Consider the following 89,460-nt stretch of genomic DNA (forward strand, 5'->3'; position numbering starts at 1 on the left):
AACCGACGAATTTACTTGCTTCACTCGATGCGTTAACTCAATTTACTTGGGACAACTATTTAGGCTTACAGGATCAGGCAAGATTATTGCGTTTTACTTGACGTGGGGAGTCATACCAACGCCCGCCTAAGCGGCAATTAATAACGGGCCAAAATAAAGAGCGCAGCGACAATAGCCCATTGTTAATTGTCCGAGCGAACTTGTGAGCGAATTGAGGCACTTGTTATGTGCCAATTTGCTTAGATAAAAAGCGAGTTACTCTGAGTCGCTCAGGTTCATAATAATCTTCACGTTTTTCCATATGAATAGTTGGCCCACAAGAACCAACATACAATCCATTTTCGTCTGGCATGGCGAATACTGCATACTTCACTTTTTCTTTAAATGGAAATCCACATGCCGCAGAGTCCATTCTTGTTGTAACCTTTATTCTTTCAGCCGTCATACCTTTGTAACTCTGCTCTACAACAAATGTAACAGCTTTTAATTTGGTGTACTCAAACCAGCCACTCTCTTTAACTTCAATAGTCGTAATTGATTCGACAGTTCCAGAAAATACGACTGGGTACTCCTTGAAGGCTTCTTCAATATCGTAACCCATACAACTACATGCAATAGAGTGAAATGAAACCAAAGAAAACAAAACTACGAAAATTTTCAACTGAACTCTCCCTGCACATAACAGGTTATTAGTGAGACCTTGCAAGCTATACTACCTTGTAAGGTAGGTGATAACTATGTATCGACGCACTAATAAATATCAAAAAACAATTTGTAAATCATACACTAACAGAAAACAAACTGAACAACATTTGGCTGAATCAGGAGAAGCTTTACCTGTCCAGAAAATTCCCTCGCAACACCGAGTACTGATTACGACTCGGGTGAGCCTGTTGTGCACAAAATAGAATTGTTCAGAACTGATCGCATCGACTGCGCCGATAACACCTTCGTTTTTAGTGGCTCCGCCACTTCCTTACCGCCTTTAAAGTTTCAGCAAAAAATGGCTTATTTTAAGGGCAAATGGCTAGGACGCCGCGCGGGACGCCATTTGAGTAAAATCCGAAGAGAGCGATATTTCACGACAACGTGGTTGCCACCCATAAAATAAGCCGTTTTTTGCGGTTAAAAACTTTAAGCGGCGGCGGCACCTTTTACAAGCCACCCTAGTGCTAATATTAATATAAACGTTAATTCACTGGTGTTGAAGGAGGTTACCGCATACGCGGAAATGATTAAGTGACAAGTAAGAGTGCAAGCAACTGCCAATTATTCCACTTAAAACAAGTCACCTAATTTTAATTTTCAGCTTATTTCATACACATTTTCTAACGATTAAAACATTGCGTTTTTTATTAATTTAATTAATGTGCTGCGGCAAATTTATCCGAATAATAATTAATTAAATCTGGAACAAACAATGAAGCTAAAACATCTGTTTTTAGGCTTGCTGTTGAGCTGTTTATGCTCAATCCATGCATGGGCCAAAGATAGCGCTTACCGACTATCAAATTTTATTAAACCAAGCTTTCAGCAAATCACCTTAAAGGTTGATCCTGATAGTTCTGACTTTAGCGGCCATACCACTATTGCCATAGATATTACTAAAGCCACAAATACTGTGGGATTTTATCAAAAAGCCTTAAACATTCAACGTGCTTATTTAGTGCAAGGTGATGAGGTGATTGATTTAACTGTCACTTCTCATGATTACGATATTCAACATGCTACAGCGCAACGTCAGATCCCGGCTAACCGTTATCAACTTAAAATAGAATTTAATGGAAAGTTTAATACCTCTTCAGACGGTATGTATTTATCAAAATTTGAGGGCTTGAATTATGTCTTCACCCAATTTGAAGACATGTACGCGCGTCAGGCTTTTCCAAGTTTCGATGAGCCTCATTTTAAAATTCCTTATCAAATGACCATTATTTCACCCGAAAAACATACGGTTTTATCTAATACCTTAGTGAATAAACGTACACTAAAAGATGGTTGGCAAACCGTTGAATTTAATAAAACTAAACCTATGCCAACTTATTTAGTGGCTTTAGCCGTAGGTGAGCTTGACGCTTACGACATTCCAAACTTGTCTGTACCAGGCAAAATCTATACCCCTAAAGGTCAGGCTCAGCGTACAAAGTTTGCTGCTAAACATACCGCTGGCATTTTACAAAATTTAGAAGAGTACTTTGGTTCGCCCTACCCTTACGAAAAGCTCGACTTTGTAGCTGTACCTAATTTTACTTTTGGGGCCATGGAAAATGTTGGCCTAGTTACCTATCGCAGTAGCCTTTTATTATTAGAAGACGAGCCTCGTTTGGCCGAGCAAAGCGCTACCTTAAATGTTATCGCCCATGAACTAGCCCATATGTGGTACGGCAATTTAGTGACTATGGCCTGGTGGAATGATCTGTGGTTAAACGAAGCCTTTGCTTCTTGGATGGCCAGTAAAGTGATGATGGACCTCTACCCAGAACAAAACTTTAAAGGGCGAGCAGTTCAAGAAGGCGCTTTTGGTGCTGATGCCAGCCCTACAGTTAAACCCGTGCAAAAAGTAGTGAAAAGCCAATCTGATGTTATGGATGGCCTTGGTCTTAACTACAGTAAAGGTGAATCCATTCTGCAGCTAATAGAATCTTTGGTTGGCGAACAAGCCTTTCAAAAAGCCGTGCAAAGTTATATGAAAAACAATGCTTGGAAAAACGCAGAAGCCAAAGATTTATGGAAGGTATTAGCTAGTGTGGCCGAATTTGATGTGCCGGCTATGATGAAAACCTATTTAGAGCAGCCTGGTTACCCCTTAGTAACTTTTGCTAACAATGGCACCATTAGTCAATCTCGTTATCACTTGCAGGGTGCAAATGTTGAAGAGCAGTTATGGGTGGTACCACTTTCTGTAAGTTATAAAAAACATGGCAAAATTAATCGCAGCCAATTATTTCTAACCGATGCTTCAACAACAGTGACAGAATTAGCCGAAGCCGATTGGATATTCCCCAATGAAAATGCCATGGGTTATATGCGTTGGAAAGTCACTCCTAGCCAATTAACCGCGTTATTGGCCGATGTTTCAGCACTTAATGCGCGTGAAAAAAAGAACCTTTTGTACAACAGTGAGGCGTTATTTTCGGCAGGTGAGCTAGAACTAGAGCAGTTAATGGCTGTCATGAATGTGCTCATTGATGATACAGATCCTATGATTGGTCGCGCTGTGGTTGCAACTATGGGCGACTTTTTATATTTGGTTGATGATAGTAACGAGGCCTTATTTGGCCAATTTGTGGCGAATAAGCTGACGCCTTGGTTTACACGCTTAGGGGTGCAAGACCAAGCTAATGACTCAACCGACACTATTCGATTACGCGGTGCTGTGTATGGCATGTTAAGCCGCTACTCAAACAGCCAACAAGTGCAGAAAATCAGTAGTGAATTAGCCAAGCAATATGTAAAAGATCCTAATAGTGTGCCCAGAAGTCTAGCAACGCGAGCTTTGCGTAACCAAGCGCGCTTTAGTCAACAAGATTGGTTTACCATATTAAGGGATCTTTATATTGCTCATACAGATGCCAATATTCGAGGCACAGTAGGCCGTGCCATGGTATTTACTGACGTACAAAAGGTCACTAAAGCCTTAGATTTTGCGTTGTCTGAGCATGTTAGTCCAGCCAACACTATTAGCAGTATTTATACGGCTAAAAGTGGCCTAGAAGATATGACCCCATTTTACGCTTGGCTTGAACAAAACTTTAACCAGGTTACCCAAAAAATGCCGGCCTATCACTTGGCCCGTATGCCTGAGTACTTTGCTAGCAGCTGTAGCGAAAAAAATATTAAGTTAGCGCAAGACTTTTTTGCCAACAAAAAGTCACAGTTTGAGGGTATGCAACGTAGCTTCGATATTGCTATGCATAATTCACAGCAGTGTGTGACTCTTAAACAAGCTAATCAACAACACTTTAACGCTTATCTAAAAGCCCAAAATTAACCAATCAGCAGTTTAATTGAGATGAATTAAGCCACTTCGCCTTTGCGATGTGGCTTTTTTTTGGGTTTACTAAATGAGAATTAACTTTTTATTGAGAATCATTTGCATTTAGATTTGAGGTTCATTATTATTCTGCCACTTGTTAATTACAGAATAATTATCCACTCAGGATCTAGAGGTAACTGATACATGAACAAAACCCTATTGGCATCAGCAATAGCTTTAATTAGCTTAAACAATCAGGCTATCGCTCACTCTCCTAAAGCCGCAGATGAAACCGTAACTATCTATGGCAGCAGCACTAACGCAGAAGCAGCAACAGGTGCAGCTCAATATATAAGTGAAGATGACTTAGCCAAATTTGTGTATAGCGATATTCAACGTATTATTCGTCAAGTACCTGGGGTTTCTGTTCAAGTAGAAGATGGTTATGGTTTACGCCCAAATATCAGTATCCGTGGTGTAGCCACAGAGCGCAGCGGTAGAATTACTCTATTAGAAGACAACATCTTAATTGCGCCAGCGCCCTACTCTGCGCCATCGGCTTATTATTTTCCTACTGCTGGCAGAATGAGTGCCATTGAAGTGGTGAAAGGCCCAGCAGCAATTACCCAAGGGCCGTACACTATTGGCGGCGCTTTAAATATGGTGTCTACCCCTATTCCTGATTCTCAAGCTGGACAAATCACCTTTGAAGCGGCTCAAGACGCCACCTACAGATTGCATAGCCAATTTGGTGACAAATTAGACAATGGTTTTGGCTATTTAATTGAAGCACACCAATGGCAATCAGACGGTTTTCAACAGATTGATCGTAGCGATAATGATACCGGCTTAGATGTAACCGACATCACAGCTAAATTGGCTTATGCTCCCAAAAACTCTCCGCATAGCCTTGAATTAAAATTACAAACCACTGAACAACAATCAAATCAAAGCTACTTAGGCTTAACCGATAATGACTTTGCCAAAGACAGTACTCGTAGATACGGCCTGTCTGCACTCGACAATATCAGCACTGATCATAGCCAAGTGATTTTGCGCTACGGTTTTAAAATCAATGACAACCTAAACTTTTCAGCCACAGCTTACAACAATGAGCATGAGCGCAATTGGTTTAAAACCGAAGGTATTGATTTTGATGGCAGTGACAATGCCCAAGATTTTGACAGAACCAGTTGGTCAAATGTCATAGATGCGGTTAATAACCAAACTAGCATAGGTAGTTTTGACTCAATCGCATTACAAGGCATTTTAGATGGTAGTGTAGATACCGCCCCAGGCAGCATTCAAATACGCTCAAATGCCCGTGAATATTTTTCACGAGGGGTACAATTTGGTCTTTACTGGGATAAAACCTTAGGTGAAGTGAAACACCAATTAGAAGTGGGGGTACGTTTCCATCAAGACGAAGAAGACCGCTTGCAACGTAACAGTACTTTTCAACAAGTTAACGGCCAATTACTTCGCAATGACTTAGGCGAACTAGGTAACGCTGGCAACCGAGTGCAAGAAGCAGAAGCCCTGGCCATTCATGTGTATGATCGAATTGAGTGGGGCAACTGGGTACTCACTCCGGGTATTCGCTTCGAAGATATTGAGCAAAAGCGTACCCGTTATAATGGTGGTGCAGATCGTACCTTTAGAGATGATCGTGAAAACTCAACTCAAGTGGTTTTACCTGGCTTAGGGGCTTTATATAAGGCTAACGAAAACTGGACAATAGTAGCGGGGGCACATAAAGGTTTCACTGCTCCTAGCAACTCGCCAAATGTACGTGAAGAAAGCGCCATTAACTACGAACTCGGATTTCGTTTTGCCAACAACGACTTTAATGCCGAAGCCATTTACTTCTTAAGTGACTACGACAATTTACTCGGTGAGTGTACTGCCTCTTCTGGCAGCAACTGTGAAATTGGCGATGCCTTTAATGGTGATGCCGCCACAGTGCAAGGCATTGAATTTGTGTTAAAAACCGAGCTAACCCAAATTAATGGGATGAGTGTACCGGTTAATCTGACTTACACTTATATCGACAGCGAATTTGACACAGACATAGCCGATACCGCGTTTTTTGGTGACGTGAGTAAAGGTGACGCTATTCCTTATATTCCTGAAGGACAAGGCCAAGTTTCTGTAGGCTTAGAGGCTCAAGACTGGTCTGCTTATGTTAACGCCGTCTATGTAGACCAAGTGTGTGTTAAAGCCTCTTGTGACGCGTTTGAAACAACAGATGCAAGTTTTACTGTAGATATTAGTGGTAACTATCAAGTTAATAACGAATTAAAGCTTTTTGCAAAAGTGGAAAACATTACAGATGAGCAAGATATTGTGAGCCGTCAGCCCTACGGTGCACGACCGAATAAATCTCGAACCTTATCTGTTGGGGCAAACTATCGTTTTTAATTTGTGATCTATTTGCTGCTCTTACAAGTATCTATTGTAAGTTTTGCATAAACCCTTTGGCCCGCTCTATAGCGGGCTTTTTTTTGGGCTAAATTTAGTTAGTATGGATTTTAACTTTGAACAGGGTAAATCCAGATGAAAACAATAGGCTTGATAGGTGGCATGAGCTGGGAGTCAACGGTCAGTTATTACCAAATGATCAATCAGGGCATTAAAGCGCGTTTAGGTGGGTTACATTCGGCCAAGTTAGTTATGGTAAGTGTAAACTTTGCAGAAATTGAACAACTACAACACCAAGGTAATTGGCAACAAACCGCAGAAATTTTAGCCAAAGCTGCTAGAGCTTTAGAAGCAGCTGGGGCGGATTTTTTCTTAATTTGTACCAATACTATGCATAAAGTAGCCGATCAGGTATGCCAGGCTGTGAGCATTCCATTACTGCATATTGCCGATGCCACAGCGTTGCAGCTAAGCTTAGACAATATTCATAAAGTAGCACTGCTTGGTACCCAATTTACTATGTCTCAAGGGTTTTATAAAAACCGAATTCAAGACAACTTTGACATTGAAGTTATCACCCCAAGCGACCCTGAGCAGCAGCTTATTCATCAAATCATTTATCAAGAGTTATGTTTAGGTCAGGTCAAGCCAGAGTCACGACTCAGTTATTTGAGGATTATCGAAAATTTACAAAAACAAGGCGCCCAAGCCGTAATTTTAGGTTGTACAGAAATAGGCTTATTAATGCAACAAACTCATACCAGCTGCAAACTTTACGACACCACAGCCATTCATGCGGATGCCGCAGTGGCGTTTTCTTTAACTTAATTAAAAAATAAAACATAATAAATTCAAAAAGTTAAAATAATATTTTAAGTTTTTTTAAAATTTGTCTTGAAAAACTATTGGGTAACTACATATCTGTATTGTCGACGCCGAAAGGGTTGACACAAAAACACAAAGAGGTGTTTTTGCCATGCCAAACTTAACAATAAGTAAGCATGTCCCATACTGGGAGGGTGACAAGGAAAGCCATACCCAAACGCCGCCGACCTTTCGGGGCACTTAACATTTTATATTGCTTAATTTATGAGGATATACACTATGCGTAACATCGACTTATCACCTTTATACCGTTCTTTTATTGGCTTTGATCATTTAGCATCTATGATTGATTCGGCCTCAAGAAACGAAAAACAATCATCTTACCCTCCTTACAACATAGAGTTGTTAGCTGAGGACAAATACCGTATCACTATGGCCATAGCCGGCTTTGCCAAAGAAGAAGTCAGTATTGAGGTGCAAGAAAACACCTTAGTTGTAGTGGGCACAAAAGCAGATAAAGACTCAGATAACCAAGAACGTAAGTTTTTACACAAAGGTATCTCTGAGCGCAGCTTTGAACGCAAGTTCCAACTTGGCGATCACGTTAAGGTACTAGCGGCAGACTTAGAGCATGGTTTATTACACGTTGACTTAGAGCGTGTGGTACCTGAATCTAAAAAACCGCGCAAAATCGAGATAGGTGGCAACAACAGCAAATTGATTGAAAATAATCAATCTAGTTAAAAGCCTTAGTCTCCCAAACATGTGTTAATAAAACGGCGCCTAGTGAGCGCCGTTTTTTATGGGTTTATCTTTGCCTTTTGACTTAATACAAAATCAAAATATTCATAATAGATAAGGCAATAAGTGCTAAAAAGGTAAGAGACATGCCTGCCACTCGCTGCCAACTTGGCCCCGCATATCGTCTTAGTGCAAAGGCATGAATAAAACGTCCCGCCAATAACGCCGAACCAGCTAAATGCAAATACAAAGGATCTCCAGCATTCACTTCGGCAACAAATAATAAAATTAAAATCAGAGGCGTATATTCAGTAAAATTGCCATGGGCGCGCATGACTTGTTGTATAGATTTATCTCCACCATCGCCTAAGGCAACGCGGTTGCTTAATCGAGCTCGGATCACAATTACCGAATAATAAAAAAATAAAATACCTAACAGGCCGGCATAAAAGGCTGTAACTGGTGTATGCATAGTGAGTCTCCTATTAATTCATACTCAAAAAAAAGCCCACCAAAATTTGGTGGGCCTATTATCTAGTCATCAATTTTTTAACCTAACAGGCTAGCCAACTGTTGGCTTACCTTGTCTACCCCTTGGGTACCATCAATTTTATGATAAGCACAGTCTCCTGCTTCAGCAGACTGGGTATAATAATTAACTAAAGGCTTAGTTTGTTCATGGTAAATGCCTAAGCGTTTGCGAACAGTATCTTCTTGATCGTCTGGACGAATAGCTAAGTCTTCACCTGTTTCATCATCTTTACCTTCCACTTTAGGCGGATTATATCTTAGGTGATAAACACGACCTGAACCTGGGTGAACTCTACGGCCACTCATACGCTCTACTATCACTTCGTCATCTACATCAAATTCAATCACGTGATCAACTTTAATGCCGGCCTCTTTCATGGCATCAGCTTGTGGAATAGTACGAGGGAAACCATCAAGCAAAAAACCATTGGCACAATCGGCTTGCGAAATACGCTCTTTAACCAAACCAATAATAAGTTCGTCAGACACTAACTTGCCTTCGTCCATAACACGTTTTGCTGCTAAACCTAACTCCGTGCCGGCTTTAATTGCCGCACGCAGCATGTCCCCGGTAGATATCTGTGGGATACCGTACTTACCCATTAAAAATTGAGCTTGCGTACCTTTACCTGCCCCAGGCGCGCCAAGAAGAATAATGCGCATACTGTGTCCTCTACATAAAAACGTGATTAAAAAAAGTAAAGCCGCAACTTTACACACTCCCCTTTAATCTTACAAGAATAATAGCGTTTTGAAGCTTATCTAAACTGTAAACTTTTTGTATTTTAGGGGGTTAAAACAAAAACGGGCATTAAAGCCCGTTTTTAGTTAGTCAATCTAAGGAAAACCTGACTATTTTGCTAATCCAGCTAATAGTTTATTTAGGTTTTGCACAAAGCTTGAAGGATCTTTTAAGCTACCTTGCTCAGATAAAGCCGCTTGGTCAAACAACACACTGGTCAATTGAGCAAACTGTTCTTCATCTTGAACATCGGCTAATAGTTTAATTAACTGATGCTCTGGATTCATCTCAAAATGATACTGAGCCTCAGGTACAGGTTGCCCTGCGGCTTGCATTAGTTTAATCATCTGAGTGGTCATGCCTTGCTCATCTGCAACAATACAAGCTGGAGAGTTGGTTAAACGATGTGTAAATTTCACATCTTTAACTTTGTCACCTAAGACCGTTTTAACTCGTTCAATCAATCCTTCGACTTGCTTTTCTGCCTCTTCTAAGGCTTTTTTGCTTTCTTCGTCTTCTAAGTCACCTAAATCTAAGGCACCGTGAGTGATAGATTGGAAAGTCTTTTCTTCAAACTCAGTAAGATGCGACATCAACCACTCATCAACGCGATCAGCCATTAATAACACTTCGATACCTTTTTTCTTAAAGATTTCTAGGTGCGGGCTAGACTTAGCGGCTTGATAGCTATCAGCAGTGATGTAATAGATTTTTTCTTGTTTTTCTTGCATACGACTAATGTAATCGGCAAGTGAAACCGTTTGTGCATCTGAATCATTATGCGTTGAAGCAAAACGCAGCAAGCCAGCAATTTTGTCTTTATTGGCATGGTCTTCAGCTGGACCTTCTTTTAACACATTACCAAATTCGGCCCAAAATGCTTGATACTTTTCGGCATCGTTTTTAGCAATTTTCTCAAGCATTTGTAACACGCGTTTGGTACAACCTTGACGCATAGCTTGAGTAATTTTGTTGTCTTGCAAAATTTCGCGCGACACATTAAGCGGTAAGTCGTTTGAGTCTAACAAACCTTTCACAAAGCGCAGGTAGGTAGGCAACATTTGCTCAGCATCGTCCATAATAAACACACGCTGAACGTATAACTTTAAGCCGTGCTTTTGGTCACGATTCCATAAATCGAATGGGGCTTTGCTAGGGATATATAACAAGCTAGTGTATTCGGTTTTTCCCTCAACTTTATTGTGCGACCAAGTCATTGGATCACTAAAGTCGTGAGAAATATGCTTGTAAAACTCTTTGTACTCGTCGTCGCTTACATCAGTTTTATCACGTGTCCATAAAGCAGTCGCTTTGTTAACCGACTCCCAATGCGCTGGCACAGCTGGGATTTTTTCCCCTTCTTCGCCATCTGGACCTTTAGGTCCTTCGCGCTCTGGCTGCTCTTCTTTGTACATTTTCACTGGGATACTGATGTGATCAGAGTATTTGCTGACAATCGAGCGTAAACGCCAATCGTCTAAGAATTCTTTTTCTTCTTCTTTAAGGTGCAAAATAATTTCTGTACCACGGTCGGCTTTTTCAATATCGCTAATAGTGAATTCGCCTTCACCAGCAGATTGCCATTGCACACCTTTAGACTTATCGTCACCGGCCGCACGGGTACGAACAATCACGTTATCAGCCACGATAAAGGCCGAATAAAAACCTACACCAAATTGACCGATAAGTTGAGAGTCTTTAGCTTGATCACCCGACAGCTTACCAAAAAACTCTTTAGTACCTGACTTAGCAATAGTGCCTAAGTGCTCAATCACTTCGGCTTTATTCATGCCTATGCCGTTGTCAGCAATAGTTATAGTACCTGCTTCTTTGTCGATACTTAATTTAACATGTAAGTCGCCGTCACCTTCGTAAAGGCTATCGTTTGATAAAGCTTTAAAGCGTAACTTATCCGCCGCGTCAGCTGCGTTTGAAACAAGTTCGCGTAAGAAAATTTCTTTGTTTGAGTAAAGCGAATGGATCATCAATTGAAGTAATTGTTTTACTTCGGTTTGAAATCCATGAGTTTCTTGATGGGCTGCTTCAGCCATAGCCAAGTATCTCCTGAGTTGTGGTTACTAAAATGACGTTTAGGAGATAAGGCCGCTTGTTAACTTTTCAAGGATATTTTTTACTTTTGTGCAAAAATCGCTAATTTAATCTCTAGTTACAGATTGAAATGGCCATATTATTGCCAAAACTAACAAAACATAGGTTAGCGCCTAAAGTTGTGTGCTTATATTTTGCTAACTAAAAAGAATGAGTTTACCTAACATTTTTAGCAAAGTTTTTGGTTTCAAAATAAATACGCTTCATTGAACCACAAAAACTTAGATTGCTAATTAAGGTACTTTCATCTGGCACGAGTTTACCAGTACGAATTGTGGTGATGCAGCTATTGGCATTAAATAACAAAGCAATATGATCAAAACTTGGGGGCTGTTGAATTTGATGAATTAATAGTCTGGCACCTTTGTCTAATTCGACCACATCATAATGTTTTTCTATGCCAGGCTCAGATAGCTCTTCCAGCATTCTAAGGTATTTTTGTTCACTAAAGGTTACCTCAATATCTTCATAAAACAGCGTACCGCCACGTTCAAAATGGCCTAGATAGGCTTCTGCTTTGACCGTTACTTCTTCTCCTCGAATTAACCTTTCTAGGTTAAAAGATTCGGGCTTTAAGCTAACTTGCTCGGCGTCTCGAACCAAAAATAATAATGGGGCATGTTTAGTTTCAATGCGATAAACAATTTGGGCATTGTGCGGTTTATTATAGGTAGGCATGTGCGAGGCGTATAAGCGCGAGCCTTGGTTAAACAACACCATTCCATGCACACCTTCATAGGCGGGATCTAATGGTTTTGCTGGTACCTCTTCTTCTGCATAGGTGCAAAAAGCCGAAACCAACAGCACTATAGCTACCAAATATTTCATAGCTGGTTATCTCCTAGCAAGTCTTAATCATAGATAGTCAATATTAAAGCCTAAGTGATTTTTTAATAATTACTAGTTAACTATTAGGCTAAGTGCAAGCTGCTTTAGGTTTAAGTCGTTCACTTACTTAGTGGCTGAAAATTACAGATCTCTGCGCCCTGAAAAAGCATGAGTTAAGGTATTACCATCAATAAACTCTAACTCACCACCTACTGGCACACCATGGGCTATACGGCTGGCTTTAATTTCTTGAGATTTGCACATTTGGGCAATGTAATGCGCAGTGGCCTCACCTTCTACTGTAGGATTGGTCGCTAAAATCACTTCTTGAATGTGATTATCTGACAATATTTGTGCAAGTTGTTCTAATCCGATATCTGCTGGGCCAATGCCATCTATAGGAGAAAGGTGCCCCATAAGCACAAAATAACGCCCTTTAAATTCTAGCGTTTGCTCGATAGCCAATACGTCTTGGGGTGACTCTACTATACATAGTTGCTGACTTTCTTGACGTTGTGGGTTTGCACAAATTTCACATAAGCGGTTTTCGCAAAAAGTGCGACATTGTTCACAGTGTTTCACATGCTCCATGGCATTGTGTAACACTTGACTTAACTGCAATGCGCCTTGACGATTACGCTCTAATAAATGAAAGGCCATACGTTGCGCACTTTTAGGGCCAACACCTGGCAATATTTTGAAGGCATCGACTAATTCTTTAATTAAAGGGCTAAACTGCATGGCATACCTATTTTAACCTGGAAATGTATGACTGGTCGCTTACCTTATTCAATTTAGCAAGCGACAAGTAATGAGTTGAGTATCTTAGAAGGGCATTTTAAAACCGGGAGGTAAAGGCATACCACCTGTCACATCTGCCATTTTCTCTTTAGTGGTTTCTTGTACTCGTCGTACCCCATCATTAAAGGCTGCGGCCACTAAATCTTCGATCATTTCCTTATCATCTTCCATTAAGCTGGCATCAATATCCACACGTCTTACTGCGTGATTACAGGTCATAGTCACTTTGACTAAACCAGCACCTGCTTCGCCTGTTACTTCGGTTTTGGCTAACTCTTCTTGATTTTTTTGCATGCGCTCTTGCATTTGTTGCGCTTGCTTCATCATGTTGCCCATTCCGCCTTTAAACATATCACTCTCTCTTTTTGCTAATCTGTAAATGTTAGTGCCCTTAGCGGGCTTGAATACTTTGTTCGTCTACTTTGGCGGCAAACTGTTGTTGTAACAGTTGAATGCCAGGATCATTTTTTACCACTTCACATGCATAATCATGGCGAACTTGGTTCACTTTTAATTGCAATGCATAAGGCGTATTAATGGGTTGTCCTAATTCAATTTCAAGTTCAATGGGTGCATTTAACACTTCTGCCAAGGCCATATGTAATTGTTGTTTTGCCGTAGCAGAAATTAGGTGAGATTTACTCTCTAATAAAGTTAAGCTGACCTTATTGTTTTCGCGACTATAAGAAGAATGCAAAGCCAACTGTTTAGTTAAAGCGGTAATTTGCATATCTTCAATAAGCTTACTCCAATCATCGACTTGTTTGGCCTTCACCACTTTTTGCTGATCAGCTAAAAACGCCGGAATAGTTAAGGTCACTTCACCTACATTTTCGTCGTCTAAATGGGCGTTTGGATCAAACTGTTCGGGCTCTGGCTCTGGCTGAGAGTTGGAATTAGCTGCTGGTAACGACTCAAGCTGATGGTTTTTGCTTAGCTCGCTGGCACTTGTCGAGCTATCTTCTGTTGCCCAAGGTGGATTGCTAGTTGAGTCCAAAGGTTCTGAGCTGCCTTGCGGCTGTTCATGGGTATTATTGCTGGTGTCTGCAGAAATTGCCGCTGGCGTTACTTGTGATTCTGATGCTAGTTGGGGCTGAACTTGGGCTTCTTCTGAATTAGCCTCTGCTTGAGCTTCTGCTTCTCTTTGCTGTTTACGGATCGCGGCTAAGTCAAAACTGGCCTTACCTTCAGACTTTTTTACCGATTCGCTGCCCTCCTCTTCAGAACGCGGGGCAGTTTTAAGTTTATTACGAAGTGCAATTAAATCGGCAGTGGATGTTTGAGCAGGAGTCACCGCATCAGAGCCAGCAATATCACTAGCAGGCGCAGCTTGCTCTGTAGTAAATGTCTCAAGATGCTGTGAAACCTCGTCTAGGCCAATGGGCTCTAGCTCATTATAATCAAAGTTTTGATGCCCAAAGTCTTCCGCTTGGCGCAAAATATCTTGTTGTTGAGCAAAAAGTTGCGCTTCATTTTGCGACTCTTCTTGCTCCAATTCTGGCTGTGCCTGGGGCGCAGCTTGAGCGCTCGGTTCAGCATGGACTTTTGGTGCTTCTACTTGAGGAGCTGATGGCGTTTGTTGGGCACTTGTATCATTTTGGATTTGTTGCGCCGGCTCGCCCGTTTCAACTTTGTTTTCTACTGACAATTGAAGGTCTGTTAAAGGCGCAGCAGGGGCTTTTGTAGCTGGTGAAGAATCCGACTGAGTGGTCATTGCCTCTGCGGCAAGAGACGCTATATCCAGTGGCGTTAAGCTTAACCCTTTAGGGCAAAATGCCAACATTCTTAACAGTGTCATTTCAACACCGGTTCTAGCATCAACCGCATGCGGTAAATCTTTTTTGCCGGCTAAGGCAATTTGATATAACAACTGTACATGCTCTGCAGGAACAGCCTTGGCTAGTTGAAAAACCGCGCGCGCAGAAATAGTTTCGAGTTTACAAGCATCAGGCACAAATTGGGTTAAGGCAACTTGATGCAATAAACTCATAATTTCTGCTAGCACTAAGGCAAAGTCTGGCGCTTGCTGTGCCATATGCTCGACTTGCTGCATCACAGTTTCACTGTCTTTTTGCAACACCGCATGCACTAACTTGAGCACCTGATTTTTATCCATCAAGCCCAACATATCGGTTACAACTTGCAAGCTTACTTGCCCATTGCCTTGAGCAATGGCTTGATCTGTCAGGCTTAAAGCATCACGCATACTGCCTTGAGCAGCTCGTGCCAATTGGGCTATAGATGGTTTTTCAAATTGAATTTGTTCTTGCGTTAACACATGCTCAAGTTGTTGAGCAATTTGACTACGCGATAGGGCTTTTAAATTAAATTGTAAGCAGCGTGACAAAATGGTTACAGGCAACTTTTGTGGATCTGTGGTTGCAAGTAAAAACTTAACGTGTGGAGGCGGCTCTTCTAAGGTTTTTAATAAGGCATTAAAGCTGTGTTTAGACAACATATGTACCTCATCTATGAGGTACACCTTATATCGTCCTCTACTCGGCTTATATTGCACATTGTCGAGTAGTTCGCGGGTGTCTTCGACCTTAGTTCGCGAAGCGGCATCGATTTCTAGTAAATCGATAAAATTACCATTTTCAATTTCTTGGCAAGTACTACATTGTCCACAAGGCTTAGCACTTAAGCCTTGTTCACAGTTAAGACTTTTTGAAAAAATCCGGGCAATAGTGGTTTTTCCCACTCCGCGGGTGCCAGTAAACAAATAGGCATGATGTAATCTATTGTTATCAAGGGCATTAGATATGGCAGTGACCACATGTTCTTGTCCAACAAGTTCGCCAAATCGATTTGGGCGCCATTTTCTTGCTAAAACTTGATAACTCATTGTAATTGACTACTCGCCTTCAAAGTCACAAATTGAATAACTGGTGACACCACAGTCCACGAGTTTTTGCTCGCCGCCTAAATCGGGCAGTGAGATTACAAAACCTGCGTGTTCAACTATACCGCCTAAACGTCTGATTAGGTTAGCTGTGGCGATCATAGTGCCACCTGTTGCTAATAAATCATCTAACATCAATACTTTTTCGCCTGGCTTAACCGCATCTTTGTGAATTTCTAAGCAGTCTGTGCCGTATTCAAGCTCGTAACTTTCGCTGATCACTTCACGTGGCAACTTTTTAGGTTTACGTACAGGAATAAAACCAATGCCTAATTCAATGGCTAGTGGCGCTCCAAACAAAAAGCCGCGGGCTTCTGTGCCTGCCACTTTATCAAAGCCCATTGGGGCGTAATGTTTTAATAATAATTCTATGGTAGCTGAGTACGCTTTGTGATCTTCTAAAACAGAGGTCACATCACGAAACATTATCCCTTTTTTAGGATAATCAGGAACGGTTTTAATAACCGATTTAATATATTCGGCGGGCACGAAATTCCCCGTAAATTAACAATTAACTAAATAAAATAAGTTGCTGAAATTAAAGGTAGAAGACAAACCAGCCAAGTATTACATGCATTAATGGCAAAGCTAACAACACACCAACAGCGGCAAAAAAGTAGCCCCAATTAAATGGGTCTTGCAAACTGTTATTATCTTGCATAAGAACACTCCAGACTTAGGGGTAAACACCCTTGTTAAACAACTAAACGAAGGCGCAGATGTTAATCCAAAGTTAGACAAATTGATAGTCTTAAAAGCCCGCTTTATTATGCACCAGCAATCAAAACTTGTTGCTCAAGCAGTTGTTGCAACACTTCTTTTATAGAATCTTGCAGCTGTTTAGGGCTCAATTGAGGCATAGATTCAGCCATTAAGTCATTGAGTTGCATAAGATTCATTTTGCCATTTTGGATAATACTGTTGAGTAAAAAAGCCGAAACCGCATTGAGCAGAGAAAATTGTACTGCGTCTTCTGCGTCTCGGTATACCACTAGGTATATTGGCTCACTTGGTTGGCTGGGTTGAAACTCTTGGCTGATTTGATGCACAGGATACTCATAACTAACTAGGCTAGCCAACTCAGAAAATTGTACCCATTCTATGCCTTGTTCTGGCTGCCAAGGTCGCTGTTGTTGATCCGATTGACGAATACTTACATCTAACTCTAGCCATTCGTAATGCGCCAACTGGGCTAAAAATACGGGATCTGCAGCTTTTAGCTCATAGCTATTGCTAAGGAACTCCACAAACTCTTTACTGATATCCACAAAGAATGGTGAGCGGCACTGGTGTTTTGAGAAAAACTCGCGTCCTAGTCTAAGCCACTCATCTTGGCTATAGATAGATTTTAATACCGGAAAGCCACTGTCTAAAAACCCCATAACATTGTTAAAAAACAATTCTCGGTAAATCTTAAGCCTGCGATCTTCGACTCCCAGTGTAAATTCCTGATTATCTGGATCTTTAAGATGTTGCATAAAAGCATGTTGAATGGTTTTAAAAGATTTCATTAGGCAGATTGTTTAGTAAGTGACGCGGCTTTAACTTGATTTTGTATCTGTCTAATTCTTTCTACTTCTTCAAGAAGCTCAGTTAAGGGAGGAAAATTAAAATCTCGCTCTAACAAAGTAGGAAAGACTCCATGTATTTCATACGCTTTTTGCAATAATTGCCAAACTGGCTCTATCACATCGGCGCCATGGGTATCGACTTTTAGGTCTTCTGCTTCATCATAGTGTCCGGCTATATGCCCATAGACTATTTTACTAGTTGGCATAGCCGCCAAAAATGCTTCTGCATCGTAACTATGATTAATTGAATTTACATAGATATTATTCACATCAAGTAACATTAACGCCCCTGACTCTTGCAGAATCGAAAGGGTAAACTCCTGTTCACTCATTTGCTGGCCGGGCGCCGCGTAATACGACACATTCTCTAATAGCAATGGTCGCTCTAATATATCTTGAACTTGTTTAATTCGCGCCACCACATGTTTTACCGCTTCTTCGGTAAAAGGAATAGGCATTAAGTCATACATATGCCCTTCACCAGAGCAATAACTTAAATGTTCGCTGTAATACAAAATTTGGTGACGATCTAAAAATTGCTTAACTTGTTTTACAAAGTTCACATCTAAGGGCGCTGGGCTGCCAATAGATAAAGACAGTCCGTGACACACAAACTTTGCTTGAGCTGTCATTTGGGCAAGTTGCTTTTGATACTGGCCACCTAAGGGGATCCAGTTTTCGGGCGCCATTTCCCAAAAATCTACAGCTTTAGGCAAACTAGGTAATAACTGATCTAGTAATTCTCGGCGTAACCCCAGACCCACACCCGATAGTTCTTTATTTAACATGAGCCTACTCTGTTAAAACATAAAAGCCGACTTAGGTCGGCTTTTGTACATGGCAAAATATCCATAACCTAAAGATTACCTTTAAGCTTGGCCACCACATTTACCTTCACCACATTTTCCTTCTTTCATGGCTTTGGCTGCATCTTTGGCTTTTTTCATTTTGTCGGCACCACATTTGCCTTCGCCACATTTGCCTTCTTTCATGGCTTTTTTGGCTTTATCTGCACCGCATTTGCCTTCGCCACACTTGCCTTCTTTCATGGCTTTTTTGGCATGCTCAGCACCACATTTACCTTCGCCGCACTTGCCTTCTTTCATGGCTTTTTTGGCATGCTCGGCACCGCATTTACCTTCGCCGCACTTGCCTTCTTTCATAGCTTTTTTGGCATGCTCTGCACCACATTTACCTTCGCCGCACTTTCCTTCTTTCATGGCTTTTTTGGCTTTATCAGCACCGCACTTACCTTCGCCGCACTTACCTTCTTTCATGGCTTTTTTGGCATGCTCGGCACCACATTTACCTTCGCCGCACTTACCTTCTTCAGCTTTTTGCATAAACCCCGATTCTAACGACTGAACGCTAAAAGGATTTTGATTGGCATGAACACCAGCAGAAGCAAGTGAACCTATAACCACAGCACCAAGCGCCGTAGCGATACTATTTTTTTTAATTTGTTGCATGTTTAACGTCCTTACATTAGTTAACCGAAGTCTTAGAGCTAAACTAGGGTTGGATCACACTGTTTTAAATTGCAGTATATTAGACCTAAGCGCTTAGCAATTTATTTCAGTTTTTACTCGAAAGGCATAAATAATCGACCAAAAATGCTTTTTTTGCGCTCAACAACGGTTTAAATTTTAAACAGCCTCTTCGTTTTCTTCACCTGTTCGAATACGTACAACTCGCTCTACGTCTTGAACAAATATTTTACCATCACCAATTTTGCCGGTTCTGGCGGTATTCATTATGGCTTCTAAACAACGATCAACCTGATCATTGGCCACCACCATTTCTACTTTCACTTTAGGCAAAAAATCGACATTGTATTCTGCCCCTCGATACAATTCTGTGTGGCCTTTTTGTCGGCCAAAGCCTTTTACTTCAGTGACTGTCATGCCACTTACGCCTACTTCTGATAAGGCTTCTCGTACATCATCCATTTTAAAAGGTTTAATTACAGCTTCTATTTTTTTCATATTTTTGCTCTCGATATTCTAGCTTAATTGAATTTGGTGACTAATCGTAAATAGTAGGTATAGGTACGCGTTTATGTTGAGTTTTGTTATAGATAGCTAATAACTTAGCGCTAATGTCTGGTGCGACTGCTTTGCCCTCTAAAAAATCATCTATGTCGTCGTAACTCATGCCTAGGGCGACTTCATCGGCCTTTTGTGGCGTTAAACTTTCTAAATCAGCTGTGGGGGCTTTTTCGACTAAGAATGTGGGGGCACCTAAATGTAATGCAATCTGCCGAACCTGGCGTTTATTTAATCCAAATAAGGGGGCTAAATCACAAGCTCCATCCCCATACTTGGTATAAAAACCTGTAATATTTTCTGCAGAATGATCGGTTCCCAACACTAAACCATCTAGCAGCCCCGCCACTTGATATTGGATCACCATACGAGCACGCGCTTTTACATTGCCTTTAACAAAGTCACATTTGCTTGGGTTAGTAGGCAACATGCCAACTTGCTCTAGAGCTTGCTGAGTTTGTTGATCTATGGCATCAGCTCCTGGTTGCACATTCACGGCAATACTTTGACTAGGTTGAATAAAGTCAATGGATGCTTGGGCATCAGCTTCATCTGCTTGCACATTATAAGGCAACCTAACTGCAATAAATTGATAACCAGATCCTTGTTGATTTAATTCGTCCACCGCAATCTGCGCAAGTTTACCTAAGGTGCATGAGTCTATTCCGCCACTAATACCCAATACCAGTGTTTTAAGTCCACTTGTTAATAATTGGTTTTTAATAAAATTTACGCGTCGGCTAATTTCAAAATCCACATCAATCTGTGGCAAAACCTTCATTTCTTCAATCACAGTGTTGGTTTGCATCTTCTCTCTCAAAACTCATAGGCTCTTAATTTAATGGGGCTAAGTATTTGATTTGCAAGCTGAGTTACCAAGTAATACAGCTGCTTCTCCATCCTAGCAAGATGTAAGAGTGAAATTCTATGCTTTAGCATAAAAATCGCCAATTTAATTCGCATTGTATTGCTTAATTTACTCGATAGCCTAGTTAGATTAGGTTGAATTCAAAACTCTATTGCTATTATTTTCAAACACAGCTTTAATTGTTGCCCTTGCTAGTTAGCTAATTCGCCCCTAAAACCATGGTTTTATAGGCAAAGGATCCTTCTTGAAAACATTTACTTGCCAATGTGGCAACACCTTACATTACGTTAATAGCCGATGTATCTCATGTCATTTAGAAATTGGTTTTATTCCTGAGGATGTGCAGCTCAGTGCGTTTACCACTAATCAATATGGTAATTTACAAGCTTCAAGCAATGGTAAAGTTTACCGAAAGTGTAAAAACTACGCTGAGCGAGATGTATGTAATTGGATGATCCCATTTGACGACTCCAGTGAGTTTTGTGATTCATGCAAACTCACTGAAACCATACCTAACTTAGACGAGCCCAATAACTTAACTTTATGGTTTAGAGCTGAGCAAGCCAAACGCCGCTTACTCTATACCTTATTAAATCTAAAGTTACCCGTTGTCAGTCGTGCGGTTGATCCGCAACATGGCTTAGGGTTTGACTTTTTACTGGATCAAACCGAAGACCAATTTGGTAACGAATTAACCATAAAAAACTTTGTCACTACAGGTCATGCAGCTGGGTTAATTACCATCAACCTTAATGAAGCTGACCACAGTAGTAGAATACAAATGCGAGAAAAGATGCAAGAGAGCTATCGCACGCTTTTGGGTCATTTTCGTCATGAATCAGGACATTATTACTGGGATAGGTTAATAGCCAAAAGTGACAAGCTTGAGGAATTCCGCAGATTATTTGGCGATGAACGCTTAGATTATGTGCGTTCAATGCAAAACTATTATGCCAATGGCCCAGATAAAAATTGGCAAAACGTATGGATCAGTGCCTATGCCAGCATGCACCCGTGGGAAGATTGGGCTGAAACTTGGGCCCATTACCTGCACATGGTAGACACCCTAGAAACCGCAAGTGACTTTGATTTTAGTATTTCGGGCAACAAAATTGCTAACCCAACTATGCATGACCAAAGTCGCCATGACCAAATTTATACTGCCAGTAGTTTTACTCATATGTTTAACGACTGGTGTCAGCTCACTAAAGTGTTAAACGCCCTAAATCGAAGTATGGGGTTAGAAGACGCCTACCCCTTTGTTATCTCGATTTCAGCCTTAGATAAACTGCGCTTTGTGCACGAAGTGGTGCTTGACCTTTAAAAATACTCTAGCTATTTAGTCGGTTTTTCCCAATCAAATCTGGGTAATCGACTAAAAGCTTTTTTGAGCCCTTCATTCCAACGCTTTTGGATTGACTTATACATAACACTATTAGTGGTTAATACGCTGTGATAAGGCGCTTCTATTTTACCTTCAGTATGAATAGCCAACTCTATGGGCGGCCCCACCGAAATATTACTGCGGATAGTTGAATCAAGAGAAATCACTGCACACCTTGCGGCATCTTCTAATGAGGTATTTGGGGTGATAAATCTATCTAATACAGGTTTGCCATATTTACTTTCGCCAATTTGTAAATAAGGGGTATCTTGCGAAGTAGTGATAAAATTGCCTTGCGGATAAATTAAAAAAACTTTACTAGCTTGTCCGTCAATTTGCCCACCCAATAAAAAGCTCGACTCATTGCTCGTTTTTGATTTAGCCATGGCATCGGCATGACGACTTTGCTCAATTTGACTTAGTTGGCCAATATACTGCGCTACTTCGTGCAAATATTTACCCTTACTTATATCAAACTTAACATGAGGATCGTCTAAGTCGCGTTTTATTGCATTTATAACCGCTTGCGAGGTGGCTAAACTGCCCGAAGTTAATAGGGTTAATGAGCGATTACCTTCAAACACAAAATTCGTCATTTTGCTGTAAGTGGCTACATAATCAACTCCAGCATTAGTTCGTGAGTCGGATGCCAGCACTAAGCCTTTTTTTAAATTAATCGCTAAACAATAGGTCACGTTTTTTCTCTTTTAAACTGGAATAAGATCCAAAGCATAGGTTTTAATGTCAGCTTAGTATTTTGAAACCAGCGACAAATAAAAACAACTGAAAAATCACAGGATTTCTTTTAATCAAACAAGAGTTACGTATACTGAAACCGCAACTTTTTTGGGTTAACGGAGTACAAATGGCAATTCGTTGGGACAATTATGAAGTGGGTCAGTTTTATGACGAACTGATCAAAAACAAATCTATACCTAGACCCCATGCAAAAGCATTGTGTGACTATTTACATGGACTGACAGATTCCGAAATCAAAGAATACAAAGCGGCGGCAGAGTCGGCTATTCAGGTGATGGGCATTACCTTTAGAGTGTATAACGATGAAGAAGGCTCAATAGACCGCGCATGGCCCTTTGATATAGTGCCCAGATTAATTGAATTAAAAGAATGGCAATATATTGAAAAGGGCTTAAAGCAAAGAGTCAAAGCCTTAAACATGTTTATTGATGATTTGTACAATCAGCAAAACATCATAAAAGATGGCGTTTTTCCAGCTGAGCTACTCAAAAAATCCAAAAACTTTTTGCCTCAATGTAAGGGGTTTAGCCCACCTATGGGCATTTGGGCACATATTTGCGGCTCTGATTTGGTCAGAGATCATAAAGGCGATGTGTATGTATTAGAAGATAACCTAAGAGTGCCATCGGGTGTGTCTTACATGCTTGAAAATCGTCAAGTTATGAAACGGGTGTTTCCTGAAATGTTTGAGCAATACAACATTTTACCTGTTGATAACTACCCTTCTGATTTGTATGACATGTTGGCCAATATGTCGATGCGCGACATTGACGAACCAGAAATAGTGGTGTTAACGCCAGGCATCTACAACTCCGCCTATTTTGAACATGCCTATCTAGCCCAACAAATGGGTGCAGAACTCGTGGTGGGTGACGATCTAATTGTGCAAGACGACAATTGTGTTTATATGCGAACCATAAGTGGGCTAAGCCGAGTTGATGTGATTTATCGTAGAATAGACGATGATTTTCTTGATCCTGAAGTTTTTAATCCTGAGTCAACTTTAGGGGTGCCAGGTTTAATGCGAGCATGGAAAGCTGGCAATGTTGCCCTAGCCAATGCGCCAGGTTCAGGCGTGGCCGATGACAAAGTGGTGTACAGTTTTGTACCGCAAATAATTGAATATTATTTAAATGAAAAAGTGATCCTGCCAAATGTGCCCACCTATCGATGCCATGTCGAAGAAGAGCGGCAGTACGTGTTAGAAAACATCGAACAAATGGTAGTAAAACCGGCCAACGAATCTGGTGGCTATGGCATGTTAATCGGCCCTCACAGCGACAAAAAAGCCCATGACGAATTTCGCGATTTGATAAACAAAGATCCACGAAACTATGTGGCCCAGCCTATGTTATTACTTTCTACAGCTCCCACTATGGTTGACACCAAAGTAGAAGGACGGCACCTAGATTTACGTCCGTTTATTTTAAGTGGTAAACAAACCAAAGTAACCATGGGCGGCTTAACTCGGGTGGCCATGGTAAAAGGCTCAACAGTAGTCAACTCTTCTCAAGGTGGTGGCAGTAAAGACACCTGGATAGTAGACATGGAGGGAGAATAATTATGTTATCTCGAGTAGCCAGTAATTTATGTTGGATGGGACGTTATCTTGAGCGTGCCGAGAACACCGCTAGATTAATTAATGTCAACACCAATTTATTGTTAGATCTGCCTAAAAGCATAGTTTTAGGTTGGGAGCCAATAGTTGATATTATTTCAAATCGCCAACAGTTTTATAACGCCTATCAACAGGCCAGCGAAAAAAATGTTATTCATTTTATGGTGGCAGATGCAGAGCATGCAGGATCCATAGTGAGCTCATTAAACGCAGCGCGAGAAAACGCCCGAACAGTCAGAGAAATTATCCCTCGAGAAGCATGGGAGCAAATAAACGAACTATATTTATTTGCCAAATCGCATGGTCAAAAGGCAGAAGTTAGACGTTCTCGCTACGAGTTTTTATCAGAAATTATTGAGTCTATTCAAAAAATCACCGGCATTTTAGTTGGCTGTATGACGCATGACGAAGCCTATCAATTTATGAAAATCGGGCGTAATTTAGAACGCGCCGATATGACCACTCGAATTATCGATGTGCGTTCAGCTTCACTATTGCAAGAAACCGAAACTGAGCAATCCGCTTTTGAAAATCTACAATGGATGAGTGTTTTAAAGTCATTAACAGCTTATCAAATGTATCGCCGCGAAGTCCGTTTACGGATTCGCCGTTCAGATGTTTTGAAGTTTTTACTTTTAGAGCAGCGCTTCCCTCGTTCGCTTCTACACACACTAAAACAAGTGGCGGATTGTGTGGCGCAATTACCTAATAGTGAAAGAACTTTGAGTGAAATAATGTTAGTGCAAAGTCGATTATTAGAAGCCAATCCACAAACACTTATACAAGACAAATTGCACGCCTTTATTGATGACATGCAACTTGGTTTAATCAAAGTTTATAACCAAATACAAGATACCTACTTTTAATTCAGGCTTAGATTCAACTAATTAAAAAGTAAGACCCAATATACAAGGAGTAAAAATGCGCTTATTGCACACTATGCTGCGGGTTGGTGACTTAGACCGAGCTATTGCGTTTTATACAGAGGTGTTAGGTATGAAGTTACTACGTAAAAGTGAGAACTCAGAATACCAATATACTCTGGCATTTGTAGGTTATGGTGAGGAATCTGATCACACTGTATTAGAACTCACCTACAACTGGGGAAAAACCGACTATGAGCATGGTAATGCCTTTGGTCATATCGCCATTGGAGTGGAAGATATTTACCAAGTATGTGACTTAATCACAGCCAAAGGTGGAGACCTTTATCGCCAACCAGGGCCAGTTAAAGGCGGGCAGACAGTGATCGCTTTTGTACGAGATCCAGATGGATATGCCATTGAATTAATAGAACGGAAATAAAACAAACGATGAAATATTTTTTTATGGGATTATGCATGCTGATCTCGGGTTGCCAAGTAATGCCAATTAATGACTCATCAATAGCAGCTAGTAAATCAACTATTTATAAGCCTTTAGTGATTGCCCATCGCGGCGCTTCGGGCTATTTACCCGAACATACTTTAGAAGCTGCCACTTTAGCCTATGCCCAAGGTGCCGATTATATTGAACAAGACCTTGTGGTGAGCAAAGATCTGCAGCTAATTGTGTTACATGATATTCACCTAGAAACTGTGACAGACGTGGCCCTAAAGTTTCCTAACAGACAGCGTAAAGATGGGCGATTTTATGTGCTGGACTTTACTTTAGCTGAACTTAAAACCCTAAAGGTGCATGAGCGAAAAAATGCTAAAGGCTCACCGGTATTTGCTAAACGTTATCAAGGCAATGCAGAGTTTAGTATTGCCACCTTCGACGAGCAGATTGAGCTTATCGGCCAATTAAATCGCCAATTTAACAAAAACATAGGCTTGTACCCTGAAATTAAGTCGCCCAGCTGGCACAGAAAACAAGGGGTAGATATTAGCCAGTTAGTTTTAGATAAATTACGCGCACATCAACTCGATGATGCCAGCAAAGCTGTGTATGTTCAGTGTTTTGACTTTAACGAGACCAAACGCTTACGTCAGCAATTAGGTGCTAAAGTAAAACTTATTCAATTGATTGCCGACAACAGCTGGAATGAATCGAGCAATGATTATACTTATCTAACTACCCCTGAAGGCTTAAAAGAAATCGCCAAAGTCGCTCAAGGCATTGGCCCTTGGATCCCGCAGTTAGTGGATTTACCCACTCAACAATCCACTGGCCTAAGCAAGTTAGCCCATGAACTAGGTTTAAGCATTCATCCTTACACTTTTAGAAAAGACAGTTTACCTAAAAATGTTTCGTCGTCAGAGGCGCTAAATATGCTATTTAAAATTGAAAAAGTGGATGGGATCTTTACCGATTTTACCGACACTGTGGTCACCCATCTAGCCAATTAATCAGTTATAAAAAAGAGCTTAAGCCATGCAATCAACTCTAGATAGCCAAACCCTACGTCAGCAACTTAATCAAGCTACAGTAAAATTAGGGGATATAAAAAAACAAGCCAAAGCAATCAAACAAGATCACCAGTTAGGCTTAAATTTATGGGCAACAGCGCAGCTTAATTCTAGACTCTTAGCTGTACTAATTTTTGATAAAAAGCGCTTAGAAATACACCTAATAGAACAGTTAGCCGCCGACATTTTGTCTCATTCAGAAGAACAGGCCTGTCAGCTAGCAGATTGGTTAATGGCCAATCAATTAATGAAAAGCAAAGCCACAATTGAATTATTGCAAACATGGCAAAACCACAACAATGCGTTTTTACGTCGCTTGTATTGGTATCATCAGGCGCGTTTACGCTGGATGGGACAAACACCGCCCAACAACAGTGCAGAGCTGTTATCTATCTTAGAGCGAGATATGGCTAATGAAGTACCTGTGGTTCAATGGGCCATGAATTTTTGCGCGGCGCAAATAGGCATTTACCAATCCGAGCTCCGTCAAAGATGTATAGCCCTTGGAGAAACAACTAAATTGTATAAAAATCAAAAAGTCCCCAAAAATTGCACACCAAACTATTTACCAGAGTTTATAAGAATTGAAGTGGAGAAAAAGACCTAGCTTTAGAGCTTTGGTAGCAGGGATAGGCATACTGATTTTTAGCCAAAAGCGAGTTTTATTTAGGGCATAAAACTCGCTATAAATTGTTTTCTATTAAGTCAGGCAGTTTTAGCTTAGCAAAGAACTAACCTGCTTTTAGGGCTTAGTCATTCTTATCACTACCCTGCGATTTTTAGCCCGGCTAGTTTCATTGGTATTAGCAGCTACGTGTCTACGTTCACCATGGCCAGTTATGTCTATGCGCTCAGGTGACACTCCCATAGAGCTAAAGAAATCTTTAATTTTCTGTGCCCTTTTAATGGAAATTTCTTTGTTGATGGCACGGCCACCATAACTATCGGTGTATCCATCTAGTAAGACCAATTCTAAGTCGGTATCTTCTTTTAAGTATTCACCTATCATGGCCAAACGTTTTTGGGAATATTTGGTCAGTTCAGTATTATTAAATTGATATGTCAGTACTGTGTAAGCAATATCTTGAAAACTGAAAGGCAATAAGTTGGCAACGCATTGGGCAAATTCTTGATAAGGCTTAGCAAAGTTACTGGCATTTAAACCAACTGCCACTTTGTCGTATTCATTGTACCAATCTTGGTAATAAATGGTTGGCCAGAAGCCTTTTTCTAGCTCAGATAACATTGTCCAGGCTGCTTGTTCGGGTAAATCGCCATTGTATTGTTTACGAATAGTCATATCGGCAATATTGCGTTGCACCTTTCCCGGCATCCACTTAGGCGGCACAGAATAAACCGCAGCAACGCCATAAGATTTGGGCAAACGCAACATATCTAGCTCAAATTCCATATTTAGCTGCTTTGACGCCATACTGCTAAACATGGCTTCACCGTAACCTGGCAAAGTATGGCTTAAAGTACATTGCAAACGACTAGCATCTTTAAGTTGCCACATAGAGTCTTCAACATTAGCGTTATATTGCCTTAATGCAGCCGCGACATGGTTAGAGATTAACAACATGCCAATGCACAAAGTTGAAGTGAAAATTTGTTTAATCATGAATAACTAGCCCCCGCTACTAGCTAGTATATCGGCCAAAATCCAAAAAGATTAAAACTAAATTTATTTCTTTATAATTTAGCTGCAAAGGATTAACCCAAGCTTTAGGCAATTTACACTAGCTACTGGTTTAGAACCTTGCGATAATTAGCCTTCATACAAGATTAAAAGGTTTCCATGTCAGTTTCATTAGAATTAAAAAATCGTTTTAGAGGATACTTTCCCGTCATAGTAGATGTTGAAACCGCGGGATTTAATGCTAAGAGTGACGCTTTATTAGAAATAGCCGCAGTCACAACCAAAATGGATGCCAATGGTTACTTTCACCCAGACAAAACTTTTCACTATCACATAACTCCTTTTGAAGGGGCCAATTTAGAAAAAGCAGCCTTAGACTTTAATGGTATCGATCCTTACTGTGCTTTACGTGGTGCGCTAGACGAAACCGAGGCTTTAAAAGATTTATGTAAAAACATTCGAAAAGAACAAAAACAAGCCGACTGTCAACGCTCTGTAATAGTGGCGCACAATGCTGCTTTTGACCAAGGCTTTGTTAATGCTGCCATTGAGCGTAGCAAGATTAAGCGTAGTCCTTTTCACCCATTTGTTTCTTTTGATACCACAACTTTAGCTGGCTTAGCCTTAGGCCAAACCGTTTTAGTAAAAGCCTGTATGGCTGCCGGTATAAGCTTTGATCAAAATGAAGCCCACTCTGCCCTCTACGACACCCAAAAAACCGCTGAGTTATTTTGTTTTATAGTTAATAAATGGCAAAGCTTAGGTGGTTTTCAAACTGCTCCAGAGCCTTAATAATACGCAATTAAATTTTAATTAGGACAGCCGTTATATTTTCAGATAAATATATCGTATGGCTAATAAGCTAGAAAATTTTAGATAAGGTCATCAAATCAGCTGAGCCTTTACTTCAATATAAAACCATTAACTCCCCCCATAGTTGCAATGTTTTTTTAGCCACGGAATTAGACCTAAGTAACGAATAGCAAACAAAAAAAATCCTATGATAAAAATCATAGGATTTAATTTTAGCTTAAAAGTTATTAAGCCTTATATCGCTTAACACTTAGCTTTGGTGGCCTAAGTGTTAACTTTAATTTTTAAAGCTTGTCAGCATTTTCGCTTAGGTAGCTTGCAACGCCTTCTGGGCTATCAACCATACCTTTAGAGCCTTCTTGCCAACCCGCTGGGCAAACTTCACCATGTTCTTCGTGGAAGTTAAGTGCATCAACCATACGTAACATTTCGTCAATGTTACGACCTAAAGGAAGATCGTTTACGACTTGGTGACGAACATTACCCGCTTCATCAATTAAGAAAGAGCCACGGAAAGCTACACCTGCTTCTGGGTGCTCAACGTCATAGGCCTGACAAATTTCGTGTTTTACATCAGCAACTAGGGTGTACTTAACTGGGCCAATACCACCTTCGTTAATAGGAGTATTACGCCATGCGTTATGGCTGAATTGAGAATCGATTGAAACACCAATGACTTCTACACCGCGCTTAGCAAATTCTTCGTAACGTTTATCAAAAGCGATTAACTCTGAAGGACAAACAAAAGTAAAATCTAGAGGATAAAAGAATAATACTGCTTTTTTACCTTTAATTGCTTCGCTTAGGGTAAAGCTATCTACAATTTCTCCGTTTCCTAATACAGCAGCTGCAGTAAAATCTGGGGCCGGACGACTTACTAATACACTCATTTCACTTCTCCGTTTAAGGGTTGGGGATCTTAAGCTTTAAACAAAACACCTAAGACGATTTCTAGTTTGAATTCTAATTAAGACATATAAGTACAAATCACTAAAAAACAACATTTAAAGTTAAATTAATTTCATTAAATAGCGGATTTTAGCTTAATTAAAGACAAAGTTACCTTGAGTTGTTTAATTATTCATCTTGACCTTTATGCAAATAACAATTATTCTTATTTGCATAACGATTAATGAGGTGTTTATGTATATTTGTGTTTGCCACGGCATCACCGACAAAGCCATAAAAAAAGCTGTGATAGAAGACGGTGTGGGCAATATGCGTCAATTAAAACAACACCTTGCCGTTGGAACACAGTGTGGTAAATGTGTACAAATGGCACAAGTGATCATAGATAATGCAGTTATAGACGAATCTTTGTTTAAAGAAGTCAGTTAAGCATTTAAAAATTAACAACAAAAAAGCCAGTCAAAATTGACTGGCTTTTTTATTGCTTAAATCAAAATCTAGTTATTGAACATAAGCTTCATTGGCTTTAACCGTAAGCGGATGATATCCGGCTTTTGCCTCAGCAAAGGCTTTTTGCGCCATGATTTTACCTTCAGGCGTTTTTGCCAATGCTCGATACAAAGGTTTAACTAATTTATTGCGGCCAATGCTCGTTAAATAATCATGCAAACGCGTAAAGGCTGGTGTGTACCAATTATTAACACTTATCAGTAACCAACTATGGGCAATTTCGTTATTCTGACTTTGAGTTAACTGCATGGCCTGATCTAATTCGGCTAACTGTGATTGGCTTAACTGACTAGGCATATTATTTAAAAAATATAACCATTGGTGCACTACCCAGGCTTGACTGTCAATGTCTGAAGCCGCTATCTCACCGGCTAACCAAGCATTTCTAGCGTTATCTACTTGACTAAAGGCATCAGATTCAGGCTTTGGTGCACCAGTAGGAATACCAGGCTCAAAAATCCATTGATTAATCTTAGCTTTAGACAGTTTATCTGCATGTTCTTTTAACAATGTATTGTCTAAATATTGGATAAATTCATCTGTGGTAATACTTTGAAAGGCAAAGTGTTCAAAGTAACCCAACAAAAACTGATCAAAGTTTGCTCTGCCAACTTTTTCTTCTAACTCACGTAAAAACAACGCACCCTTTTCATACGGAATATTGCTAAACACATCATCAGGATCACGACCACGTAAATCTATCGCCATTATTTGGTCTTGCGGGGCCAAGGCCTCAATATCGGCTTGAAGGTCTTGACGACCTAAAACGGCCTCCATTTCAAAGCGTTTATCACCATATACCATTTGCATAATTCTATAGGTTAAATAAGTGGTAAAGCCTTCATTTAACCATAAGTCGCGCCATGTAGCATTGGTCACAGTATTACCCGACCATGAATGGGCCAACTCGTGAGCAATTAACGCAACTAAACTTTTGTCACCCGCAATAACAGTTGGGGTAATAAAAGACAGTCTAGGGTTTTCCATTCCACCAAATGGAAAAGAAGGCGGCAGAATAAGCAGGTCGTATCTATCCCAACTATAAGGCCCAAAGTTCTTTTCAGTCACTATTAACATTTCTTCGGTGTCTGCAAACTCGGCAGCAGCGGCGTCCAGAATACCTTTTTCTGAATACACCCCAGTGCGCTCTCCCATAGCTTTAAAGTGTAAATCCCCAACAGCCAAAGCAATTAAATAAGACGGAATAGCTTGAGGCATAGAAAACTCATACACCCCATCTCTAGGAGTATTAGGTTCGTTTGATGCGCTCATTACTGCTAACAGCGCTTTAGGGGTGCGTATAGTAGCATCGTAAGTGACTCGTACTTGTGGAGAGTCTTGCAATGGAATAAAACTACGGGCATGAATAGCTTGCGCTTGAGTAAATAAGAAGGGGTGTTTTTTACCTGCAGTTTGTTCTGGGGTTAGCCATTGCACACCCGAGGCCGCAGGTGAGGTTTGATAATGCACCACTACACTATTAGCGTTTTTGGGCACCTCTATTGTCAAAGCTGCGCCTAAAAATGAATCTGCTTTGGCCAAGGTAAATGGAATCGCTTGATCTAAAGCCGTGACTTCAATAATCTTCAAATCACGGGTATCAAGAACTAATTCACTGGCGTCTGGATTGACTTTATCTAAGGCTAACTCTACCCAACCTTTTAAGATTTTTTGCTCGAAGTCTACACTTAGATCTAAATCTAAATGCGTCACTTTAATAGATTCTGGATTGGCAAAAGAGTGATAATCTTTGCCAACTTGAATTTGATTTATTGAACTAACTTGTTGATTTTCTTTAATAACGGAGTGATTACTAGCTTGTTGTGTAGACTGGGAGCAGCCCAAAATAAATACGCTGGCCAACGCGCCAAGTGTATGGGTAATTTTCATGTTTATACCTGTTAACTTTACAAAGTCTGAAGTGTGGCATAATTGTACTGAGATAAAAATAATTAACCACAGTGATTGTTTACCTTGATGTAACGAGGAGTAACTATGTTGAATCAAGATGGTTTAGATGATGAACTTTTAGCATTTAGAAACGAATTAAAAGACGTAACCCCCATTGCCCCAAGCGACAAAGTTTTTACTCAGGCAAAAGCCGATAGCCTTGCTAAACAATTAAAACGCCAAGCGATTGAATCGTCTCTGCAAAAAGCTGAAAACTATTTAACCAATTTAGGGGTAAAGCCAATTGATCCCTATGATCATATTAGCTACAAACAAGATGGGGTTCAGGATGGCGTATTTAAAAATTTACGTATGGCCAAGTATAAAATCGACTATGTCTTAAATTTACAACAACTTAAACTTGAATCTGCACAACAAGGCTTATTTTCGCAGATAATCAGCAGTCATAAACTTGGTCATAGAATGTTGCTTATAAAACATGGATTAGGCTTACATAGCCAGCCCTTTAAAGGGTTATTAAAGAGTTATGTTAATCATTGGTTGCGGCAAATACCCGAAGTCATCGCTTTTTATACCGCTCAATCAAGACATGGTGGCAATAGTGCGGTTTATGTTTTAATTAAAAAGAATCAAACAGACAAAGCCAACAATCGTGAATTGCATGGCAAAAAATAAACCGCTAAGTGGGCTATTTAACTAGCAATATGCTCAGAATTGACTGCTGACAAAGGAAGCTCTACAGCAGTAGGGGCGGATTTCGCCGAAGCACTAAAAATGGCAGCAACAATTAGTAAAATGACTGTGACTAAGACTCCCGCTAAGCCAAAGCCTTTATTTGAACGATTCATGCGCGTCTCTTATTATTTTTTAATTTTTTCAAATACATCATTTTTCTCAGTTAACAAGCAGAAGTTGAACTCCGTGTCAACATAACAGCCAATCATAAGCACTATTTTACTGATAAACAAGAGGTTTATTATTTATTTGAAAAAATAACTTGATAATCATCAAACTTTGGGTTTAGCAAAGCAATTCTGGCTATAGGCTCAACAAGATCAACTAGCCAGAATTTTAATGTTATTAAACTAATTTTATTGCTTTAATCACTATCTCTTAAGCTAAGTACACTCGAGCATTTCTAAACATGCGCATCCAGGCACTATCTTCTTGCCATTCTGCTGGGTGCCATGAATTTGCCACAGTTCTAAACACCCGTTCTGGATGTGGCATCATAATAGTAGCCCTGCCATCTGCACTAGTGAGTCCTGCTATGCCTAAAGGTGAACCATTGGGGTTGGCTGGGTAGCTTTGTGTCACTTGACCGTAGTTATTAACATACTGCAGGGCAACACTGGCTTCTTGTACTGCTTTTTCTGCACCTTGTGGTAAAGCAAACTCTGCCCTGCCCTCACCATGAGAAACGGCTATAGGCATGCGTGAACCTTGCATTCCCGCAAAAAATATTGAATTACTGGGTGGTACTTCTACCATTGCCACACGCGCTTCAAATCTTTCAGACTGGTTGGTCACAAAGTGTGGCCATAACTCAGCGCCAGGGATCAAGCTTTTTAAATTAGACATCATTTGACAGCCATTACATACACCTAAAGAAAAGGTGTCTTGGCGGTTGAAAAACTCCGAAAATTGATCTTTCGCTTGGGGGTTAAATAAGATGGATTTAGCCCAACCTTCACCTGCACCTAAAACATCGCCATATGAAAACCCGCCACAAGCCACTAGACCTTTAAAGTCTTGTAGTGACAGGCGACCAGCTAAAATATCACTCATATGCACATCAACTGCGTTAAACCCTGCACGATCAAAAGCAGCAGCCATTTCTACATGAGAGTTAACCCCTTGCTCACGCAAAATTGCAATTTTGGGCGCTAAGCCTTTGGCAATATAAGGGGCGGCAACGTCCTGATTCACATCAAAACTTAGCTTTGCATGTAAACCAGGATCTTTGACATCTGCTTTAGCCTCATATTCTTGCTCTGCACATTTAGGGTTGTCTCTAAGCTTTTGCATTTGTCTGGTGGTTTGCGCCCACATTTGACGGTAGCTAACCCGACTATTTTGTAGAATCACTTGCTCATTTTGACTAAAAATTATCTGGTCTGAATGATTAAGTTTACCAATTGAATGCACTTCATTTTGCAAACCATGCTGAGCAAAGACTTTTAATACATGGGCTTTATCCGCATTTGCAATTTGCACTACAGCGCCTAGCTCTTCGTTAAATAAAAGTTCGATTGCTGAGCCAGTTAACTCTGATAAATCAATATTCAATCCGGTTTTACCGGCAAAGGCCATTTCTACTAAAGTAGTAAATAAACCGCCATCTGAACGGTCATGGTAGGCCAATAAACGCTGTTCGTGCACCAATTGTTGTATGGCTAAGAAAAAGCCTTTTAACAAGGGGGCTGAATTAACATCTGGCGCACTATTACCTAATTGTTGGTAAACTTGGGCTAAACAGGATCCGCCCAGACGATTTTGACCTTGCCCTAAATCGATTAACAATAATTCGCTGTTGTCGATTTGGGTATTTAGCTCTGGAGTTAAGGTTTTACGAATATCTTGCACTGCACCAAATGCAGTAATCACCAAAGACATAGGCGAAGTCACCGCTTGTTCACCCTGCTCATTTTGCCAAGTGGTTTTCATTGACATTGAATCTTTGCCTACGGGAATAGTGAGATCCAATGCTGGACACAACTCCTCACCTACAGCTTTCACCGCCTCGTACAAACCTGCATCTTCACCAGGGTGGCCTGCCGCTGACATCCAATTGGCTGACAAATTAATACGTTTTAAATCACCAATATCGGCTGCCGCTATATTAGTTAGGGCTTCACCGACTGCCATTCGAGCAGAAGCCGCATAGTTAATTAACGCCAGAGGGGTGCGCTCACCCATAGACATAGCTTCACCTTGGTAGCTATCAAAGGCACTAGCTGTTACCGCCACGTCTGCAACGGGCACTTGCCATGGCCCCACCATTTGATCGCGTGCTACTAGGCCAGTTACCGAGCGGTCGCCTATGCTAATCAAAAAGGTTTTTTCTGCTACTGTAGGCAAGTGAAGTATGCGCTGCGCCGCCTCAGATATGTCCATAACACTAGTATCAACAGCTGGGCTAGTTAGGCTTTTTGATTCTACATTGCGGTGCATTTTAGGCGGCTTACCTAAAAGCACATCTAATGGCATATCAATTGGTTGATTATCAAAATGCGAATCAATAACTAATAAATGTGGCTCTTGTGTTGCTTCACCTACTACTGCAAATGGAGCGCGCTCTCTTGCACAAATTTCTGCAAAACGCGCTAAATTTTCAGGGGCGACAGACATCACGTAACGCTCTTGCGACTCGTTACACCATACTTCTAGGGGTGACATGCCTTTTTCATCGTTAGGCACCTTGCGTAATTCGAACTTGCCTCCGCGCCCTCCATCACTCACTAATTCAGGGAAGGCATTGGATAAGCCGCCTGCGCCAACATCGTGAATAAACTGAATGGGGTTGTCGTCTCCTAATTGCCAACATTTATCTATCACTTCTTGGCAACGGCGTTCCATTTCTGGATTACCCCTTTGTACTGAAGCAAAGTCTAAATCTTCATTTGACTGACCTGAGGTCATAGATGAAGCGGCTCCTCCACCTAAACCTATATTCATGGCCGGTCCACCTAAAGCAATTAACTTTGCCCCAACTGTGATCTCGCCTTTTTGAATATGTGGTTTACGAATATTACCCAGTCCACCAGCTAACATTATAGGTTTATGGTAGCCACGTACTTCTTCGCCGTTAAAGCTTTGCACTTGTTGTTCATAGGTTCTGAAATAACCCAAAATACTTGGACGCCCAAACTCATTGTTAAAGGCGGCTCCCCCTAAGGGGCCTTCGATCATTATGTCGAATGCACTGACAATACGCGCAGGTTTTCCATAGTCCTTTTCCCAAGCTTGGGTAAATCCAGGAATACGTAAGTTCGACACTGAAAAACCCACCAATCCGGCTTTAGGTTTTGAGCCTCTGCCCGTTGCCCCTTCATCACGAATTTCCCCGCCTGAGCCGGTAGCAGCGCCCGAAAACGGAGAAATAGCAGTTGGATGGTTATGGGTTTCTACCTTCATTAAAATATCTATATCTTCATGATGGTAACGATATTGGTTGTTTTCGGGATCAGGAAAAAAGCGACCAGCAAAACTGCCTTGCATCACAGCTGCATTATCTTTATAAGCTGAGTGCACATTTTCACCACACTGTTCGTAGGTGTTTTTAATCATTTTAAACAAGGACTTAGCTTGCTTTTTGCCATCAATAGTCCAATCGGCATTAAATATTTTATGGCGGCAGTGCTCTGAATTGGCCTGAGCAAACATATATAATTCAACATCGTTCGGGTTGCGCCCCAAACGCGTGAAGTTTTCAAATAGATAGTCCACTTCATCATCTGCTAAAGCTAAGCCTAAGTTTTGATTAGCCTGCTCTAGGGCAGCTTTGCCTTGACCTAATATGTCTATTGAAGTTAGTGGGCTTGGTTCATTATGTTGAAACAAGGCCTGCGCAGAAGTCAGGTCACTTAGTACCACCTCTGTCATGCGATCATGTAAAAGCGATTGCACTAACTGCCATTGTGAATCACTTAGACTGTTGCTTTGCACATAATAGGCAACACCACGTTCAATTCGCTCAATTTGTTGTAATCCACAATTATGGGCAATGTTTGAAGCTTTTGAAGACCAAGGTGAAATGGTGCCTGGCCTTGGCACAACCAACAACAGTTTGCCAGTAGGCTCATGCTGCTGCATAGCAGGCCCATAAGTTAGCAATTTAGATAAAATATCCTGTTGTTGCTCTGATAACTCGTCAGTGGCGTAGGCAAAATGCACATATTCAGCATACACAGCGTCTATGCTTAATCCGTGAGCAGCAAATTCAGCCAGATGTTTTTCAACTCGAAAATCGGATAACGCTGGGGTACCACGAAGCACTAACATAATGATTTTACCTTATAGCTAACACACTTTATTTTGTTAAAACAAAGGGTTGATAAAAAGAGGAAATTTAAGCCGCGGATTATAGGGTAATTTGACCAAATTGATAAGCTTAGCGAAGCTTAAAAATGCAATTATTCTGTTTTAATTCATAACTTTAGCGCCAATTCCACATGACCAAACGGTCTACTTTTTTGATAGTCAAAATATAAACACTGGATGAATGGGTTAATTTTGGTCACAATACAAAAGTTGACTAATTTTGAGGAAAGCATGATTAACTTGCCCCGTTCGTTTGTATTATTTTGCCTGCTCGTTTTGGCAAGCTGTAATGAGATAAAACAAAGTTCTAGCTTGGCTGAAGTGTTAGAGGCGGGAGTATTAAAAGTTGGCACCACCTATGGGTTAACCACTTATTATAATGGAGCAACCGGTCCGGTAGGTTTTGAATACGAATTAGCCTTAGGGTTTGCCGATTATTTAGGGGTCAAACTCGAGGTCTTTCCTTATTATAATCTTGATGAGCTTTTTCCTCAGTTAGAAAACCAACACTTAGATTTAATAGCAGCAGGGATCAGTGTTAGCCCACAGCGCTTTGAGGCATTTAAATTTGGGCCTGGTTATCAAAGTGTGAGTGAAAAACTGGTATTTAAACAAGGCAAAGATTGGCCTCGTTCAGTAAGCGATTTAAATGGTGAGTTAGTCATTGCTGCTGGCAGCAGCCATCATGATTCTCTTTTAGCCTTGCAGCAAGAATATAACCAACTTAGTTGGCAAGTTACCGACGATAGCGACATGGAAGAGTTACTAGAAATGGTGCTTAACGAAGAGTTGGACTACACAGTTGCTGATTCAAATATTTTAGCCTTAATGCGTAGGCGGTTTCCTGAGTTAGCCATAGGTTTTTCTATTAGTCCAGAACAAGACATTGCTTGGGCGGTAAACAAAAACCGCGATGATTCACTGCTTTCTGCTTTAATCGAATATTTTGGCATGATCCAAAATAACGGCACCTTTGCTGCCTTAGAAGATAAGTATTTTGGCCATGTAAGACAATTTAACTATGTCGATACACGAGCCTTTATAAAACGAGCAAAAGAAGTACTGCCTAAATATAAAAATTGGTTTATGCAGTACTCAGGAGACTTAGACTGGCGTTTACTGGCTGCTATGAGCTACCAGGAAAGTCATTGGCGACCCAATGCCAAATCTGTTACTGGTGTTAGAGGCATGATGATGCTGACCTTAGCCACGGCTAAGGATTTAGGCATAGTCTCTAGGCTAGATCCTGAACAAAGTATAAAAGGCGGTGCCCAATATTTAAGTAGTATTTTAAAACGTATTCCCGACCGTATTGAATACCCAGATCGACTTTGGTTTGCCTTGGCTTCATACAATGTAGGCTTAGGCCACTTAGAAGACGCTAGAGTGTTAACCCAAAAACAAGGCGGTAACCCAGATCTTTGGGTAGATGTAAAAATACGTTTATTGCAGCTTAGACAAAAGAAATACTATAAAACCACTCGCTATGGCTATGCGCGTGGAAATGAAGCGGTACAATATGTAGATAACATTAGGCGCTATTACGACACCCTGGTTTGGTTAGATGAGCAACAAGCTTCAGAGCTTGAAACAGACTCTGAAGCAACCACCGCCAACACTGACACTACTCAGGAAGAACTCAACTTAGGTCAATAAAAGTAATTCATACCTAATGCAAAGACTTGAAATTGCCCTTAAGTGAGCCCACTACTCTTACTACCTCAAATCTAGTCTTAGCTTATGTTAGCCTTGTGCCAAGCTATAGGGCTGTCATAAATTAGTCACATAAGGGCGCTAAGCTAGAACCAAGAGGTAAATATATATAAAAACTTTAAAGGAGGAGATAGATGAAAAAACCCCATACAAAACTACATCGTATACGTTTGGCCAACAATAGCCGTAGACGCCAACTGCTAAAACGAGCACATCAAAAAGTGAATCAACGCCGTCAGAATTTTCAAATCATTGAATCTACTGAAGAGTAGTCTGTTATCACCCTATCATTTTATTACTGACCAGACTTAAGTCGCTTTTTTTCTGCTCGGCGCTGTTTAAAGAAGCTAGAAAGGATCTCTCCACACTCTTTTGCTAACACCCCTTGGGTAACTTGTACTTGGTGATTCATTCTTTCGTCATTCAATAAATCTAACAGGCTACCTGCCGCCCCGGTTTTTAAATCAGTTGCGCCAAAAACTAGTCGTTCAATTCTGCTATGCAACAATAGGCCAGCACACATAGAACAAGGCTCTAGCGTGACGTATAAACTGGTATTCACTAAGCGGTAATTTTCAATCTTTTTACCCGCCGCACGAATGGCCTGCATTTCAGCGTGAGCAGAAGGATCATGGAGCTCTATGGATTGATTCCATCCTTCACCAATAATGGTATTGTTTTGTACTAGTACTGCCCCAACTGGAATTTCGTTTTGTTGCTTAGCCTTATGCGCTAAGGTCAAAGCATGGCGCATCCAGAATTCGTCTTGTTCGTTATTCAAAATCATTCTCTACATCGAATATGTGGTTAAAATAGTTATTTAATTGGTTAAATTCACTAAAGGTTACAATTATTTTAACGCAACTTTTAGCTAACCCATTGATAAATAACAATTTAACATAATGGCCAAAGATTTGCTTATTCATCATCATAAGCATAAACTTTTTTTATAATTTACTCGTTAAGGAGAAAACCTATGAACTTAACCGCGATTTTTATTGTTGGCATTGTGTGCTGGGCGTTGGTGGAATTAATCAAAACCATTAAACAAAACAACCAAAGCGAACAAGAAAACCATTCCCAATCCCTTGAAAGCCAAATAAACACTTTACAAGAAAGAGTCGCAACCTTAGAAAAAATCGTAACTGACGAAAAGTATGATTTAAATCGCCAGTTTGATGATTTGAAGAAAGATAAAGTTGCCTGATATCTAGAGCTAGAGATTAATCTAGCTAACTTGGCTCAGCAAGCTAATCCTTGGTTGATTCAAAGGCTACTGAGCTTTTTTAAGGTAAGCACAAGCATACATATTTAATAGCTTTTGTTGCTCGGCTTGAGGCAACTTGGCTAAACGGCTTTGCAAATATTCTGCAGCTGCGGCCAAATCCCCATCCGATTCTTGGCTAGTATGCGTTGTCTGTGTGAGGTTTAACATTTGTGCTGCCACTTCGCCGGTAGCAAAACATTGATAGCCAGCTAAAATTTCTTCATCAATTTTTGCCGCTACTTCTTTGGCATTCTCAAAATCCTGGTTTAAGACTTGGCCAAAATGCACGTGCACTCGGCCTTTTTTACCGGTAATGCCATTGACTATGCTTTGCACATCTTCATTGTCGGGTTTGTCGTAACTTCCCTCAGACTCTAATTTTTGCAATTCTTGGGCTTTGCTGATGTCACAGGGATCAAATTCATAAGAGATAGACACAGGTACAATACGTAGTGCCTTGATGTAATCCGCAAAGGATTGCTCTTTTGCTTTATTTAGGGTCAACATTGAGACTATTGCTGGGTTAGTCAGATCATTGCCATCTTTTGCCCGCCCTTCCCTTTGAGCTAACCAAATATGTTGACTCTGGGTATTTAGGGTAAATTCTATATATTCACTTAATAATTTAGCCGCTTGTAACTTTTCACGTCTGTCTGAGGCAGAGCGTTTAACAATAAAACATTTATTTAAGCGAATAAGATCAGCTACCCAGGCATTCTTTAACAGGTTATCGCCTACTGCAATTTGCACTGTATCTTGGCCATTTAAATGTAAGGCCCAATTCACAAAAGCGGGATCTAGAGCTATGTCTCTATGGTTACTAATAAATAAACACGCTTTAGATAGGTCAACTTGTTCTAGGCCACTGATAGTTAAGCTGCGGGTAGTGGTGGCAATCATGCGCTCCATATAAGGTTCGACTAAACGTTGAAAGCCACTTAAGGTATGGATTTTTTTGCTTTGCTTAATAATATATTGACGAGTTACAGCCTTTAACATGGGTCGCAAAAAGCTCGGCCAGCCACTAAACTTAAATGCCACCAAACTACTGATGAATTCATCATTATTAAATAGTTTAGGTAAAACCGTGGCCAAATCACCATCATCAAATGGGCGGATTGAGTCAAATTTACTAAGCATAGTGTTGATATTATCTCGTCTTAAAAATCAGCGCGTATATTGCCGATAAAATGATTAAGGAGCAACAGTGATTTTAGACGCTTATTAGTGCTCTGAGCAGTTGATTATTTAGCCTTTAGGCTAGACATGGAGTTAGTTTTCTGGGGTATGTAACATCTGCCAACTAAGCTCAACTTGACTATTTGCTGAGGATACAAAGGCACTTTGACCACTTAACATGACAGATAAATCCATAGTGCGTTCGGTCATTAGTGCCAAAGATTGGATCGCTTCCCAATTAAAACATGCCACTTCTATAGGTAAGTTGGTAATTTGCTGTTGTGAATCTTTCCACCACTTGGCAGATTTAGCGTTAAAGCTGTAGAGGTAACTGGCTTTGGCTAAGCGGCAAGATTTTTTTAATCGGTCAAAACTTGGCTCTCCCACTTCAATCCAACTTAGTATTTGATCATCTAGGCTTTTCAACCAAATGTCAGGCTCGTCTGTTGAACTCAATCCGCGGGTAAAAGTTAAACCTTGGTCAGGATCATCATACATATGTAGGCAATAGGCCAATAACCTTGCCATCATGCGCTCTTTGGTTTCTGAAGGATGTAGAGCTAAAGTTAAATTAGCCGAAGAATAAAAGTCATGATTAAGATCGGATAACGTCAGGTTTACTTTGTAAATGGTGGGTTTTAAGGCCATGTAAGCACTACTCTTATTGGCATGCCAAGTGACAATTGTCTTGCCTTCACTTGAGCTCTAACTTCATTTCAACCAAAGAAGCTTTAAAGCCAAGCTTTTCATAGGCTTTGATTGCGGGTTTATTTTCTGCGTAAGCTTCCAAATAGAAGTCTGTCATGCCCTGCGCTTTGCCCCATTCAATCAGGGATTTTATGACCAATTGATTAATGCCTTGCCCACGATGCGAGGGAGCCACATACATAAAACCCAAATAGGCATGTAAATCATGCACTAAATGGGCTTTTGAGGTTTTAATTCTGGCATAACCTGAGCCGACTATTTGGCCATTATCTTCTGCTACTACTACTGTGGATTGTTGCCCTTCAATTAAGGCTCCAATATCGTAATAACAAAATTGTTCGGCCTTTAAACTGCTATTTAATGGCCGCTCTGTGGCGATAATCCCTTGCTCAAATGTTTTAAGAATGGGTAAGTCTTGGCTTTCCGCATTTCTTATTATAATTTTTCCCATAGTCTCTTTTTATTATTGTTTTAACCTAGGTCGGTTTTTATTCCCACTCTATTGTGGCTGGAGGTTTACCAGAAATATCATACACTACCCGAGATATTCCGTCGATTTCGTTAATGATTCGATTCGACACTTTACCCAAAAACTCGTAAGGCAAATGCGCCCAATGGGCTGTCATAAAATCAATGGTTTCTACTGCTCTAAGCGACACCACCCAATCATACTTACGTACATCGCCCATCACGCCAACCGACTTAACCGGCAAAAATACGGTAAATGCTTGACTGACTTTATGGTACAGGTCAGCTTTGTGCAACTCTTCAATAAAAATTGCATCGGCTCGACGAAGCAAATCACAATATTCTTTTTTCACTTCACCTAATACCCTAACCCCAAGTCCAGGCCCTGGGAAAGGATGACGATAAAGCATGTCGTAAGGTAGGCCTAATTCCAGGCCAATTTTACGCACTTCGTCTTTAAACAATTCACGTAATGGCTCCACTAGCCCCATTTTCATATCGTCGGGTAAGCCACCTACATTATGATGCGACTTAATTACATGGGCTTTACCTGTTGCTGAAGCGGCAGATTCAATGACATCAGGGTAGATAGTGCCTTGTGCTAACCACTTAGCATCAACGAGCTTTTTGGATTCTTCGTCAAATACTTCAACAAACACGCGTCCAATAATTTTACGCTTGGCTTCTGGCTCATCGGTACCGGCTAAAGCGTCTAAAAATCTGTCTTCAGCTTCGATTTTACGAATATTTAACCCAAAGTGATTACCAAACATGTCCATCACTTGTTGACCTTCATCTAAACGCAACAAGCCGTTGTCAACAAACACACAGGTTAGATTTTTACCTATAGCTCGGTGCAATAACATAGCTACAACCGATGAATCTACACCACCAGATAAGCCTAAAATCACTTGGTCATCACCAATTTGTTTTTTCATTTTGGCCACTGCGTCTTCTATTATGGCCGCTGGCGTCCACAATTTTTCGCACTGACATACATCAAGCACAAAGTGCGAAAGTAATCTTTCACCTTGGCGGGTATGGGTAACTTCTGGATGGAATTGCAGCCCATAAAATTGCTTTTCTGGATGAAAAAATGCTGCAAAAGGACAGCTATCTGTTTTAGCCGTAGTAATAAATCCTTCAGGTGCTTGGCTGACTTTATCTCCATGACTCATCCAAACATCTAATAATGCATTACCATTGTCGCCAATATGATCTTCAACATTATTAAACAGAGCCATATTGTTAACAATTTCTACTTGGGCATAACCAAACTCGCGAATATCTGAACCTTGAACGGCCCCACCTAGCTGTTCGGCCATAACTTGCATGCCATAACAAATACCTAATACTGGTACGCCAGCTTGATAGACATATTCAGGTGCGCGTGGTGAATTTTGCGCATGTACTGATTCTGGCCCACCCGATAAGATAATCCCGTTGGGCTTAAAATCGCGGATTTGCTGCTCGCTAACATCCCATGCCCATAACTCGCAATAAACGCCTATTTCTCGCACACGGCGGGCAATTAATTGGGTATATTGTGAGCCAAAATCTAAAATTAAAATTCGCTGGTCGTGTATATCAATGCTCATTGGGTACTCTTTTAAGAATTAGATCCCCACAGGATTAAACACTTAACCCTGTGGGATAAAGATAATTAACCTAAACGGTAATTAGGGGCTTCTTTAGTAATACTGACATCGTGCACATGGGACTCGCCCATACCTGCCGCTGTCACTTTGACAAATTGAGGTTTAGTGCGTAACTCTTCTATGGTGGCTGAGCCAGTTAAACCCATAGCAGAGCGCAATCCGCCCATTTGTTGGTGAATGATGTTGGCAATAGGTCCTTTATAGGCAACTCGGCCTTCAATGCCTTCAGGTACCAGTTTTTCGGCACTTTTACTATCTTGGAAATAGCGATCAGATGAGCCATTGTTTTGATCCATTGCGCCCAAAGAGCCCATACCGCGGTAAGACTTATAATAACGCCCTTGGTATAACTCTACCTCACCCGGTGCTTCTTCGGTGCCAGCTAACATACTGCCTACCATGACTGAGCTTGCTCCTGCCACTATGGCCTTAGCAATGTCGCCTGAAAAACGAATACCACCATCGGCGATAACAGGAACATCTGTATCTTTTAACGCTTCAACCGCGTCAGAAATGGCTGTAATTTGTGGTACGCCACAGCCAGTGACTATACGTGTTGTACAAATTGAGCCAGGGCCAATACCTACTTTTACTGCATCTACACCAGCATCTGCTAAGGCTTTTGCCCCTTCACCTGTTGCGACGTTACCCGCTATAAGCTGTAGCTCTGGATAGTCCTGACGCACTTTAGTTACGCGCTCAATTACCCCTTGTGAATGACCATGAGAGGTATCAATTAATAGTACATCAACCCCTGCTTCTACTAGTGCTTTAATACGTTCGTCGGTGCCAGGTCCAACACTCACCGCTGCACCTACGCGTAAACGGCCTAAGTCATCTTTACAGGCATTGGGTTTACTTTCTGCTTTTTGGAAGTCTTTAACCGTAATCAAACCGGTTAACTTAAACGAATCGTCTACCACTAGAATTTTTTCGATACGATGTTCGTGCATTAGGTCAAGCACAACATCTGAAGAGGCACCTTCTTTAACAGTGACTAAATCTTCTTTTTTGGTCATCACACTTGAAATAGGTTGTTCAAGGCTGTTTTCAAAACGCAAATCACGACCTGTCACTATACCAACAAGGTTATTCGCTTTATCTACTACAGGAAAACCAGAAAAGCCATGTTGTTGGCTAAGAGTATTGATTTCGCCAATTGTGGCGGTAGGCAATACAGTGACGGGGTCTGAGACTACGCCACTTTCATATTTTTTAACCATACGAACATGCTCAGCTTGCTGCTCTGGGGTCATGTTTTTATGAATAAACCCAATACCACCTTCTTGCGCTAACGCAATAGCTAACCGTGCTTCAGACACAGTATCCATAGCGGCAGAAATAAGAGGGATATTTAAATTTACACCGCGAGTTAATCTAGTCTTTAGATTAGCAGTATGGGGGAGGACAGTTGAGTGGCCAGGCACTAATAATACATCGTCAAATGTAAGTGCTTCTTTAGCTATCCTTAACATGCAATATCACCTTTTAGTTGTGGTTTAATTGCGGCGCGATTCTAGCCGATTATCCTAGGCTCGTCTAGGGAAAAATAATAAAAAAGCCCTGAGATTTTTATTAAGCTTGGGCTTAATTCAGGTAAACTAGGCTTTCCTTTATTCTCAATACTTTATTCTTTTCATGCTACAAGCTTCGACTCCAACAAAAAACATTCTGACTGTAAGTAAACTTAACCAAATGGCGCGCTCTGTTTTAGAGAGTCAAATAGGACAAATTTGGTTATCTGCTGAAGTGTCTAATTTTGTTGCAGCGGCTTCTGGGCATTGGTATTTCACCCTAAAAGATAGTCGGGCTCAGGTAAAAGCCGCCATGTTTAAAGGTGCAAATCGAAAGGTACAACACAAACCTAAGGAAGGTGACAAGCTTTTAGTCAGAGCCAATATTGGTTTATATGAACCAAGAGGGGATTATCAACTAATAGTTGAGCATATTGAGCCTGAAGGTGAAGGGCTATTAAAACAACAGTTTGAAGCGTTAAAGCTAAAATTACTGGCTGAAGGACTCTTTGACCAAAGCCACAAAAGTAAACTGCCAGATACAGTATTAAAAGTCGGTATTATCACTTCTCCTACTGGGGCGGCATTGCATGATATTTTGACGGTTTTAGCTAGGCGCAACCCAGCAATTGAAGTGGTTATTTACCCGACTCAGGTTCAAGGAGACTTAGCTCCGAGCTTAATTTGCCAAGCCATTGCTATGGCCAACCAACGTCAAGAAGTAGATGTACTAATACTAGGACGTGGCGGTGGGTCAATTGAGGATCTTTGGTGTTTTAACGATGAACAAGTTGCGCGTAGTATTTTTGCTTCTAAATTGCCCATTATTAGTGCTGTTGGCCACGAAGTAGATATCAGTATTGCGGATTTCACTGCAGATATGCGCGCTCCCACCCCTTCGGCTGCGGCAGAGTTAGTTAGCCAAGATCAGCTGGCTCTTTTAGAACAATCAATAAATCAGCAAAATCGTTTAATAAAGGCCTTTGCTAGCATTTTACAATTACACAAACAAAAGCAGTCAACCCTAGAGCAGGGGCTATTGCGCAATCATCCACAAAAACGTTTAGAGCAAAAAAGTCAATTTATAGATCAATTACAAGCTCAACTTACAAGCTTAATGCAACAAAAGCTAACCCATAAAAAACAACATAATCAACATCTGCTAAGCAGGCTTAGTTTATGTTCGCCTAGGCAAACTGTACAAAGGCATCAACACAACCATCAAGATATTAAGTCAAGGTTGCTAAAAAGCATGCAGCTTCTGTTAACCGCCAAGCAGCAAGCTTTAGCCAATAATATGCATCTGTTAGATACGGTTAGTCCTTTATCTACTCTAGCAAGGGGCTACAGCATTAGTTACAAAAACAATGAAATTTTAACTAATTCAAAAACCCTACATCCAGGCGATACTCTAATCACTCGCTTGGCAGAAGGTGAAGTGCGCAGTACAGTAGAGCAAGTCAATTAAGATTTTGTATTGATTGCAATTAATACAATAAATAGAAATTGGGTACTTTTTGTTATATCTTTAATTGGTTATGCAACCAAAAAATAAATATAAATGTTAATGGACTCAACAGCACATTCTAAAGCAGCAACGAATAAAACCCGTAGCGCTATTGTTTTGGTGGTGGATGATAACCCAACCACAGCGGAGTTTTTGGTGTTGGCATTACAGCCCCACTACCGTACATTTTCAGCTTTGTCTGGTGAAGATGCCATTGGCTTTTGTGTGGCTCATGTCCCTGACTTAGTCATTCTCGATCAACATATGAATAATCTAGATGGCATATTGACCTGCAAAATGCTTAAGGCCATTCCAGGCATGGAAGACTGCCCTATTGTCTTTGCCACTTCTGATACTTCTCCAGATTTAGAAGTAAAATGTTGGGATGCTGGTGCCACTGACTTTATTCACAAACCTTTTGTTATACAAAGTTTAGTCAAACGTATTCATAAACATATTGAGTCTAAGTTAACCGATGACTTAATTGAAAACATGGTGTTTGTTGATCCCGCTTCGGGTTTATATAACCGTGGATTTTTTAACGACAATTACATCAAGCAACTATCATTAGCCAACAGATATGATGGCCCTTTGTCTCTAGTGATGTTTGAAGTGGTTAATAGCCCCTTGTATAGCAAAAGAGAGCCCACAAAAATATTAGATGAACACTTTAATTTAGTGGCAAAGATTATTGTGGATAACTTAGCGCAGCCAACAGATATTTTAACCCGTTACAGTGAAAACGAAATTGCCTTGCTAATGCCTGACTCTTATATTTTTACCGCCAAGCATTCGGTTAAAAAAATCATGGACAAATTAACCGAACTTAAACATGATCCTGCCCTGCGGCTGCAACAAGTTGTTGTCTCTGCCAGTATGGCCTCGTTAGATTCGTTACCCAAAAATGTTAGTTTAGTTGAACAAGCGCTAAATATTTTAGCAGAAGGTAAATCTGCCGAATCGACATCGCACAATGCCTATTATGTTGCCTAAAGTGCTGAAATTAGACTGGCTTTAAGCTAGTCGCAATTTTTAAACACACTTTAGGCCAAACAATACTTCATTACTTTTTGACGTGCTTATGCATGCGCATCAACTGACGGCGCTTTCTGCGTTGTGAGTCATTTAAACTACTATGATCTGTTTCATAGGGATTGTGACTTTCCCTAAATTCTATTTTTATGGGTGTACCCATTACCTTTAATGACTTTCTAAAATAATTCATTAGATAACGTTTATAAGAGTCAGGTAGGTCTTTTAACTGGTTTCCGTGAATAACAATAAGTGGAGGGTTGTAACCGCCAGCGTGAGCATATTTCATTTTCACTCTTCGGCCACGAACTAAAGGCGGCTGATGATCTTCTTGGGCCATATCCATAATGCGTGTAAGCATTGAGGTATTTACCCTTTTAGTGGCTGATGCGTAAGCTTCTTGCACCGATTCAAACAAATGCCCTACCCCAGTACCGTGCAACGCAGAAATGAAATGTAGCCTAGCAAAGTCAATAAAGCCTAAGCGTCTATCTAACTCGCGTTTAACTTCGTCTTTTATGTCTTTATTTAGGCCGTCCCATTTGTTTACCGCTACCACTAAAGAGCGACCTGCATTTAAAATAAATCCCAATAAACTGAGATCTTGGTCGGTTATCCCTTCTTGGGCATCCACTACAAACAACACCACATTTGATTCTTCTATGGCCTGTAAGGTTTTAACAATAGAAAACTTTTCGATTGCTTCAGAAATATTCTTACGCTTTCTTACCCCAGCAGTATCAATTAGCACGTACTCTCGATCATCACGCTCCATGGGTATAAAAATACTGTCTCTGGTCGTGCCAGGTTGGTCATAAACCACCACTCGCTCTTCACCTAAAATACGATTGGTTAAGGTAGACTTACCTACATTGGGTTTACCTACTATGGCTAACTTAATAGGAAGCGCTTGCAATCGAGCCAGTTGCTCTTCGGCATCTTCTTCTTGCAGTTCTTCTTCACTTTCTTCTGGGATGTGCATATCAGGAAAACGATCAGCAATAGGTGTCAGCGAGTGCTGTAATAACTGGGTCACACCTCGGCCATGAGCTGCAGCAATTTGATTCACATCACCTAAACCTAATGCAAAAAAATCGGCACTTTGGCTATCACCATCAATTCCGTCAACTTTGTTAGCTACCACATAAACAGGCTTGTCTTGTTTGCGTAGATGTTCTGCAATACCTTGATCGGCAGCTGTCATACCAGTGCGTGCATCGACCAAAAATAAGACAATGTCGGCTTCTACTATGGCCAGTAAAGATTGCTCTGCCATGGCCATATCAATGCCCTGCTCGTCGCCACTAATACCGCCAGTATCCACAACAATAAACTGTAGGCCTTCATATTTTGCTTGGCCGTATTTTCTGTCCCGTGTTAAACCAGGAAAATCAGCCACCAGCGCATCTCTGGTGCGCGTTAGGCGATTAAATAACGTAGACTTTCCAACATTTGGGCGTCCAACTAAGGCAACAACGGGTAACATAAACACATATCCTGTAGACAAAAACGGCTTGGGATCATTCCAAGCCGTTTATTATTATTTGGTGCGCCATCAGTATAGCGCACTCTAAATCACTATTTTGGCGTTTCAATCGCCACTAACTTTCCATCTCTGGTTTGGGTATAAAGGGTATGTCCGTCTACCACTGGTGAATAATAAATCCCTTCGTCTTCATCATCGCCCCCCACTTCCATACGCGAAACAATTTTACCATCGGCTTGGTCAAACCAATGGAGGTAGCCATATTTATCACCGGCTACTAGGTAATTTCCTACAACAGACACACCAGTCAACAGACGCTGTTTTAACGCTCCTTGACTCCACAACTCCACACCATTACGGCTATCCAGTGCATACAAATTGCTATTCACGTCTACTACAAATAAGGTGTTACCTGACATGGATAAGCGACTGTAAGACTTATATTCTCGTTTCCAGATAATTCGACCAGTTCTAAGCTCCACCGAAGCTAAGGTTCCATCATAGGAAATCACAAATATAGTTCCACCTGCCACTAAAGGCTCACTATCAATATCAACTATACGTTCTAGTTCAGTCACCCCAGTAGCAGCCGAAATCACTTGCTCCCAGGCGGTTTGGCCGGTTTCTAGAATATTCACTACTAATCTACCTGTAGCGGTGCCAAAAATAGCGCCACCATTAACTGCCGCTGGCGCTGATACCCCACGTAATGATAGAGGCGGTACATCAGATTCAGCCGACCAAAGCTCTTCACCTGAACTGGCATCTAGTGCAAAGATAAAACCTGAACCTGTGTTAACTAACACGATTCCTGCATCTATGGCTGGCGCTGCAAGTACTTCTCCTTTAACAGAGGTTTTCCATTTTTGCTCGCCTGTGTTGGCATCTAATGCAAATACATCACCGTTTTCTGTACCAAAAAATACCGTTTCATAAGCGACACTTAATCCACCGGCTATTTTTGCCGATAGGCCTGAAGACCATAAATTAGTTAACCTAAAACCTAAGCCTTTTTCACCAAAAGTTGCTAAGTCTTTTGACCAAACTTTTTTACCGGTTTTTTGTTCATAAGCCGCCACTAACCCTTGGCGATTCGCAGCAAAGACTTTGTTATAGGCAACCGCAGGACTTAGCTTTGAATAATACTTGCCAATGCCATTACCTAAATCTTTTTCCCATAGTTTCACTGGGGTAAATTGCATTTGAATAGGCTTTAGGCGACGAATTTCTAATTCATCATCATCATAAAACCAGTTGCTCATTGTGGTGCAACCAGACAACATCAGCGAACCTACTAAAATCAACGCTCCAAAGGATTGCTTCACAATAACCACCTTAGCTATTTGCCGCTGTGGCTAAATTGTCTAGCTTCATTTTTAATACTTGGTCACGGGTGTTTTCTTCTAACGCAGCACTATAGGCGGCTCTGGCTTTATCAAATAATTGCTGTGCCACATACACATCACCTTTAATTTCTTGGCTTTGTGCAGCAAAAGCCGGATCGGTAATCTGTTCTATGGTAGCTAAAGCAGCGTCTAATTCGCCTTGTTCAATTTGAACTCGTGCAAGGCGTAAACGTGCAACAGATTGCACTGCTGTTAGCTTGGCTTGATCAGCCACTAAGGCTAATTGCTTTGCAGCTTCAGTTAAGTCAGAGCGTTCAATGGCTTGTTGAGCTAACTCTAATGCCATTAATAAGGCATAGCCTGTGTCGTTATGCGCTTGTAAAAAGGTTTTGGCATGGCTAAAACCTTCTTCATCTTTTAGCAAGTTTTCTGCTGCTTTTTCGTAAGCTACTGAGGCTTGTTCTTTGGCAGAGATTTGCGCGTCGTTATAATAACGCCAGCCCCATAAACCACCTAAACCTAATACCGCGCCAACAATTAATGCCGTGCCATTTTCTTTCCAAAAGCGTTTAATGGCTTCAACTTGTTGTTCTTCGGTTTCGTATTGTTCCATTATCCATTCCTCTTACTACATAGCCATCATTCAAGCGGCTTTGGTGATGTTAAATTATTTATTATTGGTGCTTAAAGTGAGCAAGCATAAATCCACTCAATTCACTTAACGCTAGTTTTTTTTGTGGTTTTTGATCACGTAAATACTTTACTGCAACCTGCTGTGATGCCATTTCATCTTGACCAATAATAAGCGCAATAGCGGCTCCACTTTGATCAGCACGTTTCATTTGTTTTTTAAAATTTCCACCAGCACAGTGATTCATTACTCTAAGTTGAGGAGCGGCATCTCGCAAGCTCTCACCAACATTGCGGGCATATTGTTCAACTGTTTCGTCCATAGCGGTGACATAAACATCTACAGGCGATGCAATATTTTGGTCAAGCCCTAAGGTCTGTAACATTAAAATTAAGCGCTCTAAGCCCATGGCAAAACCTACGCCTTGGGTTTCTTTTCCACCTAACTGTTCAACTAAACCGTCGTATCGACCACCAGCGCAAACTGTGCCTTGCGCGCCTAAGTCATCTGTTACCCACTCAAATACTGTACGATTATAATAATCTAATCCGCGCACTAAAGCTGAGTTAACTCGGTATTCGATACCCATCTTGTCTAATCGTTCACACAAGCCTTGAAAATGTTTTGCCGATTCTTCATCTAGGCAATCTATTAGTCTAGGTGCATTTTTTACCGCGGCTTGAACTTGTGGATTTTTACTGTCGAGTATACGTAAAGGGTTGCTTTCGAGGCGGCGTAGACTGTCTTCATCTAATTGGTCTTTACACTTGAGTAAAAAGGCGACCAATTGTTCTTTATAGGCCGCACGTGCTTCGGCTGAGCCTAACGAGTTAATCTCGAGTCGAACGTTTTTACTGATACCAAATTTTTTCCATAATCTGGCACTTAACAAAATAACTTCAGCATCTATATCTGGTCCGGCTAAACCAAAGGCTTCAACCCCAAACTGATGAAACTGACGGTATCGACCTTTTTGCGGGCGTTCGTGACGAAACATAGGCCCCATATACCACAAACGTTGTTGCTGGTTATATAAAAGTCCGTGTTCGTTACCGGCACGTACCACACTGGCGGTGCCTTCTGGACGCAAAGTTAAACTATCTTGGTTTCTATCGGCAAAGGTGTACATTTCTTTTTCGACTATGTCTGTCACTTCACCGATTGAACGTTTAAACAAATCTGTGCTTTCGACTATAGGTGTGCGGATCTCTTGATAACCATAACTGGCTACCACTTGCCTAATAGTAGACTCAACAAACTGCCACACCCCTGACTCAGTAGGTAAGCAGTCGTTCATTCCCCTAATCGCTTGAATTTGTTTTGACACAGACAATCATCTCTTTAGCAATAATTAAAAAAGCCCCGCATTATAGGGGCTTTAACTAACAAGGTAAAATGTTGAGGCTTGAAAAAGCCAGAAAATGTTAGAAAAAAACCAACTGGCTAGTTAATCCAGTTGTTTTATCGCAATCTTGTGGTTTTTATCTATTTGACTAGCTTTTGCACGAATGCGTTTTTCTAATTGGTCAACTAAATCGTCATTGGCTAATCGTTCTTTTTGACGTTTGCCATCTAAATAAAACCCACTCATGTTACGTGCACCGGTTAGACCTAAATCTGACACTTCAGCTTCACCTGGGCCATTTACCACACACCCAATAATAGACACATCCATAGGTGTAAGTAAGTCCTCTAGGCGCTGCTCTAACGCATTGACAGTGTTAATCACATCAAACTCCTGACGTGAACAACTCGGGCAAGCAATAAAGTTGATCCCTCTTGAACGGATACGTAGTGACTTTAAAATGTCAAAGCCCACTTTAATTTCTTCAACAGGATCGGCGGCCAAAGAAATACGAATGGTATCGCCAATCCCCTCAGCTAATAACATGCCTAAACCTACTGAACTTTTCACTGCACCCGCTCTAATACCACCCGCTTCGGTGATCCCTAAGTGCAAAGGCTGCTCAATTTGTTTAGCTAATTCACGGTATGCGCCTACCGCTAAAAATACATCAGAGGCTTTCACGCTAACTTTAAATTGATCAAAGTTTAATTTATCTAAAATATCCACATGTCGCATGGCAGACTCTACTAAAGCTGCAGGAGTGGGCTCGCCGTATTTTTCTTGCAGATCTTTTTCTAACGAACCACCGTTCACGCCAATACGAATAGGGATCCCCTTATCTTTAGCACAATCGACCACCGAGCGTACCCTTTCCATGCTGCCTATATTGCCAGGGTTAATCCTAAGGCAATCTACCCCATACTCTGCCACTTTAAGGGCAATTCTATAATCAAAATGAATGTCGGCAATTAGAGGTACAGAGACTTGCTGCTTGATCAACTTAAAGGCTTCAGCAGCGTCCATAGTAGGGACAGAGACACGTACTATTTCACCGCCCACGGCTTGAATACGATTAATTTGCTGCACTGTCGCTTGCACATCTGTAGTTAAGGTATTGGTCATAGATTGCACAGCAATGGGAGCACCATCACCAATAGGAACCTGACCTACATATATGCGTTTTGACGGACGTCTGTTTATAGGGTTTTGTGCAAACATAATGGTTTTTTAACTCTATTTGTTAAATGATTATTCTGATAGTGGCAAGGTAAATTTAGCTATGCGACCTGGCGAAATAAAACTCATATCTAATGGCTCGCCAGCAAATTGGATTTGTACGACTTCGGGCGCACCTAAAGTTACAGTAAAAGGAGGAATTCCAGTCACAGACATGACTCGCCCTTTCTTTTTAACTCCATAGGCAATATCTTCGCCTGTTGCATCAGTAAGACTCATCCAGCAATCATCGGAAAATTCAAACACCAACTCAATAGGCTCAGCCAATTCGCTCAAGCTATTAGCCGGAGGCATGTTTGTATCAACATTCGCGCCTGCCTGAGTATTGACTTCCGGTACAGCTTGTTCTGAGCTAGGTGTTGGTAGCTCGTCAACATCTTGCTGTGGATTAGCTTGCTGATCCTGTTGATTAAACTTGGGTAACTCTGTTGAATCTTCAGATAGCTCTTCAATTGCTAGTTCTGCCGGCGCCTCAACCACAACTGGCGTTTGTTCAACTACTAGTTCTGTTTCAGGTTGATACTGCTTACTCTCTGCACTGCTAGTGTCATCAACATCACTTTGCTGCCACCACCAGATTACTACTAAGGCAATAACCACGGCGATAATTAGGTAAGTAACTAACATTAATTTATCGTCGTTAGCCTGATTGGCTATACGCCGTGAAAAGCTTTGTAACTTGGCCGGCTCTTTTTTCTGAGTATTTAAATTATCAAAGGCTACCATTACCTCAGATTCAGGCACATCAACATATTTAGCGTAAAGCTTGATATAGCCCTTAATAAAAGTTAACGAAATATTAATGTCGTAATTGTCTATTTCTAGATCTTCAATTAATGACTTTTTAAGTTTAATTTTGTCTGCGATATCTTGGCTGCTAAGGTTTGCTTTTTCTCTGGCACGCCTAAGGATCTGCCCCGGTCCTGGCAGTAATTCTTGTTGTTGTTCGTCTTCTTCGTACATATAGTTCTATTACTCTACCGCTTTAGGGGGTACTAAAGATAATTTCATGCCTTGATAAATTGCTGATGCACTTTTAAGTGCATTCCATTCTATAAGGCGTTGCATTTTTATATTGTATTGCAGTGAAATTCGATACAAATTATCACCTTTTTGCACGACATGGAATCGAGCTGGGGTTTGCTCTGACTGTGAGCTCTTTGTCTCTATTTCTTTATCTAGGTTTTCTGTTTGAGCTTGGGTTGAGCTTATTGGTTCAATAACAGGTTTTGCCACTTTAGTGGGTGCGGAGTTAGTTTGACCAATATTAGCCAAGACTTTTTGTTCTTCTGCTAACAAGGCTTGAGTCTGAGTCGCGTTTGGGAAAACGCTAATCAACATGTCTCTATAACCTTTGGCCGTCATGTTATCACCTAATCCTTTGGCGATCTCAATCGACAAAATTAAGCTTTGCGGGCTAATTTGTGCAACTCTTTCATAACGTCTTAATATGCCTTGGGCTGCTTCATATTGCTGAGATTCAACTAAAATTTCAGCAAGTAAAAACAAACTACTGGCTCGGCCGGGCTGGTGATTAACCGCACTGCGCAAATATTGCTCGGTTTCTGAGATTAATCCTTGGCTATGACTGCACATAGCTAGTCTTTCATAGGTTTCAGCGGTATTAGTATAACTGCGGGTATTCACCGCTTTAAGAAAGTACTCTTTGGCTTTGTTGTAGTTTCCGTTAAGACATAAAAATGCCCCATAGCTATTGGCAATAACGGCGTTATTTGGCGCTAAGTCCATGGCATATTGGTAAGCTTTTTCAGCTTGTTCTAATTCACCTACTGTTTGGTAATAATAAGCCATAGCTGAATTCGCATCGGCTGATCTAGGGGCAAATTCTAACGCTTTGTCTAAGTTAAATTTAGCTTGGCTAAAATTGCCATTTTTAAGATAGGTTAAACCTAAGTCAACGCGATTTTTAGATGCCTTTAATTGGTCAATACTTTGGTTGGTGTTACTAGTACAGCCACTTATAACAAGTAGCAACACTAAAATACTACAACTTAGTTTTATCATGAGCTTCATTCAGGCCTATTGGTTATTACGCGTGTTAACTATTATTCTGCTATCTTGACTGAAATACTCTCGCCCTTCAGCTGTTTTTTCAACATTCTTTTTGTTCTATCCACTACATCCCCAACTAACTGGCCACAAGCGGCATCTATATCGTCACCACGAGTACGTCGAACCACTACTATAATGCCGTATTCCATTAATACTTTAGCAAAACGATCAATTCTAGAATTGCTTGAACAAGTGTAAGGCGAGCCTGGATATGGATTAAAAGGAATAAGGTTGATTTTGCATGGGGTATTGGCTAGTACTTTGGCTAATTGATGTGCCTGATCTGTGCTGTCGTTAATGCCGTTTAACATCACATACTCTACTGTGACTTTACCTTGATTAGCATTAGATTTGGCCAAATAGCGTCTAACGCTAGCTAAAAAGACCTCTATTGGGTATTTTTTATTAACTGGCACAATTTCATCGCGTAATTTATCGTCTGGCGCATGTAATGAAATGGCTAAAGCTACGTCTATTTGATCACCTAACATATCTAGGGCTGGCACTACCCCAGAGGTACTTAAAGTCACTCGACGTTTAGATAAGCCAAAGGCTAGATCATCCATCATCAGCTCCATTGCGGGCACTACATTTTTAACATTAAGCAGCGGTTCACCCATGCCCATCATAACGACATTGGTAATAGGCCTTTTAGCTGAATCATTATTTAGCCCAATAGTTGTAGCCACGCGCCACACTTGGCCGATAATTTCTGAGACTTTTAGATTTCGGTTAAAACCTTGCTGGGCTGTAGAACAAAATGTGCACTCTAGGGCACAGCCCACTTGCGAAGAAACACACAAAGTCGCGCGATCGCCATCTGGGATCCAGACGGTTTCTACTTCTTGTCCACCTTCCAGTTTAAGGGCAAATTTGATGGTACCGTCTGAGGCATTTTGTTGATAAGCAATTTCGGGAGCTTTAACTTCGCATTGAGCCTGTAATTTTTGACGTAAACCTTTATTTAGGTTGGTCATTAGATCAAAGTCAGACACGCCTTGCTGATAGATCCACTTCATCACTTGATCAGCGCGAAAAGGTTTTTCTCCCATGGCATCAAAAAAGGCGCGTAAACCGGCTCGATTAAAATCCAGAAGATTGGTTTTCTTAGCTTGGTTTGTCACCATTTCAACACTCACATTACACCTCTACACACAGTTACACTAAGTTAATTTTACCCTAACAATTAGGTTTTACAGTATTAAATTTTATACCAGTAACACAAAAGGGAGCCTAAGCTCCCTTTTTATATCACACGCAAATATTAGCGAGTACGTGGGCAGATTTCTTCATCGCTAAAGAAATAAGCAATTTCACGTGCCGCAGATTCTGGTGCATCTGAACCGTGACAAGCATTTTCGTCAATTGATTCAGCATAGTCAGCACGTAGAGTACCGGCTAAAGCTTCAGCTGGGTTAGTTGCGCCCATGATTTCACGATTTTTAAGAACAGCATTTTCGCCTTCTAAAACTTGAACCATAACAGGACCAGATGTCATGAAAGATACTAACGCGCCAAAGAAAGGACGTTCGCTGTGCTCAGCATAAAATCCTTCAGCTTGCTCTTTGCTAAGGTGCAACATTTTAGATGCAACAATTTTAAGACCAGCAGTCTCAAAACGGTTATAGATTGCGCCAATGACGTTTTTAGCAACAGCATCAGGCTTGATAATAGAAAAAGTGCGCTCTAAAGCCATTTTCTTTACTCCAGTATTAGTGACAATTAATCCTGTTAGGGATAGATAAAAATTTCGCGCGGATTATATGCAATTAGCGAGCAAATACCTAGTATAGATTGCATATTATTCCATTGACCTTAGAATCAAGGGTAAAATATTGCATAACAGAGGTGCGCTTGATTAAATTTTTGGTGTTAATTCCACTATTACTGAGTGTTTTGTGGGTTGGATATCTAAAATCTAAAGGATTTAGCTTAGGCGATGGTAAGCAAGGCTTCATTTACATTTTTGTGTTATCTGCAGTTATTGCCGCTTTTTATCTGAGTTTACTTTGGTTAACTCGGTAACTCCTTTCTCCTTTAGCAATGGCAAAAACTAAAAAAGAGCGAATATCGCTCTTTTTTAGTTATTCGAATCTCAATTTAGAAAATTTCGATATCGGCCTGAGCTTTTAACGACTCAATTACCGCACCGTATAAAATCTGTGACTTACTTGAAGCCAATCGATTTTTAAGCGCCTGCAATTGTTGGTCTGTAGCCTCTGGTGCAGAATTAACTGCCAGTAACTGGACTAAACCTACATCACCATTTGCTAAGTCAACCACTGCCGATTCACTATCAGCTAAGGTGAAAGTCGTTTCTACTAATGACTGAGCTAAGCTGGCATCATTACGCGTTAGATTTTGTTGTTCTTGCCATTCAAGACCTAAGCTAGCTAAAGTTTCAGCCACAGGCTGTTGTTCATCTAGAGCCAGTTTTACTTCTTGTGCCCAGTCTCTTGCAGCTTGTTGAGCGGCTTGCGCTGACAAGACTTGTTGAATGTCGGTCTTCACTTCATCTAAACTTTGGGTGCGCTCAGGTTCATACTCAGCGACTCGAATAACCATAATATGATTCTGGGCTAATTCGATCACATCACTGTTTACCCTGTCTTCAATCAATTCTAGACTAAATGCGCTGGCTAAAACTTGCGGTGCAGACACAGCTTGTGGCGCATTAAATCGAGCAAACAATGGCGTAGTTTGCACAGGCTTGCCGGCTATACCTGCAACTTCGTTTAAGTCATCAGGTACTTCAAAGGCCACCTCAGCCATTCTTTGGCTAATCGCATAAAACTCTTCTTCAGCTTTATTCGTTTTAACCTTTAACTCAAGCTCTTGTTTCACTTCTTCAAAAGGTGTGATTTGTTCAGGTTTAATATCAGTGAGTTTAATAACGTGGTAACCAAATTCACTTTTCACCACTTTACTGACGTCGCCAACCTGGGCTAAAGCAAAAGCTGCGTCTTCAAAAGCAGGATCCATTATCCCTTGAGTGAACCAGCCTAAATCACCACCGTTTTCTGCACTGAAAGTATCAGTTGAATAGGTTTTGGCTAATTCTGCAAAGTCTTCACCCGCTTGTACCTTGGCTAATACTTCTAAGGCTTGCTTTTCAACTTCTTCACTTTCTTCTGCACTTTCAAATAATATATGTGCCGCTTGACGCTCTTCTTCTGTGCGATAGTCGTTTAGGTTGTTTTGATAATAATCAGATATTTCTTGCTCTGTTACTTCGATAGCAGGCAATAAATCATCTAATTGCAATTCTACATAGGCTAAGCTGACTTTTTGCTCTGTATCAAACTGAGTGATATTTGCTTGATAATAAGCATCAATCTGTTCGTCAGTGACTTCAACTTGCTCTACAAACTTACTTGAAGGAACACTGATATAACGTAAGTCACGAGTTTGCTGCTGCATAAGATGCGCGGCACTGGCTTCACTATTTAGGGTAAATTCTGAACCTAGTAGCGACTGAGACAATTGACGACGAACCATATCGATTCGCATGTAATCTCTAAAGTTATTCGTTTGAAAACCCGCTTGGCGCAAAATAGCTAAATAACGATCATTGTTAAACTTGCCGTCGACCTGAAATTCTTGCATTTGCACGACTGCTTTTTTAATTTGCTCATCGCTTACACGTAATCCAATTTCTTTGGCAGCTTGATCTAATAACTTTTCACTAATTAGACGATCTAACACTCCTTGACGAAAGTTTTGTAAATACGCGGCATCGCTAGCCAAAGTTGCAAAAGCTTCACCAAATTGCTGCTCCATACGAGCTCTTTCGTTTTGATAAGCACGTTCTAATTCATCAAGTCCGATTTCTTCACCGTTGACTGTGGCAGCAGCACCAGAAGCAGATGAGTTGATATAACTACCTACTCCTGCAAAAACAAAACTTAAAATGACTAATGCTAAGATCCCCATTGCCCATGGGCCCTGTGATCCTTCTCTAATTCTTTCCAACATACTAGTGTCCAAACTCCAATTGAGCTGTTATTGATCAGCCAAGTTTTTAATTAATTAAATAGTCTTAGCCGTAAGCGCGCGGGATTATATACCAACTAGGTGCAATAATTAACGGTTGTTCGCTTTGAATAATAAAATATCTTGCCGAATTGCACAGGTTTACAACAGGTGAGTGTTTAATAGGTCGATAATGCTTGTTCTATATCGCCAGATAAACAAAAGGCGATGATAAATCATCGCCTTTTTAAAACAACTAAACTAAAAATTAGTTACAAGCGTCTTTAAGCGCTTTACCTGCTTTGAACGAAGGTACTTTAGCAGCTGAAATTTGAATAGTCTCACCAGTTTGAGGATTACGACCACTGCGAGCAGCACGCTCACGAACAGAGAAAGTTCCGAAACCAACTAATGCAACTTGGTCTCCGTCTTTAAGAGCTGTAGTAACAGCACTTGTCAATGCATCTAGTGCACGACCAGCTGCTGCTTTAGAAATGTCTGCGCTTGCAGCGATGTTATCAATAAGTTCTGACTTATTCACAATATGAACCCCTTCATTTGTTATTATACTTTTGGCCTGCACAATGCAGAGCCGAACGTTTATATCAAGCCTAAAAATTAACTTCAAGCTATATATTTACAATTTATTAACTTTTATTGAATCGTCTCAATCCCTTTTGTGACAAGGCGCTAAGCGAATCTGCAATAAAGGCTACCATAACTTTTTGCTTAGTGAAGCCCTTAAATGGAAAAAAATTGAAAAAAAACCGCAAAGCAGCTCATTTTTTGAGCTACTTTGCCTTTTTAACGGTAAATTTATCTGGCGACTCGGCTAAAGCCAACTTTAACACCTCTTCAATCCATTGCACCGGATGGATACTTAAATCTTGTTTTACGTTGTCTGGGATCTCAACTAAATCACGTTCGTTGTCTTTTGGAATGATGACAGTTTTAATTCCACCTCTATGTGCAGCTAACAGTTTTTCTTTCAAACCACCTATAGCTAACACTTCTCCTCTTAGAGTAATTTCACCTGTCATGGCTACATCACAACGTACAGGATTGCCTGTTAAAGTTGAAATAAGAGCTGTACACATAGCAATACCAGCACTAGGTCCATCTTTAGGCGTTGCGCCTTCTGGAACATGCACATGAATGTCACGTTTTTCATGAAAATCATCATTTATTCGTAAGGCTTCAGCTCGACTTCTCACCACTGTCATGGCCGTTTGAATCGACTCTTGCATGACATCACCTAAGGAGCCAGTAAAGGTGGTTTTGCCCTTACCTACTACCGAGGTGGTTTCTATGGTTAACAGATCGCCGCCCACTTGGGTCCAAGCCAAGCCAGTTACTTGACCTATTTGATTGGCCTTATCGGCTTTTCCATAATCAAATCGTTGCACACCAAGGTAGTCTTTTAAGTTATCTTGGGTGACCACTACCTGCTTAATCTTTTTATCTAATAGAATATTTTTAACTGCTTTGCGGCAAATTTTTGAAATCTCACGCTCTAAACTACGCACGCCAGCTTCACGGGTGTAATAACGAATAATGCCAATAATTGCACTTTCGTCTATCACTAACTCGCCTTCTTTAAGGCCATTTCTTGAGATTTGTTTTTCAATTAGATGTTGCAAGGCAATATTGAGTTTTTCATCTTCGGTATAGCCAGATAGACGAATGACTTCCATTCTATCTAACAAAGGCCCAGGAATATCCATACTGTTTGATGTGGCAACAAACATGACATCAGATAGGTCATAATCTACTTCTAAATAATGATCACTAAAACTACTGTTTTGCTCTGGATCTAGCACCTCAAGCAAGGCAGAAGAAGGGTCACCGCGCATATCAGACGACATTTTGTCAATTTCGTCTAATAAAAATAGTGGGTTTTTCACCCCAACTTTAGCCATTTTTTGGATCATTTTACCAGGCATTGAGCCAATGTAAGTACGACGATGCCCACGTATTTCAGCTTCGTCTCGCACGCCACCTAATGCCATACGTACATATTTTCTACCTGTTGCTTTAGCTATGGATTGCCCAAGAGAGGTTTTCCCCACTCCAGGTGGCCCCACTAAGCACAAAATCGGCCCTTTAAGCTTTCTGACTCTTTGTTGTACTGCTAGGTATTCGATAATACGTTCTTTTACTTTATCTAGACCATAATGATCAGCATTTAAAACTTTATCTGCTAGCGCTAAATCTTTTTTAACGACACTACGCTTGACCCAAGGTACATTAGTTAACCAATCAATGTAGCTGCGAACTACTGTGGCTTCTGCCGACATAGGCGACATCATTTTTAACTTACTTAATTCTGCCGTTGCCTTCTTTTTGGCTTCTTCTGGCATTTTTGCATCAGTAATTTTTTGCTTTAGAGCTTCAAATTCATCTGGCGTTTCGTCTAATTCGCCTAATTCCTTTTGAATGGCCTTCATTTGTTCATTCAAATAGTATTCGCGCTGACTTTTTTCCATTTGTTTTTTAACACGGGTGCGAATTTTGCGTTCAACCTGCAATAGATCGATTTCACTTTCCATTAGTGCCATTAAATATTCTAAGCGCTCAGTTACACTGAGCATCTCTAAAACTTTCTGCTTTTCAGAAAGCTTTAATGGCATGTGCGCTGCCATAGTGTCGGCTAGTCGCGCCGCGTCTTCTATGCCACTTAAAGAGGTAAGTACTTCTGGTGGAATTTTTTTATTCAGTTTGACATAGCCCTCAAACTGCGAAATGGCAGATCTGACCAACACTTCTTGCTCAGTATCATCAATTTCGTCATCAGGGCTACTTTGCACTTGGCCAACAAAAAAGTCTTCTGTGCTAGTAAAAGTATCAATTTTACCCCTTTGATTACCTTCTACTAATACTTTCACTGTACCGTCTGGTAGTTTTAATAACTGTAAAATAGTGGCTATGGTACCCACTGTAAAAATATCGTCAGCAGAGGGCTCATCTACTCCTGCATCTTTTTGGGCCACTAAAAATATTTGTTTATCTTTTTCCATGGCTGCTTCTAAGCAGCGAATAGACTTTTCTCTGCCCACAAACAGGGGGATTACCATATGTGGGTATACCACTACATCACGTAACGCTAGCACAGGCATTTCGACGCGAGTTGTTCGCTCTTTAGTCATACTGGATCTCGTATTTATTTTACTAATATTAAAATCTATTGGATGTATATGGGGTTAGGCAAGTAAAGTTCAAATGCCATTGATCAATTAAATTCATTTTTCATCATTTTGAATTAAATTTTATTTATTAAGGCATAAAAAAAGGCTCTTGCGAGCCTTTTAATTTTTATTCAGAAGCAGCTTTTTTATCTACTTTGCTGTCGTAAATCAAAATAGGCTTAGACTCACCACGAATAACGGTTTCATCTATTACTACTTTGCTAACATCAGACATAGAAGGCAAGTCGTACATAGTATCTAGCAATACGGCTTCTACTATTGACCTTAACCCACGTGCCCCAGTTTTTCGACTCATGGCCTTTTTAGCTATGGCTTGTAAGGCATCATCACGGAATTCCAACTCGGTATTTTCCATGCCAAACAATGCAGAATACTGTTTGGTTAAAGCATTTTTAGGCTCACGTAAAATTTGTACTAATGCATCTTCGCTTAATTCTTCTAAGCTAGTTAATACAGGTAAGCGCCCGATAAACTCAGGAATAAGCCCGTATTTTACTAGGTCTTCTGGCTCAACCTTTTTAAATAGTTCGCCTTCAAGGGCTTTGCGACTGGTGTTTTTAATTTCAGAGCCAAAGCCAATGCCTGTACCTGTATGCGCTCGTTGCTCTATTACCTTATCTAGACCGGCAAATGCACCGCCACAAATAAACAAGATTTTAGAGGTGTCGACTTGCAAAAACTCTTGTTGTGGGTGTTTTCTGCCACCTTGAGGTGGAACCGAAGCAATAGTCCCTTCAATTAGCTTTAACAAGGCTTGTTGTACCCCTTCACCCGATACATCACGGGTAATAGAAGGGTTATCTGACTTGCGTGAAATCTTATCTATTTCATCAATGTAAACAATACCACGTTGAGCTTTCTCAACATCGTAGTCACATTTTTGTAGTAACTTTTGAATGATATTTTCAACGTCTTCCCCTACGTAACCAGCTTCGGTTAAGGTGGTGGCATCAGCCATAGTGAAAGGCACATCTAATAATCTAGCTAAGGTTTCTGCCAGTAAGGTTTTACCGCTACCGGTTGGGCCTATTAGCAGAATGTTACTTTTCCCTAATTCAACACCTTCATGCACATCACCATTTCTTAGACGTTTATAGTGGTTGTATACCGCCACAGACAACACTTTTTTGGCGTGCTCTTGACCAATGACATAATCGTCAAGGTGAGCGTGAATTTCTTTAGGGGTTGGCAGCTCATCTTGTTTTTTCTTAGGGGCAATTTCTTTTATTTCTTCACGAATAATGTCGTTACATAGATCAACACATTCATCACAAATAAAAACAGAAGGTCCAGCAATAAGTTTACGAACTTCATGCTGACTTTTGCCACAAAACGAACAATATAAAAGTTTATTGTCGCCTTCGCTGCTTGGTTTATCACTCATTTTTACAATTTTCCTTTCTCAGGCTGACTCTATCTTTATAGCCAATAGTTTAAAACTTATCTATTAGGCTGCAGATATGGTCGAGTCATTTTATCATTTGTCGCCTTTAGTGTCAGCTTGACTTGTATCTGGTCGGTTAGATAAAACTTGATCAACTAACCCATATTCTAATGCATCTTGTGCGGTCAAAAAGTTATCGCGATCGGTATCTTTAGCCACTTTTTCGTATGCTTGCCCAGTATGCTCAGCCATCAAACGATTCATTCTCTCTTTAATAGACAGTATTTCTTTGGCGTGTATTTCAAAATCAGACGCTTGACCTTGGAAACCACCTAGTGGTTGATGAATCATCACTCGTGAATTAGGTAAACAATAACGCTTGCCCTTTTCACCAGCTGACAATAAAAAAGCGCCCATGCTAGCTGCTTGACCAATACACACTGTACTGACATTTGGCTTAATGAAATTCATGGTATCGTAAATAGCCATACCAGCGGTCACTGAACCACCTGGCGAATTGATATATAAAAAGATATCTTTTTCTGGGTTTTCAGCTTCTAAAAATAACATTTGCGCGACAATTAGATTCGCCATGTGGTCTTCTACTTGGCCAACCAGAAAAATCACGTTTTCTTTTAGTAAGCGAGAGTAAATATCATAAGAGCGCTCACCCTTAGCAGTTTGTTCAACCACCATAGGAACTAAAGCGTTTGTTGGATCAAAAGGCGTATTCATCATAAATTATATTTCTTCACAAATAAAAATGCTCGGTAGTTACCGAGCATTTAAGCAGTTGCAGACTAGATAAGTCAATTAACAAAAGGCAAATTAAGCCTGTTTGTTCATGATCTCATCAAAAGTTTTCTTCACTTCTTTAACTTTGGCTTGCTCTAATAGCAATTCAACAGCTTGTTCTTCCATTGCAACGTTGTTCATTTGTTGCATAAGTTCTTCGTTATTTTTGTAATAATCGATCACTTCTTGTGGATCTTCGTAAGCAGAAGCGGCTGATTCAATCAGTGCATCTACTTTAGCTGTATCAACTTTTAAGTCATTGGTTTTGATCACTTCACCTAGCAACAAACCAATGCTAACGCGTTTACGCGCGTTTTCTTCAAACAAGTCAGCTGGAAGCTCAGGCATGTTTTCAACATTACCACCTTGCTGTTGGCTAAAGCGTTGCTTAGCTTGTTCGCGTAGCGCATTAATTTCTTGATCAACTAAGGCTTGTGGCAAATCAATTTGATTTTTTTCAAGTAAACCCGCAATTACTTGCTCTTTTACTGAAGCTTTTAAAGTTTGCTCTAATTCACGCTGCATGTTTTTGCGTACTTCAGCGTGCAAGCTGTCGATGTTGCCATCTTCGATACCAAATAATTTAGCAAACTCTTCGTCTACTTTTGGTAGGTCAAGGGCTTCAACTTTCTTAATTTGAATCACAAATTGCGCCGCTTTGCCCTTTAGCTTTTCAGCATGGTAATCTTCTGGGAAAGTTACATCAGCAATCACTTCTTCACCAGTTTTGTGACCAACAATTGGCTTTTCAAAACCAGGGATCATGCGATCTTTACCCATTTCTAAAGCAAAGTCTTCGGCCTTGCCACCGTCAAACTCTTCGCCATCAATTGTACCAACAAAATCGATTGTGACTTTATCGTCTTTCTTAGCTTTACGTTTTACTTCTTTGTAAGAAGCGTGTTGCTTACGTAAAGTGTCGATCATGTTGTTTAAATCTTTGTCGCTAATTTCAACAACAGGCTTTTCAACTTTAATTTTTGCTACGTCTTTTACTTCAACTTCTGGATACACTTCAAACGCTGCTACGTACTCTAAATCTTTACCATCTTCGTCAGTTTTAATTTCAAAAGACGGCATACCAGCTGGGGTAATTTTTTCTTGAGTGATGGCTTGGTAAAAATTGCGCTGCATAACTTCGCCAGCAATTTCTTGGCGAACTGCCTGACCGTAACGCTTTTTAATTACATTGACAGGTACTTTTCCAGGGCGAAAACCATTGATTCTTTGGGTTTTAGCCAGCTGCTGTAAGCGAGATTTTACCGCAGTGTCGATTGACTCAGCAGGAACAGTAATAGTAAGACGGCGTTCTAAACCTTTGGTCGCCTCAACGGAAACTTGCATTCTGATACCTCAATTGTGCGTGAATTTACACGCTTATAAATGGTTACTAATAGGCTTTTATCGGCGCAAAATATTTATTCTGACGGATACACGTATTGCGCTCCGATAATCTTAACGCCTAAGGTTTCCCTTATTTGGCTAAGACAGCCTGATAAAAAAGACGCAGTAGTATAGCGATAGCACTAACGCAAGTCGAGGGTAAAAATAACTAATTATTGGCTTTCTGCCTAATGTTGCAAGGGTATGCTACGAAAATTTAAAATCGACTAGAAAAAAAGCTAAATGCCAGACACAAACAAAGTGTAGTTTAGGCTTGTTTGAGTTTATTTGGATAAATCAAAATTGACTTGAAAACGAAAATGGTGCGGAAGGAGAGACTCGAACTCTCACGCTGTGAAGCACTGGAACCTAAATCCAGCGTGTCTACCAATTCCACCACTCCCGCGAGTGGGGTGGGCGACGGGGCTCGAACCCGCGACAACCGGAATCACAATCCGGGGCTCTACCAACTGAGCTACGCTCACCACATTAAACTGCAGCTATCTTTTTTACTTTAAACATTATCCTAGTCCTCTCGCTCGCATGGCGCGCCCGACAGGATTCGAACCTGTGACCCACGGCTTAGAAGGCCGTTGCTCTATCCAGCTGAGCTACGGGCGCTCGACGAACCGAGTGAAACATGTAAAAAGTGGTCGGTGAGACAGGATTCGAACCTGCGACCCCTTGGACCCAAACCAAGTGCGCTACCAAGCTGCGCTACTCACCGACATTCCCTAAGCGTTGTTGACCTCGGCTAAGGGAGGCGCATATTACCGAGTTGATATATGCTCGTCAAACACTTTTTTAAGGATTTTTTTTGTTTGCTTATTTTTAACTCAAGATGAACACTTTTCATTTAATTTGCTGAAAAATTGTTCGGTGTTTTTGTTTTATTTTAATAAAGGGTGATCTTTAGGCAATTTATTTTTAAGCCACACTGCTAATTTATGTTTCATACTTAATAAATCTTCACTATCGGCAGGTAAAGCGGTAATCAGTTTATCGTTAACCAGTAATCGGTAGATACATTCAACTTTTTGTTTGGCTGAATCTGTAGGTGAAAAGGTTTTAAACCCACGATTTTTTGCGTATGCCTCTCCTACTACTAGCGCTTTTTTTAATAACTGTGATTCGTTGGCAAGCTTTTTCATGTATGGCTAGTTCCCTATATTGGTTTTATCTAAGCACAACATGCAGGTTATCTGGCTAAGACCCTGCTTGTCTACAAGCTTCTTGCTATGAATAGGCTTGCTTATGCCATTAAGCCATGTAATCAAGGGAACAATTATGAGTAATTTAAGCATTTTGCTCTGCAAGTAATTGCGAGCAACAACAAGGATATGTGACAATGCAGCATCGAAAATAAACCACTTTGGGATCCCAATGCCAGCGCAAAAAATTGATGGTGCGTTAATCGCTAAACATATTAGACAACATGTGGCGGCTCAAGTAGAAGCCATAGTTTCATCTGGGCGAAGAGCCCCTGGTCTTGCCGTTGTACTTGTAGGTAGTGATGCAGCTTCGCACGTTTATGTAAATAATAAACGTAAAGCCTGTGCAGAAGTGGGCTTTGTAGAAAAATCTTATGACCTGCCCAACTCAACTACCCAAAAGGAATTATTGGAGATAATTGATTCATTAAATGCCGATAACGAAATAGATGGCATTTTAGTGCAATTACCTTTACCCGCAGGCTTAGATAAAGAACAAATATTAGAACGCATTGACCCTAAAAAAGACGTTGATGGATTTCATCCATACAATATTGGACGATTAGCTCAACGTATCCCGGCATTACGTCCCTGTACCCCCAAAGGTATCATGAGTTTAATTGAGTCGACCAAACGCCCTATTAAAGGCTTAGATGCGGTGATAGTTGGGGCGTCTAATATAGTTGGGCGGCCTATGTTTATGGAGCTGTTATTAGCCGGTTGTACCGTTACGAGTTGCCATAAGTTCACTCGTGACCTGCAAGCTCATGTGCAGCGCGCCGATCTGTTAGTGGTGGCAGTGGGGAAAACTGATTTTATTCCAGGTGCGTGGATCAAGCCTGGTGCAATTGTCATTGATGTTGGTATTAACCGCAATCAAGATAGTAGTTTAACTGGTGATGTAGAATACCAAAGTGCTAAGGAGCGTGCCGGCTGGATCACCCCAGTACCAGGTGGTGTGGGCCCAATGACAGTTGCCAGCCTAATAGAAAACACCTTAGAAGCCTATGTTAAGTATCATTCATAGTGGTGAAGTTAACTAATTCAGAGCTTGTACCTGAACAAGTTGAAGCTCAGGTACAAAAGTGGATAAAACAAGTCATTATTGGACTTAACTTCTGTCCCTTTGCAAAAAAAGAGATTGAACGACAAACCGTGCGTTATAAGGTAGTCGAAGAGTGCCAAGAAAGCGCCGCACTAGATCTATTGCTCAATGAATTAAGTCTGCTAGATAAGCAAGCAGAGATTGAAACAACCTTAGTGATATTTTCACATGGATTTAGTCATTTTGAGCAATATTTAGATTTGCTGGCTCAAGCCGAAGCTTTGCTCAATCAAGGCGGCTATGCAGGCATTTATCAACTTGCTAGTTTTCATCCAGATTATGTTTTTGCTGATGCAGAAGCCGAGGACCCGGCCAATTATACCAATCGTTCTCCTTTTCCAATATTGCATATTTTACGAGAAGCGAGTTTGGACAAGGTATTATCTCGTTATCCAGATCCCCAGAGTATTCCTGAAAACAACATTCAAAAAGCCAGAGCCTTAGGCTCTGACTATTTAAAGAGCCTAATCAATTAGTTACTTAGGTGCTTCACCTTCTTCAATCACAGTCTTATTTTCTTGGCTAGCTTGTTCTTCAGTATCCAACAAAAAGTCTTGATTGCTTTTAATTAATTGTTGAGCACTAAAGCTAGACACACTGTAATACCAACCATGCCAATAAGGCACCTTATCAGCATGTTCAAATTTTACGTAATGTTGCTCATCTTGTTTATATAAGCGAATGCTTATGCTTTCAGCGTCTTGGGTTTGTAACTTTAATTCAGTTACCAGACTCAACTCACTTTGCACAAGCGCTTGCTCGGGTAACAGTTCTTCAAAATGTAAAGCTGTCACGCTGTCTAACATAGCTTGTAAAATACTGTCGTATTCAAGCTCGCTGCCTTCTGGCATAGAGTTTAGTTGCAGTTGTCCATCTTCGGCTCTTTGGATCTGCCAGTTTTGCCCATCAACACGTTGTAAGGAAACAATATCTTGTGAACTAAAAGGCAAAATTGGCTGTTTTAACCAAGCCGTCTCATCTAGTGGCAGACCAATGGTTTTATCTGTTCGCCATGCCTGTTTACTTGTCGGTTTACGAACATAATTCCCTTGAGTAAAGCTAACAGTGTTTCCAACCAACACTGTCCAAACTTGATTAGCAGTTTTAATGGTAACTAAATTAGCTAAACTGTCGGCCTGTTTAATGTCCTGTAAACCTAAATGGAAGTAGTTTTCTTGTTTACTGGTTTTAGCTTCGATTAATTGGGTCTGAGCTAAGCTTAAAATTAATTCTGCTAACTTTTCTTTAGCAACAGGGTACTTGTCTTGCACAGACTCAAGCATGGCATACCATCTACCCTGCTCTTTTTCAGCATGCAAAATCACACCTTGGGCATTTTCAATTAAGATACTTTCTATTTGATTTGACGAGTCATGCAAATCTTCAAATAACTTAACTGCATGAGATGACACAGATTGGCTTTGCTGCTGGATCCAAACGCCACCAGCTAAAGCTAAGATCACTAAAATAAGTAGTGGATAAATGCGATTCATGGATTCATTCCTTTACCATTAACAAATCAGAAGATGGCTTAGCTCTAAACATTGCTCTTAGGCCAATTAATATCAAAATTAACAATAACGGAGCAACGCCAATATTGATTAACTTTATCCAATTGCCCAAACTTTCAATGTCTTTGTCTAGTTGATGGCGGACTTCGCGCAAAGATTTACGAATGCTGATTTTTTTCTGCATAAAGTCATCTATGGCTTTTTGTTGCTCAGCAGAAATAACTAAAGCGCTGCCCTCACCTTGTTGATTTTGTAATTGCAATAATTGCTGCTCAGTTTCTGCTAATTGTTGTTGCAAAATCTGTTCTTGCTCTCTAAATTTTTGCTCAGCAACTAAGGTTAGTTGGTCAACCTTGGCAAAAGGGCGGGCAAAAGTGCCGCGACTTCGAATGCTAATTAATGCATCACTACCCGCAAAGTTTTCAACCGCGTTAGCCACAAAGTCACCATTATTGGCAAAAGGCGTCACTATGACTTGACCAAAGAAATTCGATTGCTGTACCCAAAAACGGTCAGCTAATAAATCGGTATCTGCAACTAAAATAACATTGAGATTGTCTGTACTACTAACTAAAGAGTCTGACTCTACTCCTTCTGGCACACTATCAAAAGCCGATTTAGCAGAGCCAGATAACCTTGCCGCAACAACATACTGTTGTTGCTGACTCTGATAATTTTTGGCTAATTCATCGGGATTTTGGGTGCTGGCATAAATAGATGAGGCCATTAAGTCACTATTTTCACTAGATGAAAATAATGCCGAAAATTGCGTTTGGCTGTTTTCTATTTTATTCAGCACGCCAAAAGACGCACCATTTACAATATCTAATTGGGACGTCAGAACATCCTGCTGATCTAACAAAGTGTTATCTAAGCCTACAAAACCAAAGTGGCGTGCTACCCCACCAGCTTGAGTGCGAATATCTAAACCAGCCAAAGCGTCTAGTAATACCTGCTCGCTATCAAAGTTCACGCCCCATGCTTTTAATAAATCTGCTAGATTCGAGGCGTTTGCCCCTTGCATAGGCCCACGCATCATGGCCATAGGATCCGATTCATTGTGCGGATCTAAAAAGGCAATGATTTTACCTCCCTGTAAGGCAAATTGATCTATGGCAAAACGTAACGCCTCAGAATAGTCCTGCGGGTGTATGATCATTAACACATCAGTATCTGATGGCAAAGTTTGAGCATCACTACCTAACTGCTCAACATCGTATAACTGTTGCAATTGGGTGTAAAAAGTCCAAGGTGGATCAAATTGCCCTGTCATAGGGTTTTGCCCACCGCCAATATTAAGATCGCTAAGCAAGGTCAGTTTAATTGGCTCGGGATTGCTTAATTGATAAATTAACTTACTAATTTCATACTCTAAAAAGCGCTCTTTTTGTGGGTCGAAAAAGGCAATAGTTTGATGTTGGTCTAGGGCATTAGTTGCGGCTAAGCCTAAATATATGGCTTCGCCTGCCGCGCCTATATTAGCTGCGGTTAAACCAAATTGGTCGGCTCTATCTTCTTGCTCAGAAAAAGGTTGTGGGTCCAAAATTTGCACACGTAACTTACCCTGTGCGTAAGTTGCGTACTCTTGCAACAAGCTTTCTACGCGGCCAGCATAATTACGTAAACTTGTCATATTTTTGCTGGCTTTGTCTGAGAAGAAAAAATAAAGATTGATGGGCTCATCAATGCTATCTAGCACTTTTTTACTGCCATCGGAAAGCGAATAAACCTGATTTTCGGTTAAATCTAAACGAACCGAAGAGAACATGTGGTTATTGATAAATACCAATGCACCAAAGAGTAAAATCAATAAAACCAGACTGACTGAAGAAGTGAATTTTTGACCCATTATTAATCTGCCTTCTTTTGTTCAATAACGACTAAACCAATACCTAACCAAAATAAGGTGACCAGTAAAAAGTACCCCAAATCATTTAAGGCAATGACGCCTTTGGCCATAGCCTCAAAATGGGTTAAAAAGCTAAATGAAGCAACAGTATCTATCACTATGGATGGCGCCCAACTTTTAAAGGCATCTAACACGATATTAGTGCCACTTACCACAAACAAAAAACACACCACTACAGCTAAAATAAAAGCGATGACTTGGTTTTTAGTAAGTGCCGACATACACATGCCTATAGCCAAAAAGGCCCCAGCCATTAACCAGCTACCTAAGTAGGCGGCGATAATGATACCGTTGTCTGGCGCGCCCAAATAATTAACCGTCAACCATAACGGAAAAGTTAACAACAAAGATAAGCCTAACACCGCCCAGGCGGCTAAATGTTTAGCTAGCATAGCCTGCCAAGTGGATATAGGTAGGGTCATTAGCAGCTCTATACTGCCGCTTTTGCGTTCTTCAGACCAACTGCGCATAGCTATAGCTGGTACTAAAAATAAATATAACCAAGGATGGAAGTTAAAAAATGGAAGTAGATCGGCTTGACCACGTTCATACAGTCCGCCTACAAAAAAGCTAAAGACCCCAGATAACACCAAAAAAATACCTATAAATACATAGGCGACTGGGGTGGCAAAAAAACTAGCAAACTCACGTTTAAATAAAATGCTAACCTTGCTCATGAATGACTTACCTCTTCTACGCTTTGTGACTCGCTTTTACTGGTCACTCCTTGAGTTATTTGTCTAAATACTTCGTCTAACCTACCTTGCTCTACAAACAAGCTATCTACTGGTAACTTGCACCTTTGGGCATGGGCAGTCACTAAATGTAGAATTTGTGCGCCAGGTTTGGGAAATAAGGTCACACGGCCGCTGCTTAAATCTTCTTCCATTTCGGCTACGCCCTCTAACTCAGCTAGTTCTGAAGCATCTGCGCGATAGCTAAAATACAAGGTCACGGCTCCGTAATATTTGGATAAGCGGTTTAGTGCCTCTGGGCTATCATCAAACAATAACTTACCTTTTGCGATAATCATGACTCTGTTACAAACTGCGGTTACTTCTTCGAGGATATGAGTGGAAATAATCACAATTTTGTCTTTGGCTAAATTTTTAATTAATTCGCGAACTTGATGTTTTTGGTTAGGATCTAACCCGTCTGTAGGCTCATCTAAAATTAAAATTTCGGGATCATGTAGTATGGCTTGAGCAAGTCCAACACGGCGTTTAAAACCTTTAGAAAGGTTTTCTATGGGCTTATCTAAAACGTCTTGTAATTCGACTTGCTGTATGACTTGTTGCAACCTCGCCTTTTTATCAGCGCCCTTAAAGCCCCTCACTTTGGCAATAAAGTTTAAAAATTGCCAGGGCGTCATATCAGCATAAGCGGGCGCCCCTTCGGGCAAATAACCTATGCGTTTTTTGATGGCCAAAGCAGAGGATTCTAAAGATAAATCTGCGACCTCAATTTTGCCACTGGTAGGCTGAAGAAAACCCGTTAACATTTTCATTGTTGTGGACTTTCCGGCTCCATTCGGTCCCAAAAATCCAACCACATCGCCGGGCTGGATATCAAAAGACAGATCATCTACTGCCTTAAAACCATTAAAAGATTTAGATAAATTTTTTACTGAGATCATAATAATCCTGTAATGACCAAAATCGAATGCGCAATAGATATAGTGATAGCCTAACTAATTTCAATATATCTATTCCCTGTTTATAAAAAAAATGCTGACTTTTTCTTCGTTTAAATATTTAGTACACCAAGGCTAAGGTGACTCTTTACTAAAGTTGTGCGAGTCAAATCAGGTCAAGACTTTGGCTAAGCAAAATGCCTAGTGTTGAATCAATTAGCTTGGCATAGAAAAGGATTTATTCTATTGTCCTTATTATGCAGCAAATTAATAGCCCATTTTTATCGTCACCTATCATGCTTCCCAGTCGTTATTCGATCTTTAAACGAATAGCGAACTTAATTATTGCCGTCATAGTGCTAATTTTATGTATTAATCTATGGTTAATTGGCTCACAACATTCAGCTAATTGGCATAACAAACAGCTAAACCAACTTGGCGACAGTTTAACCAGTTTAGCTGCCCGCATTATGACAGATTCGTTGTTGGCCGATAATTCAACTCAATTAACCGCTCAATTGAAACATTTGACCGCTGATCGTCATGTTAAGTCGGCCACCTTATTTGACGAAAAAGGTTCGGTACTGGCCAATAATCAGCAATTTGTTTCAGTAGTAGCGGAATTTAAACTCAGCCAAGAAACGCCCTTAGTCTTTGTGCGCAGCCTAATTCATGAACAACAAGTGATTGGTTATCTAAGTGTAATTTTAAATAAACAAGCAGTCATGGCTCATCACGCTGAATATCAGCAACAGTTTTATCAACAATTACAAATGTTAATGTTGTTAGCCGCCATTGCTGGATTAATTGCGACTCGCGCCTTTTATAAATTTAAGTATCGTAAAGGTAACAAAGATAAAGTCTAAACACTTAGTTACGCTTATATATTCTTTAAACAACCTTGCACATTTTTTAATAAAGCCGTCTGTATTTGTGCTTTTGGCTCAGCCCGCAGTTCACATAAGGCTGCCAATATTATGGGGAGATTTTCTGGACTATTACGCTGACCTTGTTTGCCATAGAGCGGCATATCTGGTGCGTCGGTTTCTAACACTAAACTAGATAAAGGTAAGTTTGCCACTGTTGTGCGAGTTTTATTTGCGCGTGGATAAGTTATACCGCCACCTACCCCTATTTTAAAGCCTAATTCAAGATATGACATTGCTTGTTCTTTACTGCCAGAAAAGGCATGCACTATTCCTCCTTGGCTAAATTTTTGTTGTTTAATCAGGCGTAGCAACTGATTATGAGAACGTCTGTGATGCAATATCACGGGCAAGGCTAAGTCTTGGGCTAAATTTAATTGCTTAATAAAAACGTCTTCTTGTAGCTGCCAATTGACATCTATTGCGCCATCTAAGCCTATTTCACCTAATGCCACTACCTGCGATTTATAGTCATCAAGCAAAGCGGCCAGTAAAGTTAAATGTTCGGCTGAATATTGTGCTAAAAAATAAGGATGCAGCCCAAGTGCGAACTTAATTTGTGCATACTGGCTAGCCAAAGCGATTTGCCCGGCCCAACCACTGGCCTGAGTGCCTGGCAGCACAATAGTTGAAATATTAGCCTGTTGGCAGCTTCGTAAAATGTCTGCTCTGTCTTGATCAAAGCAAGAAAAATCTAAATGACAATGGCTATCAATCAAATCAACTTTGACAGATTTTGACATATTTTAAGGCATTAAACGTTTAGTTTGCCAACTGCCATCAGCCGCTTTAGTGTAAACAAAGCGGTCATGAAGTCTATGTTCTCCACCTTGCCAAAACTCAATTTCGTGCGGCTCTACACAATAGCCTCCCCAAAAACTGGGCAAAGGCACTTCACCTTTAGCAAACTTCTCTTTAGCTTCTGAAAATTTAGCCATTAATAACGCTTTACTACTAATTGGCCGACTTTGAGCTGAAGCCCAAGCAGCAATTTGGCTAGGCTTAGGGCGAGACATAAAATACTTAGCCACTTGAGTTTTAGTTAGGGGTTTGGCTATACCACAAACTTTGACTTGTCTGTCTAGTGTGTGCCAAGGAAAGTGCAGAGAAATCTTGGGGTTGTGTTGTAATTCAATGGCTTTTCTACTTTGGGTATTGGTGTAAAACACAAACCCTTTTTCGGTTAGGTCTTTTAATAAAACAATACGTTGTGACGGTTGGCCAGTGCTATCAACACTGGCCACTGTCATGGCTGTTGGATCGGCTAAATTGGCGTCCACAGCATTTTGTAACCAAAGCTCGAATAAAGTAAAAGGACTAGCGGTGAGATCGTGTTCGTCTAAACCAGCTTGAGTATATTCGCGGCGCATATCACTAATAGACTTCATTTTATGTCCTTAATCTAAACTTTTTTAGCTATCTAATCCGTACCCTAAGCTTCTAAGTGCACGTTCGTCGTCGGCCCACCCCGACTTCACTTTCACCCACAGCTCTAAATAAACTTTGGCATCAAATAACACTTCTAGATCTTTGCGAGATTCAGCGCCAATGGTTTTTAGGCGCTGACCACCTTTACCTATCACCATACTTTTTTGCGTGTCGCGCTCAACTAAAATTAACCCATTGATACGATACACACCATTTTCAGCCAATAAAAATTGTTCAATCTCTACTGTGATGGAATAAGGTAATTCATCGCCGGTAAAACGCATTAATTTTTCGCGAATAATTTCGGCTGCCATAAAGCGACTAGAACGGTCGGTAATATAATCTTCTGGGAAATAGAATTCACTTTCTGGCAAGGTTTCAAATATTAACCCGCGCAGTTGCTCGACATTTTTACCGGTTTTAGCAGAAATAGGCATAATTTGTTGAAAGCTATGTTGCTCACCCAACCATTTTAAATGGGGCAGCATGGTTTCTTTGTCTTTTACGTTGTCTGATTTATTCACTATCAACCAACAAGGGGCGCCAGATTGTTGAATTTTAGTCAGAACCATTTGATCATCATCTGTCCATTTGGTGCCTTCTACTAAAAACAAAACTAAACCCACATCACCAATAGAACTTGAGGCTGCCCGGTTCATAAAACGATTTATCGCGCGCTTTTCTTCAATATGTAAACCAGGCGTATCGACATAAATAGCTTGGCGGTTTTCTTCGCTATCTATCCCCATAATACGGTGACGAGTAGTTTGTGGCTTACGCGAGGTAATACTGACCTTTTGCCCAAGCAGTTTATTTAATAAGGTAGACTTACCCACATTAGGGCGCCCCACTATGGCAATCATGCCGCAATAGGTAGGGTGCTCGGCCTCAAAATTGGGCGTATTATTTGTCATTAGTTAGTATCTCAAATGCTTGTTTGGCGGCGCGTTGTTCTGCTTTGCGGCGGCTATTTCCTCTACCCATTATAGGTGCTTTTATGCCTTCTACTGTACAAGCCACGTAAAAGGTTTGGTCATGTGACTTACCTTTTATTTCGGTGACTTCATACAGAGGTAGAGGTAGTTTTTTCCCTTGTAAATATTCTTGTAGGCGAGTTTTATGATCTTTGGATACCGCTTCTGGATCTAAAGCTTGAATTCTTTGATCGAACCATGCCAAAACTAAAGATTCACAGGTTTCCATTCCTGCTTCTAAATATATGGCACCTATTATGGCTTCAACAGCATCGGCTAAAATAGAATCACGTCTAAATCCACCGCTTTTTAATTCACCAGGCCCTAACAATAACAAATCACCAAGTTCAAATTCTCTGGCTACTTCGGCTAAGGTGTCGCCTTTAACTAAACTTGAGCGCATGCGTGTAAGTTTGCCTTCTGGCTGTTTTGGAAAACGCTGATACAGGGCTTTAGCAATCACCATACCCAAAATGGCGTCACCTAAAAACTCTAAGCGTTCGTTGTGTTTTTTACTCGCACTTCTGTGTGTTAAAGCGGCGGTTAAATTGGCCGCATCAGCAAAGGTATAACCAATGCGTTTATACAAAGGTAAATAAGGATTTACTATGGGCATTTATTGAATGCCACCTACACGTTCAAAACGTACACCTGATGGGATCCAACTTGGTATCCAGCTGCTGGGCGCGCGGTCAAATTCAAAACTTATCCAAATAGCCACGGCTTTACCCACTAAATTTTCGTCTGGAACAAAGCCCCAAAAACGTCCATCTTCACTGTTATCTCTATTATCACCTAACACAAAATAATGCCCTTCTGGCACTATCCATTCATCAACTTGGGTGCCAGGTTGTGAATAGTATCTGTGGGTAGGTGCGCGCCCTTGAGTACGGTAAATTTGATGTGACACTTCACCTAATTGCTCAGTATATTTTTCTAAGGGTGCAAACTGCTGATAGGCCTCGCCTCGACTTTCAAAGTTTAGCTCGACTTTTTTCATGGGCAAACAATTTGCAGAATCATGGCAAGCAGGTTTGATTTGCAATTGTTTATCGCGGTAAATCACAGTGTCGCCAGGCAAGCCAACCACTCGTTTAATGTAATCTAGGTTAGGCTGAGGTGGAAACTTAAACACCACTACGTCACCCCGCTCCGGCTGGCCAATGTCCACAAACTTTTTGCGCATTACCGGATCTTTTAAGCCATAAGTGAATTTTTCGACCAAAATAAAATCCCCTACCAATAAGGTAGGCATCATAGAGCCAGATGGAATTTGAAAGGGCTCATATAAAAATGAACGCAACACCATAACAAAAGCTATTACCGGAAAAATTTGTTGGGCGGTGTCCACTAACCAAGGCAAGGATTTGTCTTGGCTTAAATTGGCTGGGAGATTTCCAGGCCCATTTGCAGTTTCTAATCTTTCACGACGCTTAGGAGCAAACATTAAACTATCTATTAGCCAGATAAGACCAGACGCAACCGTTAGCACCACTAAAAAAATTGAAAAGTAATTAGCCATTTATTTTCCAACCTTCAATAATGCTAAAAAGGCTTCTTGGGGTAATTCCACATTACCGACTGACTTCATACGCTTTTTACCTTCTTTTTGCTTTTGTAGTAGCTTTTTCTTACGGCTTACGTCTCCGCCATAACACTTAGCAATAACGTTTTTACGTAATTGTTTAATGGTACTTCGCGCAATAATTTGATTGCCAATTGCAGCTTGAATAGCAATATCAAACATTTGACGAGGAATTAATTCACGTAATTTTTCAACCAACTCACGTCCACGGGTCACTGCATTATCTTTGTGCGTGATCATGGCTAAGGCATCTACACGCTCGCCATTAATAAGAATGTCTAGTCGTGACATTTCAGCGGCTTGGAAACGTTTAAAATTATAATCTAACGAGGCAAACCCACGACTGGTAGATTTTAATCGGTCAAAAAAGTCCATCACAACTTCTGCCATGGGTAAATCATAAGTCACAGCTACTTGTTTACCATGGTAGGTCATGCTGGTTTGCATACCGCGTTTTTCAACACATAAGGTAATTACACTGCCAAGATACTGTTGAGGTACTAAGATGTGGGCTTCAACTATTGGCTCTCGAATTTCAATTATATCGTTAACTGGTGGCAATTTAGACGGATTATCTACATAAACGGTTTCGTCACCTTTGGCGATAACTTCGTAAACCACTGTAGGAGCGGTTGTGATTAGATCAAGATCGTACTCTCGCTCTAATCTTTCTTGAATGATTTCCATGTGCAACATGCCTAGGAAACCAATTCTGAAACCAAAACCAAGTGCCGAGGAGCTTTCTGGCTCGAAGAACAAAGAGGCATCGTTAAGACTTAACTTAGCTAAGGCGTCTCGAAAGTCTTCATAATCATCAGAGCTGATTGGAAATAATCCCGCATAAACTTGCGGCTTAACTTTTTTAAAGCCTGGTAAAGCTTGAGCGGCGGGTTGTTTAGCTAGGGTAATAGTATCGCCTACTGGTGCCCCATGAATTTCTTTAATACCCGCAATAATAAAACCTACTTCGCCGGCTTTTAACACCCCTGTATCTTTCATTTTAGGGGTAAAAATTCCTACTTTGTCTGCTTGGTGTACACCACCAGTAGACATAATTTTAATTTTGTCATTTTTATGCAACTGACCTTCCATGATACGCACCAAAGATACAACACCTTGATAATTATCAAACCATGAATCAACTATCAGCGCTTTCAAGGGAACATCTATTTCCCCCTGAGGTGGCGGAACTTGACGCACTATCACTTCTAATACGTCTTCAATGCCAATACCGGTTTTTGCCGAGCAACGCACAGCATCTATCGCATCAATACCTACTATGTCTTCTATTTCTTCAGCAACACGTTCAGGCTCAGCTTGGGGTAAGTCAATTTTATTTAGAATTGGCACGACTTCCATATCTAAATCAATGGCGGTATAACAGTTGGCCAAGGTTTGAGCTTCTACGCCCTGACCTGCATCTACCACCAACAACGCCCCTTCACAGGCCGCTAATGAGCGCGAAACTTCGTAACTAAAATCAACGTGCCCTGGGGTGTCGATAAAGTTTAGTTGATAGGTTTCCCCATCTTTGGCGGTGTAATTTAGTGTGACACTTTGTGCTTTAATCGTAATGCCACGCTCTTTTTCAATATCCATTGAATCAAGAACTTGCTCAGACATTTCGCGACTCGTTAAGCCACCACAGTGTTGAATAAGACGATCAGATAGGGTCGACTTACCGTGATCTATATGGGCGATGATAGAAAAATTTCGTATGTGCTTATGTTGCATAAAATTAACAAAGTTACCAAGTATGATTGATTCCACACAACTAGATAAACCAAGGAGTTGTTGCTAGTTTGGGACAAAAAATTAAATAGGCGGGAATTTTACAGTTTTATCAGTCACTTTGCGACATAACACGCATATTGTTTGCAGTTTTTTATATAGCTTATTGATGGCTATAGCTGTTTGCACACTATTTTTGGGTCTTTATCTGGCAAAACTTGCAATATTTGTGGCGAATATTGGGTATTGCTAGTGCGGTTTAATTTATATTTAACCACACGCATGGCCAGATAAGTGGTTACTCCTGCTAAGCCAATTATCCATAATTCTGAGGTTAACCCCATTGTGGGTAAAACTAATGTGCCCGCTAAAGCTGAACACAGCAGAACAAACATAGGCAATAAGTACATCAGCATAGAGGCTTTTAACAAGCTTTCTTCAGTCACACCTAAGCTCACTTGTTGGCCAATTTTGACCGCTTTATCATAGTTAAACTTGAGTCGTTGGGTTTTGTTACCTAAAACTTTAGCAATGGCGCCAGTTCCACAATTATTTTGAGCTTGGCAACTGCCACAAGTGGTTTTTATTTGTGTTTCAACCCAAATAACCTGCCCAGATTGAGCTTGTTCAATGGCACAAATTTTCCCAACTTCTTTAATCACCTACTGCACCCTTTGCACTGACTTAGCAATAGCATTGGCGGTATTGGCGGGTAATTTTCCGATTACAGTGACATTAATGTCGCCATTTTGAATGGTTAACAATGTATCCGATTGCATAGTCCCGACTAAATTACTCAAGGCAGAGGCATTTTGATGTTCTTGCAAATACACAGATACATCCACTAAGCCGTCGCTTAACATAAAGTATTCAATATTTTCGTTTGAGTCAGGTAAGCGACGAATATCGCGTTTGATCACTTTCATACCTATGGGTAAATAGCTAATGTCCCATCGAAAGTTTTTTTGCGCACTAGAATTAAAACTGACTATGTCTGGCAACATATCAGGTTCGATTTTAGCAAAAAATGGATCAGGCATTTTAGTTACTTGTAAACCCGTGACTTGAATTTGTTCAAGCAATTGAGCTTTGTTATTAAACATATTCATTTTTAACAACAAACCGGTTTCTTGATCTAGCCAAACATTTAAACCAAAGCGACTTTTGTCTTTACTGATAATTCTAATTTGCTGCGCCGCCCGACCAGAAATACGGCTTCTTCCAACCATTACAAAATCATAGCCCTGATCTAAATTAGTAGGTTGTTGAAATAAATCGTTTGAAAATGGGCCGTTTATTCGGTCAGATTGTAAGCTATAAGGTGGAAAGTTTGGTTCAAAATAGCTGACCTTATTGCCAATTCTCACCACTTCTCTACCTGGACCATTTAACAAGTTTAATTGTTCCATTTGCAAGCCATCTTCATTTACAGCATGGCGCCAAACATAAGGTTCAGCATCAACCCCAGGTTTTAATAACACAAAGGTAATAGTGTAATTTAAAGATTGTACGGCACTGGCCATTTTGCTTAACCATGCTTGGGCAGTATTGCTTGGATAATTGCTGCTTACTGGGTCGTCTTGTGGTGTTTCTTGACTTAAGGCCTGAATAGAAAAAAAACTACATAAAAACAGAGCCCAATAGGCTCTGTTTAAGTTTTTATTGAGGAGTATTTTCAACAACGTCTGACTGCGCCTCTTGAGTAGTAGGATCTAAGTTCAATGCTGGTTTAGTTTGCGGCATGTGAACTGTTTTAAAACGTAATTGTTGTTTGTGATCTGCCATAAAAGCATTAATACGGCGCTTTTGCTCAAGTCCATCTGAGTTAGGAATAGCCCGTGTTTGATCAAAACTCACAGGAGACAATCCACCTTGAACACTCATAATTGGGGCCGCTGAATTAAACGGCTGCACAGTATTAGATTGATTGACTTGCTGCACACCAATAATCATAGCAACAGCAACAGATGCAGCAATTGCCATTTGCCCACCTTGTTTAGCAAAAGGGATAACATTGGCAACTAAAGGCAAATCACGCCATGATTTTTTGTTGGGGGCAAGTATGGCCGGTTCATTCTCAATGGCTTGGGCGACCTTAGCGGATATATCGAAGTTTAATTCTTTGGGTAGCTCTTGACGTAAAGTATCTCGAATTAAATGATAACGCTGCCACTTTTGCTGCAGATTAGCATCACCTTTAAGCGAGTCTATGGCATTCGTCGACTTTGTATTAAAAGATAACTCTTCACCATCGACTAACGCTGACAAATTTTCAATTTCTTGCGACATACAATAAGGTTCCCGCTAATTTAAATAGGTTTTGCTAAACATTAATCATTCATCATTAAAGGCTGAATAACTTTATCTAATGCTTCTCTGGCTCTAAATATTCTAGATCTTACGGTACCAACAGGGCAATCCATAACATTAGCAATATCTTCGTAGCTTAAGCCGTCTAATTCACGCAAACTTATCGCCATACGTAAATCTTCTGGTAGTTTCTCCATAGTGTCAAACAATAGCTTTTCCATTTGCTCTGACATCAAACTCTTTTCAGGAGAGTTATTTTCTTTTAACGCATCGCTTCCGTCGTAATAATCCGCTTCCTCTGCATCCACATCGTTAGCGGGCGGCTTTCTTCCTTGCGACACTAAATAATTTTTCGCACTGTTCACCGCTATGCGGTACAACCAAGTGTAAAACGCGCTATCGCCTCTAAAATTAGGCAGAGCTCTGTATGCTTTAATAAAAGCCTCTTGGGTGACATCAGCCACATCCCCTGAGTTTTTTACATACCTGGAAACCAAATACGACACTTTATGTTGGTACTTAGTGACCAAAAGCCCGTATGCGTTTTTGTCTCCCTTCTGCACTCTTTCAACTATTTGTTGATCTACTATTTGCTCGCTCATTCGAGCCCCTACTCCTGTGCAAAAAAATACTACGGCTCATGCAAGCACCTATATTGACTCTAGCCTTTTCAAAAAGTTCGCCAATAACACGTTTTTTTTCAAAAAAATCAAGAATGTATAATTTATTAACCTAGCTTAGTGGAAATTTGCAACTTTTAGTCTACAAAAAGCATTGTAATTTATTACCTGTAAACTAGTATTGCCAACCAAATTTAATACATAGCTTTAGTTTACCCTATGCAACCTACTCTTGAACATCAATGTGATGTACTTATTATTGGCAGCGGTGCTGCTGGTCTAAGTCATGCGTTAAAATTAGCCGATCATTGCCAAGTTATAGTATTAAGCAAAAGTGATATTTCAGAAGGCTCAACTAAATACGCCCAAGGTGGTATAGCTGCAGTCTTTGATGAAAATGACTCAGTTGCCTCACATGTAGAAGATACACTATTGGCCGGAGACGGCTTATGTGATCCTGATGCAGTGTTATATACCGCCTCGCAAGCCAAAAAATGTATGCAGTGGTTAATAGATTTTGGCATGCCTTTCGATCAAGAGCCTTCGAAAGAAGGAGAAACAAGATTTCATTTAACCCGCGAAGGTGGGCATAGTCATAGACGAATTTTACATGCTGCTGATGCCACTGGAAAAGCAGTACAGCTTACCCTCATTGAAGCCGTGCAACAGCATCCCAACATTCACTTATTTCAACGTTATAACGCCATTGATTTAATAAAAAGCCAAACTAATAAAAAATCCTTGTTAGGGGCCTATGTTTGGAACAGAAAACGCGAAAGAGTAGAGGTTATACGTAGCAAGTTTATTTCTTTAGCCACAGGCGGTGCCAGTAAAGTTTATCAATATACCTCCAATCCAGATGTTTCCAGTGGTGATGGCATAGCTATGGCTTGGCGAGCTGGATGTAGAGTGGCCAATATGGAGTTTAATCAATTCCACCCAACCTGTTTATATCACCCTGAAGCGAGAAACTTTTTAATCACCGAGGCATTAAGAGGCGAAGGGGCCAAGTTATGTCACCCTGACGGCACCGCCTTTATGCATAAATTTGATACGCGTGGTGATTTAGCCCCAAGAGACATTGTAGCCAGAGCCATAGATTATGAAATGAAACGTCTAGGTGCAGATTGTATGTATTTAGATATCAGCCATAAATCTAGTGATTTTATTGTCAAACATTTTCCAAATATTTACCGAAAATGTCGTTCATTAGGAATAGATATAACTCAACAACCCATACCTGTGGTTCCAGCTGCTCATTATAGCTGTGGCGGGGTTATGACAGATCATCACGCCCAGACTGATTTAGACAACTTATATGCCATTGGCGAAGTAGCCTACACCGGACTTCATGGCGCTAATCGTATGGCTAGCAATTCATTATTAGAATGTATTGTTTATGCTCATTCTAGTGCAGAGCATATTTGTTCAAGGTTAAACCAAGCTAACTCGTCTGAGTCTATTAAAGCGTGGGATGAAAGCCAGGTGAGTAACTCTGACGAAGAGGTTATTATTCAACATAATTGGCACGAACTTAGGTTATTTATGTGGGATTACGTAGGTATTGTTCGCACTAATAAAAGATTAGAACGAGCGCGGCACAGAATAGAACTATTAAAGCAAGAGGTTAACGACTACTACTCACATTTTAAAGTGAGTAATAACCTACTCGAATTACGCAACTTACTTACAGTGGCCGAATTAATTGTGCAATGTGCGCAAGATCGCAAAGAAAGTCGCGGTTTACATTTTAATTTAGACTACCCCGAAAGACTCGACAACCCTAAGCCTACTATCTTAACCAACACTAGCTTATAGCTATGATGTTACCCACTAAATGAGGCTTGTCAGGCAATTGGGTGGTCAGCTGAAAAGCTAAATCTGCACTAGTTTTAAGGGGTGTTTGAGTGCTCAGGTTAATTTCATTGGGTAAATAAACCGGCTGTTTAAATTTAACCTGAGCTTTAAACCCCTCGTAAAGATCAAGTTTTTGCTGTTCAAATAATGATGACAGCACAAAAGCTTTTAACCACATACCATGCGCAATGGACTGTTTAAAGCCTAATAACCTCGCTGAAAATCCATACAAATGAATGGGATTAAAGTCTTTTGAAACCTTGGCATACTCTCGACCTAAATTGGCTTTTAACGGCCAACTTTTAAGTAACTCAAAGGGCAAAATTTTTGGTTTCTGACTAGAGTGCAACGATTTATTAGAGGCTAGAATGTGATCGCGGTACAAGTAAGTACTTTCACTGCTGTAAACCAATGAGCGACGATTAAAAACCTTTACACTAATAACAAGGGTCCAACCTTTGGCATGCGCCTGCAAGCTTGAAAAACAGCTTTGCAAACGCAGTTTTTGGCCTATTTTCATAGGTTTTAATAAAGTAACGCTATTTTCAACATGCACTAAACCTAGCAATGGAAATGGGCAATCTGCTAGATTCAACAATTTTAAATGCAGAGGAAATGCCAATACATGTAACACACAAGGGTGAACAAAGTTAGCGTTCTTGGGCCATTGCATAACTCTGTGACAGTTAGCCACTAAAGCCCGATCTAGCTGAACCTCTGATAATGTGAATTGAGTACTAGGTAGACACGGCTGTGTGCCATCTTTGGGTATTTTACTAATTTTAAACAAAGATTTAGCTAACAGTAAACTAATTGAAGGTAGTGAGTTTAAGCTCTGCTCAAAATCAGTATTCATGCGCTATGGCTTAATTGCTGTTGATAAAAAATCGCTCGACACATTCGTCTAAAGTCTCGCTCTGGTAATTGGTCTCTAAACACCAACAGCCATTTATTAAGCTTTTTGTCTAAGGCCGATTCTACATGAACAAACAACACTAGACTGGTTACTCTAGATTTAGAGGTTATCCAATAACTGATTTGTTGACCTTCTGAGGACTCTAACCAATCACCTTGTTGCGAAAAAACGATAGATTTTGAGCCCTGCTTATACTCTAGATAGAACTTCTTAAGTAGAAAAAAACTAATTATTAGCACTAAAACCAGTTGCAGAAGAAATTGCCCAGGGATTGCTTGTTTATGCCAACTAAAAATCGACAACAGCAAAATAAGGTAAAAAATACTTTGAAAGACAATTAATAACCGTGACGGTTGTAGATCAACTCTATACTTTGACACGATTAAGAATATGCTCAATCATGGCCTTGATTTCAGCATCCTGACATGGCTGATGTCCCATAAACCAAGCGTACAGGTCTGGATCATCAAAAGTCAGCAAGCGTTCAAAAACTAACTTTTGCTGTTCAGATAACTCGGCAAAACCTGTTTCTACAAAAGGCATAAAAAGCACATCGAGTTCTAACATACCCCTTCTACACGCCCACTTTAAACGCCCAAACCTTTGTTTATTAAACATTCACAGCCTCTAATTAAACCTTGTTGTTACCGCCAAACTGTACGGCAAACTAAATAAGCATAGATAATACCAGTAATATGAAATAGTTTTGAGCTCTTTGCTTGTTAAATCAATCTCATGCCCCATATTTAACAGCAGAATCAAAAGGGTTAAGGAACACTTAATGTCAGACACACAACCAAATAATAACCAAACTCTAGAGTATGCTGCCGAATTAACACATTTAGGCGTTATTCAATTATCTGGTGAAGAACGGGTTAAATATCTGCAAGGTCAAGTCACAGCAGATATAAACCAATTGAGTCCAAATAAAGCGCAATTGGCTTGCCATTGCGACTTTAAAGGAAAAATGTGGAGCACCTTAAAGGTTGTAAGCTGGCAAGACTCGATTTTGTTAATTACCCACAAATCGGTCATTGAACGATCTTTAGCTGAACTTAAAAAATATGGTGTGTTCGCCAAAGTAGAGATACAAGAGGTAAGTGATCAATGGATTTTGTCTGCTGGTAAAGGGCAAGCATTTGTTAGCCAACTAACTGAAATATTTACCCAGATACCCACAAACAACCTTGAATGTGTTTCTAGTGACCAAGGTCTAGTCATAAGTTTCACTCAACCCGAGCCGCGATATTTAGTATTGCAGCCGGCGCAGTCCAATAAGCTACTAAAAACAACTAACAACCAAAGCGGGAATTTATGGGAGCTTGACCAAATAAAATCAGGTTACGGCCAAATTGAGTCCACTAGCAGCAATGAATACATTCCGCAAATGCTAAATTTACAAGCTTTAGGCGCCATAGACTTTGAAAAAGGCTGCTATATGGGTCAAGAAGTGGTGGCTAGAACCAAATATTTAGGTCGTAACAAAAGAGCAGGTTTTATTCTTAAGACTGAGGGCTCTCATCAAAATTTAGCTGGCGAGCAACTAGAATATCAGGTTGGCGAGAATTGGCGCCCTGGCGGTAAAGTGCTAAATAGCGCAACAGATGGCAAAGCCACTTGGGCATTTGCAGTATTACCAAATGACCTGGCAAGCGGTGAAAAATTAAGGGTTAAATCAACGCCAGATACTATTTTGGTTACACAATCTTTGCCATACGAATTACAATAACATGAGTTAACATTACTCGAACATTTACAGGATCCCCATGATTATAGCTAACAATACCGTCGCAACCATTAACTTTACTGTGTGTTCAGCAGACGGGACTCAAATTGACTCATCAAGAAATGGTGAGCCTATGGTGTACTTACAAGGCAGCCACTTCTTGATCCAGGGCTTAGAAGACGAATTAGAAGGAAAGCAAGCTGGAGACAAGTTTGTTGTGGATATACCACCTAATTTAGCATATGGCGAACGCCACGAAGAATTAGTGCAAGCAGTTGATAAGTCTATGTTTGAAGGAATGGATGTTAACCCTGGTATGACATTCAGAGCCACTACAGATGATGGCGAGCAATCTGTGATGATTTTAGAAGTCAGTGATCAAGACGTAATTGTTGATGGTAATCATCCTCTTTCTGGGTTAACACTTAACTTCGACGTTGAAATTTTAGAAGTTAGAAACGCCACAGAAGAAGAAATCGCCCATGGTCACCCGCATACCGAAGGTGGCTGTGGTCATTCCCATTAATTAATATAAACAAAACCTAAGGCGTTCAATAGAACGCCTTTTTTATGCCCTAAAGTAAATTAAAAACCCGCACTCCCAAAATTTTAGACATAAAAAAAGGGCCAACCATTCGGTTAGCCCTTTCTTAGAATGGGAGTCTGGCAATGTGCTACTCTCGCATGGGGAAACCCCAAACTACCATCGCCGCTAATGTGTTTCACTTCTGAGTTCGGAATGGGATCAGGTGGTACCACATCGCTATTGTCGCCAG

The 89,460-nt window shown here is 40.6% G+C and carries 84 protein-coding genes, 4 tRNA genes and 1 rRNA gene; 24 read left to right on the forward strand and 65 right to left on the reverse strand.

Annotation, left to right across the window (positions count from 1 at the left end; translation table 11 throughout):
• Window positions 1-223: 223 nt before the first annotated feature.
• Window positions 224-661, reverse strand: coding sequence for a netrin-like domain-containing protein (locus ACVCDT_RS14725; RefSeq protein ID WP_447133553.1), 438 nt, complete (start codon window positions 659-661; stop codon window positions 224-226).
• A 759-nt stretch (window positions 662-1,420) separates the two neighbouring features.
• On the opposite strand from ACVCDT_RS14725, the gene ACVCDT_RS14730 reads away from it, so the two are divergent.
• The 4 genes from ACVCDT_RS14730 to ACVCDT_RS14745 all read left to right on the forward strand — a co-directional run bounded on the left by ACVCDT_RS14730 (window position 1,421) and on the right by ACVCDT_RS14745 (window position 7,966).
• Window positions 1,421-3,991: a M1 family metallopeptidase gene (locus ACVCDT_RS14730; RefSeq protein ID WP_447133554.1), complete on the forward strand. Its 2,571-nt coding sequence runs from the start codon at window positions 1,421-1,423 to the stop codon at window positions 3,989-3,991.
• A gap of 189 nt (window positions 3,992-4,180) precedes the next feature.
• The gene (locus ACVCDT_RS14735; RefSeq protein WP_447133555.1) at window positions 4,181-6,397 is read left to right on the forward strand and encodes a TonB-dependent receptor family protein; all 2,217 of its coding nucleotides are present in this window, start codon (window positions 4,181-4,183) and stop codon (window positions 6,395-6,397) included.
• Window positions 6,398-6,532: 135 nt separating this feature from the next.
• Window positions 6,533-7,225: an aspartate/glutamate racemase family protein gene (locus ACVCDT_RS14740; RefSeq protein ID WP_447133556.1), complete on the forward strand. Its 693-nt coding sequence runs from the start codon at window positions 6,533-6,535 to the stop codon at window positions 7,223-7,225.
• Window positions 7,226-7,501: 276 nt separating this feature from the next.
• Window positions 7,502-7,966, forward strand: a complete 465-nt coding sequence (locus ACVCDT_RS14745; protein ID WP_447133557.1) for an Hsp20 family protein — start codon at window positions 7,502-7,504, stop codon at window positions 7,964-7,966.
• 82 nt (window positions 7,967-8,048) lie between these two features.
• On the opposite strand, the gene ACVCDT_RS14750 is transcribed toward ACVCDT_RS14745, so the two are convergent.
• The 14 genes from ACVCDT_RS14750 to nadE all read right to left on the reverse strand — a co-directional run bounded on the left by ACVCDT_RS14750 (window position 8,049) and on the right by nadE (window position 20,300).
• A complete protein-coding gene (locus tag ACVCDT_RS14750; protein ID WP_447133558.1) occupies window positions 8,049-8,435 on the reverse strand; it encodes an MAPEG family protein in 387 nt (128 codons plus the stop codon).
• A gap of 77 nt (window positions 8,436-8,512) precedes the next feature.
• On the reverse strand, window positions 8,513-9,157 hold the full coding sequence (gene adk / locus ACVCDT_RS14755) for an adenylate kinase (RefSeq protein WP_447133559.1): 645 nt from the start codon (window positions 9,155-9,157) through the stop codon (window positions 8,513-8,515).
• A gap of 189 nt (window positions 9,158-9,346) precedes the next feature.
• Window positions 9,347-11,287, reverse strand: coding sequence for a molecular chaperone HtpG (htpG, locus tag ACVCDT_RS14760; protein WP_447133560.1), 1,941 nt, complete (start codon window positions 11,285-11,287; stop codon window positions 9,347-9,349).
• 214 nt (window positions 11,288-11,501) lie between these two features.
• Window positions 11,502-12,173 carry a hypothetical protein gene (locus ACVCDT_RS14765; protein ID WP_447133561.1) on the reverse strand — a complete coding sequence of 224 codons (672 nt, stop codon included), beginning with the start codon at window positions 12,171-12,173 and terminating at the stop codon, window positions 11,502-11,504.
• Window positions 12,174-12,314: 141 nt separating this feature from the next.
• The gene (recR, locus tag ACVCDT_RS14770; RefSeq protein ID WP_447133562.1) at window positions 12,315-12,914 is read right to left on the reverse strand and encodes a recombination mediator RecR; all 600 of its coding nucleotides are present in this window, start codon (window positions 12,912-12,914) and stop codon (window positions 12,315-12,317) included.
• A gap of 84 nt (window positions 12,915-12,998) precedes the next feature.
• Entirely contained in the window at window positions 12,999-13,325 is a 327-nt protein-coding gene (locus ACVCDT_RS14775; RefSeq protein ID WP_447133563.1) for a YbaB/EbfC family nucleoid-associated protein, read from the reverse strand.
• Between the two features lie 40 nt (window positions 13,326-13,365).
• Complete coding sequence (gene dnaX, locus ACVCDT_RS14780; RefSeq protein ID WP_447133564.1) at window positions 13,366-15,819, reverse strand: DNA polymerase III subunit gamma/tau; 2,454 nt, start codon at window positions 15,817-15,819, stop codon at window positions 13,366-13,368.
• A gap of 9 nt (window positions 15,820-15,828) precedes the next feature.
• Window positions 15,829-16,365 carry an adenine phosphoribosyltransferase gene (apt, locus tag ACVCDT_RS14785; RefSeq protein WP_447133565.1) on the reverse strand — a complete coding sequence of 179 codons (537 nt, stop codon included), beginning with the start codon at window positions 16,363-16,365 and terminating at the stop codon, window positions 15,829-15,831.
• A 49-nt stretch (window positions 16,366-16,414) separates the two neighbouring features.
• Window positions 16,415-16,537, reverse strand: a complete 123-nt coding sequence (locus ACVCDT_RS14790) for a hypothetical protein (protein ID WP_447133566.1) — start codon at window positions 16,535-16,537, stop codon at window positions 16,415-16,417.
• A gap of 106 nt (window positions 16,538-16,643) precedes the next feature.
• Window positions 16,644-17,387 (reverse strand): HvfC family RiPP maturation protein, encoded by a 744-nt coding sequence (locus ACVCDT_RS14795; protein WP_447133567.1) that lies wholly within the window; start codon window positions 17,385-17,387, stop codon window positions 16,644-16,646.
• Window positions 17,387-18,235 (reverse strand): HvfB family MNIO-type RiPP peptide maturase, encoded by an 849-nt coding sequence (locus ACVCDT_RS14800; RefSeq protein WP_447133568.1) that lies wholly within the window; start codon window positions 18,233-18,235, stop codon window positions 17,387-17,389. Before ACVCDT_RS14800 ends, ACVCDT_RS14795 begins: the two co-directional genes overlap by 1 nt.
• 81 nt (window positions 18,236-18,316) lie before the next feature.
• Complete coding sequence (locus ACVCDT_RS14805; RefSeq protein ID WP_447133569.1) at window positions 18,317-18,916, reverse strand: HvfA family oxazolone/thioamide-modified RiPP metallophore; 600 nt, start codon at window positions 18,914-18,916, stop codon at window positions 18,317-18,319.
• Window positions 18,917-19,093: 177 nt separating this feature from the next.
• Window positions 19,094-19,432 (reverse strand): nitrogen regulatory protein P-II, encoded by a 339-nt coding sequence (glnB, locus tag ACVCDT_RS14810; protein ID WP_447133570.1) that lies wholly within the window; start codon window positions 19,430-19,432, stop codon window positions 19,094-19,096.
• 40 nt (window positions 19,433-19,472) lie between these two features.
• The gene (gene nadE, locus ACVCDT_RS14815) at window positions 19,473-20,300 is read right to left on the reverse strand and encodes an NAD(+) synthase (RefSeq protein ID WP_447133571.1); all 828 of its coding nucleotides are present in this window, start codon (window positions 20,298-20,300) and stop codon (window positions 19,473-19,475) included.
• A 304-nt stretch (window positions 20,301-20,604) separates the two neighbouring features.
• On the opposite strand from nadE, the gene ACVCDT_RS14820 reads away from it, so the two are divergent.
• Entirely contained in the window at window positions 20,605-21,684 is a 1,080-nt protein-coding gene (locus ACVCDT_RS14820; protein WP_447133572.1) for a zinc-binding metallopeptidase family protein, read from the forward strand.
• Between the two features lie 11 nt (window positions 21,685-21,695).
• On the opposite strand, the gene ACVCDT_RS14825 is transcribed toward ACVCDT_RS14820, so the two are convergent.
• The gene (locus ACVCDT_RS14825; protein WP_447133573.1) at window positions 21,696-22,439 is read right to left on the reverse strand and encodes a proteasome-type protease; all 744 of its coding nucleotides are present in this window, start codon (window positions 22,437-22,439) and stop codon (window positions 21,696-21,698) included.
• 170 nt (window positions 22,440-22,609) lie between these two features.
• Between ACVCDT_RS14825 and ACVCDT_RS14830 the strand changes: the two genes are divergently transcribed.
• From ACVCDT_RS14830 to ACVCDT_RS14850, 5 genes are read left to right on the forward strand one after another with little or no spacing between them, the layout of a single operon-like run.
• Window positions 22,610-24,064: a circularly permuted type 2 ATP-grasp protein gene (locus ACVCDT_RS14830; protein ID WP_447133574.1), complete on the forward strand. Its 1,455-nt coding sequence runs from the start codon at window positions 22,610-22,612 to the stop codon at window positions 24,062-24,064.
• Between the two features lie 2 nt (window positions 24,065-24,066).
• Window positions 24,067-24,987, forward strand: coding sequence for an alpha-E domain-containing protein (locus tag ACVCDT_RS14835; RefSeq protein ID WP_447133575.1), 921 nt, complete (start codon window positions 24,067-24,069; stop codon window positions 24,985-24,987).
• Between the two features lie 55 nt (window positions 24,988-25,042).
• Window positions 25,043-25,426, forward strand: a complete 384-nt coding sequence (gene gloA / locus ACVCDT_RS14840) for a lactoylglutathione lyase (protein ID WP_447133576.1) — start codon at window positions 25,043-25,045, stop codon at window positions 25,424-25,426.
• 59 nt (window positions 25,427-25,485) lie between these two features.
• The gene (glpQ, locus tag ACVCDT_RS14845; protein ID WP_447133634.1) at window positions 25,486-26,451 is read left to right on the forward strand and encodes a glycerophosphodiester phosphodiesterase; all 966 of its coding nucleotides are present in this window, start codon (window positions 25,486-25,488) and stop codon (window positions 26,449-26,451) included.
• 25 nt (window positions 26,452-26,476) lie between these two features.
• Window positions 26,477-27,118 (forward strand): DNA alkylation repair protein, encoded by a 642-nt coding sequence (locus ACVCDT_RS14850; RefSeq protein WP_447133577.1) that lies wholly within the window; start codon window positions 26,477-26,479, stop codon window positions 27,116-27,118.
• Window positions 27,119-27,253: 135 nt separating this feature from the next.
• Here ACVCDT_RS14850 and ACVCDT_RS14855 read toward each other — a convergent pair whose 3' ends face one another.
• Window positions 27,254-28,093: a flagellar protein MotY gene (locus ACVCDT_RS14855; RefSeq protein WP_447133635.1), complete on the reverse strand. Its 840-nt coding sequence runs from the start codon at window positions 28,091-28,093 to the stop codon at window positions 27,254-27,256.
• Between the two features lie 216 nt (window positions 28,094-28,309).
• On the opposite strand from ACVCDT_RS14855, the gene rnt reads away from it, so the two are divergent.
• On the forward strand, window positions 28,310-28,942 hold the full coding sequence (gene rnt / locus ACVCDT_RS14860; RefSeq protein WP_447133578.1) for a ribonuclease T: 633 nt from the start codon (window positions 28,310-28,312) through the stop codon (window positions 28,940-28,942).
• 305 nt (window positions 28,943-29,247) lie between these two features.
• On the opposite strand, the gene ACVCDT_RS14865 is transcribed toward rnt, so the two are convergent.
• Window positions 29,248-29,853: a peroxiredoxin gene (locus tag ACVCDT_RS14865; RefSeq protein WP_447133579.1), complete on the reverse strand. Its 606-nt coding sequence runs from the start codon at window positions 29,851-29,853 to the stop codon at window positions 29,248-29,250.
• Between the two features lie 253 nt (window positions 29,854-30,106).
• On the opposite strand from ACVCDT_RS14865, the gene ACVCDT_RS14870 reads away from it, so the two are divergent.
• Window positions 30,107-30,301, forward strand: a complete 195-nt coding sequence (locus ACVCDT_RS14870; protein ID WP_447133580.1) for a (2Fe-2S)-binding protein — start codon at window positions 30,107-30,109, stop codon at window positions 30,299-30,301.
• 72 nt (window positions 30,302-30,373) lie between these two features.
• Here ACVCDT_RS14870 and ACVCDT_RS14875 read toward each other — a convergent pair whose 3' ends face one another.
• Complete coding sequence (locus ACVCDT_RS14875) at window positions 30,374-32,272, reverse strand: M1 family metallopeptidase (RefSeq protein ID WP_447133581.1); 1,899 nt, start codon at window positions 32,270-32,272, stop codon at window positions 30,374-30,376.
• A 105-nt stretch (window positions 32,273-32,377) separates the two neighbouring features.
• Here ACVCDT_RS14875 and smrA point away from each other — a divergent pair, with 105 nt between their 5' ends.
• The gene (gene smrA / locus ACVCDT_RS14880; RefSeq protein ID WP_447133582.1) at window positions 32,378-32,968 is read left to right on the forward strand and encodes a DNA endonuclease SmrA; all 591 of its coding nucleotides are present in this window, start codon (window positions 32,378-32,380) and stop codon (window positions 32,966-32,968) included.
• Between the two features lie 17 nt (window positions 32,969-32,985).
• Here the strand turns inward: smrA and ACVCDT_RS14885 are convergent, their stop codons facing one another.
• Both ACVCDT_RS14885 and purL read right to left on the reverse strand, forming a co-directional pair.
• Window positions 32,986-33,141, reverse strand: coding sequence for a hypothetical protein (locus ACVCDT_RS14885; RefSeq protein ID WP_447133583.1), 156 nt, complete (start codon window positions 33,139-33,141; stop codon window positions 32,986-32,988).
• 265 nt (window positions 33,142-33,406) lie between these two features.
• Window positions 33,407-37,297 (reverse strand): phosphoribosylformylglycinamidine synthase, encoded by a 3,891-nt coding sequence (purL, locus tag ACVCDT_RS14890; protein ID WP_447133584.1) that lies wholly within the window; start codon window positions 37,295-37,297, stop codon window positions 33,407-33,409.
• A gap of 270 nt (window positions 37,298-37,567) precedes the next feature.
• Between purL and mltF the strand changes: the two genes are divergently transcribed.
• Together mltF and ACVCDT_RS14900 are read left to right on the forward strand one after the other, a co-directional pair.
• A complete protein-coding gene (gene mltF / locus ACVCDT_RS14895; protein ID WP_447133585.1) occupies window positions 37,568-38,992 on the forward strand; it encodes a membrane-bound lytic murein transglycosylase MltF in 1,425 nt (474 codons plus the stop codon).
• 191 nt (window positions 38,993-39,183) lie between these two features.
• Window positions 39,184-39,321, forward strand: coding sequence for a hypothetical protein (locus ACVCDT_RS14900; protein WP_447133586.1), 138 nt, complete (start codon window positions 39,184-39,186; stop codon window positions 39,319-39,321).
• A gap of 23 nt (window positions 39,322-39,344) precedes the next feature.
• Here ACVCDT_RS14900 and tadA read toward each other — a convergent pair whose 3' ends face one another.
• Window positions 39,345-39,836, reverse strand: a complete 492-nt coding sequence (tadA, locus tag ACVCDT_RS14905; protein ID WP_447133587.1) for a tRNA adenosine(34) deaminase TadA — start codon at window positions 39,834-39,836, stop codon at window positions 39,345-39,347.
• A 189-nt stretch (window positions 39,837-40,025) separates the two neighbouring features.
• On the opposite strand from tadA, the gene ACVCDT_RS14910 reads away from it, so the two are divergent.
• Entirely contained in the window at window positions 40,026-40,256 is a 231-nt protein-coding gene (locus tag ACVCDT_RS14910; RefSeq protein ID WP_447133588.1) for a hypothetical protein, read from the forward strand.
• 66 nt (window positions 40,257-40,322) lie between these two features.
• Here the strand turns inward: ACVCDT_RS14910 and ACVCDT_RS14915 are convergent, their stop codons facing one another.
• From ACVCDT_RS14915 to guaB, 5 genes are all read right to left on the reverse strand, one after another.
• The gene (locus tag ACVCDT_RS14915) at window positions 40,323-41,456 is read right to left on the reverse strand and encodes a 1-acyl-sn-glycerol-3-phosphate acyltransferase (RefSeq protein WP_447133589.1); all 1,134 of its coding nucleotides are present in this window, start codon (window positions 41,454-41,456) and stop codon (window positions 40,323-40,325) included.
• Between the two features lie 132 nt (window positions 41,457-41,588).
• On the reverse strand, window positions 41,589-42,143 hold the full coding sequence (locus ACVCDT_RS14920; protein ID WP_447133590.1) for a YaeQ family protein: 555 nt from the start codon (window positions 42,141-42,143) through the stop codon (window positions 41,589-41,591).
• 46 nt (window positions 42,144-42,189) lie between these two features.
• Window positions 42,190-42,654, reverse strand: coding sequence for a GNAT family N-acetyltransferase (locus ACVCDT_RS14925; protein WP_447133591.1), 465 nt, complete (start codon window positions 42,652-42,654; stop codon window positions 42,190-42,192).
• 37 nt (window positions 42,655-42,691) lie between these two features.
• Complete coding sequence (gene guaA, locus ACVCDT_RS14930) at window positions 42,692-44,269, reverse strand: glutamine-hydrolyzing GMP synthase (RefSeq protein WP_447133592.1); 1,578 nt, start codon at window positions 44,267-44,269, stop codon at window positions 42,692-42,694.
• A 65-nt stretch (window positions 44,270-44,334) separates the two neighbouring features.
• Window positions 44,335-45,804 carry an IMP dehydrogenase gene (gene guaB / locus ACVCDT_RS14935; protein WP_447133593.1) on the reverse strand — a complete coding sequence of 490 codons (1,470 nt, stop codon included), beginning with the start codon at window positions 45,802-45,804 and terminating at the stop codon, window positions 44,335-44,337.
• Between the two features lie 163 nt (window positions 45,805-45,967).
• On the opposite strand from guaB, the gene xseA reads away from it, so the two are divergent.
• Together xseA and ACVCDT_RS14945 are read left to right on the forward strand one after the other, a co-directional pair.
• Window positions 45,968-47,311 carry an exodeoxyribonuclease VII large subunit gene (gene xseA, locus ACVCDT_RS14940; RefSeq protein ID WP_447133594.1) on the forward strand — a complete coding sequence of 448 codons (1,344 nt, stop codon included), beginning with the start codon at window positions 45,968-45,970 and terminating at the stop codon, window positions 47,309-47,311.
• 99 nt (window positions 47,312-47,410) lie between these two features.
• Window positions 47,411-48,343 carry a response regulator gene (locus ACVCDT_RS14945; protein WP_447133595.1) on the forward strand — a complete coding sequence of 311 codons (933 nt, stop codon included), beginning with the start codon at window positions 47,411-47,413 and terminating at the stop codon, window positions 48,341-48,343.
• Between the two features lie 70 nt (window positions 48,344-48,413).
• Here ACVCDT_RS14945 and der read toward each other — a convergent pair whose 3' ends face one another.
• The 20 genes from der to ACVCDT_RS15045 all read right to left on the reverse strand — a co-directional run bounded on the left by der (window position 48,414) and on the right by ACVCDT_RS15045 (window position 68,393).
• Window positions 48,414-49,868, reverse strand: a complete 1,455-nt coding sequence (der, locus tag ACVCDT_RS14950; RefSeq protein ID WP_447133596.1) for a ribosome biogenesis GTPase Der — start codon at window positions 49,866-49,868, stop codon at window positions 48,414-48,416.
• Window positions 49,869-49,960: 92 nt separating this feature from the next.
• Window positions 49,961-51,193: an outer membrane protein assembly factor BamB gene (gene bamB / locus ACVCDT_RS14955; protein ID WP_447133597.1), complete on the reverse strand. Its 1,233-nt coding sequence runs from the start codon at window positions 51,191-51,193 to the stop codon at window positions 49,961-49,963.
• Between the two features lie 10 nt (window positions 51,194-51,203).
• A complete protein-coding gene (locus tag ACVCDT_RS14960) occupies window positions 51,204-51,827 on the reverse strand; it encodes a YfgM family protein (protein ID WP_447133598.1) in 624 nt (207 codons plus the stop codon).
• Between the two features lie 61 nt (window positions 51,828-51,888).
• Window positions 51,889-53,172: a histidine--tRNA ligase gene (gene hisS / locus ACVCDT_RS14965; protein WP_447133599.1), complete on the reverse strand. Its 1,284-nt coding sequence runs from the start codon at window positions 53,170-53,172 to the stop codon at window positions 51,889-51,891.
• Window positions 53,173-53,292: 120 nt separating this feature from the next.
• Entirely contained in the window at window positions 53,293-54,411 is a 1,119-nt protein-coding gene (gene ispG / locus ACVCDT_RS14970) for a flavodoxin-dependent (E)-4-hydroxy-3-methylbut-2-enyl-diphosphate synthase (RefSeq protein WP_447133600.1), read from the reverse strand.
• A 30-nt stretch (window positions 54,412-54,441) separates the two neighbouring features.
• Entirely contained in the window at window positions 54,442-55,392 is a 951-nt protein-coding gene (locus ACVCDT_RS14975) for a RodZ domain-containing protein (protein WP_447133601.1), read from the reverse strand.
• A 9-nt stretch (window positions 55,393-55,401) separates the two neighbouring features.
• On the reverse strand, window positions 55,402-56,463 hold the full coding sequence (pilW, locus tag ACVCDT_RS14980) for a type IV pilus biogenesis/stability protein PilW (RefSeq protein WP_447133602.1): 1,062 nt from the start codon (window positions 56,461-56,463) through the stop codon (window positions 55,402-55,404).
• Window positions 56,464-56,495: 32 nt separating this feature from the next.
• Window positions 56,496-57,629 (reverse strand): dual-specificity RNA methyltransferase RlmN, encoded by a 1,134-nt coding sequence (gene rlmN / locus ACVCDT_RS14985; RefSeq protein ID WP_447133636.1) that lies wholly within the window; start codon window positions 57,627-57,629, stop codon window positions 56,496-56,498.
• A gap of 137 nt (window positions 57,630-57,766) precedes the next feature.
• A complete protein-coding gene (ndk, locus tag ACVCDT_RS14990; RefSeq protein WP_447133603.1) occupies window positions 57,767-58,198 on the reverse strand; it encodes a nucleoside-diphosphate kinase in 432 nt (143 codons plus the stop codon).
• A gap of 404 nt (window positions 58,199-58,602) precedes the next feature.
• Complete coding sequence (locus ACVCDT_RS14995) at window positions 58,603-60,477, reverse strand: SurA N-terminal domain-containing protein (protein WP_447133604.1); 1,875 nt, start codon at window positions 60,475-60,477, stop codon at window positions 58,603-58,605.
• Between the two features lie 265 nt (window positions 60,478-60,742).
• Window positions 60,743-61,015, reverse strand: a complete 273-nt coding sequence (gene hupB / locus ACVCDT_RS15000) for a nucleoid-associated protein HU-beta (protein ID WP_447133605.1) — start codon at window positions 61,013-61,015, stop codon at window positions 60,743-60,745.
• A gap of 250 nt (window positions 61,016-61,265) precedes the next feature.
• The gene (gene lon, locus ACVCDT_RS15005) at window positions 61,266-63,620 is read right to left on the reverse strand and encodes an endopeptidase La (protein WP_447133606.1); all 2,355 of its coding nucleotides are present in this window, start codon (window positions 63,618-63,620) and stop codon (window positions 61,266-61,268) included.
• 166 nt (window positions 63,621-63,786) lie between these two features.
• Window positions 63,787-65,064: an ATP-dependent protease ATP-binding subunit ClpX gene (clpX, locus tag ACVCDT_RS15010; protein ID WP_447133607.1), complete on the reverse strand. Its 1,278-nt coding sequence runs from the start codon at window positions 65,062-65,064 to the stop codon at window positions 63,787-63,789.
• A gap of 93 nt (window positions 65,065-65,157) precedes the next feature.
• Entirely contained in the window at window positions 65,158-65,802 is a 645-nt protein-coding gene (gene clpP / locus ACVCDT_RS15015; protein WP_447133608.1) for an ATP-dependent Clp endopeptidase proteolytic subunit ClpP, read from the reverse strand.
• A gap of 90 nt (window positions 65,803-65,892) precedes the next feature.
• Window positions 65,893-67,203 carry a trigger factor gene (tig, locus tag ACVCDT_RS15020; protein WP_447133609.1) on the reverse strand — a complete coding sequence of 437 codons (1,311 nt, stop codon included), beginning with the start codon at window positions 67,201-67,203 and terminating at the stop codon, window positions 65,893-65,895.
• Between the two features lie 360 nt (window positions 67,204-67,563).
• A tRNA-Leu gene (locus ACVCDT_RS15025) sits at window positions 67,564-67,648 on the reverse strand.
• 3 nt (window positions 67,649-67,651) lie between these two features.
• A tRNA-His gene (locus tag ACVCDT_RS15030) sits at window positions 67,652-67,727 on the reverse strand.
• A 59-nt stretch (window positions 67,728-67,786) separates the two neighbouring features.
• A tRNA-Arg gene (locus ACVCDT_RS15035) sits at window positions 67,787-67,863 on the reverse strand.
• A gap of 29 nt (window positions 67,864-67,892) precedes the next feature.
• Window positions 67,893-67,969: transfer RNA gene (locus ACVCDT_RS15040), tRNA-Pro, on the reverse strand.
• Between the two features lie 163 nt (window positions 67,970-68,132).
• Window positions 68,133-68,393 carry a DUF5062 family protein gene (locus ACVCDT_RS15045; protein ID WP_447133610.1) on the reverse strand — a complete coding sequence of 87 codons (261 nt, stop codon included), beginning with the start codon at window positions 68,391-68,393 and terminating at the stop codon, window positions 68,133-68,135.
• A 232-nt stretch (window positions 68,394-68,625) separates the two neighbouring features.
• On the opposite strand from ACVCDT_RS15045, the gene folD reads away from it, so the two are divergent.
• Window positions 68,626-69,480, forward strand: a complete 855-nt coding sequence (gene folD, locus ACVCDT_RS15050) for a bifunctional methylenetetrahydrofolate dehydrogenase/methenyltetrahydrofolate cyclohydrolase FolD (RefSeq protein ID WP_447133611.1) — start codon at window positions 68,626-68,628, stop codon at window positions 69,478-69,480.
• A complete protein-coding gene (locus ACVCDT_RS15055) occupies window positions 69,480-70,034 on the forward strand; it encodes a DUF1415 domain-containing protein (protein WP_447133612.1) in 555 nt (184 codons plus the stop codon). The genes folD and ACVCDT_RS15055 overlap by 1 nt, the downstream gene beginning before the upstream one ends.
• Here the strand turns inward: ACVCDT_RS15055 and ACVCDT_RS15060 are convergent, their stop codons facing one another.
• Genes ACVCDT_RS15060 through ACVCDT_RS15075 form a run of 4 tightly spaced genes read right to left on the reverse strand, consistent with a single transcriptional unit; the run spans window position 70,035 to window position 74,614 of the window.
• Entirely contained in the window at window positions 70,035-71,051 is a 1,017-nt protein-coding gene (locus ACVCDT_RS15060; protein ID WP_447133613.1) for a DUF4340 domain-containing protein, read from the reverse strand.
• Between the two features lie 4 nt (window positions 71,052-71,055).
• Window positions 71,056-72,918 (reverse strand): GldG family protein, encoded by a 1,863-nt coding sequence (locus ACVCDT_RS15065; protein WP_447133614.1) that lies wholly within the window; start codon window positions 72,916-72,918, stop codon window positions 71,056-71,058.
• A 2-nt stretch (window positions 72,919-72,920) separates the two neighbouring features.
• Window positions 72,921-73,655 carry an ABC transporter permease subunit gene (locus tag ACVCDT_RS15070; RefSeq protein ID WP_447133615.1) on the reverse strand — a complete coding sequence of 245 codons (735 nt, stop codon included), beginning with the start codon at window positions 73,653-73,655 and terminating at the stop codon, window positions 72,921-72,923.
• Window positions 73,652-74,614, reverse strand: coding sequence for an ABC transporter ATP-binding protein (locus ACVCDT_RS15075; RefSeq protein WP_447133616.1), 963 nt, complete (start codon window positions 74,612-74,614; stop codon window positions 73,652-73,654). Before ACVCDT_RS15075 ends, ACVCDT_RS15070 begins: the two co-directional genes overlap by 4 nt.
• A 254-nt stretch (window positions 74,615-74,868) precedes the next feature.
• On the opposite strand from ACVCDT_RS15075, the gene ACVCDT_RS15080 reads away from it, so the two are divergent.
• Window positions 74,869-75,477 (forward strand): AhpA/YtjB family protein, encoded by a 609-nt coding sequence (locus ACVCDT_RS15080; RefSeq protein WP_447133617.1) that lies wholly within the window; start codon window positions 74,869-74,871, stop codon window positions 75,475-75,477.
• Window positions 75,478-75,491: 14 nt separating this feature from the next.
• On the opposite strand, the gene ACVCDT_RS15085 is transcribed toward ACVCDT_RS15080, so the two are convergent.
• From ACVCDT_RS15085 to rpoE, 10 genes are all read right to left on the reverse strand, one after another.
• A complete protein-coding gene (locus ACVCDT_RS15085; RefSeq protein ID WP_447133618.1) occupies window positions 75,492-76,280 on the reverse strand; it encodes a TatD family hydrolase in 789 nt (262 codons plus the stop codon).
• A gap of 3 nt (window positions 76,281-76,283) precedes the next feature.
• The gene (gene pdxH / locus ACVCDT_RS15090) at window positions 76,284-76,925 is read right to left on the reverse strand and encodes a pyridoxamine 5'-phosphate oxidase (protein ID WP_447133619.1); all 642 of its coding nucleotides are present in this window, start codon (window positions 76,923-76,925) and stop codon (window positions 76,284-76,286) included.
• Between the two features lie 24 nt (window positions 76,926-76,949).
• On the reverse strand, window positions 76,950-77,879 hold the full coding sequence (gene era / locus ACVCDT_RS15095; RefSeq protein ID WP_447133620.1) for a GTPase Era: 930 nt from the start codon (window positions 77,877-77,879) through the stop codon (window positions 76,950-76,952).
• Window positions 77,869-78,555, reverse strand: a complete 687-nt coding sequence (gene rnc, locus ACVCDT_RS15100; protein ID WP_447133621.1) for a ribonuclease III — start codon at window positions 78,553-78,555, stop codon at window positions 77,869-77,871. Before rnc ends, era begins: the two co-directional genes overlap by 11 nt.
• Window positions 78,556-79,461, reverse strand: a complete 906-nt coding sequence (lepB, locus tag ACVCDT_RS15105) for a signal peptidase I (RefSeq protein WP_447133622.1) — start codon at window positions 79,459-79,461, stop codon at window positions 78,556-78,558.
• Entirely contained in the window at window positions 79,462-81,258 is a 1,797-nt protein-coding gene (gene lepA / locus ACVCDT_RS15110; RefSeq protein ID WP_447133623.1) for a translation elongation factor 4, read from the reverse strand.
• 170 nt (window positions 81,259-81,428) lie between these two features.
• Window positions 81,429-81,917: a SoxR reducing system RseC family protein gene (locus tag ACVCDT_RS15115; protein ID WP_447133624.1), complete on the reverse strand. Its 489-nt coding sequence runs from the start codon at window positions 81,915-81,917 to the stop codon at window positions 81,429-81,431.
• Complete coding sequence (locus ACVCDT_RS15120) at window positions 81,918-82,937, reverse strand: MucB/RseB family sigma factor regulatory protein (protein ID WP_447133625.1); 1,020 nt, start codon at window positions 82,935-82,937, stop codon at window positions 81,918-81,920.
• Window positions 82,915-83,544 (reverse strand): sigma-E factor negative regulatory protein, encoded by a 630-nt coding sequence (locus ACVCDT_RS15125; RefSeq protein WP_447133626.1) that lies wholly within the window; start codon window positions 83,542-83,544, stop codon window positions 82,915-82,917. The genes ACVCDT_RS15120 and ACVCDT_RS15125 overlap by 23 nt, the downstream gene beginning before the upstream one ends.
• Window positions 83,545-83,585: 41 nt before the next feature.
• On the reverse strand, window positions 83,586-84,167 hold the full coding sequence (gene rpoE / locus ACVCDT_RS15130) for an RNA polymerase sigma factor RpoE (RefSeq protein ID WP_447133627.1): 582 nt from the start codon (window positions 84,165-84,167) through the stop codon (window positions 83,586-83,588).
• 237 nt (window positions 84,168-84,404) lie between these two features.
• On the opposite strand from rpoE, the gene nadB reads away from it, so the two are divergent.
• Entirely contained in the window at window positions 84,405-86,003 is a 1,599-nt protein-coding gene (gene nadB, locus ACVCDT_RS15135) for an L-aspartate oxidase (RefSeq protein ID WP_447133628.1), read from the forward strand.
• Here nadB and ACVCDT_RS15140 read toward each other — a convergent pair.
• The 3 genes from ACVCDT_RS15140 to ACVCDT_RS15150 are packed head-to-tail and all read right to left on the reverse strand — an operon-like array spanning window position 85,993 to window position 87,576.
• Complete coding sequence (locus ACVCDT_RS15140; protein ID WP_447133629.1) at window positions 85,993-86,898, reverse strand: MaoC/PaaZ C-terminal domain-containing protein; 906 nt, start codon at window positions 86,896-86,898, stop codon at window positions 85,993-85,995. The genes nadB and ACVCDT_RS15140 overlap by 11 nt on opposite strands.
• Window positions 86,895-87,338, reverse strand: coding sequence for a protein YgfX (locus tag ACVCDT_RS15145; RefSeq protein ID WP_447133630.1), 444 nt, complete (start codon window positions 87,336-87,338; stop codon window positions 86,895-86,897). The genes ACVCDT_RS15140 and ACVCDT_RS15145 overlap by 4 nt, the downstream gene beginning before the upstream one ends.
• On the reverse strand, window positions 87,325-87,576 hold the full coding sequence (locus tag ACVCDT_RS15150) for an FAD assembly factor SdhE (protein ID WP_447133631.1): 252 nt from the start codon (window positions 87,574-87,576) through the stop codon (window positions 87,325-87,327). Before ACVCDT_RS15150 ends, ACVCDT_RS15145 begins: the two co-directional genes overlap by 14 nt.
• Before the next feature lie 163 nt (window positions 87,577-87,739).
• Between ACVCDT_RS15150 and ygfZ the strand changes: the two genes are divergently transcribed.
• Together ygfZ and ACVCDT_RS15160 are read left to right on the forward strand one after the other, a co-directional pair.
• Window positions 87,740-88,687, forward strand: coding sequence for a tRNA-modifying protein YgfZ (ygfZ, locus tag ACVCDT_RS15155; protein WP_447133632.1), 948 nt, complete (start codon window positions 87,740-87,742; stop codon window positions 88,685-88,687).
• A 37-nt stretch (window positions 88,688-88,724) separates the two neighbouring features.
• Window positions 88,725-89,210 carry an FKBP-type peptidyl-prolyl cis-trans isomerase gene (locus ACVCDT_RS15160; RefSeq protein WP_447133633.1) on the forward strand — a complete coding sequence of 162 codons (486 nt, stop codon included), beginning with the start codon at window positions 88,725-88,727 and terminating at the stop codon, window positions 89,208-89,210.
• A 135-nt stretch (window positions 89,211-89,345) separates the two neighbouring features.
• Here ACVCDT_RS15160 and rrf read toward each other — a convergent pair.
• Window positions 89,346-89,460 (reverse strand): 5S ribosomal RNA (rrf, locus tag ACVCDT_RS15165).

This window comes from Paraglaciecola aestuariivivens, from assembly GCF_052983255.1.

Excerpts from the sequence above, each read along its gene's own strand:
- ACVCDT_RS14975 (WP_447133601.1), bottom strand. The coding sequence starts at position 55,392 with ATGTACGAAGAAGACGAACAACAACAAGAATTACTGCCAGGACCGGGG.
- pdxH (WP_447133619.1), bottom strand. The coding sequence starts at position 76,925 with ATGAAGTCTATTAGTGATATGCGCCGCGAATATACTCAAGCTGGTTTA.
- ACVCDT_RS14805 (WP_447133569.1), bottom strand. The coding sequence starts at position 18,916 with ATGCAACAAATTAAAAAAAATAGTATCGCTACGGCGCTTGGTGCTGTG.
- ACVCDT_RS14855 (WP_447133635.1), bottom strand. The coding sequence starts at position 28,093 with ATGTTGTTAATCTCTAACCATGTCGCGGCTGCATTAAGGCAATATAAC.
- ygfZ (WP_447133632.1), top strand. The coding sequence starts at position 87,740 with ATGTCAGACACACAACCAAATAATAACCAAACTCTAGAGTATGCTGCC.
- ACVCDT_RS14945 (WP_447133595.1), top strand. The coding sequence starts at position 47,411 with ATGGACTCAACAGCACATTCTAAAGCAGCAACGAATAAAACCCGTAGC.
- mltF (WP_447133585.1), top strand. The coding sequence starts at position 37,568 with ATGATTAACTTGCCCCGTTCGTTTGTATTATTTTGCCTGCTCGTTTTG.
- ACVCDT_RS14885 (WP_447133583.1), bottom strand. The coding sequence starts at position 33,141 with ATGAATCGTTCAAATAAAGGCTTTGGCTTAGCGGGAGTCTTAGTCACA.
- ACVCDT_RS14735 (WP_447133555.1), top strand. The coding sequence starts at position 4,181 with ATGAACAAAACCCTATTGGCATCAGCAATAGCTTTAATTAGCTTAAAC.
- xseA (WP_447133594.1), top strand. The coding sequence starts at position 45,968 with ATGCTACAAGCTTCGACTCCAACAAAAAACATTCTGACTGTAAGTAAA.
- clpP (WP_447133608.1), bottom strand. The coding sequence starts at position 65,802 with ATGATGAATACGCCTTTTGATCCAACAAACGCTTTAGTTCCTATGGTG.
- rnt (WP_447133578.1), top strand. The coding sequence starts at position 28,310 with ATGTCAGTTTCATTAGAATTAAAAAATCGTTTTAGAGGATACTTTCCC.
- ACVCDT_RS15080 (WP_447133617.1), top strand. The coding sequence starts at position 74,869 with ATGCAGCAAATTAATAGCCCATTTTTATCGTCACCTATCATGCTTCCC.
- ACVCDT_RS15060 (WP_447133613.1), bottom strand. The coding sequence starts at position 71,051 with ATGAATCGCATTTATCCACTACTTATTTTAGTGATCTTAGCTTTAGCT.
- dnaX (WP_447133564.1), bottom strand. The coding sequence starts at position 15,819 with ATGAGTTATCAAGTTTTAGCAAGAAAATGGCGCCCAAATCGATTTGGC.
- ACVCDT_RS15075 (WP_447133616.1), bottom strand. The coding sequence starts at position 74,614 with ATGATCTCAGTAAAAAATTTATCTAAATCTTTTAATGGTTTTAAGGCA.
- rpoE (WP_447133627.1), bottom strand. The coding sequence starts at position 84,167 with ATGAGCGAGCAAATAGTAGATCAACAAATAGTTGAAAGAGTGCAGAAG.
- guaA (WP_447133592.1), bottom strand. The coding sequence starts at position 44,269 with ATGAGCATTGATATACACGACCAGCGAATTTTAATTTTAGATTTTGGC.
- gloA (WP_447133576.1), top strand. The coding sequence starts at position 25,043 with ATGCGCTTATTGCACACTATGCTGCGGGTTGGTGACTTAGACCGAGCT.
- ACVCDT_RS14775 (WP_447133563.1), bottom strand. The coding sequence starts at position 13,325 with ATGTTTAAAGGCGGAATGGGCAACATGATGAAGCAAGCGCAACAAATG.
- ACVCDT_RS14920 (WP_447133590.1), bottom strand. The coding sequence starts at position 42,143 with ATGGCCTTAAAACCCACCATTTACAAAGTAAACCTGACGTTATCCGAT.
- ACVCDT_RS14870 (WP_447133580.1), top strand. The coding sequence starts at position 30,107 with ATGTATATTTGTGTTTGCCACGGCATCACCGACAAAGCCATAAAAAAA.
- ACVCDT_RS14915 (WP_447133589.1), bottom strand. The coding sequence starts at position 41,456 with ATGCTTAGTAAATTTGACTCAATCCGCCCATTTGATGATGGTGATTTG.
- ACVCDT_RS14875 (WP_447133581.1), bottom strand. The coding sequence starts at position 32,272 with ATGAAAATTACCCATACACTTGGCGCGTTGGCCAGCGTATTTATTTTG.
- lon (WP_447133606.1), bottom strand. The coding sequence starts at position 63,620 with ATGACTAAAGAGCGAACAACTCGCGTCGAAATGCCTGTGCTAGCGTTA.
- ACVCDT_RS14900 (WP_447133586.1), top strand. The coding sequence starts at position 39,184 with ATGAAAAAACCCCATACAAAACTACATCGTATACGTTTGGCCAACAAT.
- ACVCDT_RS15160 (WP_447133633.1), top strand. The coding sequence starts at position 88,725 with ATGATTATAGCTAACAATACCGTCGCAACCATTAACTTTACTGTGTGT.
- clpX (WP_447133607.1), bottom strand. The coding sequence starts at position 65,064 with ATGAGTGATAAACCAAGCAGCGAAGGCGACAATAAACTTTTATATTGT.
- pilW (WP_447133602.1), bottom strand. The coding sequence starts at position 56,463 with ATGAAGCTCATGATAAAACTAAGTTGTAGTATTTTAGTGTTGCTACTT.
- ACVCDT_RS15085 (WP_447133618.1), bottom strand. The coding sequence starts at position 76,280 with ATGTCAAAATCTGTCAAAGTTGATTTGATTGATAGCCATTGTCATTTA.
- folD (WP_447133611.1), top strand. The coding sequence starts at position 68,626 with ATGCCAGCGCAAAAAATTGATGGTGCGTTAATCGCTAAACATATTAGA.
- recR (WP_447133562.1), bottom strand. The coding sequence starts at position 12,914 with ATGCAGTTTAGCCCTTTAATTAAAGAATTAGTCGATGCCTTCAAAATA.
- ACVCDT_RS15140 (WP_447133629.1), bottom strand. The coding sequence starts at position 86,898 with ATGAATACTGATTTTGAGCAGAGCTTAAACTCACTACCTTCAATTAGT.
- rlmN (WP_447133636.1), bottom strand. The coding sequence starts at position 57,629 with ATGGTGACAAACCAAGCTAAGAAAACCAATCTTCTGGATTTTAATCGA.
- ACVCDT_RS14995 (WP_447133604.1), bottom strand. The coding sequence starts at position 60,477 with ATGTTGGAAAGAATTAGAGAAGGATCACAGGGCCCATGGGCAATGGGG.
- ACVCDT_RS14910 (WP_447133588.1), top strand. The coding sequence starts at position 40,026 with ATGAACTTAACCGCGATTTTTATTGTTGGCATTGTGTGCTGGGCGTTG.
- ACVCDT_RS14730 (WP_447133554.1), top strand. The coding sequence starts at position 1,421 with ATGAAGCTAAAACATCTGTTTTTAGGCTTGCTGTTGAGCTGTTTATGC.
- guaB (WP_447133593.1), bottom strand. The coding sequence starts at position 45,804 with ATGTTAAGGATAGCTAAAGAAGCACTTACATTTGACGATGTATTATTA.
- lepB (WP_447133622.1), bottom strand. The coding sequence starts at position 79,461 with ATGGCTAATTACTTTTCAATTTTTTTAGTGGTGCTAACGGTTGCGTCT.
- ACVCDT_RS14960 (WP_447133598.1), bottom strand. The coding sequence starts at position 51,827 with ATGGAACAATACGAAACCGAAGAACAACAAGTTGAAGCCATTAAACGC.
- ACVCDT_RS15125 (WP_447133626.1), bottom strand. The coding sequence starts at position 83,544 with ATGTCGCAAGAAATTGAAAATTTGTCAGCGTTAGTCGATGGTGAAGAG.
- der (WP_447133596.1), bottom strand. The coding sequence starts at position 49,868 with ATGTTACCCGTTGTTGCCTTAGTTGGACGCCCAAATGTTGGAAAGTCT.
- ACVCDT_RS14865 (WP_447133579.1), bottom strand. The coding sequence starts at position 29,853 with ATGAGTGTATTAGTAAGTCGTCCGGCCCCAGATTTTACTGCAGCTGCT.
- ACVCDT_RS14850 (WP_447133577.1), top strand. The coding sequence starts at position 26,477 with ATGCAATCAACTCTAGATAGCCAAACCCTACGTCAGCAACTTAATCAA.
- smrA (WP_447133582.1), top strand. The coding sequence starts at position 32,378 with ATGTTGAATCAAGATGGTTTAGATGATGAACTTTTAGCATTTAGAAAC.
- ACVCDT_RS15150 (WP_447133631.1), bottom strand. The coding sequence starts at position 87,576 with ATGTTTAATAAACAAAGGTTTGGGCGTTTAAAGTGGGCGTGTAGAAGG.
- purL (WP_447133584.1), bottom strand. The coding sequence starts at position 37,297 with ATGTTAGTGCTTCGTGGTACCCCAGCGTTATCCGATTTTCGAGTTGAA.
- ACVCDT_RS14765 (WP_447133561.1), bottom strand. The coding sequence starts at position 12,173 with ATGAAATATTTGGTAGCTATAGTGCTGTTGGTTTCGGCTTTTTGCACC.
- ACVCDT_RS14925 (WP_447133591.1), bottom strand. The coding sequence starts at position 42,654 with ATGGGAAAAATTATAATAAGAAATGCGGAAAGCCAAGACTTACCCATT.
- adk (WP_447133559.1), bottom strand. The coding sequence starts at position 9,157 with ATGCGCATTATTCTTCTTGGCGCGCCTGGGGCAGGTAAAGGTACGCAA.
- ACVCDT_RS15045 (WP_447133610.1), bottom strand. The coding sequence starts at position 68,393 with ATGAAAAAGCTTGCCAACGAATCACAGTTATTAAAAAAAGCGCTAGTA.
- ACVCDT_RS14790 (WP_447133566.1), bottom strand. The coding sequence starts at position 16,537 with ATGCAAGATAATAACAGTTTGCAAGACCCATTTAATTGGGGCTACTTT.
- ACVCDT_RS15070 (WP_447133615.1), bottom strand. The coding sequence starts at position 73,655 with ATGAGCAAGGTTAGCATTTTATTTAAACGTGAGTTTGCTAGTTTTTTT.
- tig (WP_447133609.1), bottom strand. The coding sequence starts at position 67,203 with ATGCAAGTTTCCGTTGAGGCGACCAAAGGTTTAGAACGCCGTCTTACT.
- ACVCDT_RS14795 (WP_447133567.1), bottom strand. The coding sequence starts at position 17,387 with ATGAAATCTTTTAAAACCATTCAACATGCTTTTATGCAACATCTTAAA.
- ACVCDT_RS14740 (WP_447133556.1), top strand. The coding sequence starts at position 6,533 with ATGAAAACAATAGGCTTGATAGGTGGCATGAGCTGGGAGTCAACGGTC.
- ACVCDT_RS15065 (WP_447133614.1), bottom strand. The coding sequence starts at position 72,918 with ATGGGTCAAAAATTCACTTCTTCAGTCAGTCTGGTTTTATTGATTTTA.
- ACVCDT_RS14745 (WP_447133557.1), top strand. The coding sequence starts at position 7,502 with ATGCGTAACATCGACTTATCACCTTTATACCGTTCTTTTATTGGCTTT.
- htpG (WP_447133560.1), bottom strand. The coding sequence starts at position 11,287 with ATGGCTGAAGCAGCCCATCAAGAAACTCATGGATTTCAAACCGAAGTA.
- ACVCDT_RS14835 (WP_447133575.1), top strand. The coding sequence starts at position 24,067 with ATGTTATCTCGAGTAGCCAGTAATTTATGTTGGATGGGACGTTATCTT.
- rnc (WP_447133621.1), bottom strand. The coding sequence starts at position 78,555 with ATGCCCATAGTAAATCCTTATTTACCTTTGTATAAACGCATTGGTTAT.
- glpQ (WP_447133634.1), top strand. The coding sequence starts at position 25,486 with ATGCCAATTAATGACTCATCAATAGCAGCTAGTAAATCAACTATTTAT.
- ACVCDT_RS14830 (WP_447133574.1), top strand. The coding sequence starts at position 22,610 with ATGGCAATTCGTTGGGACAATTATGAAGTGGGTCAGTTTTATGACGAA.
- ACVCDT_RS14750 (WP_447133558.1), bottom strand. The coding sequence starts at position 8,435 with ATGCATACACCAGTTACAGCCTTTTATGCCGGCCTGTTAGGTATTTTA.
- lepA (WP_447133623.1), bottom strand. The coding sequence starts at position 81,258 with ATGCAACATAAGCACATACGAAATTTTTCTATCATCGCCCATATAGAT.
- nadB (WP_447133628.1), top strand. The coding sequence starts at position 84,405 with ATGCAACCTACTCTTGAACATCAATGTGATGTACTTATTATTGGCAGC.
- ispG (WP_447133600.1), bottom strand. The coding sequence starts at position 54,411 with ATGTTTGCACAAAACCCTATAAACAGACGTCCGTCAAAACGCATATAT.
- ndk (WP_447133603.1), bottom strand. The coding sequence starts at position 58,198 with ATGGCTTTAGAGCGCACTTTTTCTATTATCAAGCCTGATGCTGTTGCT.
- ACVCDT_RS14800 (WP_447133568.1), bottom strand. The coding sequence starts at position 18,235 with ATGTTAAATAAAGAACTATCGGGTGTGGGTCTGGGGTTACGCCGAGAA.
- era (WP_447133620.1), bottom strand. The coding sequence starts at position 77,879 with ATGACAAATAATACGCCCAATTTTGAGGCCGAGCACCCTACCTATTGC.
- glnB (WP_447133570.1), bottom strand. The coding sequence starts at position 19,432 with ATGAAAAAAATAGAAGCTGTAATTAAACCTTTTAAAATGGATGATGTA.
- tadA (WP_447133587.1), bottom strand. The coding sequence starts at position 39,836 with ATGATTTTGAATAACGAACAAGACGAATTCTGGATGCGCCATGCTTTG.
- nadE (WP_447133571.1), bottom strand. The coding sequence starts at position 20,300 with ATGCAAACCAACACTGTGATTGAAGAAATGAAGGTTTTGCCACAGATT.